Consider the following 115343-nt stretch of genomic DNA (forward strand, 5'->3'; position numbering starts at 1 on the left):
CACCCGGACGTCGCGGTGCTGGCGCCTCTGCTGGGCACCTGGGCCGGCGAGGGCTCGGGTGCCTATCCGACGATCCAGCCGTTCGGCTACACCGAGGAGGTGACGTTCGGCCACACCGGCAAGCCGTTCCTGACCTACGTCCAGCGCACGCGCGCCACCGACGACGGCCGGGCGCTGCACGCGGAGACGGGCTACGTGCGGGCGCCCGCACCCGATCGGATCGAGTGGATCCTCGCGCACCCGACCGGCATCACCGAGATCCAGGAGGGGTCCCTGGCAGCCGACGGCGACACGCTGCGGATGGATCTGGTCTCGACCGAGATCGGCCACGCAGGGTCGGCCAAAGAGGTGATGGCCGTCGGACGGACGATCCAGGTCGTCGGCGACACACTGACCTACACGCTGCGGATGGCGGCGGTGGGACAGCAGCTACAGCACCACCTGTCGGCCGAGCTGCACCGGGTGACGGAATGACCGAGGGCGTGCGGGTGGTGCGAACCGGGCCGTGCCGGTCGGTGTCCGAACGGTTTGCGCTCTGCTGAGGCCTGTCTTGAGTCTATCGAAAAGGCCTGCGCCACATTAGTTTCGGGAAGCGCGCCAACCCGCGGTCATTGGTGAGCCAGGTTGCGCGATTTTCGATCGCAAGGGCGGCGTGGTAGGCGTCGGGCACGAGGTTCGCGGTCGGGGAGGCTTCTCGACACAGCTGGTCGAAGATGCCGCAGTGACGGTCGCCCGGGCGTAGCGGCACGGCGGCCGGCGCCGTGCGCACTGCCTGGCAATAAGCCAGTACCTCGGTTGGTGTGCCCGGTTGGTCGAAGATCCGGTGGTTGGTCGCGAGTCGAACGACCGCAGAGAGCGCGAGTTCGCTGATCCCGACCGGCTCGTCACCGGTCATCAATGCCTGCAGCCAGTTTGCGTAGTCGGCGTGCCGGGGAAGGTCGTGCCGGTAGGCGTAGAGCAACGGATTGACGGTCAGGACACAGCATTGTCGCCGAGCAGGCCCGTGAGTGCTTCCTTGTCGTCGAGGTTGACGCCCGGGCGCAGGCCCCCGGTGCCGCCGGTCGGGAATGTCCATTCGGTGGCAGGGTGGGATGTACTGTCACGCTTCAGCATTGCGCGCAACGCATCGTCGACGACCGCGCTCAGCGAGCGTCGAGTTCGCGCGGCGAGCACCTTCGCCTCAGCCAACAAATCGTCAGCGATGTCGACGGTGGCGCGCACGAGTGCATCGTAGCTTCTGACGGCTGCATCATGATGCGTCATCGCGCTCGAGTGGGTTTGCTGGATTCTTGAGTGCGGGAATTCGGTCGATCAGTGTGGTGGCGCGTCACCGGAGCGTCTCCCCAGTGGCTCGGGACCGGCTTCAACAGCGGCAACGTCGTGCCCAGAGCCAGGGGCGCGGGTGTGTCCGAATTCGGCACGTGCGAGCGCTGCATAGGTCGTAGACTTTGCTGAACCGAACCACCAAGCCTCAGCCGATGTCAACGGCATGGGGGGATGAGAGGCGCAACATGAGCAGCACGCATCGCGTCAGACCGACCGTCGCCGCGGCGCTGATATCGGCCGCCGTTTCGTGCGCCGGGTTGATGCTGACTCCGGCTATCGCCCACGCCGAGCCTTTCGCAAAGGGGCCGTATACGTGGTGCCCCGGGCAACCGAAGAATTTCGACATGAGCGACCCGCCCAACTGGGACTGGAATGTCTGCCACACCTACTGGAATGTGATGGGTGTGCCGGGCAACGTTTCCCAGTACGTCTTTGAAGGAGCAGTTCCGCCGGTCGACCCGCAGTACGTCCATCGGCCACCGACAAACTGCGGGCTGTTCTACTGCCAGGACCCGGGAACATAGGGTCCGACGAAGTCCCGAGCCGTTCTGATCAGCGACGGCCAAACGGATATCGACCCCACACGACGAAGGGTGACAGCGCGACCAGGTGCGAACGAACAAGGTCGGATAATGCAGTACGCGTGTGCCCGGCACATACGTTGCGGATGTTCGTCGGTTCGCAGGTGTCGGGTCACGGCGGCGCCGTAGCCTCCCGTGCCGGGGAAGGGGTCAGCATGCCAAGCGGCACTGCCGGGGATCCTCAATCGATTGCGCCATCATTCGTATCCATCCTGTGAGACAGGGGAATTGATCCTCGCGCTTTCGTTGGTCGATCCCAGGAACTGCCGCCATGCATCCAGCAGATGCCGGCCATGACCGACACCATTACTCACAGCCGTGAGCGAACGCACTGGACGCAGCGCCGGCTGCCTATCCGATTTGCGCTGGAATGTCAGCCGACAGCCCCCAGGGCACCGCCACGACGTGCGACATGTTGGTTGCACGAATCGACGACGGCACCGTCGCGTCGCGGGCCGGGCGTGACATCGGTGCCCGCCACGGCGACATACCGGTATGGAGACACGAACCTTCGCCCAATCGGTACGCGTGCTGTGCGCGGCCGGCGCCGCGGCCTGGGCGTTGCCCGTAGCCCTACTGACATCCGCGACCTCGGCGGCCGCCCCGTGCCCCGACGTCGAAGTGGTGTTCGCCCGCGGTACCACCGAGCCGCCCGGCGTCGGCGGGGTGGGGCAGGCGTTCGTCGACGCGTTGCGGGGCCAGGTCGGCGGACGTTCGGTCGGGGTGTACGCGGTGAACTATCCGGCAAGCCACGACTTCGCCCGCAGCACCCCGGCGGGGGCCGACGACGCCCGCAGCCACATCGAAGCCACCGCGGCCAACTGCCCGAACACCCGAATGGTGCTCGGGGGCTTCTCGCAGGGGGCGGGCGTGATCGACCTGGCGAGCAACGGGCTGCCGGTCCCCGTCACCGACCGGGTTGCCGCGGTGGCCGACTTCGGCGGGCCACGCACCGCCTTCTCCGACTCGCTGTCGGTGGGCCCGTTGCCGGTGCTCAACCCGGTGCTGGCGGGCAGGGCGATCGACATGTGCGTGCCCAACGATCCGATCTGCTACGAGGGTGGCTGGGACATGAGCGCCCACAACGCGTACGTGGCCACCGGAATGGTGCAGCAGGCGGCGCAGTTCGCGGCGCGCCGGCTCCGATGAGTCGATGATCCCGTGACTGCGACAGGGGGTGGTCAGACACCGACAACGATGTTCTGACCGCCGTGTGTCCGGTGCGCTGCGCGGTTGGCTGGCCGCGCACGACGAACTGCCGGGACGTTCGCTGATGGCCGCGCCCCGATCGGCTGCGATCATGGGTCGATGCTGTTGCCGTCGTTGCGTGGCTATCGGCCGTCATGGGTGCTCGGCGACGTTCTCGCGGCGCTGACGTTGCTGGCGATCGCCGTGCCCGAACAGCTGGCCACCGCGCGGCTGGCCGACATGCCGCCGATCACCGGTTTCTGCGCCTTCATCGCCGGCTCGGTGGTCTTCGCGGTGCTGGGGTCCAACCCGAGGATGTCGGTCGGTGCCGACTCGACCATCGCCCCGTTGTTCGCGGCCGGCGTGGCGGCGCTGGCCGCGACGGGGTCAGCCGACTACGTCGGGTTGGTGGGGATCCTCGCGGTGACGGTCGGGGTGTTGGTGGCGGTGGTCGGCTTCCTGCGGATGGGGTGGGTCGCCGAATTCCTGTCGGTGCCCATCATCAGTGGATTCCTGGGCGGAGTCGCGGTGATCATCGTCGTGCATCAGTTGCCCGACCTGATGGGCCTTCCGGACGCCGGCGGCAGCACCGTGCACCGGGTGCGCGTCCTGGTCGACGACCTGCACATGCTCAACGGCTGGGCTCTGGGCATCGGCGCGGGCGTGTTCATCCTCGTGGTGGCCGCCGACCTGGTGGACCGCCGGTTGCCCGCGGCACTGGCCGCACTGATCGGCTCGACGGTCCTGGTCCGGTGGCTGGACCTGGACACCCGCGGGGTGCCGGTGCTCGGTGCCGTCGCGCACGGCGCACCACAGCTGGGACTGCAAGGGTTTTCGTGGTCGGCGCTGGGCGAGGTGGCTCCGATCGCCGCTGTCGTCGCCCTGGTCATCGTCAGTCAGACGGCCGCGACCACCCGTGCGTTCCCCGACCGGCGTGGCCGTCGGGTGGACGTCAACCGCGACTTCGTCGGCGTCGGCGCCGGCAACGTCGTCGCGGGTCTCTTCGGGGCCTTCCCGGTGAACGCGAGCCCGCCACGAACCGCCGCGGTGGTCGCGGCATCCGGGCGAACCCAGCTCACCGGCCTGGTTGCCGCCGCCGGTCTGATCCTGCTGGTCCCCGCACTCGCCCTGCTCGACGACCTGCCGGTGGCGACGCTGGCCGCGATCCTGATCTTCATCGCCACCCGTATCTTCCCCGTGCGGGACCTGATCGAAATCGCCCGTTACAACCGAGTCGAATTAGGACTGGCGGTGATCACCCTGCTCACGGTGTCACTCGTCGGAGTCGAGCAGGGCATCGCGGTGGCTGTGGTACTGGCCATCCTCGACCGCGCACGCCTCACCGCCCGTCCGCACCTGCAGATCCTGGGCCGCATACCGTCGACCACCAGCTGGGCTCCGCTCGACGGCACGGACGAGCCGGCCGAGGTCCCCGGAATCCTGGTCGTGCTGTTCGCCACGCCGCTGTGGTATGCCAATGCGTCTCACTTCCGCAGCCAACTGACCGATGCGCTCGAACGCTCGGGGCAACCACCCCGGCTACTGGTGCTCGACGCGATCGGAATGACCGATCTCGACTACACGGGCGCCCGCGTGTTGGCCGCCGCGCTGGACGAACTCGACCGCCGCGGGGTGTGCTTTGCCATGGCGAGAACCAATGCGCCGGTCCGCGCCAGCCTGGCCAGGAGTGGTCTGCTCGCCCGGATCGGCGAGGGCCGCCTGTTCACGTCGGTCGGTGAAGCGGTCGATGCACTCGGTCCCGACTCGGCCGGGTGAGTTCAGGATCGGGCGTGTCAGAACAACTTCGGATCCGGCGCGCGCTTTGCGCCAACCCGGTGCGGCTGGCGGTGGCCACCCCGTACCGGACCGCGCGCCGCTACGCCGAGGGCAAACCGACGAAAGCCGAACACTTGGGACGTGAGAAGGGAAAGCGCCAGCCTGGATGCACCGCGGCTCACTGGGTGAGTTCGTCGATCAATTCGTCGGCGGTCATCGACCGGGAGAACATCGGGTAGTCGTACTTGAGTGCGTTTTCATGCTCCTCGACGGAGGTTGCCGCGACACAGTCGCTCAATGTTATTACCTGGTAACCGTTTTCGTAGCCGGTGCGCATGGTGGATTCCACACAGCAGTTGGTGAGGAATCCACCGAGCACGATCGTGGTGATGCCCTTGCTGCGCAGGATGAAGTCCAGGTTCGTGCTGGCGAAGGTGTCCAGGCCGCGTTTGCCCTCGACGACGATGTCGCCTGTGGCGGGTGCCAATTCGTCGACGATCGCTGCACCCCAGGACCCCTTGACGAACGCACGGCCGTCGACGACGCCCTTGAGGATCCCGTACGGATGGTTGGTTATCTCGTTGTAGCCTGCCGTGAAGGTGATGGGGGCATGCATGACGGTGGCGCCGGCCTTGCGCGCCGTGTCCACCACCGCACGGGTCTTCGTGAGCATGTCGGTCTGATCCATCACGTCGGAAACCGCATCGTGTAGGGCACCACCCTTGGAGGTGAAGTCGTTCTGATACTCGATCAGCACCACCGCGGTAGTTCTCGGGTCGATCGTCATCACCGCAGGTTAGACCCATTCTTCTGACCCGGGCAATGGGCGATCGTCGATTGCCGCGGAACGCGACTTCGTGAAGTCGACGACGGGGATCGACGCGGCGTAACGTAGCGGAGCCAGCGGCTGGAGAGGCGGCGGATTCGGCCACAGAGCGGGTGCGCTGGCTGCAGGAGCTGGGTCGCTACAGCTGCCGGGCGGCCCACTTGGCAAGCTGCGGGCGCTCGATCTTGGAGTTGTGGCGCGGATCCACCGGCAGCCTGCGCTTGAAGAGGATGGCATGGATCTTGTTCCCCATCCCGCAATCCGCGGCCAGCGCGAGCAACTCCTGGTGTAAGCCGGCGAACTCGTGCTTGCCGACGTCCGGCTCTACCTCGACACAGAGGACGGGCAACTCGCCCGCTGGTGCGGGCACTCCCACCAGTGCACTTCGCCTCACCTTGGGGTGAGCGTCGAACAGCGGCTCGACTTGTAGCGGGAACACATCCCCGCCGGCTGCCTTCACCCGCTGCGACACCCGGCCGCAGACCCAGAGCCTGCCCTGCGCGTCGAGGTAGCCGGTATCCCCGAAGCGATGCCAGTCCCCGTGGGGGTCGGGCACCTTGTTCTTGCGCGTGGCATCGGGGTCGAGAAAGTACTCGGGGCTCACGTGCACGCCCCGCACCAGGATTTCGCCGACTCGCCCCGTGGGCAGCTCCGAGGTCTCCTCGACCGAGTCGATGGGACCGTCCACGATGTCGATGATCTTCAATTCGACACCCGGCAGGGCGTCACCCACACAGATGCCGGCACCCCGCTCGGTCATGTCCCACAAGCCGTGCAGGTGCTCGCGACTGCCCAGCTCCGTGGACGGCATGGCCTCGGTGGCTCCGTAGTTCGCCGCCACCTCTCCATCGGGAGCCATGACCTCCCTCAGCATTTCTTCGACCGGACCGGTGATCGGGGCCCCGGCCGCGATGACTCGTTTCAGCGAGGGCATCGTCAGGTGGCGCGCGAGCGCTTCCCGGGCGAGGTTCTCGATCAGGATCGGCGCGCCGAAAAACGACCCGACCTCGCAGTCGTTGATGACCTGGATCAGGGCGGCCGAATTCACCTTGGCCGGGCCCTGCCGGGCGAAGTCGATGGGCGGGACCACCATCGTGCCGCCTGCACTGATGGGGATGAACAGGAACGCGGGGAACACGGCCATGTCCACCGGGACCTCGTTGTCCGGATCCCAGCGCCAGCTGTGGTGCGCGTTGCGGAACACCTGGCAGAAGTTGCGATGCCGGTAGAGCGTCGGTTTCGCCGGCCCGGTGCTGCCGGTGGTGTAGAGGACGATGCAGGGGTCGTCCGGCCCGACGCTTGGCGACTCCGGCTCGGCGGATGCGTGTTTCCGCAGCGACCTGATCGACCGGGCGCCGGGGAAAGGCGGAAACCCGGTGATGATGCGGCCGCCCGGCAACAGCGGGCTTTCGGTCAGCACGAGCTTGCGCAAGGTGCGCGGACCCCACCCGAAGGTGACCCGTCCGATGTGCGCGAGCGCATTGCCCACGAACGCCTCGGGGTTCACGTGTCCCAGCCGCTCGGCGACGTTGCGGTAGCCGACCGCCGGGTCGATCCAGATGGACAGGGCGCCCACCCGCGTGAGGGCCACGCCCATGACGCAGGTCTCGTAACTGGGCGGTGACATGAAGACGGTGCGGGTCGTCTCGGCAATGCCCATCTCGCGCAGCCCCGCGGCGACCGACTCGACGTCGGCCGAAAGCTCGGCGTAGGTGTGGCGCCGGTAGCGGCGCCTACCGTGGCCCTCCCAGCCGTCCAGGTCGATGACCGCGATGCGCTCCGGGTCCTCGCGCGCTACCCGCAGCACGATGTCGGCGAGGTTGAAGATGTCGTCGGGGAAGGGCTCCATTTCAGGCCGGCGTGTCCACGGCGGACTGCAGGAACCCATCGATGATCGAGGCGACCTCGTCCGGGCGCTCCAGCATCAGCAGGTGGCCGCAATCGGGCAGCCGTTCCCGGCGTTCGGCGTGCAGTATCGAATCCAGGCGACGTCCCGCCTTGGGCGAGACCATTTTGTTCTTCAGCCCCCAGATGGTGCAGATGGGAGGGAACCCCTGCGGTGGCGCGAGGTTGTCGATGACCGAGTAATTCTCCAGGTCGTCGAGCACCCCGAGCAGCGATTCCACCTGGCCGGTAGCCGCGTAGGGGCCGGCGAGTTCGGGTTTGCGATACAGCTTCAGGGCCCGGCCGCGCGGCCCCAGCTGGAACAGGGTGGCGACCGAGCCGATGCCGTTGGTGAGCTTGAGTTGCCCGAGCAATCGGTACACCTGCCGATTGAGTGCGGGCAGCCGCTCCCGTATCCACAGGAACGGTCCCAACCAGCCACCCAGGAAGGTCGACTCGGTGAGCGGGTTGCAGAGCACCAGCGCCTTCACCCTGTCCGGATGGCGGTCGGCGAACGCCAGCGAGATGGCGCTTCCCATGCAATTGCCCACCAGTGCGACCTTGTCCAATGCTCGTGAGCTGACGAACTCCTCCAGCATCGCCACGTAGTTGTCCAACGTGTAGCCCGCGCCGGGCTTGGCCGAGTCGCCGAACCCCAGCAGGTCGAGGGCGAAGATCTCGTACTTGCCGGCCAGTCTGTTCGCCACCTCTTCCCAGATGGCATGCGACGAGCCGCCGTTGTGCAGCATGATCACCGGCTCACCCTGCCCGGTGTGCTCATAGCTGATCGGCAATCCCCGGAAGTCGAAGCTCTCCAACGCAACCGCCCTTGCACTTGTGGTTGTCACGATACCGCCGGATTGCACGGCACCCCGGTGCTGGCGGTGACGGCCCGCCACTTGGCGTCGGCACGGCGGCCTTGCGGCCGCTGACACCGTTTCTCGATGCAATCACGGCGCCTGGCCCGCGGGTAGGGGCCGAAGTCCCGTACCCGAGGCAATTCTTCGGCGGTGGGCGCCCTGGCGGCAGGCCGGCGAGGTGCCGACGTGCACACCCCAAGAGGTCGGCGAACGGCTCATCAGGGGTTGGGGGCCACGTATGCGAGCAAGGAGTGCAAGCTGAACAAAGACCAGCGGCGCTGCGGCGACCTGGTGGGTGTCGCGCCCTCGCCGGTCGTCTCGGCGCCAATCCGGGTTCTTTCGGTTCGGTGACGGTGAACCGCTGAGCGTCTGCGCTCGTATCAGAAGTGTCACCCTGGGCATATGCCACGCTCAGATTGCGCGCCGGAAGGATTCGCCATGATTCATCGTCTTCGACGTCTGTTGCCGGCCGCAGGTGTGGTCGCGGCCGTGCTCATGTTGGCGCTGACAGGTACGCCGGCGGCGATCGCCGACGATCGGCTCGACTTCACCGGTACGACGCTCAGCGGTGCGCCGTTCGACGGCGCCTCGCTGCAAGGCAAGCCCGCCGTGCTGTGGTTCTGGACGCCGTGGTGCCCGTTCTGCAACGCCGAGGCGCCCTCGGTGAGTAGCGTGGCCGCGGCCAACCCCGACGTGACGTTCGTGGGCGTCGCCGCACGCTCCGACCCGGCGGCGATGCAGGGCTTCGTCTCGAAGTACAACCTCGACTTCACAAACCTCAACGACGCCGACGGCTCCATCTGGGCGCGCTACAACGTGCCGTGGCAGCCCGCGTACGTGTTCTATCGCGCCGACGGCTCGTCGACGTTCGTGAACAACCCGACCTCCGCGATGCCGCAGCAGGAACTACAGAACCGGGTTTCCGCACTCAGCACGCAGTAGCCGCGCCGGGTGGAACAAAATCTGGTCGGGCTGGCGTTCGCCGCCGGACTGGTGGCCGCGCTCAATCCGTGCGGCTTCGCAATGCTGCCCGCCTATCTCGTGCTGGTGGTCCGGGGCGGCGGAAACAGCGTCCCCGCCGCGGTCGGACGCGCTGTGGCCGCCACTGCGACGATGACCCTCGGCTTCCTCACGGTGTTCGGGGCCTTTGGGTTGCTGACCGTGTCGCTGGCGTCCACAGTCCAGCGGTACATGCCGTTCGTCACCATGGTAGTCGGCATTGTGCTTGTGGTGCTTGGCATCTGGCTCGTCAGCGGGCGTGATCTGACGCTGCTGGTGCCGAGCCGGATGACCCGTAGTGTATCGGGAGCGCCGACGTCGAGGCTCGGTTCGATGTTCGGCTACGGCGTGGGTTATGCGGTCGCATCGCTGTCCTGCACCGTAGGTCCGTTCCTGGCGGTGACCGGCGCCACCCTGGGTGGCACTTCTGCTCCCGGCCGGGTATGGATCTACGCGGCATACGCGGGCGGGTTCGCGTTGGTGGTCGGCGCGCTGGCCGTCGCGGTGGCACTCGCCAGTTCAACGCTCGCCGAACGGATCAAGCGCATCTTGCCTCATGTGAATCGCATTGGCGGAGCGGTGGTGATCCTCGTCGGGCTGTATGTCGCCTACTACGGCTACTACGAGGTCCAGCTGTTCATTGCGGGCGGTGATGCCGCGAATCCGGTGATCGCCGGAGCGGGACGGTTGCAGGGCGCCATCGCCGGCTGGGTCCATCGACACGGGGCTTGGCCGTGGATGATCGTGTTGGCCGTATCGGTCGTCGGTGCGTCGGCTTGGGCTTGGCGCGTCAGGCGGCCGCGCGCAGGCCGGGCCGGGGCCGATGACGGACAGTAGGCCAGCCTCAAGGCCTGAAACTCAAGGCCTGAAAGGAGCTCCGGCGCACCCGAGGCGTTCGCGTGTCGGCCCGGATCTGACCGCCGGGTCTGATTCTGTTGGGCAGAATTGCATTCGTATCGACAGAGGGGAGCTCACGCCGATGTATGCGCTCGCGGTGCTGGGTGCCTATCTCATCGGTGCGGTCCCGTTCAGCCAGGTCGTCTCGCTCAAGTTCGTCGGGGTGGACCTGCGTACGGTGGGCACCGGCACGGTGTCTGGCACCGGACTGTATCGGGTGGGCGGGCTGGCCCCGTTGATCGTCGGCGGGAGTCTCGATGTCGCCAAGGGCGCATTGGCCGCCTTCCTCGCGGGCGGCAACGGCACCGTGGCGGTGTTCACGGCCGCGGCGGTGGTCATCGGCCACTGCTGGTCGGTCTTCCTCCGCGGCGCCGGCGGCAGGGGGCTGTCGCCGGCCATGGGTGCCCTCGCGGTGCTGTACTGGCCGGGTGCGCTGCTGCTGCTGGCGGCACTGGCCATCGGGAAACTGGCAAACCAGACCGGGCTGGCAGCCTTCATCGCCGATGTGGTGCTTGTCGTCGTGCTCGCGGTGACGAACGGATCGTGGGGTTTGGCGCTCGGCCTCGCCATCGTGATGCCGATGCTGCTCAAGCGGGTGCTCGGCAATGCCAGGCCGCCCGAGGGGAGCGGGCTGTGGTGCTATGGGGATCGGCTGCTCTATGACGCCGACCAGCACAAGGCGGACTGAGGATCTCGACACCATGACGCCCAGGCCGCCCCGGTTCGACACCGACGCGCTCGAACGGACGATGGCATCGTTGGCCGCCCGCCTGGATCGGCACCGCTCGGAGCTGAACCGGCTCAACGTCTATCCGGTGCCGGACGGAGACACCGGCGACAACCTGTCGGCGACGCTGGACTCGGTCCTGGCGCACATCGGCACGGCCGGGCCGGACGGCGACGTCGTCGACGCGGTGGCGACGGGGGCGGTGCTGGGTGGCCGGGGCAGCTCCGGGGTCATCCTCGGCCAGGGGTTGCGCGGGTTCGTCACCAACCTGCCGGGCGACGCCGGCGCAGCGGACCTTGCGGCGGCGCTGAGCGCAGCGGCTGCGGCCGCGCGGGATGCCATCGCCGACCCGGTCGAGGGAACGATCCTCACGGTGGCCGACGACGCGGCCCGGCAGGCCCGGTCGGCGGCGTCGGCGGGTGAATCGCTGGCCGGAGTCGCCCGGGCGGCCGCCGATGAGGGCTGGCGGTCCCTGGCGCGCACACCCGACCTGCTGCCGGCTCTGGCCCGTGCCGGAGTCGTCGACGCAGGCGGTTTCGGATACGTCCTGTTTCTGGATGCGCTGGCCGAGGCGATCACCGGGGAGGAACGCCCGCACCGCGAACCGGAGGCGCCGGTGCTGCAGGTGACGACCGTCGACGACGGCAGCCCGGCGAAGCAGGCCGGCGGTCGCTACGAGATCCTCTGTGTCCTGGCCGCCGACCAGGACCAGCTGCGCGTGCTGCGGGAGCGCTGGTCGGATCTGGGCGACACGGTGGCCATCGCCGGGACCGGAGACACCTGGCGCGGCCACGTGCACACCGACGACGTCGTGGGCGCCCTGGCGGCAGCCCGGCAGGCCGGCGGAGTCTCCGGGGTCGAGATCACCGATCTGCTCGCGCCGCAGGACGGGCGACCGGCAGCCGAGCGGGGCTTGCATCCCGTTGCCCCTGACGGGAGTGCGGTGTCGATCGTCGCGGTGGCCGAGGGCGACGCACTGGTGGCGGCCTACCTCGAAGCCGGCGCACGACGGGTCGTGCTGGGCGGGATCACCGAGAAACCGTCCACCGGCGAGCTTCTGCGGGTGTTGGACGCGTGCGCGTCGGAAGTGGTTGTGCTGCCGGGCGACAAGGACGTGCTGCCGGCGGCCCGGCGCGCTGCGGAGCTGGCGGCGGTTCCCGCCCGCGTGGTTCCGGCCGACATGCTGGCAGGTTTGCTGGCCCTGGAGGCCGTCGGCCCGGGGCTCGACGGTGACGCCGACAGTGGTGCGGCGCAACTCGAGCGGGCGTCGCACCGGATCCGCACCGCGCGCGTCCAGCGTGCGGTGCGTGAGTCGGAAACCGAACTGGGTACGGTTCGCGTCGGCGAATGGCTGGCGAGAGGCACGGCCGGCCTGGTCGCGATCGGGGCGACCGCCCGGGAGGCGCTGGACGCGGCCGCGGCAGCGCTCGTCGGACCCGGCACGACGCGGGCGCTGGTCGCCGTGGATCAGGAGGCGCCCGCACCCGAAGATGTGGTGGCCGGGTTGCGCCGTGCCCACCCTCATGTGCAGTGGCTCCGGCGACGGACCAACCGGCCGTCGTGCGCCTACGGGATCGCGGTGTGGTGATCATGCGCGTCGAGGATGCCGTGTTGTCGACGGTCGACGGTGCCCGGCTGTTCGCCGACGTCTACCACCCGGGCGGACCGGTTCACGGCGGTGTGGTTCTGGTGCATGGCTTTTCGGCGACCCGCCGGCTCGACGCCGTGGTGGAGCAGGCTCGCGCGCTGGCGGATGCGGGCTTCGTCGTACTGGCCTACGACAGCCGGGGGCACGGCATGTCCGGCGGCGAGTGCACGCTCGGCCGGCTCGAGGCCGGCGATGTCGGGATCGCGGTCGACCACCTACGCGGATACGTCGACGAGGTCGTCGCGGTCGGCGCCTCCATGGGTGCGATCGCGGTCCTCTCCTACGCGGTCGGCGATCCACGGCTGGCCGGCATCGTCCTGGTCAGCATTCCCTCGTCGCTGCGTTCGGTGCTGACGGTCGGTGCGTTGGCCGCGATGGTGATGACCCGCACCCCGCCGGGCCGGGCCTACATGCGGTGGATGACCGGAACGCGGGTCTCCCGGGAGTTCCGGCAGGGTGATCAGCCGACGGCTCAGGTCGCGCGGCTGCGGGTTCCGGTCGCGATCGTGCACGGCCGGCAGGACGGCATGATCCGCGCCCGCGCGGCGCTCGAGCTGTACGACGCGGCCTCAGAGCCGCGGCGCGTCGAACTCGTCGAGCGGATGGGCCATGCGTTCCAGACCGCCGGTGTGGAACCGGTGACCCGCGCCGTCGAGTGGGCGTTCGAGCAGCGCCTCAAGTGCCGGTGAGCGCGGGATCTTCCCAGGCCACGCCGATGATCGGCCCGGTGCTGGCGCCCATCACCGGGGTGAACAGAGCGACCTCGACCTCCAGTTCGGGGCGGGCGCTGCACAGGCGGGCGGCCAGGCGCTTGGCGTCGTCGTCGAGCAGCGCGTGGCTGACCACCACCCGCCCCGGGGATCCGGGCGGGAATGCCGACAACACCCGGCGGTAGATCCTGTCGATCCCGCGATGCATGCCTCGCACCACACCGAGCAGCCGTACGTTGCCGTCGGCGCCGAGCGTGAGCAGCAGCTTGACATCGACAGCGTCACCGAAGCGGGCCATCGACGCCGGCATCCGCCCGCTGCGGGCCAGCCGCCGCAGACCCTTCAACACGAACTCGAGGTGGTAGCCCCCGCGCCGGCGCTCGGCACGCGTCACCAGCTCGTCGAGCGTCAGCCCGGCCCGGGCCTCCTCGGCCAGCCGGCGCACGAAGAGACCCTCCGCGGCCGCGGCGGTCTTGGAGTCCATCACGACCGTCGGGACGCGCATCAGCTTCGCCGCGTTACGGGCGCTGTCGTAGGTGCTGCTCAGCTTTCCCGCGAGGGTGACCACCAGCACGCCGTCGGCGCCGGCGTCGATCGCGTGCTGCATCGCCTCGTACCAGTCACCCACCGATGGCGAGGCGGTCTTGTGGTCGATCTCGTCGGTGAACTGTGCGTAGAACTCCTCGGCGGTCAGATCGACACCCTCGTGGTACAGGGTTCCATGCAGATTGATGCAGATCCCCACCACGCCGATGCCGAGCCGCGATCGCACCTCCGGGGACAGGCACGCCACACTGTCGGTGAGGACGGTGACTCCCGTCATGGCCCGCCCTTCCGTCCCGGATCAGCGATCGTGGTCGGCGACGACGTTACCGGCGTGTCGGTCGTCTTCCGCTGAGCGTCGCGGCGCGTCGGCGGCGGGCAGCCGGGCAGGGCGGGACGACCGCCGGCAGCGTGGAACTTCCCGCCCGTGTTCCGCCTGATGGTGAACGGCTTCGCAGAAAAGCTGATCCAGGGGTCGAAGTCGCCGGTCTTGCCGATATCGAGCAGGGGGCTGATTCGCCCCGGCCCACGAGGGGCAGAACCACGTCATCCCGGCGATGTGCCACGCATGGTGTCTCGCAAGAGCGTTGTCAGCGCCGCATCGGCGAGGCTCGGCGGGCCGAGGCCTCAACTCCACAGTGTCACATGGACTTTGGGTCGAAACCTGGTGACGCCGACACCGGATCCGCGGATCATCGCCTGGGTGCATCGGGGCGTGGTGATGAACCGGATCAGCTCGGACACCGCGGGCTGCCGGAAGGCCGGCGCCAGCGTGGCGGCCGACCATTCGCCAGAGGTCTGCAACCGGGGCCCGGTGATGTGGACCAGGCGGCCGGCCTCCAGATCCTTGGCCACCGAGAATCCGACGGCGAGACCGACACCGCCCACCCGCTGGACCTCTTCGAGCGCGGCGGCGTCGCTCTGGAAGATCCGCTGCCGCGATTCGGGGATGGCCAGTCCGGCCAGCATCGAGCCGATCTCGCCGTCGGCGCTGCCGGCCGACGGGCCCAGCATCCAGGGTTGCTCGCGTAGCAGCGCCGGCGTCGGACGGCCCTCGGCCACCGCGCTGTCCGGCGCCGCCACGGTGATGATCTGGTACTTCAGGAACGGACGCACGGTCAGCGTGCCGCCGGGGTGGGCGCCGACCGGGCCGAGTGCGACGTCCACCGCCCGGGATTCGATGAGATGACCGAATCGGGCGGCGGGGTGCACGCTCAACTCGACGGACAGGTCGTCGGCGCGCGAGGAGAACAGTTCGATCAGGCCGGGCGCGGCGTGCTCGGCGAACGCGCTGGAGGCGGCGATCCGCAGCAGTCGGCGCCCGTGCGCGGCCTCGGTCACCTCGATCGCCGTCTGCCGTTGCAGTCCGAGGATCTCGACGGCCCGGCTGGCCAGCCGCAACCCGCCGGGTGTGAACGCCAGTCCGGCCGAGGTCCTGGTGAACAGCGGATCGTCGAGTTCCTTCCGCAACTGCGCGACGTGCATGGACACCCCGGCGTCGGACACCCCCAGCTCCGCCGCGGCCGCGCGGACCGAACCGAGCCGGACCACGGCCGAGTAGGCGCGAAGTTGCGCGGGTGTCACGACAGCAGACTACGGGCCCCGGGGACCCAATTAGATTGGTCGGTGTGAGGGATGTGCTTGCCGGGTTGTTGACGGCCTGGCGGGGCGGCGAGGTGGCCGGCGTCGCGACCGTGGTGCGGACGTTCCGGTCGGCCCCGCGCCCGGCCGGTGCGGCGATGGTCGTGACCGCCGACGGCACCGTGAGCGGCTCGGTGTCGGGCGGCTGTGTCGAAGGCGCCGTCTACGACCTGGCGACCGAGGTGATGGCGACCGGCGTGCCGGTGTTGCAGCGGTACGGCGTCAGCGACGACGACGCCTTCGAGGTCGGATTGACCTGCGGCGGCATCCTCGATGTCTTCGTGGAACCGGTGTCGCGGGACACCTTCGCGCAGCTGGCGGACGTCGCCGCGGACATCGAGGCGCACCGGCCCGTTGCCGTCGCCACCGTGATCGCGCACCCGGCGCCGGACCGGGTCGGACGCCGGGTGGTGGTGCGTGCCGACGAGGCCGTCGGGTCGCTGGGTTCGAATCGGGCCGATGCGGCGGTCACCGACGACGCCCGCGGGCTGCTGGCCGCCGGGCGCAGCGAGGTGCTGACCTACGGCCCCGACGGCCAGCGGCGTGGCGAGGGCATGGAGGTGTTCGTGGCCAGCTTCGCGCCCCGGCCGCGGATGCTGGTGTTCGGCGCCATCGACTTCGCCGCCGCCGTCGCGGCGCAGGGCGCGTTCCTGGGTTACCGGGTGACGGTGTGCGACGCCCGGCCGGTGTTCGCCACCCCGGCCCGGTTCCCGACCGCCGACGAGGTGGTGGTCGACTGGCCGCACCGCTACCTGGCGGCGCAGGCGGCGGCCGGCGTCCTCGATGCGCGCACGGTGGTCTGCGTGCTCACCCACGACCCCAAGTTCGACGTGCCGCTGTTGCAGGTGGCGTTGCGGTTGCCCGAGGTCGCCTACGTCGGCGCGATGGGATCCCGGCGCACCCACGACGACCGGTTGGCCCGGCTGCGGGAGGCCGGACTGACCGAGGCGGAGCTGGGCCGGCTGTCCAGCCCGATCGGGCTGGACCTCGGCGGCCGGACCCCGGAGGAGACCGCGGTGTCGATCGCCGCCGAGATCATCGCCCGCCGCTGGGGCGGCGCTGGGCGGCCGCTGGCCGAAACGCACGGCCGCATCCACGCCGACCGCACCCCGTGACGACGGCCGGGTGAGGCCGCCGCCGACCCCACTTCAGTGATTGCTTAACCCGGTGTTGACGGCCCCGCCGAGGGGACGGAGACTGGGAAGCCCATCGGAATGTGAGGTCGGTCACATGCAGGTTCCCGGGCCCTTCGAGTACGAACGCGCGAACAGTGTCGACCACGCCATCGGGCTGCTGGGCCGGTTGGGCGAGGACGCGATGATCGTCGCCGGCGGGCACAGCCTGCTGCCGATGATGAAGCTGCGGATCGCCAACCCCGAATACCTCGTCGACATCAACGACCTTGCCGCCGAACTGGGCTACGTGATCACCGATCCGACGCTGGTCCGGCTCGGAGCGATGACCCGGCACCGCGAAGTGCTCGACTCGGATCCGCTGGCGGCGGTGTGCCCGATCTTCCGCGACGCCGAACGGGTGATCGCCGACCCGGTGGTGCGCAACCGCGGCACGGTCGGCGGCTCGCTGTGCCAGGCCGATCCCGCCGAGGACCTGACCACGGTGTGCCTGGTGCTCGGCGCCGTCTGCCTGGCCCGCGGCCCGTCCGGTGAGCGGGAGGTCGCGATGGACGACTTCACGGTCGGGCCCTACGAGACGGCGCTGGCACACAACGAGATGCTGATCGAGGTTCGCATCCCGGTGCGCGGCCGCACCTCCAGCGCCTACGCGAAAGTCGAACGACGGGTGGGGGACTGGGCCGTCGCCGCGGCCGGGGCGCAGGTCACCCTGGCCCGGGGCGGCGACGAGATCGCCGCCGCCAGAGTCGGTCTGACCGCGGTGAACCCCGATTTCGCGGCGTTGGCCGACGTCGCGGCGCAGTTGGTGGGCAGACCCGCCACCGAGGAGACCTTCGCCGAGGCGGGCCGGGCCGCCGGGCAGGCCTGCGAGCCGGTGTCCGACGTGCGGGGCAGCGCGGACTACAAGCGGCACCTGGCCGCCGAACTGACCATCCGGACCCTGCGCACCTCCGTCGATCGGGTGCGGAACGCACCGGCACCGCAAGGGAATTGAGGACCACATGCAGGTGAACATGACCGTCAACGGCGAGTCGGTGACCGCCGAGATCGAACCTCGGCTGCTGCTGGTGCACTTCCTGCGGGACCAGTTGCGGCTGACCGGAACCCACTGGGGCTGCGACACCTCCAACTGCGGCACGTGCGTGGTCGAGGTCGACGGTGAACCGGTGAAATCGTGCACGATGCTGGCTGCGATGGCGTCCGGGCATGCGGTGCGCACCGTCGAGGGTCTTGCGGTCGACGGCAAGCTGGACCCCGTTCAGGAGGGCTTCATGGCCTGCCACGGGCTGCAGTGCGGCTTCTGCACGCCAGGCATGATGATCACCGCACGCGCCCTGCTCGACCGCAATCCGGACCCGACCGAAGACGAGATCCGCGAGGCGATCTCGGGTCAGATCTGCCGCTGCACCGGGTACACGACGATCGTCCGGTCGATCCGGTGGGCGGCCGAGCATCCGGCCGGACGGGAGGTGACGGCGTGACCACCGTGAACCGGCCGGTGAGCCGGCCCGAGGACACCGCCGACAACGACCAGAAACCGTGCGGCTACGGGCGGATGCTCCGCAAGGAGGATCCCCGGTTCATCCGCGGCCGCGGCAACTACGTCGACGACGTCGTCCTGCCCGGAATGCTGCACCTGGCGATCCTGCGCTCACCGTACGCCCACGCCAGGATCAACGGCGTCGATGTGTCTGCGGCACAGGCCCATCCGAAGGTCAAGGCCGTCGTCACCGGCGCCGACCTGGCCGAGAAGGGCCTGGCCTGGATGCCGACGCTGTCCAACGACGTGCAGGCCGTGCTGGCCACCGACAAGGTGCGGTTCCAGGGTCAGGAGGTGGCGTTCGTGGTCGCCGAGGACCGCTACGCCGCCCGCGACGCCCTGGAACTCATCGACGTCGACTACGAACCGCTCGACCCCGTCATCGACGTCCGGCGCGCGCTGGATCCGGCGGCGCCGGTCATCCGCACCGACCTCGAGGGCAAGTCCGACAACCACTGCTTCGACTGGGAGACCGGCGACGCCGCGGCCACCGACGCCGCCTTCGCCCGGGCCGACGTGGTGGTCACCCAGGAGATCGTGTACCCCAGGGTGCACCCCGCGCCGATGGAGACCTGCGGCGCGGTGGCCGACCTCGACCCGGTGACCGGCAAGCTCACGCTGTGGTCGACCACCCAGGCACCGCACGCCCACCGCACCCTGTATGCGTTGGTGGCCGGCCTGCCGGAGCACAAGATCCGGATCATCTCGCCCGACATCGGCGGCGGGTTCGGCAACAAGGTGCCGATCTACCCCGGCTACGTGTGCGCGATCGTGGCCTCGCTGGTGCTGGGCAAGCCGGTGAAGTGGATGGAGGACCGCAGCGAGAACCTGACGTCCACCGGCTTCGCGCGCGACTACATCATGGTCGGTGAGATCGCCGCCACCGGCGACGGCAAGATCGTGGCCATCCGGACGAACGTGCTCGCCGACCACGGCGCCTTCAACGGCACCGCCGCGCCGGTGAAGTATCCCGCCGGGTTCTTCGGCGTGTTCACCGGAAGCTACGACCTCGACGCCGCGTACTGCCACATGACGGCGGTGTACACGAACAAGGCCCCCGGCGGGGTGGCCTACGCGTGCTCGTTCCGGATCACCGAGGCGGTGTACCTCGTCGAGCGGCTGGTCGACTGCCTGGCCGACGAGCTGAAGATGGATCCGGCGCAGCTCCGGCTGCGAAACCTGCTCAAACCCGACCAGTTTCCCTACAAGTCCAAGACCGGATGGGTGTACGACTCGGGGGACTACGAGAACACCATGCGGCTGGCCATGGACATGATCGGCTACGACGAACTGCGCGCCGAGCAGAAACAGAGGCGCGAACGCGGCGAACTGATGGGCATCGGGATGTCGTTCTTCACCGAAGCCGTCGGTGCGGGTCCGCGCAAGGACATGGACATCCTCGGGCTGGGCATGGCCGACGGGTGCGAGCTGCGGGTGCACCCGACCGGCAAAGCCGTTGTGCGGCTGTCGGTGCAGACCCAGGGGCAGGGCCACGAGACGACGTTCGCACAGATCGTCGCCGAAGAGCTCGGGATCCCGCCCGAGGACATCGAGGTCGTGCACGGCGACACCGACCAGACCCCGTTCGGCCTGGGCACCTACGGCAGCCGTTCCACGCCGGTGTCGGGCGCGGCGGCGGCGCTGGTGTCGCGCAAGGTGCGCGACAAGGCCAAGATCATCGCCTCCGGAATGCTCGAGGTGTCCGTCGCCGACCTGGAATGGGACAAGGGCAGCTTCCACGTCAAGGGCGACCCGAGCGCGTCGGTGACCATTCAGGACGTCGCGATGCGTGCGCACGGCGCCGGCGATCTGCCCGAGGGTATCGAGGGCGGGCTGGACGCCGAGGTCTGCTACAACCCGGAGAATCTCACCTATCCCTACGGTGCGTACTTCTGCGTCGTCGACATCGACCCCGGCACCGCCGTGGTCAAGGTGCGCAGGTTCCTCGCCGTCGACGACTGCGGCACCCGGATCAACCCGATGATCATCGAGGGTCAGGTGCACGGCGGCATCGTCGACGGCATCGGCATGGCGCTGATGGAGATGATCGCCTTCGACGAAGACGGCAACTGCCTGGGCGGGTCGCTGATGGACTACCTGATCCCGACCGCGGTGGAGGTGCCGCACCTGGAAACGGGCCACACCGTCACGCCGTCGCCGCACCATCCGATCGGCGCCAAGGGCATCGGCGAATCGGCGACGGTGGGCTCACCGCCGGCGGTGGTCAACGCCGTCGTCGACGCGCTGGCCCCGTTCGGTGTTCGGCACGTGGACATGCCGCTGACCCCGTCGCGGGTGTGGGAGGCGATGCAGGGGCGCGCAACCCCGCCCATCTAGCCCGCCTGGGCCCGAAAGCAGAAGGAGGACAGCCGATTCAGCAGACCGGAATGGCGGAGCGTGCGCAGGAACTCCGGCGTGCGCGGATGCCGTTCGTGCGCGCGACGGTGGTCCGGGCCCAGCACCCGGCCTCGGCGCATCCCGGCGACGAGGCCATCCTGCTGGCCGACGGCACGATCGAGGGTTTCGTCGGCGGGCAGTGCGCGCAGAACTCGGTGCGCAAGGCGGCACTGGGTGCGCTGCAGGTGGGCGAGAGCGTGCTGCTGCGGGTGCTGCCCGACGGCGAGGTGCACTTCCCGGAGGCACCGGGCGCCTGCGTGGTGGTCAACCCGTGCCTGTCCGGCGGGGCCCTGGAGATCTTCCTGGAGCCCGAAATGCCGCCGCCGCTGATCCGGGTGTGCGGATCCACTCCGATCGCCGACGCGCTGGCGGCGGTGTGCGCCGGGGTCGGCTACGACGTGCAGCGCGACGCCGGCGCCGACGACCCGGCAAGCACGACCGCGGTGGTCGTCGCCAGCCTTGGCGGTCCCGAGGCCGAGACGATCCGCGCGGCGCTCGACGCCGGCGTCGGCTACGTGGGACTGGTTGCCAGCAGGGTGCGGGGGGCGGCGATCCTGGACGGTCTGGACCTGTCCGACGCCGAGCGCAAACGGGTCCACACCCCGGTCGGGCTGCCGATCGGAGCCAGGACGCCCGCAGAGATCGCGGTGTCGGTGCTCGCCGAACTCATCGCCGAGATCCGGGTACGTGGCCTGACGGTGCCCGAGCGTGCGCCCGTGACCGCCGAGGAGGCCACCGACCCGGTCTGCGGGATGACGGTCGTCGTCGGGCCGGCCACCGCCGGGCTGTCCGTCGCCGGCCGGCAGTACTGGTTCTGCGGCAACGGTTGCCGGTCGTCGTTCGCCGCGGCGCAACCATGACGGGCGGCTGCTGATGGCGTCGGTGTTCCGGGACGTCGACGACGTGATCGAACGCTTCGATGAACACGACCATCTGCTCGACGAGGGCACCGCGGCGGCGTTCTACCTCGCGACCGCGCTCGGCCGGCCGCTGCTGCTCGAGGGCGAACCCGGGGTCGGCAAGACGACTGCCGCGAAAACACTGGCCGCGGTGCTGGATTCGCCACTGGTGCGATTGCAGTGTTACGAGGGGCTGACGGCGGCCGAGTCGTTGTACGACTGGAACTACCAGCGGCAACTGCTGGCCATCCGGCTCGCCGAGGCGCGCGGCGCCGACATCGACGAGGCCGACCTGTACTCCGAGACCTATCTCGTGGACCGGCCGATCCTGCGCTGCGTGCGCCATCGCGGCCCCACCGCGCCGGTGCTGCTGATCGACGAGATCGACCGCGCCGACGACGAATTCGAGGCGCTGCTGCTGGAGTTCCTCGGTGAGGCCGCCGTCACGGTTCCGGAACTGGGCACCTTCGTCGCCGCCGTCCCGCCGGTGGTGGTGCTGACGTCCAACCGCAGCCGTGATCTGCACGACGCTCTGCGCCGGCGCTGCCTGTATCACTGGATCGACTATCCGCAGCCCGCCCGCGCCGCCGCGATCGTGCGGCGCACGGTTCCCGGTGCCCGCACCGCACTGATCGAGCACGCCACCCAGTTCGTCGGTGTGGCACGCACTCTCGACCTCGACAAACCACCCGGGCTGGCGGAGACCATCGACTGGGTCGCCGCGCTGGTGGCGCTCGGGGTGGCGGACCTGACCGACGAGGCGCTGGCCTCCACCGGGCTGGCTGCGCTGGCCAAGACCCCCGACGACCGCAACCTGATCGAAGAAGCACTGGCGACCCAGGGAGGAACACATCGATGAAGATCACCAACGAGTTCACCGTGAGTGCACCGATCGAGGAGGCGTGGGACGTGCTCAACGACCTCGATCAGGTGATCCCGCTGATGCCGGGTGCGCAACTGACCGGACATGAGGGCGAGGACGTACTGGGCAAGGTCAAGGTCAAGGTGGGGCCGGTCACCAGCGAGTTCACCGGCAAGGTCCGCTTCGTCGAGCAGGACCGCGATCAGCACCGCGCGGTCATCGACGCCAAGGGCAGGGAGGCGCGGGGCACCGGAAACGCTGCCGCCACCGTCACCGCGCAACTGCACGACGCCGGCGAGCGCACCCGGGTCACGGTCGACACCGACCTCAAGATCGTCGGAAAGCTGGCCCAGTTCGGCAGCGGCATGCTGCAGCAGGTGTCCGAGAAACTCCTCGGACAGTTCGTCGACTCGCTGGAGGCCAAGCTGGCGGGCCCCGCGGCCGAGCAGACCGGGCCGCCCGCAGCGCCCGCATCGGAGACCGGGCCCACGTCGGCGCCTGGGGCCGCACCCGCGCCTGCGGCCCCAGCACCGGCCGAGCCCGCGCCCATCGACCTGCTGGAACTCGCCGGCGGCACCGCGCTGAAGAAGTACGGCCCCGTGGTGGCGGCGGTGCTCGCGGTGGCCGCAGTGATTATCGTGCTGAGGGTCGTCCTCGGTGGGAGGGCGGAACGGGACCGCGAGTGACCGCACCGCTACTGCTGCGCGGGGTCGACAGGGCGGCCCTGGCGGTGGCGCTGGTGGCCCGGCTGCGGGCGGCCGGGGTCGTGGTCTCCGCAAGTGGCCCAGGGTGTTTCGTCGCGGCGCTGGGTGCGCTCACCCCGATGACGCGGCGTGATCTGTACTGGATCGCCCGGTTGACCCTGGTGAACCGGGCCGAGGACATTGCGGCTTTCGACGCGGTCTTCGATGCGGTGTTCACCGGTGTGGCCCTCGGGATGGATCCGGCGAGCCGCAAAGCCACCGCCGGCGGGGCGGTCGGGTCGGTTCCCGATGCGGCACCCGGTGAGGGCGCGGCGCTCGACGGCGCCGGGTTGCCTTGGGTGACGCCGCCGCGGTCGGTCAGCGCCGCCGACGCGGCCGACGCCCCGGTGACGCTGCCCGACGTGCTGCCGAGTCGTCTCGCCCTGCGGGCCGACGAGCCGTTCGAGAACTTCGACGAGGACGACCTGCGGCTGATCGGCGGCTGGCTGGAGCAGTCGGTGGCGCGCTGGCCCCGGCGCCGCACGCTGCGGCGGGAACGGTGCGATCACGGACCCCGCATCGATCTGCGGGCGACCATGCGGGCGTCGCGGACCACCGGGTGGGAGACGCTGCGGTTGACCCGAACCAGGCCGCGGCCGCGGCCGCGCCGGATCGTGCTGCTCTGCGACGTCAGCCGGTCCATGCAGCCCTACGTCGCGATCTACCTGCACCTGATGCGGGCGGTGATGCTGCGGCCCCGTGCGATCCGGCCCGAGGTGTTCGCGTTCGCGACGTCGCTGACCCGGCTGACGCCGGTGCTGGCGCACCGCTCCGCCGAGGTGGCGCTGTCCCGGGCCAACGCCAAGGTCAGCGATCGGTACGGCGGCACCCGGCTGGGAGCCAGCCTGGCCGACCTGGTCGGCGGACCACACGGCAATGTGCTGCGCGGCGCCGTCGTCGTGATCGCCTCCGATGGTTGGGATGCCGACCCGCCCGAAAACCTCGATCGCGCGATGGCGCGGCTGCGTCGCCGCGCGGCGCTGGTGGCGTGGCTCAACCCGCGCGCTGCCGCACCGGATTTCCGTCCGCTGGCCGGGTCGATGGCCGCGGCGCTGCCGTACTGCGACGTGTTCCTGCCGGCACACTCGCTGAGCGGGGTACGCGAGATGTTGGAAAGACTCCAGAATCTGGCACCGCAGGGGTGACAAGCCCCGGGTCGCCGTGCGGCGGCGGCGGTCCAGCGGATCAGCCGTGCCCGGCCTGAAGAGCCGATTCCGGGGCCGGGGAGCGGGAGTCAGGTGCCCAGGTCGGCGAGTGCGTCGTCACCGCCCTCGCGGTAGGCCGCCCATTCGTGTCCGCCGCGACGCGCCATCGGCGCGGCTACCTCCCACCGCCGACGCGCCGCCGTGAGGGCCGCGTCGGAGTCGAGTCCCCGACGCAGGCCGCGGGACACCTCCCCGGCCACGAATGCTCGGCCCTCATGGTACTTCCCGCCGGGAAAGGCGTTGCCGGACTTCGCGATCGTGCACAACGACGACCCGGAGGCGAGCTCGTCCAGCGTCGCCACCGCGTCGTCTCGGATCGCGGCGGCCCGCTCTGCCAACGAGGAGCGGTCTGCACCCACGTGACCATCATCCTGCAGCCCGACGTCGTCCGCGCGTTTGTGGATGACGACTCACTGAGCGCCCCGCTGGCGATGCTCAAGGGGGTCTGGGATGCGATGGCGACCGGCGTCACCTCGGACACCGGGAATGCGACCGTCGACGACCTGCTCAGCGGAGGCGGTATGGCGGCCATGCTCAACACCGTCTGGCTGATCATCGCCGCGCTGGCGTTCGGCGGGATCATGAATCACACCGGGTTCTTGGCCAAGCTGATCGAACCGCTGCGCCGGCGCACGAACAGCCCCCGGGGTGCGATGGCCTCCACCGGCGGCACCGCGATCGGTCTCAACGTGGTCGCCGGCGATCAGTATCTTGCCCTGGTGCTGACCGGCAACGTGTTCAAGGAGGAGTTCCGGCGCCGGGGAATCTCACCGCAGGCACTGTCCCGGCAGATCGAGGACACCGCGACGGTGACCTCTCCGCTGGTGCCCTGGAACGCTTGCGGCGCATACGCCTCCGGCGTCCTGGGCATCACCACGATCGCCTACCTGCCGTTCGCGTTCTTCAACTGGATCAACCCGTTGATCTCCTTCGCCTACGCCGCCTTCGGGATCGCCATCCCGAAGGCCGAGCCGGGCGCCGAGACGCCGCCCCTGATCGAGGAGGCGTCGTTCTACGGGGTGTCCGGCCAGGACGCCGAGAAGGTGCCCGAGGACGGCTCCCACCGCTGAACGGTGCCACCGCTGACCGCTGCCCGGCCTTGCGTAATGCGCCTCGAGGTCTGCGCGCAAAAGTGCAGGTACGGTGCGGCTCGACAGAGTAGATTGCAGACGCACGATTGCTGCGCCGAGATCGATGGCCGGCGCAATCTGCACAACTTTCGCCAGCGGGGAGGCGTGGCAGGAAGGATTGTCATGCACCGAACCCTCGTCGCCGCCGGCTTTGCTGTCGCGGCCTTCACGACCGGTGGCCTGGGTGTCACAGTTGCTCTGGGTATCGCAACAGGTACCGCGCTGGCGGACCCGGTGTGTTCGCCTGCCAACGCCAATACCGCACCGTGCGCACCGCCCGAGGGCCCCCCGGGGACCTGCGACGCCAACGGCGTATGCGGCCAGCTATGGTGCCCCGGTTCGGGGATGACGGGAATACCGGATTGGGACATGAATGTCTGCCATACGTTCTACTTCGACCCCAACGCTCCGTTGACGAAGCCGATCATCATCGCCGGCCAGCCTCCCGGTCCGCCGCCGCCCCCGCCGCCGCCCTGCATACCACTCGTCAACTGCTTGCCCGGGTTGACGCACCCCTGATCGATGGCCGCAACGCGGACCAACCGCCCCGGGCGTCGCTCCGCTGTCGCAGCGGTGGAGTCGGCGCTGGCGCCGCTGACCAGAACCGGTCGCTACTACGCCGGGGCGTGGCGGCACTACCTCCGCGGCGAGGAGGGCGCGCTGCCGCTGGCCCGGCCCTCGGCGGCGCTGGTCACCCACGCGTTGCGCGACGAGCTGGTGCTGATCGGTCTCCGCTCGCAGCGGGCCCTCGGCGACGGCGCGACCTTCGACCGGATCGAGAAGGAGGTGCGCGCGGCCCTGGACTTCTACGGCGCCAAGGGTTGGCTGGACGATCCCGAACTGCTCTTCGCGCCGCCGCCACCGCTGACCGACATGGAGATCCATTCGGTGCGCCAGCGTGGCCGCTCCTACGAACGGTTCGTCTTCACCAGCGGCTATCTCCCGCAGGAGGGCGACCCGGGCCGGGAACGCTGGCTCGGCTACACCGCCAACGAGCGGGTATACGGGCTGATGTTGCGGCACCGCGAACCCCGGCCGTGGCTGGTATGCATCCATGGAACCGAAATGGGAAGGGCGCCAATTGATCTGACGCTGTTCCGGGCCTGGCACCTACACGACGACTTCGGCCTCAACGTCGCGATTCCGGTACTGCCCCAGCACGGGCCCCGGGCGCGGGGACTGCCGAAGGGCAAGGCGTTCCCCGGCGAGGAGGTCCTCGACGACGGACATTTCGCCGCGCAGGCGGTCTGGGACGTACGCGGACTGCTGTCGTGGATCCGCGAGCAGGAACCCGGTCAGCGGATCGGACTGAACAGCATCTCGATGGGCGGGTATGTCGCGGCGCTGGTCGCCAGCCTCGACGACGACCTGGCATGCGCGATTCTGGGGGTCCCGGTCTCCGATCTGGTCGACCTGCTGGGCCGGCACGCCGGATTCCATCACGACGACCCACGGCATCGCGTCATCGAGCTGGCCGCGCCGCTCGGGAGGATGGTCTCTCCGCTTGCCCTGACGCCCAAGGTGCCGATGGAGGGCCGGTTCATCTACGGCGGTGTTGCCGACCGGCTGGTGCACCCCCGCGAACAGGTGATCCGGCTGTGGGAGCACTGGGGCAGGCCCGAGATCGTCTGGTACCGGGGCGGACACACCGGCTTCTTCACAGCACGGCCGGTGCAGAAGTTCATCGATGCCGCGGTCGTGCAGTCCGGTTTGATCTGAACAGGGCGGGACCGTCGCCGGCAAAGTTCGACCGTTCCGACATCGATGCCTGCCTGAAGCTCACTGTGGCCGAGTAGCTTGCCGTGTAGAGGAAAGACGATCGTGCGATCCAGACTCAGTGGTGGTGACTGGCAGTGAACGTGATGGACCCCCTGGATGCGGCGATGATCACCGGCGAGGCGCTGGCCAGCCCGATGCATGTCGGGGCGCTCCTGGTCTTCAGCCCGCCGCCCGGAGCCGGTCCGCATTTCACCGACGATCTGCACCGGCAGGCGTTACTCGGCGGCGGCGAGATCGACCCGCGGCTGTGCCGGCGTCCCCATATCGGGCTGGACACCCTGGGCCTGTGGAACTGGGAGGAAGTCGAGGTCGACCTGCCCGACCACGTGCAGGCCAGGATCCTGCCGCCGGGCTCCGGGGACCATGCGGTGTGGGACCTGATCGCCGAGCTGCACTCCCGGCCGCTGGAACGGCACAAACCGCAGTGGATGGCCTACCTCATCGACGGGCTACCCGACCGTCGATTCGCGTTCTACATCAAGATGCACCACACCCTGGTCGACGGCGTCGAGGGCATGCAGATGATCGCCGACGGACTGAGCACCGATCCGTCCGACCGATCGGTGAAGCCGTTCTACGTCGCCGGTGAGCATTCACCCGTGCGGGCCGACGAGCCGGCGTCGGGGATCCTGCCGAACCCGGTGTCGGCGCTGCGTTCCCTGCTGGATGCCGGGCGGTCCTCGATCGGGTTCGCGCACGACGTGGTCGGCGGCGGCGCCGACTACCTCGCCGGTGCGCTCACCGGTGAGAGCCCGTTTCCGCTGGCCGCACCGCACACCCGCTTCAACCGGCGGTTGGGACCGGAGCGGGCCGTCACCGGGGGCAGCTGGCCGCTGGACCGCGTGCAGGCGATCCAGGATGCAGCCGGAGTTACCAACAACGATGTTCTGACCGCCGTGGTGTCCGGTGCGCTGCGCGGGTGGCTGGCCGCCCACGACGAACTGCCGGGACGTTCGCTGATCGGCTTCCTGCCGGTGTCGGTGCGCGTCGAGGGCGAGGCGGCGCAGATGGGTCACGGCAACATGTTCGGACTGCAGCAATGCCCACTGGGCACCGACCTGGACGACGCAGCAGACCGGTTGGCCCTCATCCACCGCTCGATGCAGTGGGCCAAGAACGAGGTGGCCCGGCGCGGTTCGGCGGTGACAACGCTACTGACCGCACCGAATCTGGCGCCGAGTCTGCTGCTCTCGTTGCTGCCGTTGGTGCCCAAGTGGCGAACCGGTTACAACGTGCCGATCTCGAATGTGCGCGGCCCCAGGACCGAGATGTACTTCAATGGCGCACATCTGGATTCGCTCTACCCCATCTCGACGGTATTCGACGGTCTGGGGCTCAATGCCACCATGTGCTCCTATGCCGGAACCGTGTCGTTCGGTTACGTCGCCGGCCGCAATCTGGTGCCGGACATCCAGACCCTGATACCGCTGACCGAGAACGCATTCGCCGAACTGGAGTCGGCGCTGGGCGTTCGCTGATGGCTGCGGTCGGCTCGGGCGCCCGGGAGTCCTCTGCGATGGTGTCGCCGCCGGCTGGATCGGTTCCGCTGCAGGCACGTTCGGGCTGGCCGACAGCGAGCCGGGGACGTTCAGCGCTGCGCAGTCGCCCCGAGACCGGATACCGCTGACCCTTGAAGCGGTCCCCATAGATCGGTTGGAAGTGCATCGAGATGAAGAAGGTTCTTGTCTCGATGCCGTTATCCGCCAACATCGTACGGAGTTCATCGCGGCTCATGCCGAATTCTTCGTCGTCGGCCACGATTCTGAGACCTATGCCTACGACCAGATCGATCAGACTCACACCCCGGCTGATATCCCGTCGGACAGCCGTCCGACCACTCTGATGATTGCATCCGCTGAATAAACAGGTTCGGCAACAGGGTGAGGTCGGAGGCCCCTCAGTCCCTCAGCGCCTCAAGTAAATTCGGGTGCGTCCCGGGGTTGAGGTTCACGCGGCCCCATGTCGAGTCGGAACGGTGGATACTCGTCGCGCATCAGCGAGGCGTAGGCGTGCACCCGAATACCCCACCGGTTGATGCCCATCACGAAGTCGTACAGACCCTTCGGATAGCGGGCGGTGAACAGGAGGGCTACCACCACGATCAGCAACAGGACATCGACCAACGGGACCGGCATGAAGCCGCGCCCATTGCTGTCGTCGGTGCCCAAGAACTGCAGACCGCCGTAGAAGAAGGCCGCGAGTATCAGATAGTGGGGGATGGCCAGCAGCCACCACTTGATCAACACCAGGCCCCGATGCAGCTGCTCGGGGTAGTCGACCTCCAGATCGGCCGGATACGCGGAGTTCGGCTGCAGGCTGAACGGAGGGTACCTGTCAGAGCCCAGCGGGGAAAACGCGTAGAAGATGACCCGCCAGCGCCAGCGCATGACACCGACGTTGAAGTCGAACAGGCCGCGTGGGTATCTGCCGGTGAACAGGATCGCGAAGAACGCGATCACCGTGACCACCACGTACGCGATGTGCAGGAAGAACAGGACGATGTAATGCGGGATGGCGAGGATCCACTTGACCAGCCACTGCCAACGTGACAGCGCGGGGTCGAGGTCGCCTCGGACCCGAACCGGGTAAAGGGCGGTTTCTGACTGCATGATCGACGCTCCTTTCGGGCGCTCTGGCTCGATCAGTGAGGCGTGGATCTTTCATTGTTCCGCCACCGGATTGACCGAACCGGACATTTCCTGCCACGATGGCCACAACGTGATCGGATCGGCATGCCCGGGTGATCGCAGTCGGACGAGGTCCCCGATTGAACGGAACGCGAGAACTACCGCGCCGAGTCCGATTCGCCGTGCGCCCGGTACCTCGTCGCCATGAGCCTGCCGACGCCGGTTGCGGCATGCCGACTGCCTACATGCTGGCGGATGGGGTGCAACATCCACGAAGTAGTCGAGGCATAGTCCGTGGACTGTGACGTGTCGGAGTCCGTTGGTGACTAAATTGACTGCCATGTATCTGATCACCGCCTCCGCCAGGACGCAGGCTCTGGGCCAGGTCAGTCAGTCCGTCGTCGAGTTGCTGAGGAGCAAGGGCGAGCCGGTGCGGGCCATGGTGCGTCTCGATGACTCCCTCGCCGGCCGGTTGCGCGAACTCGGAGCCGAGGTCGTCGTCGGTGAGCTCACCACTCCAGCCGACGTCCTCACCGCGATGCGCGGCGTCACGCGCATGTTCTTCAACACGAGCATCTCGGTCGACTACCTCCAGAAGGCGGCGTTCGTCTGCGCGGCCGCCCGCGAACTGGCCGGTTTGGAGGTGATCGTGAACCTGTCGCAGATGACGGTGTCGCAGATGACCCTGACCGATGGCCAGGAGTCCCGCCAGCAGCAGCTGCTCTGGCTCTGCGAGCAGATCATGAACTGGTCGGGTCTGCCGGTGGTCCACGTGCGTCCCACGGTGTTGATCAACAATCCGCTCTTCACGGTGTGCGCCACACGATCCGTGCGTGACCACGCTGCGCTGGCTTTGCCGTTCGGCGCCGGGCGCACCTCCCCGATCGCCGCCGAGGATGTGGCACGCGTGGTCGCGGCCCTGCTGGTCGACCCGCCCGGGGACGGACAGGTCTACGGACTGACCGGCCCGCAGGTGCTCGACCTCAAAGAGCTGGCCGAACAGTACTCGCACGCGCTGGGACGGCCGATCAGCGCCGAAGACATCCCCTACGACGACTGGGTGCGCCAGTGTTTGCGGACCTCGGGCCTGTCCGACCTCGATCAGCAGCACCTTGCGATCGTGGCGCGCCGGCATCGGGAAAACCGTTACGACCGCTTCACCCGCGACGTCGAACAGGTCACCGGCCAGCCCCCGCAGACCGTCGAGCAGTACATCGCCTCACACCGGGAACTGTTCACCTGAACCCCTCCGTCAGGGAACCTTCGCCCGGGCCACACTGCCCACTGGTACCGGCGTATGACACTAGACGAGAGGCGCACCCGGCTGGCCAGCCCATCGGGCCGGTCGGGCGACCTCGCCCGCGATGAGATGAACGACATCACCCGGCTCGGCGGCATCGACGATCCGGCACTCGGGCCACGAGGGCTGCACCATCCTCGACAACGTGCTCACTTCCGGCCGAAGACGCGCTCCATCATTGCCGTGTCGGTGTAGATCTGTGCCCGTACGATCTTGCCGTCGCGCAGCGTGTACACGTCGGCGTCTTCGCACATGTCACTGCCGACGGTCACCTCCGCGAACGCGACGACCGTGTCGCCATCGGCCAAGAAGTTCAGCGGCCTGACCGCGAGCGCCTTCTCGGCCAACCGCCCCAGGTATTGGCCGAACTCGGCTTTGCCGCGATAGATACCGCTGATCGCGCTTTCGCCCGGTTGCACCCACTCGAGGTTGTCGTCGAACTGGCTCATCACCGCCTCGACGTCACCTTTGGAGAAGGCTTCGTAACCCCGCTTGACGACCTCGATGTTCTGCTGTGGCATACCGACCCCTTTCCTGGGTAGCCTCGTCCGCCAGCGCGCGGCCTGAACCGGTCCGGCGAGGCGCACGAGTCGGCTGGGCGCCCTGTCGTTGGACCTCTCCGATCGATCGAAACCGTTGGACACGCCACGACGATTGTCGGCTCGTCTCGCGTTCGGTGAGCACGGATCAGCCAAAAAAGCCGGCTACACCGTGCGAGTCAAACGGTCGGCGAGCAGCTCGGCGAACCGTGCCGGATCCTCGAGTTCGCCGCCTTCAGCGAGAAGGGCTGTGCCGTAGAGCAGTTCGGCCACCTCGATCTCGATGTGCAAATCGGAGGTATCGAGGTTCAGGTCCTTGTTCCGGAACGCTTCAAGCCGCAGCTTGTCCAGCGCATCGGAGGCGTTCGAGATCAACTCCCGCACAAACGCGTCCTTACTGGAGTAGACCGAGTGGACAATCAAATCCAGCAGTTGCCGCGCCTCGGCCTGGAACTCCAACTCCTCGACACGCGCGTTCATTGACCCACGCTCGCGGAGGAGAACGGATGATGCGCGATTCCCCACGCGGTTGACGTATATCACCGGCCGGCAGGGGCATCGCCTCCACATCCCAGCGCCGCCGCGGCCACCTGCTCACTGCCAACCCACCCGCGGCAGTCGACGACGAGGCAAAGATGATACGGCGAGGCAAAGATGATGTTGAGTTGTCTAGGCCGCTTCGGCCTTGGCGATCCAGCCGCGAGCCTCGTCGGTGTCGGTACTGGGAAATGCCCGCACTTCGGCCGGCATCAAGAAACCGGCGAACCTCATCGTGTGCTTGATCCAGTCCACGTCGGTAACCACCGCGATGCGCTCCCACTTGGAGTAATGACTGAATCCGACCTTCGTGTCATCCCACATTGCGCCGGGATCGAAGCCTTTGAAATCCGGGGCGGTCTCGTAGTAAATGCTGACCTTCTCGTGCTGCTGCAGTTTCTTCTCGACATCGGGCATCAGCACCGTTTCGTAGTCAGCCTTGGTGACGTGCCCGTGGCAGGCGAATGCCGCTACGTTGTCGGGAAAGCCGGTCAAAATCTCGATCACGATGGCCTCCTGAAGCGCTCGTTCTCGTCCTTACCCGACAATCATGGTGTCCCCACCGCGCTTGACGGATAGGGGCGAATGTCATCTCCGGTCATCGCCTTGCCCGACAGCGAAATGGACCCGTGCAGACAGAACCCGAACCGGAAAGGCACCTGCCACGGTGGCATGACCCGCTGTCGACGGGGTTTTCGGGCACGGCGCCATCTCCTGCTGTCGGCGGCCGGGTGCGACGAACTACCCATGGCGGACTCCGGCGATGCGCACGCTGGGACCGGTTTCGGTGTGGCATCCTGCGAGGCGTCCGCTGGTATAGCGGCACCGCCTTCGGGGGTGGTGACATTCTTGTTCACCGACATGGAGGGCTCCACCCGTCGGTGGCCATCCCGGATCCGCAAAACGTCCGTGCGCAACGCCAGGTCGTCCGGATGCGCGCCGGATCGGCGGCCATCTTCTGCCGGGCACTTGGGCTACCGCAGATGGGACCTTCGGCCGTGGCCGCCACCGTGCGCCGAGGCGAGAATCGCAACATGACACAACGTGAGCTTGAAGACCTCTCGCCCGACGAATGCCTCCGGCTGCTCACTGCCGCAAAGGTCGGGCGACTCGTGTACCAGGATGACCTCGGACCGCTCGCCGTGCCCGTCAACTACGCCATAGCGGACAAGGACATCGTCCTCCGCGTCGAGGGTGGTGCTAAACGAGCGGCGATGCAGCAACCGATGCTCGCCTTCGAGGTCGACCACGTCGATGAGGAGCAGAAGTCCGGATGGAGCGTGCTGGTGCGAGGCGTCGGGGCCGAGGTCGACCCGGAAAGGGTTCCTGCCCTGCTGCGAGCGATGGATGGCCACTTCCCGACGCCGTGGGCAGTCGGAATCCACAACGTGTGGCTCAAGATCGTGCCGCACACCGTCACCGGGCGGCGACTCGGGGCGGAGCGATCATCGCCGATGTACTGAGGTCGCTAGAAGGGGCGGATGAGCAGTAGTCAGGTTCACCGCTGCACGGTCGTCTCCTGGCCGCCGTACTGCTTACGTAGCGTCGTCTTGACCACCTTGCCGGTCGCAGTGCGGGGCAGTTCCGGCACGAATTCGATGCGGGTAGGGCATTTGAAGTGGGCCAGACGCTCACGGGCGTAGCCGATGAGTTCGTCGGCGGTCGCCTGCGCGCTGTCCTTGAGGGCGACGACGGCGATGGGCGATTCTCCCCACTTGGTATGTGGCACACCCACCACGGCGACCTCACGGACCGCCGGATGTCGGTAGAGCACCTGCTCGACCTCGATCGGGTAGACGTTCTCACCGCCGCTGATGATCATGTCCTTCTTGCGGTCGACCAGAGTGATGAAACCCTCGGCGTCCATCCGGCCCATGTCACCGGTGTGGAACCAGCCGCCGCGAAACGCTTCCGCGGTCGCCTCGGGTAATCCCCAGTACCCGGCGAAAACGTTCGGTCCGCGCACGACAAGCTCGCCCACCTCGTCGATGGGCACGTCGTGGTCGTGCTGATCCACGATGCGCGTTTCCACGTGGAAAAGCGCGCGCCCGATCGAACCCTGCTTCTCCTTGATGTGATCGGCGTCGAGGACCGACACCCCGGGCGCGGTCTCGGTCATGCCGAAGCCCTCTTGGAACGGCACTCCCTTGCCCTGGAAGTAGTCAAGTACGGGTAGCGGACAGGGCGCCCCACCGGTGATCGCAAGCTCGAGTGCCGACAGATCGTAGGAATCGAAATCGGAGACGGCCATCAGGGCGGCCCACATCGCGGGTACCAGGAACTGCACGGTGACGCGCTCTCGTGCCATGGTGGCGAGCGTCTTCGCGGGGTCGAACGACGGCAAGATCGTGTTCGTCCCCCCGACGTACAGCAGCGGAAGCGTGTGCACTCCCAGAGCCCCGATGTGGAACAACGGTGCGACCGTCACGGTCCGGTCGGTCTCGCGTAGCCCGCGTCCCAAGGTGAGGGAGTTGATCACCTGCCAGAGCAGGTTGTCGTGGGTGAGCATCACGCCCTTGGGACGCCCCGTTGTGCCAGATGTGTACATGAGGCAGCACAGGTCGGTGCCCGCAACGCTGATGCCCACGGCCCTCGGCTCGCCACCGGCCAGCATCTCTTCGAAGTCCGTCTCGCCGTCGGCGGGCTCGCCGCCGACCACCACGCGGGTGCGCACTCGGACACCCTCACCAGAGATGGCGGCGCGGGCGAGCGGTGACAGCTCACCCGACCAGACGAAGACGTCTGCGCCGGAATCGGCCAGCAGATAGGTCACTTCAGGCGGGGCCAGCCTGAAGTTGATCGGCACGAACACCGCGCCGAGCTTGGCCGAGGCGAACATCGTCTCCAGGAATGCCGCGCCGTTGACGAGCAAAGCGGCCACCCGGTCGCCCTGTCGCACGCCGATGTCGCGTAGCGCCCGGGCGAGTTGGTCGGTCCGCCGGTCGAACTCGGCGTAGGTGATGCGCCTGTCGCCATCGATCAACGCGATGCGGTCTCCGGACCGATGAGCCCTGCGCGACACCCAGGTGCCGATTCCCCGGGTGTGACGATCCACCAGCATCAGGGGACCTACCTTCTGGGAATGTGCGATCGGACAGTCCTGGAGTAACCCAACCTGAAAATCCCGCGTTACAGTTAACGCCGCCTTCGCGGTCCACAACGCCGAAAAACCGATCTGGGGTTGGTTCGGGCATTCATGAGGCTGCGAACTCGGGGTACGGCGGGGGTACCGAACTATCCGCCCAATTGCCGCTAGGCGGTATATGTCCTGCTCAATGTGGAGCCGATGACGGGAATCGAACCCGCGTATTCAGCTTGGGAAGCTGATGTTCTGCCATTGAACTACATCGGCCTGTTCGAACCAGAAGGCTAGCACCCGTATCAAGTCAGCCTTCGCCGACCAGCCGCTCGACGTCGATCACCTCGCCGCGGTTGATGCTCACCCAGTCCCGCCCGTCCAGGTAGGGCCGCAGGCTGCGCCCGATCAGCTCGGCGTCGGCGGCGGTCTTCGGCCGCTGCAGCTCGTAGACGTGGGGCAGGGCGGCCATGCCCGTCACCACCTGCCACAGGCGTAACGCCTCGGTCCCGGTGGGCGGATCCACCAGCACGGGGCCGAACAGGCACTGGCCATCCAGGAAGAGCGTCGGCACGCCGTATCCGCCGGCGTCGAGCACCCGCTGATGGTCGGCGCGCACCTCGTCGTGGGTGGTGGGGTCGTCCATCGCCTCGTCGAGCACCGCGGCGTCGACGCCGATGTCGGTCAGCAGCCGCTGCGCGACCGCCGGGTCGTGCGGTTTGCCGCCCAGATCGTGCAGTTCGCGGCCGATCACGGCGTACCAGCGGTCCAGCAGAGCGGGGTCGCGGCGCCGCAACAGCGCCCCGATGCGCATCAGTGACCACCCGTAGGACCACGGCCGCTGCCAGGGATGCTTCTTGCCCTCGACCCGGTTGACCTCCTCCAGGCTGAAGAACCGCCAGTTCACAGCGATGCCGGTCTGGTCGCGGACGTCCCGGATCCACAGGGATGTCTGATATGCGAACGGACACATCGGGTCGAAGTGGAAGTCGACGCTGCCGGTCATTCCTAGAGCATGCCACCGCGCCGACTACGCTCGTGACGTGCTGCTCTCCGACCGCGACATCCGCGCCGAGATCGAGGCCGGCAGGCTCGGTGTCGACCCCTTCGACGACAGCCTGGTCCAGCCGTCCAGTGTCGACGTCCGTCTCGACAACCTGTTCCGGGTCTTCAACAACACCCGCTACACCCACATCGACCCGGCGCAGCGACAGGACGATCTGACCAGCCTGGTCGAGCCGAAGGAGGGCGAGCCGTTCGTGTTGCATCCGGGTGAGTTCGTGCTCGGGGCGACGCTGGAACGCTGCAGCCTGCCCGACGACCTGGCCGGCCGGCTGGAGGGAAAGTCCTCGCTGGGCCGGCTCGGGTTGCTCACCCACTCGACCGCCGGTTTCATCGACCCCGGATTCTCCGGCCATATCACGTTGGAGTTGTCCAACGTCGCGAACCTGCCGATCACGCTGTGGCCGGGAATGAAGATCGGCCAGCTGTGCCTGCTGCGGCTGACCAGCCCCGCCGAACACCCCTACGGCAGCTCCCGGGCGGGCTCGAAGTACCAGGGCCAGCGCGGCCCCACACCGTCGCGGTCCTACCAGAATTTCATCAGATCCGTCTGACGAGAAACGTCACAGACGAATCGTCGGCGCCGCGGGTAGTGTCGCGGACATGGGCGCCGCCGCCCCCCTGCGCGCCGTCGCGTCGCGGCTGGGTCTTCACCGCCGCCAGCTAACAACGTCACCTGTAACGCGTCAGCTGGTCGAGCCGATGAAGTATCTAGTTGTCGGCTCGTCATGCCAGGGAGGGCACTGACGACCAGGTAGTTGTAGCAAACAAGTTGGAGGGGCCGGTGGACATCGTACTGGGTGTGTCCATGACACCGACGACGGTCCGCATGGTGCTGGTCGAAGGCGAAAAGGCGGACGGGGTCACCGTCGACCACGACGTGTTCGAAGTCGGTGCCGCGGGCGGCTCGGCAAACGTGGCCGAGCAGGTTGTCGAGGCCATTCTGGGCACCAGGGAGAGCGCGCAGGCCAGCGGGCATCACCTCCGGGCGATCGGGGTCACCTGGAGCGATCACGCCGAGGCGACCGCGCTGCGGGACGCCCTGGCCGCCCAGGGCATCGACGGCGTGATGCTGGTCTCCGAGGGCCACGCGGCGGCCGCGCTGGCCCAGGCCGTCGGTCGGGCGGTCGGCTACCAGACCACCGCGCTGCTGTTCGTCCATCGTGACCTCGCGACGCTGTCGGTGGTGCAGACCGACGACGGCTCGGTGGTCAAGGTGCTGAGCCGGACGCTGCACAGTTCCGACGCGATGGCCGTGCTCGCCGAGATGGCCGGCGTGGTCGCCGATCAGGAGACCCCGCCACAGGGTGTGTTCGTCGTCGGTTCCGGCCTCGATATCGCCTCGGTGAAGGCGCACCTGGAGCATCAGATCGCGCTGCCGGTCAGCGCGCCCGAGGACGCCGCGCTGGCGCTGTCCCGCGGCGCCGCACTTGCCTGCGCGAACGCGCCCGCATTCGAGGCGACCACGGTGGGCCTGGCGTATTCGCAGGACCCGGACGGCGCGACCGCGGGATCGGCCTACGCCGGTACCGCCGCGGCGGAGACCCAGCTCTCGCTGCTCAGTTCGCAGGTGGCCGTCGACGAGTTCGCGCCCACCGAGGCCCGGGAGATCGAGGACGGGCGTAAGCCCTTCCTACTGGTCGGCAGCGCGTTGACGTCGATCTTCGTCATCGGTGTCATCGCGCTGGTCATCTCGCTGGCGGTCAGCATCCGGCCCACCGCCGATCAACGCCCCAGCCCGGCGCAGAGCGCCATCGTGCCGAGCACTCAGGCGCCCGCGCCTCCGCCGGCGGTGCAGCAGGCCGTCGAGCCGCCGCCGGCGCCGCCGTCGGCCGAGACCATTCAGGCGCCGGTGCCGGTGGTCCAGGAGGCGCCGCAACAGGCGCCCCGCACCGTCTACGTCGAGCGTGCACCCGAACCCGCGGCGCCCGCGCCCGCGCCGCCGCCCGCTGCGCCCGCTCCCGCACCGGCCGCGCCCGCACCGGTGGTGGCTCCACCGGTGGTGGTTCCTCCACCGGTGGTCGTGGTGCCGAAGCCGTGGCCGAACTGGACGCCCCCCAAGCCGATCTGGACCTGGCCCAATCAGCGCGAGGACCCGGGCGAAGGTGACGGGTCGTCGCAGTCGGACTGGCCGACCCAGACCGTGCAGCCGACCACCCGGGTGCCACAGGTGCCGCAGATCCCGGTGCCGCAGGTGCCGCAGGTTCCGGTACCCCAGATTCCCCAAGTTCCCGGTGCCGGGTCCGGTTATCCGGGCGGTGGGTCCGGCTCGAGTTCGGGATCGGGAAGTAGCAGCCGGGGATCCGCCGACTACGGCGGGGGGTCGGGCGGCTCGTCCAGCGGCTCCGGATCGTCGTCGCGCGGCGGTGGCGGCCCGTCGAGCGGGTCCCCGGGCACCAACTGCTTCCTGGTCTTCTGCGCACCCGGTGGTGGGCGCTGAACGGCATTCGTCACCTGCCGTTGGCCTGGTGCTCAGTGTCGCGTAGCGGCTAGCTCGTCGCCGCTGCCTATAGAGGCGGTATGCGATGCACCGTCTTCGGCACCGGATACCTCGGCGCCACCCATGCCGCCGGAATGGCCGAACTCGGCCACGAGGTGGTCGGTGTCGACATCGACCCGGACAAGATTGCCAAGCTGTCCGGCGGGGAGGTCCCGTTCTACGAACCCGCGCTGCGGGAAATGTTGCAGCGCAACATCTCTGCCGGGCGGCTGCGGTTCACCACCGATTACGCCGAGGCGGCCGAGTCGGCCGACGTGCACTTCCTCGGTGTCGGCACACCGCAGAAGAAGGGGGAGTACGCGGCCGATCTGCGCCACGTCTACAACGTCGTCGACACCCTGGTGCCGCTGCTGCGGCGGCCGGCGGTGGTCGTCGGCAAGTCCACCGTGCCCGTCGGCACCGCCGCCGACCTCGGCGAGCGAGCCGCGGCCCTCGCGCCCGCAGGGATCCGGGTGGAGGTGGCGTGGAATCCGGAGTTCCTGCGCGAGGGGCTCGCCGTGCAGGACACGCTGCACCCCGATCGCATCGTGCTTGGCGTGCAGCGCGATTCGCAGCTGGCCGAGGCCGCCCTACGGGAGCTCTACGCGCCGATACTCGCCAACGGGGTGCCGTTCCTGCTGACCGACCTGCAAACCGCCGAACTGGTGAAGGTATCCGCGAACGCGTTTCTGGCCACCAAGATCTCGTTCATCAACGCGATCTCGGAGGTCTGCGAGGCCGTCGACGCGGACGTTACGCTGCTGGCCGACGCGCTCGGCTACGACGCCCGCATCGGGCGGCGGTTCCTCAACGCCGGGCTCGGATTCGGCGGCGGCTGCCTGCCCAAGGACATTCGCGCGTTCATGGCCCGCGCCGGTGAGCTCGGCGCCAACCACGCGCTGACCTTCCTGCGCGAGGTCGACAGCATCAACATGCGGCGGCGCAGCCGGATGGTGGAGCTGACGACCGGGGCGTGCGGTGGCTCGCTGCTGGGCGCCAACATCGCGGTGCTGGGAGCGGCGTTCAAACCCGAGTCCGACGACGTGCGGGACTCGCCCGCGCTCAACGTGGCCGGGCTGCTCCAGCTAAACGGCGCCACGGTCAACGTCTACGACCCCAAGGCGATGGAGAATTCGCGCAGCGTGTTCCCGACGCTGAACTACTCGACCTCGGCGATCGAGGCCTGCGATCGGGCCGACGCGGCGCTGGTCCTGACCGAGTGGGCCGAGTTCGTCGACCTCGACCCCGAGACGCTTGCAGGCACGGTCCGCGCGAAAGTCGTTGTCGACGGCCGCAACTGCCTCGACGCGTCGCGATGGCGGCAGGCCGGCTGGCGGGTCTATGCGTTGGGTAGACCGATCGGGGAACCCACGGCGGCGTAGCGTCGCGGCCATGTCCGTGTACGCGCTGAACCTGTTCGACATCACCGACCCCGACGAATACCTGGCTTACTCGCGACGCTCGCCGCAGGAGGTCGCCAAACATGGCGGCCGGGTGGTCGCGCTGGGCCGCTTCGCCGATGCCATCGCCGGCGACATCAGCCCACGAACCGTGCTGGTGCTGGTGGAATGGGACTCCAGGGCCGCCTTCGACAACTACTGCAACGATCCCGAGCTGGCCGATCTGCATCCGCACCGGGAGAACGGCACCTCGTCCTACATCTGGCACCTGTTCGACCGCTTGGACGATCTGCGGCCGCTGCTTAAACTCGTGTGATGCCGGCCGATCTTCGCCAACGGATCCGGTGGCTGGCCCTGCACGGGGTGATCCGGGGACTGTCGACGGTCGGTGTCCGGCGCGGCGGTGATCCGCAGGCCCGGTTGATCGCCGACCCCGGGGTGCGCGCCGATCCCGCTTCCTTCGCCGACGAACTGCGCGGCGCCGGCCCCGTCATCCGGTGCCGCGCGGTGCTGATGACCGTCGACCACCGGGTGGCCAACGAGCTGCTGCGCTCCGATGATTTCCGGGTGTCCTCGCTGGGTGCCGGTCTGCCCGCGCCGCTGCGCTGGATCAACCGCAAGACCCACCCCGGGTTGCTGCACCCGATCGAGCCGCCGTCGCTGCTGTCGATCGAGCCGCCCGACCACACCCGCTGCCGCAAGCTGGTGTCGTCGGTGTTCACCTTGCGGGCGGTCAACGCGCTGCGTGACCGCGTGCAGGACACCGCCGACCGGCTCCTCGACGAGCTGGAAGCCGGATCCGGCGGTCAGGAACCGGTCGACATCGTCGACCGGTACTGCGCCCAACTGCCCGTCGCGGTGATCAGCGACATCCTCGGCGTCCCGGAAAGCGACCGACAGCACATCCTGCGGTTCGGTGAACTCGGTGCGCCCAGCCTCGACATCGGCCTGTCCTGGCAGCAGTACACCCAGGTCCACGAAGGCCTGGTGGGCTTCAACAGCTGGCTCATCGGCCACCTCGAGCGGCTGCGCCGCCATCCCGGCGACGACCTGATGAGCCAGCTGATCCAGGCCAGCGAGAACTCCGCCGAGGATGCCCGGCTGTCGGAGCGTGAGCTGCAGGCCACGGCCGGGCTGGTGCTGGCGGCCGGGTTCGAGACCACCGTGAACCTGCTCGGCAACGGGATCCGGATGCTGCTCGACACCCCCGAACACCTCGAGACGCTGGCGGAGCGCCCGGACCTGTGGCCCAACACCGTCGAGGAGATCCTGCGGCTGGACTCACCGGTGCAGATGAGCGCCCGCTTCGCGCGCAAGGATGTCGAGGTCGCCGGGACGCCGATCAAGCGCGGCGAGCTGGTGGTGATCCACCTGGCCGGGGCCAACCGCGATCCCAAGGTGTTCGACGATCCGCACCGTTTCGACATCGAGCGCGACAACGCCGGCAAGCACCTGTCGTTTTCCGGCGGCAGGCATTTCTGCCTCGGGGCGGCGCTGGCCCGCGCCGAGGGTGAGGTCGGGCTGCGCACGTTCTTCCAGCGCTACCCCGGCGCGCGACTGGCCGGGATGGGCAGCCGCCGTGACACCCGGGTGCTGCGCGGGTGGTCAACATTGCCGATCAGCCTTGGCACCGCCCGCGCCACGATAGGTTCGTGATGTGGACTTCCGAGCGGCGCTGCTCGAGCAGACTCGAGCCTTCGGCGAACTGATCCGGCCGGCCGACCCGGCCACGCCCGTTCCCACCTGCGGCGACTGGACGCTCAAACAGCTGTTCCGTCATGTCGGGCGTGGAAACCGTTGGGCCGCACAGATCATCCACGACCGGCTCAGCCAGCCACTGGATCCCCGCGACGTCCGCGGCGGCAAGGCTCCCGACGATCCCGACGCCGCGCTCGACTGGCTCGACGAGGGCGCCCGGCTGGTCATCGACGCGGTGGACCATGTCGGCCCGGAAACCCGGGTGTGGACCTTCCTCGGCCCGCGGCCCGCCGGCTGGTGGATACGCCGCCGCCTGCACGAGGCGACCGTGCACCGTGCCGACGCCGCGCTCGCCTTGGGTGCCGGATTCGAGCTGTCGCCGGAATTGTCCGGCGACGCGCTGAGCGAATGGATCGAACGCGTCTGCGTGGACAGGCGCCACCCCGTGGCGCTGGACCTCGGTCAGTCGATTCACCTGCACGCCACCGAGGAGAAGTTGGGGCCGACCGGGGAGTGGACCATCGTGCACGACTCGGGCGGTGTCTGGTGGTCACACTCGCACGCCAAGGGCACCGTCGCGCTGCGCGGACCGGTCACGGAGCTGCTGCTGGCCATCGTGCGGCGCAAGACGGCCGCCGAGGCCGGCCTCGAGGTGTTCGGCGACACCACGGTCTGGGACGCATGGCTGGACAGCACGCCCTACTGAGTGGCGTATTTTCCTGAGCATGACCACTTCGGAGATGGCCACCGTCCTTGCCTGGCACGATGCGCTCAACGCGGGCGATTTCGACACCCTGCTGGAGCTGTCCAGCGACGACATCGAGATCGGAGACCGCCACGGTGCGGGCCAGGGCCATGCAGCGCTGCGTGACTGGGCCGAACGGCTGGACATCAAGATCGAGCCCGGCCGCATGTACATCCACGACGGGGTGGTCGTGGTCGAGCAGCGGTTGGTGTCGGTGACGGGGGAGAGCGGCACCGGAGCCGCCGCCTTCCGGGTGGTGCACGACCACGTCACCTCGGTGTTCCGCCACGACGATCTGGCCGCCGCGATGGCGGCCACCGAGCTGACCGACGAGGACCTGACCGGCTGATGCGCGGCGTCATCCTGGCCGGCGGATCGGGCACCCGGCTGTATCCGATCACCCTGGGCGTCAGCAAGCAGCTGGTGCCGGTGTACGACAAGCCGCTGATCTACTACCCACTGTCCACGCTGATGATGGCCGGGATCCGCGACATCCAGGTGATCACCACCGAGCGGGACGCACCCGCCTTCCACCGGTTGCTCGGCGACGGTTCCGATTTCGGCATCGACCTGAGCTACGCCGTGCAGGAACGGCCCGACGGGCTGGCCCAGGCCTTCGTCATCGGCGCCGACCACATCGGCACCGACTCGGTGGCACTGGTGTTGGGGGACAACATCTTCTACGGTCCGGGACTGGGTACCAGCCTGCGCCGGTTCCAGAACGTCAGCGGGGGAGCGATCTTCGCCTACTGGGTGGCCAACCCGTCGGCGTACGGGGTGGTCGAGTTCGCCGCCGACGGCACCGCCGTGTCCCTCGAGGAGAAGCCCGCCACCCCGAAGTCGCACTATGCGGTGCCGGGCCTGTACTTCTACGACAACGACGTCGTCGAGATCGCCCGCTCGCTGCGCCCGTCGGCACGCGGTGAATACGAGATCACCGAGATCAACCAGGCCTACCTGGACCAGGGCCGGCTCAGCGTGGAGGTGCTCGCCCGCGGCACCGCGTGGCTGGACACCGGGACGTTCGACTCGCTGCTGGACGCCAGCGACTATGTGCGCACCATCGAACGCCGCCAGGGCCTGAAGATCAGCGTGCCCGAGGAGGTGGCCTGGCGGGTCGGGTTCATCGACGACGACGCCCTGGCCGCCCGCGCGCACGCCCTGCTCAAATCCGGCTACGGCGGCTATCTGCTGGAGTTGCTCCAGCGCTAGACGCGGTGGCCAGCAGGGCGGCGATCCCGGTGGTCAACGGCACCGACAGCGCCAGTGCGATCCCGCCGACCGCCGAGCGGGCGATCTCGATGGCCACGCTCTCGCTGGTCAGCACATCGCCGAGGGAGCGGTTGGCGACGCTGAAGAGCAGCAGCAGCGGCAGGGCGCTGCCGGCGTAGGCCAGCACCAGCGTGTAGACGGTGCTGGCGATGTGGTCGCGGCCCACCCGCATCGCGCCGACGAACACCTGCCGGCGCGGGGCCCCGTCGCCGAGCGCGGCCAGCTCGAACACCGTCGAGGCCTGGGTAACCGTGACGTCGTTGAGCACACCCAGCGAGCCGATGATGAAGCCCGCCAACAGCAGCCCGGTGATCGACACGTTGCCCAGGTAGGCGGCCACCTCGTTGTTCTGATCCTCCGACAGGCCGGTCAGATGGGCCAACTCGATTGCGCCCCAGGACAACACCGCGGCCAGCAGCAGCGCGGCCAGGGTGCCCAGCAGGGCCGCGCTGGTGCGCAGGCTGACACCGTGCGCGAGGTAGATCACCGCGTAGAGGATCGCCGCCGACGCCACCAGGGACACCGGGACAGCCGGCGCCCCGTCGCGCAGCGCGGGCAGCAGGAACACCACCAGCACACCGAACGCGATGACGATGCCGACCAGCGCCCGCAGCCCGCGCCACCCGGCGACCGCGACGATCACCACCGCGAACATCGCCGCGAGCGCGATCAGCGGCCAGGTCCGCTCGTAGTCGTAGAACGCGTAGCTGGTGGTGCCGACGTCGTCGACCTGCCTGCTGATCCGGATGTCGTCTCCGGCGACCAGGCGTGGCTGGCCGGGCCCGCCACCGAACTCCAGCAGGGTGTTGGCGCCGCTGTTCGGGCCGGACGTGATCGCCACCAGCGTCTGCACACACTGGGCGCCCTCGGCGGTGCCGGGCAGCGGGTCGGCGGTCAGCACCGCACCCGCCGACGGGCTGCCGCAGGCCGCCGCGGTGCTGGAGATCACGTGACCGGCCTCGGTGGTGACCGCGCCGCCCGCGGCGTTCTGGAACGGCAGCGGGATGGCGGCCTTGTCGCCGCTGGGCCACAGCAGGGCAGCGCCGATCAGCACCGCGACCCCGGTGGCGATCAGCAGGGCGACGACGATCCTGGCGGCCAGCGGCCCGACCGGCGCCGGACCGTCCAGCGAGTGGGAGTGGGAGTGTGAGTGCGCCACCCGCACAGGGTAGAGGTCGCCGCCGGCACCGAAAGTGAAGGCATCGTCACGCCCGCAGTCGAGGGTGACGATGCCTTCACGGCCGAGGGGTGTCGGGCCCGAGGGCCGGGCGACGGCCCTGGGCCGTCACGCCGCGGGGCTACTGGCGGTAGCTGACCAGGAAGTTACCCAGCCGCTCGATCGCGTTGGCCAGGTCGCGCGACCACGGCAGCGTCACGATGCGCAGGTGATCCGGTGTCGGCCAGTTGAACCCGGTGCCCTGGGTGACCAGGATCTTCTCCTGCAGCAGCAGATCCAGCACCAGCTGCTCGTCGTCGACGACGTCGTACACCTCGGGATCCAGCCGCGGGAAGGCGTAGAGCGCCCCCTGTGGCTTCACGCAGGACACCCCGGGGATCTCGTTGAGCTTCTCCCACGCCACATCCCGTTGCTCGAGCAGCCGCCCGCCCGGCAGCACCAGGTCGTCGATGCTCTGATGCCCGCCGAGGGCCACCTGAATCGCGTGCTGGGCAGGGACATTCGGGCACAGCCGCATGTTGGCCAGCAGGCTGATGCCCTCGATGAAGCTCGTCGCGTGCTCCTTGGGCCCGGTGATCACCAGCCAGCCGGAGCGGTAGCCGGCCACCCGGTAGGCCTTGGACAACCCGTTGAACGTCAGGGTCAGCACGTCGGGGGCCACCGAGGCCATCGCGATGTGCTGGGCGTCGTCGTAGAGGATCTTGTCGTAGATCTCGTCGGCCAGCAGCATCAGCTCGTGCTTGCGCGCCAGGTCGGCGATCTGGGTGAGCACCTCGCGGGGGTAGACCGCCCCGGTCGGATTGTTCGGGTTGATCACCACGATCGCCTTGGTGCGGTCGGTGATCTTGGATTCCAGATCGGCGATGTCGGGCTGCCAGCCCTGCGTCTCGTCGCACAGGTAGTGCACCGGGGTGCCGCCGGCCAGCGACGTCGACGCGGTCCACAGCGGATAGTCCGGCGCCGGGATCAGCACCTGGTCGCCGTTGTCGAGCAACGCCTGCAGCGTCATCGTGATCAGCTCGGAGACACCGTTGCCGAGGTAGACGTCGTCGATGTCGAAGCGCGGGAACCCGTCGACGAGCTCATAGCGGGTGAACACCGCGCGCCGCGCGCTGACGATGCCCTTGGAATCCGAGTAGCCCTGCGCGTACGGCAGTGCCGCGATGATGTCGCGCATGATCACGTCGGGCGCCTCGAACCCGAACGGGGCCGGGTTGCCGATGTTCAGCTTGAGGATCCGGTGGCCCTCAGCCTCCAGCCGCGACGCGTGTTCGTGCACGGGCCCGCGGATCTCGTACAGCACGTCCTGCAGCTTGCTCGACTGCGAGAACACCCGCTGGCGCGAGTGTTGGCTGCCCGCATGCCACGGCGCCGGATGGGTAGTCACGTCTTCCATGATCGCACCGACGTCCAGCGATTTTATAAAATCGCTGGTCGCAGCTCACCTCTTGCCGGGCGGGCGGGCACCTCTGGCGATGCCCAGACCCTTCACCGGGGGCTCGGGCTTGTCGGGCACGGCCTCGGCTGCGGGCTCCGGGGCGACGGCGGACTCACCGTCGGATGCCGGTTCTGGTTGTGCCGGCTCGGCTTTGGGGGCTGCAGGGGCCGCAGCGGCAGGGGCGGCCTTCTTGGCCCCCGGCCGGCGTGCTCCTGCCGCGATGCCCAGGCCTTTGACCTCCGGTTCTGGCTTGGGCGGCGCAGGCGCCTCGGCCGGGGCGGCCGCCGACTCCGGCTGCGCCGCAGGGGCTTCCGGGGCAGCCGGAGCTGCGGCCGTGGGAGCGGCCTTCTTGGCGCCAGGTCTGCGGGCGCCGCCGGCGATGCCGAGGCCCTTGACCTCGGGCTCGGGCTTGGGAGCCGCAGCGGGTTCGACCGGTGCGGCCGCCGCAGGCGTTTCGGGCGTCGCCGGAGCCGCGGCGGCGGGGGCGGCCTTCTTGGCCCCGGGCCGCTTCGCGCCGCCCGCCATACCCAGGCCGGTGACCGGCTTGGAGGCCGCGGGGGCCTCGGCCGCCTCGGACTTGGCCGCCGGCTCGGGTTCGGCGGCCGGCTTGGCCGCCGGCTCCGCCGGTGCGGCGGTCTTGGCCTCGGCGGCGACCTTGGCCGCCTGCTCCTCGGCCCGCTTCGCCGCGGTGCCCTTATCGGGCAGCGTGACGCTGCTGGTGTCCAGCGAGCCGAGCAGCAGCTGCGCGACGTCGAGCACCTCGGCCTTCTCGATGTCGCGGGTGGCGGCGACGTCGTCGACGCCGTCGGTGATCATCACGCGGCAGAACGGGCAGCCGGTGGCGATCGCCGAAGCACCGGTGTCGAGGGCCTCCTCGGTGCGCTCCTGGTTCACCCGCTTGCCGATGTGCTCTTCCATCCACATCCGCGCACCGCCGGCGCCGCAGCACAGCCCGCGGTCGGCGTGGCGGGGCATCTCGGTCAGCGTGGCGCCCGCGGCCCCGATCAGCTCACGCGGTGCCGAGTACTCCTTGTTGTGACGGCCCAGGTAGCACGGGTCGTGGTAGGTGATGTTGGCCCCGGGGCCCTCGACGGACTTCACCGGCACCAGTTTCTTGTCGCGGACCAGCCGGTTCAGCAGCTGGGTGTGGTGCAGCACCGTGTAGTCGCCGCCGATCTGCGGGTATTCGCGGCCCAGCGTGTTGAAGCAGTGCGGGCAGGTGACGACGACCTTGCGGTCGCCGCGCGCGACACCGTCGAACATCTCGTTGATCGTCTCGACGTTCTGCGCGGCCAGCTGCTGGAACAGGAACTCGTTGCCGGAGCGGCGCGCCGAGTCACCGGTGCAGGTCTCGCCCTCGCCGAGCACCAGGAACTTCACCCCGGCGGTGGCGAGCAGCTCGGCGACGGCCTTGGTGGTCTTCTTGGCGCGGTCCTCGTAGGCGCCGGCGCAACCGACCCAGAACAGGTACTCGTAGCCGGCGAACGATTCCACGTCCTTGCCGTAGACCGGCACATCGAAGTCGACCTCGTCGATCCAGTTGGTGCGGTCCTTGGCGTTCTGGCCCCAGGGGTTACCCTTGGTCTCCAGGTTCTTGAACAGCACACCGAGCTCACCGGGGAACTCGGACTCCATCATCACCTGGTAGCGGCGCATGTCGACGATGTGGTCGATGTGCTCGATGTCGACCGGGCACTGCTCCACACAGGCGCCGCACGTGGTGCACGACCACAGCACGTCCGGGTCGATGACGCCCAGCTGCTCCGCGGTGCCGACCAGCGGGCGCGCCACCTGCTCGGGACCCGACCCCATCACCCGCTCGAAGCCGGACTCGGGAACGTGGTGCTCCTCGTCGTGTTCGGTGCCGACCAACCCACCCTGGGCCGACTCCAGCGCGTTGGCCAGCGACTCCTCGTCGGGTGCGGGCTTCTCGCCCAGGATGTAGGGCGCCTTGGCGAACATGTGGTCGCGCAGGTTCATGATGACGAGCTTGGGCGACAGTGGTTTGCCGGTGTTCCAGGCCGGGCACTGCGACTGGCAGCGACCGCACTCGGTACAGGTGGTGAAGTCGAGGTAGCCCTTCCACGTGAAGTCCTCGATCTTGCCGCGGCCCAGCACGGCGTCCTCGGCGGGATCCTCGAAGTCGACCAGCTCACCCTTGGACTCGACCGGCAGCAGCGGGCCCAGGCCGTTGGGCATCCGCTTGAACGTGACGTTGATCGGGGCCAGGCCGATGTGCAGGTGCTTGGAGTGCAGCACGATCAGCAGGAACACCAGCATGATCGCGATGTGGGCGAGCAGCGCCAGCGTCTCGATCCACTCGTTGGCGGTGTGGCCCAGCGGATGCAGTACCCACCCCATGAGCTGCGAGAAGAACGCCCCGTTGCCGTACGGCAGGGTCTCGGTGTTGACCGCCGCGCCGCGGACCAGTGCGTAGGTCCAGATGACGTTGAAGATCATGAACAGGATCAGCCAGGCGCCGCCGGTGTGCGAGCCGTAGAACCGCGAGTCGCGGCCGAGCTTCTTCGGCTCGGTGTTGAGCCGGATGATCGCGAACGTGATGATCCCGAGCAGCACCGCGACGGCGAAGAAATCCTGCAGGAAGCCCAGCGCATCCCACCTGCCGATGAACGGGATGTGGAAGTTGCGGACGAAGATCAGCCCGAACGCCTCCAGGTAGACCGTCGCCAGGATGAAGAAGCCCCACATGGTGAAGAAGTGCGCGATGCCGGGGATCGACCAGCGCAGCAGCCGGGTCTGCCCGAAGACCTCTTCGATCTGCGTGGTGATCCGCTTCTGCAGGTGGTCCTTGCGGTTGTTGGACTCGCTCATCGGTTGCCCGGAGCGGATCAGCTTGGTCAGCCACAGCACGCGCTTGGCCGCAAACACGCCGACGACAGCGGTCATCAGAACCCCGACGACGATCCTGATCAGCATCTGCGTATCCACGCGCGCCTCCGGTTTCGTAGTTACCAATGGGTAACTTGCAGTATGTTACTGAGCAGTAACTTAAGCTCGGTGCCTGCTCATAGTTGCATCCTGTCAAGAAACGTCGCTACGAAGGCTGACCTAACTAGTCGGTCAGGCGGGTTACCGACCGTCCGGAGAGTTCAGCAGGGCCCGCAACATCGAGAGCATCTCGGAGCGGGATTCGGCGCCCAGCCGCCGGCGGATCCGGGCCACGTGATGCTCGACGGTCTTGGCCGAGATGAACAGTTGTGCGCCGATGTCGCGGTAGGGCATGCCGTTCAGCAGCAGCTCGGCCACCTCACGCTCTCGGTCGGACAGCTGGGCGGCGGTGGGCCGCTGCGGGGCGACCTGTGGAGCCGGTGCGGCGACCGTCGGCTCGGGGCTGGTGACGGTCTGCTTGAGGTCGCGCGCCAGCTGCAGCATCGCCTGCGACACTCGTGGATCGGACGTCTGAAGCGCCGCCTGGCCGGCGAGCCGGGTGGCGTCCCAGGTGTGGCCGAACTGGGCCAGTCCGCGGGCGGCGGCGATCACCTCATCGGTGTCGACGTGATCGGCCAGGACCCGCAGCCAGGTCCGTCCGGCGGTGGCCAGCGACTTGGCGAACGGCGAGTGCGGGGCGGCCGCCGTCAGCGCCTGCCCGTGCGGTGCGACCGCGTCGGGCGAATTGGCGAGGATGGCCGCGTGCACCCCCGCCCAGTGCAGAGGCGCCGACCACAGCACCGGGTCACCCAGCCCGGCCAGTAGCGCGAAGGCCTCGTCGAGGGTGTGGCGCAGCTGGTCGACCTGCCGGATGCGGGCCGCGGTGACCCAGAGTTCGCCGAGCGGCAGCAGCGCGAACAGGTCGGGCGCGGACTCGGCCAGCACCTCCATCGCGGCGTACCAGTGTGCCTGCATGGCGCCGCTGTCTCCGCCGCGACGGGCGATGCCGGCCTGCAGCGCGGCGGCCCACAGTGCGTCCCGCCGGTGCAGCGCGGGCGCCCCGTCGCCCGGCACGCACGCCGCGGCCGCTGCCAGCTGCCCGTCCTGCATATGGGCCCAGCCCAGCAGCAGCCGGTGCCGATGCGCCGCGAAGGCCGCCTCCCGGCCGCCTGGACCGTCGCGCTGAACCGCGCGCCCGATCACGCTGCGGGCCCGGACCGGATCACCGCCGTGCAGCGCCGCCAGCGTCACCAGCGCGGCGGGGGTATCCGGGATGACACCGGTCAGACCCTGCTCGACGCCCAGGGACTGGCCCAGCCGGGCCAGCGCGATCGGATACGGGTGATCCAGCGTCAGCGCCAACCCGTCGATCAGGCTGGCGGCCGCCCGAGCGGTGGATGTCGGCGGGCCCGAACCGGCGCCGGCGGCAGGGGGCGCATCGCCGGCGGCCAGCGCGGCGATGGCGGCCGCCGCGCCGCTGAGGGCATCCGGCGGTGGCCCCAACCAACGGAACAGGTCGCGGGCCTGGCCGGCGTTGCCGTCGTGCAGCGCGATGCTGGCCGCGATCCGGACGGCAGCGGCACGCTCGGCCGGATCTTGCGAGGCCAGTAGTTCGTCGGCGAGCCGACCGGCCGTGCTGCAGTCACCGGTCAGGGCGAGCGCGTCGGCCAGGTTCGCGCTCGAAGCGGCCGCACCCGCGTCGACCGCCGCCCGGTAGAGCCGCGCCGCCTGGCCCGGACGATCGCGGGCCGAACCGGCGAGGTCGGTCAGCGCGGCGGCCAGCCGGTCATCGCGCAGGCCGTGCTCGGCCATCCGCAGCGCCAGGTCGGGGGTCAGTGTCGACAGCTCCAGCTGTGAACAGAGCACCGCGACCTCGATGTCGTGATGTCGTGCCGTGCCGACCAGCTGGGCGATACCGGCGTGCACCGTCTGGGCGAACTGCTGCGGATGAGACGGTTCGAACAACCCGCTCGCGCGGGCGCGGTCGACGAGAGCCAACGCGGTGTCCGAGGGCATTCGCAGCGCGGCGGCGACATCGTCGGGGCCCAGATCGGGACTCAGCGACGACACCAGGAAGGTGTCCAGCAGCCGCTCCTCCACCAGCCGCAGCCGCTCGATCAGCGCGAACCGGGCCGCCTGGCGAACGGCACCCGGGCCGTCCCCGGCCGCGACCAGCGCGGCGCGCACCAGGAAGGGCAGACCGGCCGTCGAGCCGATGATCAGCCGGACCAGCTCCGGTGTAGCCGGCACGCCCAGCACCGCCGCCGCGAGCCGGGCCACCTCGACGGCGGGCAGCGGCCCCAACGTCACGGCCGGGTTCTCCCGTCGCAGCGCAGTGGCGAGCCGGCGCATCGCCCCGTGCTGAGCCAGCGGCTGCGCGGCGATCACCACCGACGCGTCCGGAATGGCCACCAACTCCGTGAGGCGGTCCAGCTCCGGGTCGTCGAGGAGGTGCGCGTCGTCGACGACGACGATGTCGTCCGCCCCGCCGGACTCCGGGGCCGGGGGCCGCGACAGCACCCGTCGGCCGGAGGAGCGCAACGACGCCCGCAACGCCGCCAGCACCGTCGACTTGCCGGTACCGATGCCACCGGTGACCAACAGCTTGACGGCGGCGCGCGGATCGGCCTCCACCGCGGCGACCGCCTCCCGGGAGGCCGGGGGCAGATCCGTCGGCCGGTGCGGCGCCGCGTTCGTCATCGCCGGGGGATCAGGAGCCGGCGTCGGGGGCGGTGACCGTCGTGGTGACCGGAGCGACCGGTTCCTCGGTGGTCGGTGCCGCCGAGGTCGTCGGTGCGGCCGAGGTGGTCGGCGCCGCGGAGGTGGTCGGTGCCGCCGAGGTCGTCGTCGGCTGGGTGGTGGTGGTCCTGGTCGTGGTGGTCGTCGTCGGCTGCGTGGTCGTCGTCGTAGTGGTGGTCGTCGTCGGCTGGGTGGTGGTGGTCGTGGTCGTCGACGTGGTTTCCGACGAGGCCGACGTGGTTTCCGGCGGCGTGGTGGGCGGCGGCTGGCTGACCGTGGTGGTGGCCTGACCGTCCGGGCCGATGGTCACCGTCGTCACCGGCGGAGGCAGTACGGCCGACGGCTCGCCGGGAACGGTGCTCGACATCTCGCCCGGCGGCGAGGAACCGCCGTCCGAACCGGTCAGCGTCATCGCGAGCCCACCCACCGCCAACAGCGCCGCCGCGGCGGCGACGCCGAACAACACGGGCGGACGCTTGTACCAGGGCAGCGGCGGCAGGGAGTCGTCGAAGCCGTCGTCGTGGCGGTCGAACTCCACCGGCGGACGCGCTGCGGTCATGCCGCCCCCGGAGGGATCGGTGGTGTAGTCGGCGCCGGTGTAGGGCAGCGGATCCCCGGACGAGTCGTCATCCTGCGACCACGCGAGAGCCCGGAAGGTCGCCGACGAAGCGCCGTCACTGGCCGACTCGGCGGCGGCCACACCGGCCGCGCCGGCGGCCCACGCCGCGTGCCCCATCGCCGTCGGCGCATCGGCCGCCGGCGCCATCCCGGTCGGCGCATCCGCCGCGCCGCCCTGGTCGGCGCCCAGCGCCGCGCCGACGGCGGCGCTGAGCTGTGGCTCCGGGGTGGTCACGACCGCTGCGCGCAGCCGCTCGGACAACCGCTGCGTCACCGCCGGGATCGCGGCGCCGCCGCCGACGGTGGCCACCGCCGACACCGCGGCGGCGCCGAGGCCGTTGCGTTGCAGCGTGTCCTCGATCGCGCTGACCAGTCCGTCGAGCGGTTCGGTGATCAGCTGTTCGAGATCGGCGCGGGTCACCCGGACCTCGGAGTCGATCCCGGGCAGCTCGGCGGGTACGGCGACGGCCGTCTCGGCGGACAGCTGTTCCTTCGCCCGCCGGCATGCGTCCCGCAGCCGCATCAGCGGGCCCACCGCGGCGGTACCCGCGGTGTCTGCGGTGCCGGCGTCGGAGAAACCCTCGAGCAGGTGGTTGAGCAGCGCCCGGTCGATGGCGTCGCCGGCGAAGTCCGGATAGCGCACCGTCTGGCCGATCGTGGCCAGGCCGGCACCCGCATCGGCCAGCGTGATGCTCGAACCGCTGCCGCCGAGGTCGACGAGGACGACCACACCCTCGGCGGGCACCTGCTGGGTGGTCCGAAGCGCGGCCAGCGCGGTGGTCGAATCCGGTACCAGCGTGGGCGGCACCCCGTTGGGGGCAAGGCCGGGCCAGGTCCGCAGTGCGCCGCGCAGCGCCCCGACGGTTGCGGGTCCCCAGTGCGCGGGGACCGCGATGGTGACGGGCGCACCGCCGCCGACGAGTCGGGCCATGGCGTCGAGGGCGACGGCCAGGGCCTGCTCACCCCGGTGGGCCGAGCCGTCGGCGGCCACCAGCGGGACCGGGTCGCCGACCCGGTCGACGAAACCGTCCAGGACGACGGCGGGTTCGGCGTAGCCGGGAATCTGCTCCGGCGCGCCGACCTCGGGTCCGCGGTCGTCGTAGAGGTTGAGGATGGATCGCCGGAGAAGTGGAGGACGGCCGACGTGTGCCGCCGCCAGGTTGGTGGTTCCGATCGACAACCCCAGGGGTTCGGTCATGATGGCGTCTCCTGTCTGGGCCGTGCCCCACCTTAGCGACTGATCCCGACCCGCAGGCGCTCATCCCCCTAGTGTCGCCGATCCCCTATCGGTCAACCCCCTAACGGCCCCGATGCCGAACTGGGCTGGGCACCGATCCCGACGAGCTCCGAGGCGGATAACATCGGGATCAACATGTCGGGGATATCCGGTCCCGGCGGTGTCGGCAGTGCGGACAGGTAGGGCAGGGGACGGGTGCGGTCATGGCGAACTCATTGTTGGACTTCGTGATGTCGCTGGTGCGGGATCCCGAGGCCGCCGCACGCTACGCCGCCGATCCCGCACAGGCGATTGCGGACGCGAATCTGACCGACGTGACCAGTGCAGACGTGCAGAATCTGATCCCGGTGGTGGCGGAGTCGCTGTCGATGTCCATTCCCGCGCACGGTCTGGACGCCTTCGATGACGGTGCCGGTGTCGCTGCCGGCGGCAATGTCTGGGCGAGCGGTGCGGCGACCGCGGCCTTCGATGCGTTCGACGACCATCTGCCCGAGCATGCGGTGATCGACACGCACGCCGCGGTGCCCGACATCGTCGGTGACGCCGATCCGGCGTTTGCGGTTCCCGAGGTTGCCGATCTCACCGATGCAGCGCTGTCGCCGCAGTTCGAAGAGCTGCCGATCGAGGAACCCGTCGTCACCGACGCCGGCTTCGCCGACGACTGGGGGCAGGCGCTCATCGACCCGAGCCACCCAGGCGAGGGGTTCGACCTCTTCGACTGACGAGCTTCCCCTCCCGGGTACGCACCCTTCCCCTCCCGGGTACGCACCCAGACCGCGCGGATCCTCGATCCGCGCGGTTTTTTGGTGTCTGAACTGCGATGATTCCTTCTTTAGGGAAGCGCCGGGACAGAATCCCCCGAGCCACCCCTAACCCCCTAACCCATTGGTGTCCGCATCCCTAGTCATCCCCCATCGGGGATGGGCAGCAACCCCGTTTCGGGGCTTGCCCGACGCCCATAGCGTGGTCGGCAGATCGCCGGAAGGTCCGGCGAGAAGGCTCCCCCGAAGAGCACCTCGGGACGATCACGAAAGGCACTCCCATGCTCACCATCATCGACTTCATCCTGGACCTGTTCCGCAGCCCGGCGTCGGCGGCATCGTTCGTCATCGACCCGGACGGTGCGCTGCGCGACGCCGGCCTGCCGAACGTGACCGCGGCGCAGCTGGCCTCGGTGGCCGCAACCGCGGCGCCCGCCGGTTACGCCCTCGGCGGCGGAGACCCGATCGTCGGCCTGCAGCGGGCGGTCGCCGATCACCACAACCTCGCCCAGAGCTTCGCCTCGCCGTTCTCGCCCCAGACCACCTGGGCGCCGGACACCAACACCGAGCTGGGCAGCCGCAACAACACCAACGCCGAGTTCCTCAGCCCGGACCAGAGCGCGGGCGCCAACTCCCAGGCGGGGGCGTTCAACCTCGGTTTCGGGGACATCACCCTGGGCGACAAGACCAGCAACACCGCCACCAACGGCGGCGTCGTGGTCGACGGGGAGAACGACGGCGACATCGTCAGCGGTGACGGCGCCGCGCTCGGCGACGGAAACACCCTGAACAACGGCGACATCCTCGCCGGAGCCGGTTCGAACGTCGTCGTCGGCAAGGACAACGAGGTCGAGGACAACTCACAGACCGCTGGTGACGACCTGATCGCCGACAACGATTCCCCGGTGCTCAGCGACGTCGACACCAGCGGCGGCAACGGTGGCGGCGCGGCCGGCGGTGACAGCCTGATCGGCATCGGTGGCGGCAACGCGGCGGGCGGCTCCGGAGGCTCCGGCGGCGGCATCATCATCACCGACGACGACGTCAACACCGGCACCCAGATCGACGGGAACTACGGCAGCGACAACGTCGAGGACAACTCGGTCAACACCGCGGTCAGCACCGAGACCTCGACCTCCACCGAGAGCTCGGTCGAGGACAACTCGTCGAACTTCGAGTCCAACCTCGGGTCGGGCAACGAGACCGCGATCGGGTCGGGCAACGAGACCGCGATCGGGTCGGGCAACGAGACCGCGATCGGGTCGGGCAACGAGACCGCGATCGGGTCGGGCAACGAGACCAACACCGACCTGTTCTCCGGCAACGCAACCAGCACCGATCTGTTCTCCGGGAACGAGACCAGCAGTCACACCGATCTGTTCTCCGGGAACGAGGCCAGCACCGACACCGTGCTGGACGCGTTCTGAGCAGCCCGCGGCCACATCGCACCGGCGGGGACCCGATGGTCCCCGCCGGTCCGCGCGCCTAACGTTGATCCAGCGCCACCGGACAAGAGGACACCATGACGCAGCCGAACGACCCTCGCAAGGTCAAGCTGATCGTCGAGCTCATCGACCACACCAGCACGATCGCCGAAGCCAAACAGCGGGGCGATCTGGTCGACCGGCTCGCGCGGGCCGAGCGGCGGATCACCGACCCCCAGATCCGGGTGGTGATCGCCGGCCAGCTCAAGCAGGGCAAGAGTCAACTGCTCAACTCGCTGCTGAACATGCCGGTCGCCCGGGTGGGTGACGACGAGTCCACGGTGGTGGCCACCGTGGTGTCCTACGGCGAGCAGGCCACCGCGCGTCTCGTGGTGGCCGGGCCCGACGGCGCGGAACCGGAACTGGTCGACATCCCCACCGCAGACCTCCGCAACGACCTGCGCCGCGCGCCGCAGGCCCGTGGCCGTGAGGTCCTCCGCGTCGAGGTGACCGCGCCCAGCCCGCTGCTCAAGGGCGGCCTGGCCTTCATCGACACCCCCGGCGTCGGGGGTCACGGTCAGCCCCACCTGTCTGCCACGCTGGGTCTGCTGCCCGACGCGGACGCGATGCTGATGATCAGCGATACCAGCCAGGAATTCACCGAACCGGAGATGACGTTCATCCGCCAGGCGCTGGAGATCTGCCCGGTGGCGTCGATCGTCGCGACCAAGACCGACCTCTACCCGCATTGGCGGGCGGTGGTCGACGCCAACATCGCCCACCTCCGGCGCGCCGGTATCACCGCCCCGCTGATCCCGGCGTCGTCGACGCTGCGCAGTCACGCGGTGCAGCTCAACGACAAGGAGCTCAACGAGGAGTCGAACTTTCCGGCGATCGTGAAGTTCCTCTCCGAGAAGGTGCTCTCCCGGGAGAACGACCGGATCCGCGATCAGGTGATCGGCGAGATCCGCGCGGTGGCCGAGCATCTCAAGCTCTCGGTGCAGTCCGAGCTGTCGGCGCTCGACGATCCGCAGGCCCGTGAGCGGCTGACCGCCGACCTCGAGCGGCGCAAGCAGGAGGCTCAGGACGCGCTGCAGCAGACCGCGCTGTGGCAGCAGGTGCTCAACGACGGTATCGCCGACCTGACCGCCGACGTCGACCACGATCTGCGCCAGCGTTTCCGCACCATCACCTTCCATACCGAGCGGGTGATCGACAGCACCGACCCGACGCAGAACTGGGCCGAGATCGGTGCCGAGCTGGAAGACGTCGTCGCCACCGCGGTCGGCGACAACTTCGTGTGGGCCTATCGGCGGGCCGAGGCGCTGGCGGCCGAGGTGGCCCGGACGTTCACCGAGGTGGGGCTCGGCTCGGTGCGGCTGCCCGAGATCGACGCACGGGAGATGGGTGCCGGTTTCGAGGAGTTCCGGTCCCTGACCGAGCTGGAGGCCAAACCGCTCAAGCTGGGCCACAAGGTCGTGACCGGGATGCGCGGTTCCTACGGCGGCGTGCTGATGTTCGGGATGCTGACGTCCTTTGCCGGGCTCGGCATGTTCAACCCGCTGTCGCTGGGCGCCGGATTCGTGTTGGGCCGCAAGGCCTACAAGGAGGACATGGAGAACCGGATGTTGCGGGTGCGCAACGAGGCCAAGACCAACGTCCGCCGTTTCGTCGATGACGTCGCGTTCGTGGTCGGCAAGGAGTCCCGCGACCGGCTCAAGGGCATCCAGCGTCAGCTGCGCGACCACTACCGCGAGATCGCCAACCAGACCACCCGCTCGCTCAACGAGTCGCTGCAGGCCACGCTCGCCGCCGCGAAGGTCGCCGACGCCGAGCGCGCCGGCCGGGTCAAGGAACTCGAGCGCCAGGCCGACATCCTCCGTCAGGTGCTCGACCACGCCGGCACGTTTGGCCCGGTCACTAAGCTCTAAGCGTCAGCAGTCGGGCAGACGAAACGGTGAATCCTGAGCACGAGCGACCGAGTGCGCGCGATCCTGGGCGGGGTGGCGGCCGCCTACCGGTCGGATCCTGCCTACGCTGCGCGTCCCGACGTCCACGCCGAACTCGAGCGCATCGGGCGACGGCTGAACCAACCGATCCGCATCGCGCTCGCGGGCACGCTCAAAGCGGGCAAGTCAACGCTGGTGAACGCGCTGGTCGGTGAGGACATCGCACCGACGGACGCGACCGAGGCGACGCGGATCGTGACGTCGTTCCACCACGGTCCGACCCCGAAGGTGACCGCCAACCATCGCGATGGCCGGCGGTCCAACGTTCCGATCACCCGCAGTTCGACCGGTCCCGCGGAGCAGCGGGGCCTGACGTTCGATTTCGCGACGCTGGACCCCGACGACGTCGTCGACCTCGACGTCGAATGGCCTGCCGCCGAGCTGGCCGACGCGACGATCATCGACACGCCGGGCACGTCGTCGCTGTCTCGGGACGTCTCGGCCCGCACGCTGCAGCTGCTGGTGCCCGACGACGGCGTGCCCCGGGTCGACGCCGTGGTGTTCCTGCTGCGCACCCTCAACGCGGCCGACATCGCCCTGCTCAAGCAGATCGGGCAGCTGGTCGGCGGATCGTCGGGCGCGCTGGGGGTGATCGGTGTGGCCTCCCGCGCCGACGAGATCGGCGCCGGCCGCATCGACGCGATGATGTCGGCGAAGGACGTCGCCCAGCGATTCACCGACGAGATGGATCGCACCGGTATCTGCCAGGCCGTGGTGCCGGTGTCCGGGCTGCTCGCGCTGACGGCCCGCACGCTGCGGCAGAGCGAGTTCGTGGCGCTGGAGAAGCTGGCCGGCGTGGAGCCCGCCGAACTGGCCAGGGCGATGCTGTCGGTGGACCGGTTCGTCCGGGCGGACAGCATGCTGCCGGTGCCCGCCGCGACCCGTGCGGCGTTGCTCGATCGGTTCGGGATGTTCGGGATCCGCATCTCGATCGCGGTGCTGCGGGCCGGTGTGAGCGACTCGGTGGCGCTCGCCGACGAACTGCTGGAGCGCAGCGGCCTGGTGACGTTGCGGGAGGTCATCGATCAACAGTTCGCCCAGCGCTCGGAGATGCTCAAGGTGCACACCGCGCTGGTCGCGCTTCGGCAGTTCGTGCAGGTGAACCCCGGGTATGCGACACCGCAGATCCTGGCCGACATCGAGCCGCTGCTGGCCGACACGCACGCGTTCGAGGAGTTGCGGCTGCTCAGCCTGCTGCGTTCGCGGCCGACGACGCTCAACCCCGAGGAGATGGCCTCACTGCGCCGTCTGATCGGCGGGTCGGGCACCGACGCGGCGAGCAGGCTGGGGCTACCGCCCGACCAGCCCGACGACGGCCCGCGGGCGGCCTTTGCCGCAGCTCAGCGCTGGCGGAGGCGCGCCGAACACCCGCTCAACGATCCGTTCTCGGCCCGGGCCTGCCGGGCCGCCGTGCGCAGCGCCGAGGCGCTGGTCGCGGAGTATGCGCAGCGCCGCTGACGGTACTTTCGGCCGTTCGCCGGGGCTAACGTTTCGGGGTCCGTGCGCGACATACGGGCATGCGCTGTTCCCCAGGTGTCTCGTCCCTGGGTGTCTCGCTGGGTGCGGAGAACCTCGTCGCGGTCGCCGACGGGCGGCCGATGCTGTGCCCGGCGGTGCTCACCCTGCCCCCAGGCCTTCCACCGTGCTTGATCGGCCCCCAGACGACCGGGCTCTCGGTGTCGGGATTCGTCGCGCGGGTGGGCGACCCGGTGCCCATCGTGGCCGCCGACGGCTCCGGCCATCACGCCGACCGGCTGACGGCCGATGCGATCGAGGCGTTGACCCGCCTGGCCAGGCCGCACCGCCGGCCGGATGCGGTGGTGGTCGCGGTGCCCGCGTACTGGCCCGACTCGGCGGTGCGGGCGCTGCGGTCGCGGGTGCCGCATCTGCGGGTGGTTTCCGATGCGGTAGCGGCGTTGGCGGCGCTGCGGAGCGGCCCCGGTCTGCCGGTGCACGGCGTCGTGGCGGTGTGCGATTTCGGTGCCGGCGGCGCGAGCATCACCCTCGCCGACGCGGGAGACGGCTTCGAGGTGATCGGGCCGACGGTCCGTTGTGAGGAGTTCTCCGGCGATCTCGTCGACCAGAGCCTGATGCGGTACGTGCTCTCCGGGCTCGACATCGACCCGGCCGGTACGTCGTCGGTCGCCGCGCTGACCGATCTTCGGGAGCAGTGCCGAGCCGCCAAGGAGCGGCTCAGCCGGCACACCGCGACGGCGCTGGTGAGCGCGAACGCGACGGTCCGGGTGACCCGGGCCGAGCTCGAATCGGTCATCGGCGCCGCACTCGACGGGTTCCTCGAGGCGCTGCTCGACACGTTGTCACGGGCCGGGGTCGCGCCTGCACAACTCGCAGCGGTCGTGACGGTCGGCGGTGGTGCTGCGATACCGCTTGTCACCCAACGCCTTTCCGAGACGTTGCGGCTGCCGGTGACCACCGTCCCGAACCCGCAGGTGGCCGCGGCGGCCGGTGCCGAGCAGATGGCGCTTCGCGGTGCCGAAACCGACGAGCGCACCGCGGTCGTCGCGGCCTCCGCTCCGGCGCCGGTCGCCCTGGCGTGGTCGGCCGAGGAGGCGTGGTCGGCCGAGGAGGAGGAACCGGCGGTCACCGAGGTCGTCCAGCCCGTCGGGGAACCCGGTCTGGCGCGGCCCGAGATGCATTTCGACGCGTGGCGGGCCGACGGTGCGGGGCGCTCACCGACCGGTCTGCGGCGGCCCGGCGCGCTGTTTGCCGGCGCGGCCTGCCTTGCCGCGGCGGCGGTGGCGGTGCTGGCCCTGACCGCCAACGGGGGAGAGCCCGATACCGCCGAGCCCGGAACGTCCGGCGTCTCCGTCCCGGTCGCCACCAGGCCGATGGATCCGGCTGCTGTCGATGCGGCGCCTCCGGCGCCGAGCACGATCACCGAGCCGGTGCTGGCGGCAAGCCCGGTACCGGCCGCTGGTCCGGCGGCGGTCGCGCCGGTGCCAGGACGGGTGGTGTCGCAGCAGGCCGCTCCGCAGCAGGTTCCGGCACCCGTGCAGGCCGCACCCGCTGCGCCGGCCCCTGTGCCCGCTGCACCGACCCCTGCGCCCGCTGCGCCGTGGACGTTCGTGCTCCCGCCGCTGCCCTCGGCCCCTCGGGCGGCAGAGCCGGCACCCACGGCCGAGCCGGAGCCCACGGCCGCACCGGAGCCCACGGCCGAGCCGGAGCCCACGGCCGCACCGGAACCCACGGCCGCACCGGAACCCGAACCGGAGCCCACGGCCGCACCGGAACCCGAACCGGCGGCCACGGCCGCACCGGAGCCTGAGCCGACGGCCGCTCCGGCAGCCGAGCCTGAGCCGACGGCCGCTCCGGCAGCCGAGCCCGCCGGTGATGAATGCGTGCCCGCCGACGACGTCGTCTGCTAGCGCCGGATCACGGCGCCGGCGGCTCCGGTGACTCGGTGACGGTCTCGGTTTCCGTCTGAGTCTCGGTTTGGGTGACGGTGCTGGTGCTGGTGCTGACCGACGTGCTCGGAGTGGTCGTGGTCGTCGTTGTCGTGGGCTCGGTGGTCGTGGTCGTCGTGGTGGTCGGTTCGGTGGCGGTCGTCGTGGTCGCCTCGGTCGACGGCATCGTCTCGGTCACCGTCACCGGGGGCACTACCGAGGGGGCGGCCGAGGTCGACGTGAGTGGCGTCAGGGGCGTCGTGGTCGTGGTGGTCGGCGCCGAGTCGCCGGTGATCAACTTGGCCAGCGCGTACACGACCAGCGCGATCACCACCGCGCCGACGGCGCCGAAGGACACCAGGGCCACCGGCTTGCGGAACCAGGGCGTCGGGTCGGGCTGGGCCGGCTCGTCGCCGTAGCCCTCCTGCCCGCTGTAGTTGCTGAGTCGGGTCGGCTCGTCGTCCGGGTAGTAGTTCTGGTCGTCGTCGGATCCGTAGCGCGCCACGAAGCCTGATATTAGGCGCTGCGGCTAGGGAACCGGGGTCAGTGTGCGGGTCACGTTTGTGCGTGGCCGGTTGCGCGAGGTCGTCGTGGTCGTCTCGCTATCGCTACTGCGGTCACGGGTGCGCGGCGGGCGGGTGGTGATGGTGGTGACCGACGACGACTCCGAGCTCGGCGTCGTGGTCTCCGGGTTGATGTCGGAGGTCTGCGGCGGGCTGGTGCTGGTGATGGTGGCCGTCGTGGTCGAGGTTGTCGGGCCGGACCGGGTGGTCGAATAGCTCGGCTCCAGCAGGTTCGGCGGCTGCTGTGGCTCGTTGGCCTGACGGGTGACGTACAAGATGGCGCCGATCAGCAAGGCGATGGCCGCGAGCCCCGCCGCGCTGGCGCCGAGCAACGTCGACGTGCGGTTGTGCCATGGTTCGGGCGGCGCATCCCGCTGGTCGTCGTCTCGATCCCGGTCGGTCACGGCCACCGATAGTATCCGCGGCGGCGTGCCCACGGCCGGGTCAGCCGAGCTGGGGAACGATCTGCGCTGCGGCGAATTCGATGTGATCGAGGTCCGACATGTCCAGAACCTGCAGGTAGATGCGCTGCACGCCGGCCTCGAGGAACGGGCCGAGCTTGTCGATCACTTCGGCAGGGGTTCCCACCGCCGGCGAATTCGAGCGGAGTTCGTCGACCTCGCGGCCGATCGCGCCCGCCCGCCGGGCGATCTCGGCGTCGTCGCGCCCCACGCACAGCACGAACGCCGCCGAATACGTCATCGAGTCCGTCGCGCGGCCGGCCTTCTCGACCGCGGCGGCCACCCGGGCGTACTGCGCGGTCAGCGTCTCCAGCGGTACGAACGGGATGTTGAACTCGGTGGCGAACCGCGCCGCCAGCGCCGGAGTCCGCTTGGCGCCGCCGCCCCCGATGAGGATCGGTGGGTGCGGGGTCTGCACGGGCTTGGGCAGGGCGGGCGAATCGGCGACCCGATAGTGCGTACCGGTGTAGTCGAAGGTCTGGCCGGGCGGGGTGTCCCACAGGCCGGTGATCACCTCGAGTTGCTCGGTCAGCCGGTCGAACCGTTCGCCCAGTGCCGGGAACGGAATGGCATAGGCGCGGTGCTCGGCCTCGAACCAGCCTGCGCCGATGCCGAATTCGACACGGCCGCCGCTCATCTCGTCGACCTGGGCGACCGAGATGGCCAGCGGGCCGGGATAGCGGAAGGTGGCCGAGGTGACCATCGTGCCGAGCCGGATCGTCGAGGTCTCCCGGGCGATGCCGGCCAGCGTCACCCACGAGTCGGTCGGCCCGGGCAGTCCGTCGCCGCTCATCGCCAGGTAGTGGTCGGAGCGGAAGAACGCCGAGTAGCCGGCGCTCTCCGCGGTGCGCGCGACCGCGAGCTGGTCGGCGTAGCCGGCACCCTGCTGGGGTTCGACGAAGATGCGGAAATCGACCGGGTCCACGACGCCAGCCTAGAGTCCGGGCGGAGGCTACAGGCCGCCGCGGGATTTCTGCACGGCCTCCACCACGGCGGGATCGCCGTCGATCGACACGCGGGCCTCGCTGCGGCCGGAGGCGAACATCAGCAGCTCGCCCGGGTCGCCGGTGACCAGCACACGTGGCCCGCGGCCGACGGTGGCCAGCGTGTCCCCGGTCGGGGTGGCCAGCACCACCGTGGCGGGCGCCCTGCGCATCGTCATCCGCGCCATCATCGCCACCGGGCGGCGCAGCGCGGCCAGGGTCTGTTCGTCGAGGGCCCGGGGTTCCCAGCCGGGGCGGGCGCGCCGGACGTCCTCGAGGTGAATGAACATCTCGGCCGCGTTGGCCACCGCGTCGAGCGGCTTGAACGGTGAGTACAGCGGCGGCCCGGACGCGATCTTGCCGACGAGTTCGTCCCAGCCGGTGGACGTGGCCACCTGTCGCTGCACGCGTTCGGTGTAGCCGGCCAGGAACGGCACCAGAATTCCGCCTGCGGCATCCAGGCGGCGTTCCCGCACCACCAGGTGTGCCGCGAGGTCGCGGGTGGTCCAGCCCTCGCAGAGGGTGGGGGCATCCGGGCCCGCCTCCCGCAGGGCCTCCACCAGGGCGGCTCGTTCGCGCTGTGCAACGGTCATGGTGTTCGTGTTCCCCTCTGCCGCCGTTTCGATTCCTGTGCAGTATGGCCGCGACGCAGCCGAGTGAGAAGCCACGGCTGCGACTGGGGCGTCGTTCGCGACCGTGGCTTCGCATTCGCGGTGGCGGACCGCGATCGGCGGGAAATCAGGTCTGGTCCCCGCGCCGTCGTGCCGCTAGCATTTCCATCTGTGTTGAATTCTGCATACGCAGAAATCCAGGTCGGCGGATGAGCCGTCCGCTCCGGCACGTCACCAAGCACCCCGGGCGGCGGCCGGGGCCCAACACCACCCGCGAGCTGATCGCCGACACCGCACGCAAGCACTTCGCCGAGTTGGGGTACGACCGCACCTCGATGCGACAGGTCGCGCTGGCGGCCGAGGTCGATCCGGCGCTGGTGGCTCACTACTTCGGCACCAAGCTGGACCTGTTCCTGGCCGTCGTCGAGCTGCCGATCGACCCGGCGGCGCTGATCGACCGGGTGGTCGGGGGCGGTTCCGAGTGCGCCGGCACACGGTTGGCGACCGCGGTGCTGGATGTCCTCGACGACGAGGTGCGCCGCCGCCCGATGGTGGGAATGATCCGAGCGGCGACCGCCGAACCCGAAGCGGCCCGGTTTGTGCGCGACTTCCTCACCCGCAACCTGCTGCTGCCGATCGCCGAGCGGCTCGAGGCCGACCATCCCGAGTACCGGGCCGGTCTGGTGATGTCTCAGATCGTCGGGTTCACGCTGGCCCGCTACATCGTCGGAATCGCGCCGCTGGCCACGCATCCGCGCGAACTCGTGGCCGCCGATCTGGGTGCCACGCTGCAACGCTATCTGCTGGGTGAGCTGAGCCGGTGAACGGCAGCGCGGTCGGCCACCTCCTCGCGAAGGGGTGGATGCTGCTGGTCGCGGTGGTGGTGATCGCGGTGGCCGGTTTCACCGTCTACCGGCTGCACGGCATCTTCGGGTCGAATGACGATGTGTCGGCCGGTGGTGAGCTGCCCAGCGACGCGGTGTCGCTCAACCCCAAGCGCGTTGTCATCGAGGTCTTCGGCGATCCGGGCGCGGTGGCGACGATCAGCTACGTCGACGTCGACGCGCAACCGCAGCGCGTGGACGATGCGCCGCTGCCGTGGTCCTACGACGTGACCACCACGCAGCCCGGGGTGTTCGTCAACGTCGTCGCCCAGGGCGACGGCGATTCGCTGGGCTGCCGCATCACGATCGACGGGGAGGTCAAGGACGAGCGGACGGTCAACACGTTGAACGCCTACACCTACTGTCTGGAGAAGTCCGGGTGAATGAGCATCGCGTCGAGGAGCGTTCGCCGGGGGGCAGGATCTCACGGTTCATCCGGTGGTGGTCGGTGCCGATTGTGTTGGGGTGGTTGCTCATTGCGGTGTGCACCAACGTTTTCGTGCCGCAGCTGGAGGACGTCGGCAAGGAGCACAATGTCGGTTTGAGTTCTCCCGACGCGCCCTCGCTACGGGCGATGAAGCGCATGGGCACGGTGTTCGACGAGTTCGACTCGGACAGTTCGGCGATGATCGTGCTCGAAGGTGACCAACCACTGGGCGCCGACGCCCACCGGTTCTACGACACCCTGATCCGGGAGTTGTCCCGGGATACCACCCACGTGCAGCACATCCAGGATTTCTGGGGGGATCCGCTGACGGCCGGTGGCTCGCAGAGCAGCGACGGAAAGGCCGCCTACACGCAGGTGTTCCTCGCCGGAGACCAGGGCGAGACGCTGTCGCTGGAGTCCGTCGACGCGGTGCGCGACATCGTGGACAACACCCAGCCACCGCCCGGGGTCAAGGCCTACGTCACCGGCGCGGCGCCGCTGTTCGCCGATCAGATCCTGGTCGGCGGAGAGGGTCTGCTGAAGGTCACCCTGATCACCATCGGGGTGATCCTGTTCATGTTGCTGTTCATCTACCGCTCGATCGCGGCGACGATCCTCGTGCTGTTGACCGTCATCATCGAGATGAGCGCGGCCCGCGGTGTCGCGGCCGTGCTGGCCGACTCCGGGATCATCGGCCTGTCGACGTTCGCGACGAACCTGCTCACGTTGCTGGTGATCGCCGCGGGCACCGACTACGCGATATTCCTGCTGGGCCGCTACCAGGAAGCGCGCCAGGCCGGCCAGGACCGGGAAGCCGCCTTCTACACGATGTATCGCTCGACCGCCCATGTGATCCTCGGTTCGGGTCTGACGGTGGCCGGTGCGGTGTTCTGTCTGAGCTTCACCCGGCTGCCCTATTTCGAGAGCATGGGTCCGCTGGGTGCGATCGGTGTACTGGTCGCGCTGGCCGCGGCGCTGACCCTGGCCCCTGCGGTGGTGACGGTGGCCTCGCTGTTCGGACTGCTGGACCCGCGGCACGCGATGCGGACGCGGGGATGGCGGCGCGTCGGCACCGCCGTGGTGCGCTGGCCCGGGCCCATCCTGGTGGTGACCGTGGCGGTGGCCCTGATCGGCCTGCTCGCGCTGCCCGGCTACAAGACCAACTACGACCAGCGTCGGTACCTGCCGTCGGACACCCCGGCCAACCTCGGTTACGCCGCCGCGGAACGGCATTTCTCGGTCGCCCGGCTCAACCCCGAGCTGGTGATGATCGAAACCGACCACGATCTGCGCGACCCGACCGGCATGATCCTGCTGGAGCGGGTGGCCAGGGCGATCTTCCACACCCGGGGCATCGCTCAGGTGCAGTCCATCACCCGGCCGCTGGGCACCCCGCTGGACCACAGCTCGATCCCGTTTCAGATCAGCGCCCAGAGCATCGGCCAGATCGAGAACCTGCCGTTCCAGCAGGACCGCGCCGACGACCTGCTCAAACAGGTTGCCGAGATCGACAAGTCGATCGCCACCCTCAAGCAGCAGTATGCGCTGCAGCGGCAGGCGGTCGCCGCCACGGGTGAACAGACCCAGGCGTTTCACGACACCGTTGCCACCGTCAACGAGTTGCGCGACAAGATCGCCAACTTCGACGACTTCTTCCGGCCGTTGCGTGCCTATTTCTATTGGGAACCACACTGTTTCGACATCCCGATCTGCTGGGCACTGCGCTCCATCTTCGACGCCCTCGACGGGATCGACGCGCTCACCGACCATTTCGGGGAGGTGACGGCAAGCCTGGACAAGCTGAATGAGCTGCAGCCACAACTGCTCGAGCTCATCCCGCGGCAGATCGCCAGCCAGGAAGCCAGCCGCGACCTGACGATGACGAACTACGCGACGCAGTCGGGGATCGCCGCCAACAGCGAGGCGGCGCTGGAGAACGCGACCGCGATGGGGCAGGCATTCGACGCGGCCAAGACCGACGATTCGTTCTACGTGCCTCCCGAGGTCTTCAGCAACCCCGAGTTCCAGCGTGGCCTGAAACTGTTCCTCTCGCCGGACGGCAAGGCCGCCCGAATGATCATCACCCACGACGGGGATCCCGCGACGCTGGAGGGCATCTCACACATCGACGCCATCCGCGCCGCCGTCGAAGAGGCCGTCAAGGGCACCCCCCTCGGCAACGCCGACATCTACATCGGCGGTGCGGCGGCCACCTACAAGGACATCAGCGAAGGCGCGAAATACGACCTGATGATCGCCGGCGTCGCCGCGCTGAGCCTGATTCTGCTCATCATGGTGTTCATTACCCGAAGCCTGGTCGCCGCGCTGGTCATCGTCGGCACGGTGGCGCTGTCGCTGGGGGCGTCGTTCGGCCTTTCGGTGCTGCTGTGGCAACACATCCTCGGTATCCAACTGTTGTGGATCGTGCTGCCGTTGGCCACCATCCTGCTGCTGGCGGTGGGGGCGGACTACAACCTGTTGCTGATCTCGCGGCTCCGAGAGGAGATCCACGCCGGGGTCAACACCGGCATCATCCGCGCGATGGCCGGCTCCGGCTCGGTGGTCACCTCGGCGGGCCTGGTGTTCGCCGCCACCATGGCGTCCTTCGTGTTCAGCGACCTCCGTGCGATCGGCCAGGTGGGTACGACGATCGCGCTCGGACTGCTGTTCGACACCCTCATCGTGCGCGCGTTCATGACCCCGTCGATCGCGGCGCTGCTCGGCCGATGGTTCTGGTGGCCCCAGCGGGTGCGCCCCCGACCCGCCAGCCAGATGCTGCGGCCCTACGGAACCCGATCCGCGGTCCGCCAACTGCTGCTGTGGGATGACGACGACGAGTCGGTCGCCCCGAACGGGGTCACCCGGTGAACGTCGGCGTGTTCGGTTGGCTGACGATCGTCGCCTTCGTGGCCGAATTGGTGTTCGCCGCCTTCGCCTTCGTCTTCGTGCGACGGCTTCTGCGGCGCACCCCCACCGAGGTGAGCGAACGCGTCGGCAGCGTGCGGCTGGTTCTGGACAAGGTGCGCAAGGGCGAACCGATGTCGGACGACGAGGCGGATTTCGCGATGCAGACCATCACCGACCGCCGGTCGCCGATGGCCTTCTCCATCCCCGCCGCGATCTTCACCGTCGGATGCCTCTACGTGTTGGCAAAACTCGACCAGCTGCACGGCGGCGCACCGTCGTGGGGCACGTTCATCGGGGTGCTGCCGATGCTGGCGTCGATCAACATGACCGTGGAACTGGTGAAGATCGGCGCGCTGAAGGGGCGCGCAGACCGTTTGACGAAACCTGCACTGCCGCATGAGCACGCGATGTAGCCGGCGCGCCGCAGTCAGAAGCCCTCGACACCCTCGACGCTGATCGCCATGCCGTGGCCGGTGCGGTCGTTGGTGAACCGGGTGCCGTTCTGATCGGCGTCGATCGTCCAGCCCACCGCCGAATAGGTCTGGTAGTCCAGCGTCACCGTGGGTATGGCGCCGAGATTGCCGAGTACCCAACTGATGTCGCCGTCGGCACTGAGCCGAACACCGTTGGCCGGCGTGCCGTCGATCTCGGGTGCGTTGACGAATGACGACTCGCAGCCGACCTCCTGCTCGTCGAGTTGGCAGCGGGTCTTGCCGGACTTCGTCTCGATGAACACGTAGCCGTTCTGCGCGGGCAGCACCGTGCCGGGCGACGGCGGCGTCGGCTGCGGTTCCAGGGTCGACGGCGGCGCTGCTGTCGGCGCGCTCGACCGCGGTGTCGGGAAGCTCGGCTCGGCGTTGGTGCCGCAGCCCGGGCAGGTCGGGGTGCCGCCGATGGTCGTGGCGCAGGCGGCCAGCAGCGCTGCGGAGGCGAGCGCCACACCCGCCGCCGTCGCCCTGGACACTGCGCCAGTCCGGTTGTCAGTCCACACCGTTCTCCCTCGGCCGTCGACGCTCAACGTACCCATGCTGTGGCGCAAGTGATACGTGCGACGATTGATGTTTATGAAGATGTGAGGCTGACGCACCTCGGTGGGGCTCTCGCGACAGGCTCAGTCGGTGGGGTTCCCGCGCCGCCATCCCGAGATCCTGCGGCCCACGCTGTCCACCGCGCTGGTCGCGGCCTGACCGACGCCGGTGACGATGCCGCCGAGGCCGTCGCGGATGCCCCGGATCAGTGGATCCTCGGACTGGTCGAAACCGTCCCGGTAGTGGCTGGCCGCCGCGCCGACGTCGTCGGCGAACCGGGCACCGTCGTCGTCACGGGTGGGGTAGTCCCCGGCCAGCACGGCGCCGTATTCGCCGGAGTCCACCCACTGGGTCAGCGCCGCGGCGCGCAGCACCGAGAACGGGTGGGTCCGCAACTCCAGGTTCAGCAGCTTGAGCACACCGTCACGCATGTCACCGGTGCGTTCGTACTCGCGGGCCTGGGCCAGAAACGCCTGCGAATCCAACTTGTCCAGTCGCTTGCCCCCGGCGAGCTTCATCTCGACCCGGATCGCGGTGTCGAGGTCCTGGGTGCACAGCAGCCCCGCGCGGTCACCGGAGAGTTCCGCCTTGCGCTGCCACTCCATCAGTGCGGCCACGATGGCGCGCAGCGCCCAGCCGCCCAGTGGCAGGAACCCGAACGTGTCCGCCAGCCGCATCAGGTGCATCAGCATGGTCTGGTACACCGCGTGCCCGCTGAGCGCGTGGCCGAGTTCGTGGCCGACGACGAAGCGCATCTCGTCGTGGTCCATCAGGTCGTACATGGCGGAGGTGATGACGATGAACGGGGTGTCCATGCCGATGCAGTAGGCGTTGACGACCGGGCTCTGCAGCACGAACAGGTCGGGCTTGTCCCGGGCGTCGAGGACCGTCACACAGTCGTCCAGCAGCGCGTCGAGGTCGGCGAACTGCCGCGGACCCACCTTCGCGGCGCTGGCCAGGTAGAGCAGCCGATGCTGACGCTCCCGCAGCATCGCCGAGAGCACCTTGAGGACCTGGTCGAAGCCCTTGAGCTGACGCAACGCGGTGAGCGCGACGCGGTCGGCGGGATGTTCCCAGGCGCGCGAATCGATGCCCGGGAACGTCGTGCGGGTGGTCGAGGGTAGCTGAGTCACCGTCCTGCCCTTCGCTGTCTTCGATCAGCATAGGTGCGCCCGCGGGTGCCGCCCCGACGCGATTAGGCTCGGGTGCGGGGTCGACGATCGCGGAGGCGACGGTGAGCGGACAGTGGAGGCAGTTGGCGAGGGCTACCAGGGTCCCGCCGGGCACGAAGGTGGACCTCGCCAAGGATTTCGATCCCCGGCGACATGACAGCGGGCTGGGCAAGAAGGCCGGCCTGGCGGCACTGGCCGATGCCACCGCCAGGCTGTCGGAGTTGCAGGACCGTTTCTTCGCGCAGGCGGACCGGGCACTGCTGATCGTGCTGCAGGCGATCGACGCGGCCGGCAAGGACGGCACGATCAAACACGTCATGACCGGGCTGAACCCCGAGGGCGTGGACGTGCACAGCTTCAAGACGCCCTCGGAGACCGAACGGGCACACGACTACCTGTGGCGGCACAACAGGGCGCTGCCGGAACTGGGTCGTATCGCGGTGTTCAACCGGTCCCACTACGAGAACATCCTGATCACCCGCGTGCACCCGGAGTTGTTGTGGCCACCCGAGGCCAGGCGCGACACCAAGGGAATCTGGAAACGGCGGTACCGCGAGATCAACAACTGGGAACGCCAGCTCTGTGACAACGGGACCACCGTCGTCAAACTCTTCCTCAACGTCTCCAAACACGAACAGAAGCGCCGGTTCCTGCAGCGCATCGAGGAGCCCGAGAAGAACTGGAAGTTCTCGATCGCCGACCTGCGGGAACGCGCGTTCTGGGACGACTACCAGCGGGCCATCCAGGCCATGCTGAGCCATACCAGCACCGACTGGGCCCCCTGGCACGTGATTCCCGCCGATCACAAGTGGTTCAGCCACCTGTCGACGTCGGCCGTGCTGGTGGACACCCTGGAATCGCTCAACCCGCAGTACCCGGAGATCGGCGGTGTGGCGAAACGCGAGTTGACCGACGCGAAGAAGGCACTGCTGGGCGAGTAGCGGGATTCCCCGGCGCTGGGGGTTTCTGGTCCGGTGCCCCGATCAGACATCGAGCGTCAAGGTGGGGGTGTGCGCCCGGGAGACACAGGGGTAGACGATGCCGGCTGCGTCGTTGTGCGCTGTGCTCGCAACGGAGTCCAGGTGTTCGGCGGCCGCCGCCGAGGACACGGATTCCGCACGCGCCGCAGACCCCCTCCCGGCATGAGGAACTGACGGGTACGTTTGCCCGCTCGAGAGCGTCGAGTAGCGACCGGTTTTCCGGGACGTGCACACGTACGCCGCTGCGCCGGCAGATCACGTGGAACGGTCGGCGCGGGGTGGACTCCGGCCGGACCGCCGGAACGAACCGCTCGACATGCAGCTGCGCAGGCCGCACCAGCGCGCGGACCGCTTCGGTCATCGAGGAGGGGCCGCAGCAGTACACCGCGGCGGTGGTGCTGGCGAGGATTCGCGCCAGGTCCGGTCGGACGCCGTATTCGTCGCGGGCGTGTACCCACACGTTGGCCGGCCATCGACGCTCCAGTTCGTCGCTGAACGCCATCGACGATCGCCCGCTGCCGATGTAGACCAGCCGCCAATGCCGATGGGCAGGAAGCGATTCGATCATCGCCCTGATGGGTCTGATACCGATTCCGCCGGCCGGGAACAGGTCCTCGTGCGCGGGCTCGAGGACGAAATGATTGTCCGGGCCGGACACGCCGACGCTCATGCCGGGCCGTGCCGCGGTGGACAGCCAGGCGCTGCCGCCGCGGGACTGCGGCGAGCGGTGCACGGCGATCCGGTATCGGTGCCGTTCGGCAGGGTCGCCGCAGAGAGAACAGGGTCGCCGCAGAGAGAACAGGAACGTCGCAACCCGTTGGGAAGATGCAGCGTCACATGGGCGCCCGGCCCCGGCAGCACGGTCACCCGAAGGCTGCGTCAGTTGCGCACACCGCTGACGGCACTGCGGTTGCGTCTGGACAGCGCCGCCGATCTCGTGGATGTCGATCCCGACACGGCCCGCGACACCCTTGTCTCGGCCCGGGAGGAGGCGTTGCGGTTGCAACGCATCATCGATGGGCTCTTGATGCTCAGCCGCCGATGCCGGGATCACGCCGGAGGAGATCGATCTCGCCGAGGTGGCGCGCTGACGGGCCGACCAGTGGCGGCCGCTCGCCGACGAATCGGACGTTCGCATCGACGTGGCAGCACCCGCGAGGCTCCCGGCATCGGCCGTGCCGGGAGCAGCCGAACAGATCGTCGACAACCTCATCGACAACGCGTTGGCGGTGTCACCACCCGGGAGCGCCATCGAGGTGGCGGTGGCGCCCGTTCCGGATTCCGCTTCTGTGGACCTGCATGTCCGTGACGAGGGCCCGGGGATGTCCGCCGAGGACTGTGCGCGGGCATTCGACCGGTTCTGGCGCTGTCGCGGCGACACCGGAGGCAGCGGGCTGGGCCTGGCCATCGTGGCCCAACTCGTGCGCGCCGGAGGGGCCACCGCGGAGTTGCGCCCCCGCATGCTCGACGGGGCCCGCGGGCTCGACGCTCACGTGCGGTTCGGTGCGCCGCAGCGCTCCTGACGACCCGCGACCCGGGGATGCCTGAGCGAAGTGGTCGCGGTTGTTGCCGAGCGATCAGGAGAACCCACCGAGCCGGCAGTGCAGCACGTCCGGGTGGACCACCAACGGGCGTTCGATTCATGACCCGGATGGAAAATGGCTTTGCATCGGTAGATGGCCTTGCCTGAGTCCGCGCCGGATCGCCGCGTTCCAACGGGCTGATTGTTGCCACCGATGTCGCGAACGACGAGGTGGGCAATGGAGCGCCGAGCGCGACATCGCGGCTGCACCCGCCCGTTGCGTCCGGGAGCGGTCTGGGACGTCGCAGCCTCACGATGACGCGCAGCGGATGAGGCGAGGTCCCCGAACGTGGTTGCGGTCGATCTTGTACTAGCCTGTCCCCCAACGAGGAGCGTGAGCGTCGCCATACGGGGTCGGCGCCGGCGCCTTGGTCGTCGAGGGCAACGGTGCCGACGGCCGTGACATCGGGCGTGACATCGGGCGTGACGTGGGGTGGCCGGGGATGGCCGACGTCATGGCGTCCCCACCAGTCGTCGGGTTACACCGACGGTTTCCCGTGTCACGCTGGGGTTGCCAGAGCTATGAAGAGTGACTAGCGACACATGCTCCGTCACGGTGTCTTCGCGGGTCGTGACAACGACGGGTTTCGTGGCCGAGAGACAAAAGAGTCCGCCTGACGGACGAATTTTTTTCACGTCGCAACTGGACCGGAGTACGCCCTCAAATGCCCCGCTTACATGTTGCTGGCAGTGTTGTTCCGAGCGGAACTGTGGGATCTGCCGACATTGCTGATGCACTCGGGGAGGATCGGACCGGATTCGGTTTGTCCGGGGTATTCCGCACGGAACTGCCAGTATCCCGCGGTGTTATGATCTTGAAACCTCGGGATTGCCTCGGCACAGTGTATATTTGCTCCATTTGATCCTCGGCGCTGGGGGTAGCGCTGAGGCCGTGGGAGGCGCGTCGCTGGGAGCTTGGTGCGTTCGCTCGCCGAAAGGTCGATTCCCGTGGTACCAACTACACTCATGCTCTCAGCGAGAAGCATTGAGAGGTGTGCAAGGTGGCTCGAGTAGGTATTACGCCGGTTGCGGTCGTGGGGATGGCATGCCGGCTGCCAGGTGGGATCGACTCGCCCGAGCAACTGTGGCAGGCGTTGCTGCGGGGTGACGACCTGGTCACCGAGATCCCGCCGGGCCGGTGGGACGCCGAAGAGTACTTCGACCCCGAGCCGGGTGTCCCGGGGCGTTCCGTGTCGAAGTGGGGCGGCTTCCTGGACGACGCCGTGGCGTTCGACGCCGATTTCTTCGGGATCTCCGAGCGTGAAGCGGTGGCCATCGACCCGCAGCATCGGCTGTTGCTCGAGACCGCCTGGGAGGCGGTCGAGCACGCCGGGATCGATCCCGCGACCCTCGCGGGCTCGCTGACCGGGGTCTTCGTGGGACTGACCCACAATGATTACGCATACCTGTCGGCCGACGCCGAGGCGCTGGAAGGGCCCTACGGGTTCACCGGGACGAGCTTCAGCCTGGCGTCTGGTCGGGTCGCCTACGCGCTCGGCGTGCACGGCCCCGCGATGACGGTGGACACGGCGTGTTCGTCGGGACTCAGCGCCATTCATCTGGCCTGCCGCAGCCTTCAGGCGGGCGAGAGCAATCTGGCTCTGGCCGGCGGTGCCGCGGTGCTTCTCGAGCCGCGCAAGGCCGCCGGCGGCTCGGCAGCGGGGATGCTGTCGCCGACCGGCCGGTGCCATGCCTTCGACGAATCCGCCGACGGGTTCGTCTCGTCGGAGGGCTCGGTAGTGCTGACCCTCAAGCGGCTCGACGACGCCGTCGCCGACGGAGACCGCGTCCTGGCGGTGATCCGGGGCACCGCGGCGAACCAGGACGGCCACACCGTCAACATCTCCACCCCGTCATCCGAGGCGCAGACCGCGGTGTATCGATCGGCGCTGGCGGCGGCCGGTGTCGATGGCTCCTCGGTCGGGCTGGTGGAAGCGCACGGGACCGGAACGCCGGTCGGCGACCCGCTCGAGTACGCCAGCGTCGCCGCGGTGTACGGCACTGCCGGCCCCTGCGCGTTGGGCTCCGCCAAGACGAACTTCGGGCACACGCAATCGGCAGCCGGCGCCTTGGGGGTCATGAAGGCCGTGCTGTCGGTGCAGCGCGGTGTCATCCCGCGCAACCTGCACTTCAACCGGCTTCCCGAGCAGCTCGAAGCAGTGCAGACGGAGTTGTTCGTGCCCCAGGCGACCACGGCGTGGCCCGTCTACGGCGACCATCCACGTCGCGCTGCCGTTTCGGCCTATGGTCTTTCCGGCACGAATGTGCACGCGATCGTGGAGCAGGCCGCAGGGCCCGTCTCCGAGCAGCGCCCGGCCCGGCACGCGACAGGTCCCCTGCTGTTCCCGCTGTCGTCGACCTCGGCGCCGGAACTGCGCCGAACGGCGGGCCGGCTGGCCGATTGGCTCGCCAACAGCGGCGACGGCAACGGCCGCGGACCCGCGATCGATCTCGCCGACCTCGGCTACACGTTGGCGCGTCGGCGCGGTCATCGGTCGGTGCGGACATCGGTGATCGCGCAGGACCGCGAGGGTTTGATGTGCGCGCTGAGGGCGGTCGCCGAAGACGAGGCCCCCTACCAGCCCGCGGTGGCGCAAGACGACAAGGGACCGGTGTGGGTGTTCTCCGGGCAGGGTTCGCAGTGGGCGGGAATGGGGTCTGAGCTGCTGGCTCAGGAACCTGCCTTCGCCGCCACGGTCGCCGAACTCGAGCCGCTGATCGCCCGGGAATCCGGTTTCTCGGTGACCGAGGCGATGTCGGCGCCCGAGGTGGTCAGTGGCATCGACAAGGTGCAACCGACGCTGTTCGCCATCCAGGTCGCGCTGGCGGCCGCGATGAAGGCGCACGGGGTCACCCCGGGAGCGGTCATCGGTCACTCCATGGGCGAAGCGGCCGCCGCGGTGGTCTCGGGCGCCCTGACGCTCGAAGACGCGGTCAAGGTCATCTGCCGACGCTCGAAGCTGATGTCGACCATCTCCGGTTCCGGGGCCATGGCGTCGGTCGAGTTGCCGGCTCAGCAGGTGCTCTCCGAGCTGGCGGCCCAGGGGATCCAGGACGTCGTGCTCTCGGTGGTGGCCTCACCGCAGTCCACGGTGGTCGGCGGCGCCACCGGCGCGATCCGGGACCTGGTGGCGATGTGGGAGGCACGCGGGGTCATGGCGCGAGAGGTCGCCGTCGACGTCGCGTCACATTCTCCGCAGGTCGACTCCATCCTGGACGATCTCGTCGACGCGTTGGCCGACATCGAACCGGCCGATCCGGTGGTTCCGTACTACTCGGCCACCCTGTACGACCCGCGCGAGATCCCGCTGATGGATGCCGACTACTGGGCGGACAATCTCCGGCACACCGTGCGTTTCAGCGCTGCGATCGGGGCCGCGCTCGAGGATGGTCACCGGGTTTTCGCAGAGCTTTCGCCGCATCCGCTGCTGACTCACGCGGTCGAACAGATCGCGCGTTCGACCGATGTGCCGTTCGCCGCTCTCGCGAGTATGCGCCGTCAGCAGGAGATGCCCCACGGACTGCTCGAGTTCATCGGCGATCTGCACAGTGTGGGCGCGGCAGTCGACTTCTCCTCGCTCTATCCCGCCGGACGTCTACTGGACGCCCCGTTGCCCTCCTGGACGCACCGCAGGTTCGAGTTCGAGACCGACGGCCAGCATGTTTCGACACGGGGTGGCTCGCTGGTGCCGGTCCATCCATTGCTGGGTTCGCACGTGCTGCTTCCCGAGGAGCCCGAACGCCATGTATGGCAGGGCGAAGTGGGTACGGGTTCACACCCGTGGCTCAACGATCACCTCGTGCACAATGTCGCGGTGCTGCCCGGCGCGGCCTTCTGCGAGATGGCACTCGCCGGCGCTCGTCAGGCGCTCGGAGACGCCAGCGTGGTGCACGACGTCTCCTTCGAGGAGATGCTGTTGCTCGACGAGGTGACCCCGGTCGCCGCCTCGGCTTCTCAACTTCCCAGTGGTGCAATGGAGTTCGTGGTCGAAACGCACAGCGATGGCGAACGGTCTACCCGCGCAAGAGCGCAACTCGGTCTCGATGAGGCGCTGGACAAGCCGCTCAGCCGTGACCTGGAGGCGCTGCTCGCCCTGCACCGCAATCGGGTCGACGGCGCCGATCTGCGGGTGGCCTTCAAGGCCGTGGGAATCCACCACGGCCCTGCCTTCGCCGGTCTGGCCAACGTCTTCACCTCCGACGAGGCGCTGGACACCCTGATCGCCGAGGTCGCCCTGCCGGGCCCGCTGCGGTCCCACCAGGGCGGCTATTTCGTGCACCCGGCGCTGCTGGACGCGTGCTTCCAGTCGGTGATGGCCCATCCCGATGTGCAGAACGTGACCGGCCTTCTGTTGCCGCTCGGCGTGCGCCGGTTGCGCGCCTTTGCATCTGCACGAAACGCCCGGTACTGCTACAGCCACATCATCAAGGTCGACTCCAGCGGGGTCGAGGCGGATTTCGACGTGCTCGACGATCGCGGCGAGGTTCTGCTCAGCGTGACCGGCCTGCAGCTGGGTACCGGAGGTTCCGAACGGGCCCAGGCTGATCGGCTGCTCAACCAGCGGTTGCTGGAGTTGGACTGGCAGCGGCGACCCTTCCCCGAGTCCGACGTGGTCGGGGAAGGTGCATGGTTGCTGATCGAACTGGGCGACGGCGGCGACGCGCTGAGCTCGGAGCTGTCCGACGCGCTGGAATCGCGCGGCGCCGAGTGTGTGACGCTGGCCTGGCCGGGAACCTGTGACCACGCCACCAACGTCGACAAGCTCGCAGCGCTGCTGCGCGAGCGGACGTTCGTCGGCGTGGCGCTGCTCAGTGGACCCACCGGCGGTGCTCCGGACGACCGGACCCCTTTCCACGGTGGCGATTTCGTTCGTCTGCTGGTGCGAGTCACCAGAGAGCTCACCGAAGTGGCGCCTCGGCTGTACGTGGTGAGCAGGGACGCCCAGAGTGTCTTGGCCGATGATGTGCCCAACCTCGAACAGGCGGGCGTGCGAGGCCTGATGAGGGCGATCGGCATGGAGTATCCGAGGCTTCAGGTCACCCAGATCGACGTCGACGCAGCGACCGACCCGCAGTTGTTGGCGCGTCAGCTGTTGATCGGCTCGCCCGAGGACGAGACGGCGTGGCGGGACGGCGAGTGGTTCACCGCGAGACTGTGTCCTTCTCCGTTGCGAAACGACGAGCGGCACAAGACCGTTGCGGACAATTCCACCGACGGCATCCACCTGCGGGTCGGCACTCCCGGGGACCTGGAGTCGTTGGAGTTCGTGGCGTTCGACCGGGTCACACCCGGGTGGGGGCAGATCGAGGTCGCGGTCACCGCGTCGAGCATCAACTTCGCCGATGTTCTCGTCGCCTTCGGACGTTGTCCCAGCTTCGACGGGCGGCTGCCCGAACTCGGCTCCGAGTTCGCGGGCACGGTCACCGCGGTCGGTCCTGGAGTGACGACCCACCAGGTGGGCGACCGCGTCGGCGGGGTCTCACCCAACGGATGCTGGGGCACCTACGTGCTCTGCGACGCGGAGTTGGCGACCAAACTGCCGGATCAGCTCGGCGATAGCGAAGCGGCGGCGGTCGGACTGGCGTACGCCACGGTGTGGCTGGGCCTGCAGGAGCTGGCCAGGCTGCGTGCCGGCGACAAGGTCCTGATTCATTCCGCCACCGGTGGTGTCGGTCAGGCCGCCATCGCCGTCGCGCGCGCAGCCGGCGCCGAGATCTTCGCGACCGCGGGCAGCGAGCAGCGACGACAGTTGTTGCGTGACTGGGGAATCGAGCACGTCTACGACTCGCGTACCATCACGTTCGCCGACGAGATCCGTCAGGACACCGGCGGCTACGGCGTGGACGTGGTGCTCAACTCCGCTACCGGCGCCCTGCAGCGCGCCAGCCTGGAGTTGCTCGCCTTCGGTGGGCGGTTCATCGAGATCGGGAAACGCGACATCTACGGCGATACCCGAATCGGCCTGTTCCCGTTCCGGCGGAATCTGTCCTTCCACGCCGTGGATCTGGCGTTGATGACGGTTACCCATCCCGGCGAGGTCCGCAGGCTGCTGGACGTGGTGTACCGGTTGACCGCCGACGGAACGCTGCCCCTGCCGGACATCACCGAGTACCCACTGACGGATGCTGCGAACGCGATCCGCCAGATCGCCGGAGCCCAGCACACCGGCAAACTGGTCCTCACCGTCCCGCGGTCGGGTCACAGCGACGCCGTGCTCCCGCCCGAACAGGTGCCCGTGTTCCGCCGCGACGGTTCGTACATCATCACCGGCGGTCTCGGTGGTCTCGGCTTGTTCCTGGCCGAGAAGATGGCCGCCGCCGGCTGTGGACGGATCGTTCTCACTTCGCGTAGCGATCCGTCTTCCAAGTCGCTCGAGATCATCGACCTCATCCGGGCCACCGGCGCCGACATCGTCGTCGAATGCGGTGACATCGCCACCGCCGGCACCGCCGAGCGGTTGGTCGCCTCGGCCACGCGCACCGGCCTGCCACTTCGGGGTGTGCTGCACGCCGCGGCGGTGGTCGAAGACGCAACGCTGGTCAACATCACCGATGGGCTGGTGGAGCGCGACTGGGCGCCGAAGGTCTACGGGGCGTGGAATCTGCACCAGGCGACGGCGTCCGAACCGCTCGACTGGTTCTGTTCCTTCTCGTCGGCGGCGGCACTGGTGGGCTCGCCCGGCCAGGGGGCCTACGCGGCGGCCAACAGCTGGCTCGATGCGTTCACCCGCTGGCGTCGTTCGCAAGGCCTTCCGGCCAGCGCGATCGCGTGGGGAGCCTGGGGTGAGATCGGCAGGGGAACCGCGATGGCCGAGGACGACGCCGCCATCCTGCCCGACGAGGGCGCCCAGGCGTTCGAAACGTTGCTGCGCTACGACCGCGTCTACACGGGCTATGCCCCCATTCTGGGCACACCGTGGCTGACGTCGTTCGCCGAACGCAGCCCGTTCGCCGAACTGTTCAGATCTGCGTCGGAAGGGGCGATGGAATCGAGGAAGCTGCTCGTGGAACTGGCGGCGTTGCCGAGAGAAGATTGGGCGACACATCTGCGCCGGCTGATCTCCGAACAGGTCAGCCTGCTCTTGCGCCGTCCGATCGACCCGGACCGTCCGCTGGCGGAGTACGGGCTCGACTCACTGGGCAACCTGGAATTGCGCACGCGAATCGAGGCCGAGACGGGCGTTCGCGTGAGCTCGATGGATCTGACCACCGTTCGAGCACTGGCCCAGGTTCTGTGTGACTCGCTGACCGTCGACGAGGTGACATCGGCCTCGTCCTGAGTCTGCGCGGACCACATTCCGAGAAGGGAAGCAGTTCATTGTTCCAGTTGGCACCCATCCATGAGTGGGAAGGCGATCCCGGCGCGCATGTGTCGTGGAGCGCGTCGCCCGCGACACTGGCGAAGGCTCGGCAAGCTCCCGTGAGCCCGGTACCTGTCAGCTACCAGCAGGCGCAACATCTTCGGAGCTACCGCGAGCATCGAGCGCATGGTACCGAGATGGCGCGGTTGACGATTCTCTCGTGGAATATCGGCGGGCAGTGCGACGTCAGGGCGATGACTTACGTGATCAACGCCTATCTGCGCCGGCACGACACCTACCGTAGTTGGTTCGAGTTCGACGACGATGATCGCGTTGTCAGGCATACGATCCCGAACCCCAACGATGTCAAGTTCGTCGCGACGAAGCACGGGCACAAGTCGTCGCGCGATTGGTGCGAGGACATTCTGGCGACACCGGGCCCGCTGGAGTGGGATTGCTTCCGCTTCGGAATCATCCAGCGGGCGGATCATTTCACGTTCTACATGAGCGTCGACCACCTGCATGTCGATGCGATGTTCATCGGCCTGCTGTTCGTGGAGATCCACATGATGTACGCCGCGCTCATCATGGGCAGCGGGCCGATTCCACTGCCGCTGGCGGGCAGCTACGACGCGTACTGCCTGCGGCAGCACCAGTACACCTCGATGCTGACCATCGATTCTCCTCAGGTGAGCGAGTGGATCGAGTTCGCTCAGCGCAACGACGGGACGCTGCCGCGTTTCCCACTGCCCATCGGGGACCCGTCGTTGCCGTGCGAAGGCGATCTGATGACGTTCCAGCTGATGGACGAAGTGCAGTCCGACCGGTTCGAAAAGGCCTGCACCGCTGCCGGCGCCCGCTTCATCGGCGGTGTGTTCGCGGGTATCGCGATGGCGGAACATCAACTCACCGGCAACACCACCTACCATACGATCACCCCCACGAGTACCCGTGCCCCCGAAGAGATGATGACGACGGGGTGGTTCACCGGAACGGTCCCGATCACCGTTCCGGTCAACCCGTACTCGTTCGCCGAGACCGTCCGTGCCGCCCAGGCGTCGTTCGATTCCGGTCAGCGGCTCGGACACGTTCCGTTCGACCGGGTACTCGAACTCGCCCTGCACGAGGGCCACGTGCGACGCCCGGATGTGGGCGTTCCGATGATCTCCTACCTGGATGCGACCGTGTCGCCGTTCTCGCCGGAGATCGTCGCTCAGTGGAACTTGGTGGGCGGCAAGATCTACAGCGAGATGGGGGCGGCCAACCAGGTCGGCATGTGGGTCAACAGGTTCGGCGACGGAACCACGGTGACGGTCGCGTTCCCGAACAACCCGATCGCACGCGAATCGGTGACCCGCTATCTATCGGCGATGCGGTCGGCTTTCGTCGGCGTGGCCGACGGCCGACGAGATGCGGCGTCCTCGTCCGCCCCGCTCATCGAGTCGCTGGGATCCGGTATGGCATGAGCACTGTTTGGAGACTGGGGCGTGGTTTCGTCGGTGACTGAATCGGCGGGTGGACGGGTCGACAACCTGCTGTCGTTCACCGATCAGTTGTTGGTCCTCGGCCAACGCGCCACCGGCCAGGAATTGGTCATGCAGTGCGTGTGGGTGTACGACCGCGCGATCGATGTCGCGGCTGTCCGGCGCTTTCACCGCAACTTCGGCCACGGCCTGATGGGCCGGCGGGTCGAGCGATCGCCGCTGTGGTTCGGGCGGTATCGATGGGTGGCCGCAGAGGGGCCCGCCTGTGCCATCGACTTCGCCGTACAGAAGCGCCCGCGGTCGGAGCTGTCCGCGTGGATCGAGGAATGCGCTCAGCAGCCGGTAGACCCGGAACAGGGACCGGGGTGGCGCCTGGGTGTGCTGGAGATGACCGACGGCTCGACCGCCGTCAGCCTGGTGATGTCGCATTGTCTGTCCGACGGGCTCGGTGCGCTGTCGACGATCGCCGAGGCGATCGAGGGACAGGTGCATCAGCTCGGCTATCCTGTGCCGCATTCGCGTTCTCGGGGCCGCGCGATGGCGGCCGACCTGCGCCAGACGGTGCGCGATGTTCCAGAGCTGGTCCGGACACTGGCCACCACCGCACGCGTCGGGTTCGCCCGTCGGCATGAGATCGCGCGGTCGAAGGACCCGGGGTCGCCGGTCGCCCCGCCCGTCACCGGTGATGCCGCCGCCGATACCAACGTCGTCCTTCCGGCGGTCACCGTTCATGTGGATCTCGATGAGTGGGATGCGCGGGCCGCCTCGCTGGGCGGGACCAGTCACGCCCTGGTCGCCGGATTCGCGGCGAAGATCAGCGAGCGCATCGGCCGGAGCCGTGCCTCCGACGGCGCGGTGACCCTGCAGATTCCGATCAGCGATCGCGAACCGGGCGACACCCGGGCCAACGTGGCGTCACTGGCCTACGCCGTGATCGACCCGACGAACGTGACGTCGGACCTGTCGGGCCCACGGCGCGCGGTGAAGGACGCGCTGGGGGCCATGCGCGACACCCCGGATGAGACTCTGCAGCTGCTTCCGCTGACCCCGTTCGTGCCCAAGTGGGCGGTCAGGCGCGGGTCCGATGTCGTGTTCGGACTTGCCGACCTGCCGGTATCGTGTTCCAATCTCGGCGATGTCGATCCGGTGGTGGCGCGGGTGGACGGTAGCGATGCCGACTACGTCATGCTGCGGGGCGTCGATCGGCGGGTCAGCCGCCAGTTCCTGGAGAGGCGACGTGGCCTGCTCACGGTGCTGGCAGGACGCATCGGTGGCAGGATCTCGGTGACCGTCGTCGCGTATCAACCGGGCGGACAGCTCACCAGGGAGCGGTTGCGCGCGCTGGTGGCCGACACGCTGAACGAATTCGGCCTCGTGGGCGTCGTGGACTTCACGCCGTGATCCCGATGACGATTGGAGGTGCATGATGGCGACCGGCACCGGTCTGGATCTCGCCGGCGAGACCCTGATGCGCTGTGACGAGCCGACCCCGGACAACCGCCTGACCCTTCTGGATCACGCAGGTATCCAGTTGGTGCGCGCGACCGGCCGCATGCAGCTGATGCAGATGGCCTGGATCTACGAGCATCCGGTCGACTTCGATCGGGTCAGAGAATTTCACCGCGGCTTCGGCTACGGACTGGCCGGCCGCCGGGTCGAGCGCTCACCGCTGCCGTTCGGTCGCCACCGCTGGGTATCGGAGCTGGGGCCGCAGGCTCCGTTGGAATTCTCGCCTCGCCGACGCGACCGCAGCGAGCTCTCCGACTGGCTGGACGAACGCGCGCAGGTGCCGGTCGATCCCGAGCGTGGCCCCGGCTGGCACATGGGCGTCCTGCAGATGACCGACGGATCGACCGCGCTCAGCATGGTCGGCTCACACAACCTTGGCGACGGCGTTGCCGGCATCATCTCGGTGCTGGATGCGGTCGCGGGAAACAGGCGGAGATTCGGCTATCCGCCGCCGAGATCGCGGTCGTGGGCCCGCGCGGCAGCCGCTGATCTCCGACAAGCCGTACGCGAACTGCCGCAGGCGGCGCGAGTCGCGGTCGGGGCCGCAAAGATGTTGGCCGCCAGCCGAAATGAGGCATCCCCGGGACAGGGCAAAGGGCGGAGCCGGCACAGCCGCAGATGCGACTGCACCGTCGTCGTCCCGGCCATCTCGATCTTCGTCGACGTCGGCGAGTGGGACGCCCGCGCAGCGGCACTCGGCGGCACGAGCTACTCGTTGGTGGCGGGCGTAGCGGCCAGGCTCGGCGAGCGGATGGGGCGTAGCCGGGCATCCGACGGTGCGGTCACCCTGTCCATCGCCCTCAACGACCGCACCAGCCTGGACGACACCCGCGCGTTGGCGCTGTCCTTTGCCAAGGCGAGCGTCGACCCGACCGAGGCGACCAAGGACTTGAGCCAGGCCCGCACCGCATTGCGGCACGCGCTGGGCGAGGCGCGTGAGGCGACCGACGTGTCGCTGGAACTGCTTCCGGTGGTGCCCTGGGTGCCCAAACGCCTGCTTGCGCGCTATGCATCCCAGTTCCATGGATCCGAGGAAGACCTCTCGGTGTACTGTTCCAATCTCGGCGATCTCGACGGTGCGGTCGGCCGACCCGACGGCAGTGACGCCGAATACGTCTTCCTCAGGGGAGTGGACCAGAACTTCAGGCGTCACGAGCTGGAGGAGGCGGGAGGCCAGCTGGTGGTCGTGGCCGGCCGGGTCAACGGCAAGATCTCCATCGGCATTGCCGCCTACCAACTCGACACGGACAACTCGAAAGCCCGCCTGCGCGAGCTCGCCGCACAGGCGCTGGCTGATTTCGACCTGTCCGGCGTGATCGTATAGAAGGGTTGACATCTGTGGCCTATTCCGCCGTGACCGACGTGCTGCGCGAACGTGCCAGTTTGCAGCCGGACGATGTTGCGTTCACCTTCGTCGACTATGACATCGACCCCGGCGGGGTCGCTGTCACGCTGACCTGGTCGCAGCTGAGTCGCCGGGTAGTCAACTTCGCCCACGAACTGAGGTCGCGAGGCTCGATCGGTGATCGAGCCGTCATCCTGCTCCCGCAGAGCCTGGACTACATCGTCGCCTTCCTGGGCTCACTGCACGCGGGTCTCATCGCGGCTCCGCTATCGGTTCCCTTTCCGGGTGTGCACGACGAACGGGTGAGTGCGGTGCTGCGGGACGCGTCGCCCACGGTGATCGTGGCGACGTCGGCCATGGCGGAGCATCTGTCGGAATACACTGCGCCGCTTGATGATCAGGCCAAGCCGACGGTGGTCGAGATCGATGCGCTGGATCTCGACGGGCAGACTCCGCGGGCTCTCAAACGTGCCAAGATGGCCACGGCCTATCTGCAGTACACCTCCGGATCGACCAGGACACCGGCCGGTGTCATGGTGACGCACCGCAACCTGACCGCCAACTTCGAGCAGATCATGGCCGGTTTCTTCCCCGGTAAGGTGGCTCCCGCGGACACCACCGCGGTCTCATGGTTGCCCTTCTACCATGACATGGGTCTCATGCTCGGGGTGTGCGCTCCCATCCTCGGTGGCTGGCACACGGTGTTCACCACCCCAGCTTCCTTTCTGGCGCGTCCCGCGCGGTGGATACAGCTGTTGGCGTCCTACCCCTCCACGGTGACCGCCGCTCCCAACTTCGCCTTCGAGTTGGCGGTGGGGCGGACGTCCGACGACGATCTCGCCGGCAAGGATCTCAGCGGTGTGCGCTGTGTCCTCAGCGGCAGCGAGCGGGTCCACCACACGACTCTGAAACGGTTCGTCGACCGTTTCACCCGGTTCGACCTCGCCGAGGAGGCGTTGCGGCCCAGCTACGGCCTGGCCGAGGCGACGCTCTTCGTGGCGACCAGGGAGCCCGGTCTGCCGCCGCACATCGTGCACTTCGCCGGGGAGAAGTTGTCCGCCGGCCACGCCAAGCGCTGCGACAACGAGTCCGGCACGCCGTTGGTCGGCTACGGCGCGCCCGAATCTCCGCTGGTGTATATCGTCGATCCGGCGACCAAGACCGAGTGCCCGGCCGGCACCCTGGGTGAAATCTGGGTGATGGGGGAGAACGTCTGCGTCGGCTACTGGGAGAATCCGGAGCAGTCCGAGCACACGTTCAACGCCTACATCGACGGCGCGTCACCGGAAACCCCGCCGGGACCGTGGTTGCGGACGGGCGATCTAGGGTTCATCTCCGAGGGCGAGCTGTTCATCGTCGGCCGAATCAAGGATGTCGTGATCGTGCGCGGTCGCAACCACTACCCCGACGACATCGAGGCCACGATCCAAGAGATCACCGGCGGTCGGGTGGCGGCCATCTCGGTCGAGAACGAGCACACCGAAGAACTCGTCGTGATCGCCGAAGTGAAGGCCCCGGCGAATCCCGATGCCGACGCGATCGAGCACATGCGCAGCAAGGAGCGTGACGTCACCTCGGCGCTGTCCCGCTCACACGGCCTCAGCGCTGCCGATCTGGTCCTGGTCCCACGTGGGTCGATTCCGATCACCACCAGCGGGAAGGTCCGTCGGTCGGCATGTTCTGAGCTGTACCGTAATGACGCGCTGACCCGCCTGGTCCCCAGGTAGCCGACGGTCATCGGAGCTCGCGAGGCGAGATGCCGGTCGTTGCGGCGATCCCGAACTGCAACATGGCGGGTAACCTGCAGCGGTGGATCGCCTGATTGTCAAAGCAGGGCTAGGACTGGGCCAGGACTGGGCTAGGACGTGATCGTCGTGCTCGACGACGTCTCCCGCGACCACAGCCGCTGAGCGCTGAGTCCGGCGAAGACATGACACTCGTCTAGCTCTAGCTCTGGCGTGGCCAGAACAGGGGCGCCGGACGTGGCGCAAACACGGTCTGTACCGATGCGATCAGAGCGCCGAAACGCCGTGAAAGATCATGAATAAGCCGAAGATGCCCAGCACGCCGACAAGGATCCGGGTCCGGAACTCGCTTATCCAGAAGTGGATCTTGGTAACCACCTGTTGTGTCTTCGACGGTGCCGCCAGGTAGCTGACCAGGGGTATCTCGGCGACGACGAAGGCCACAACGGCGAACACCGCGACAGCCGAGATCTGTGTCACCAGGGCGGCGCCCGAGGCGGCGGCGGCAACGAGTACCAGGCAGTACTCGATGGGAGTCATTGCCGAGCACAGTCCGGCGGCGAATGCGACTCCCAGGGAGTCGCCGTGCCGGCCGCGTAACAGGGCCAGCCAGGAGAACCGTGCCAGGCCTGTGGGGCCGTCTTCTTGCCGCAGTACCGGGAAATCGGCATTGACGACAGCCGCCGCTTCGGGTCGACGAGCCGAGCAGCGCACGGCAATGACCGCGGTGGCCACGAGCGCTAGTGCGCCGAGCACGATCTGAGCCGGGGGGACCGCGGGACTGCGGGTGAGGGACAGCAAAGCATCGGTGACCGGCGCGACACGCTCCGGCACGAACGCCAAGACCAACGCGGCAAGGCCTACGGCCATGACCATGAGGCCGATCCAGTACACCAGAAGGTTGACCAAGGGCCGGGGCCGGGAAACCAGGATCGCGGTGATGGCGACCCGGAACGGGTCAGGAATGGAGACAACCGCCAACAGCACGACCGCTCCCCACATAGCGCAGACTTTACCGCGATGCAGCGACTGTGGTCATACCGATCGGCCCCGGGGTCTCAGTAGCTGGCGCAGCCTTGGGCGACGGAGACGACCAGCCCCAGGTACTGCTCGGCGCCGGGTAGCTGCCGTATCTGCCCAGCCATCACCTCGCGGGTCTGCGGCGGCGCCGCGAGGAACTGCTGCAACCATGCTTGTGCCATCGGAGCGGCGGCCAGCTCGCTGGCGGCCTGCGGGTTCTGTGAATTGAGCGCCGCAACCGCCTGGGAGTAGCTACACGTCGTATGGATGACGGGCGCGAGATCGGGATCCGCGGACGCGGTAGCGACGGTGGCGACAGACCACAGGGTCAAACCGCCGAGCGTGACGGCCCAGGTCGCCAGCTTGGGTAGCGCCACCATTAGCCACACCTCCATCTCGTCCCCGACCGATGAACGCGGGAAGCCCACCGGCCTTCCAGGCTACAGGCTCGTGGCGGCGAGGGGTCGGTTCCCGGTGAGACGCGGCCGGCGGGCTCAGCGAACGCCACGTCTGCGGGCGGCGTCTTCCAGGAGGTCGGCCGCTTTCCTGACGCCCTCCGAGGGTGCGGTCATCTGCGTCGCGAGTGCCTCGGCGCGGACGGCGGCCTGCGGGCTCAGTGTCGCCTGCAATGCGGCCTTCAGCGACGTCGGACCGGTTTTCGAGAATCGCCGGGCGGTACCCACCCCGAGCCGCTTGACCTGGGCTGCCCAGATCGGCTGATCTGCGCCAACCCACAACACCAACGTCGGTCTTCCCGCTCGCAGACCTGCGGCCAGGGTGCCCGCGCCACCGTGGTGTACAACGGCGCGGCACTGTGGGAACACCCTCGCATGATTCACCGCGCCCACGACCTTGATATCGGCAGACGGTGTCGGCCGGTCGAGTTGCCAGGAGCCCGAACTGATCAGGGCTCGTTCGCCGAGGTCGGCACAGACTTCGGTGATCATGTCCAACGCCGATTCCGGCGACTCGACCGGCATGCTGCCGAAGCCGAAATAGATCGGCGGTTTGCCCTCCGCGATCCACTCCGTCATCTCGTCGTCGTCAACGGTGCCCAACTCCAACGTCAGGGCGCCGACGAACGGGCGGCGCTCACCCCACTGCGATGCCAGCCCGGGAAAAAGGGCTTCGTCGTATGCCTGGATCTCGAGCGCACCACCCTCGATGATGCGCCGGACGGAAGGCGTATCGGCTTTCGGCAGACCGAGTTCCCGGCGCTGGGCGTCCTCGGCGTCCTTCAGGATGCGCCAGTACGCCCATTCCACAGCGGCGAAACCCGGCCCGTACAGCGAAGGTGGCACCTTCAACGGAAGGACGTGGCTGTTGGCGCGGTGGGGGAAGAAGTGCAGTGCGGCAAGCGGTACGCCGTAGTGCTCGGCGACGTTCGCGCTGACTTCCTGGAAGGTGGTGCCGGTCAGGATGAGATCGGCACCGTCGGCGATGGAGGTCAGTGACCTGCTCATCTCGGCCCATCCCGCGACCATGTATTCCCGCCCCTCACGCAGAGCCCGGGCCGGATTCTGGAACTTCCAGAAGTTGCGGAAAGTGGCCTCCTCGAGTTGCTTCTGCGAGTCGACGCCGTAGGACACCACCGGTACGGGGCCGATTGCCTGCTGGGCGAACCCGACGAGATTCGGCGGGACGGCGAGGCGCACCTCATGCCCACGTCGCCGCAATTCGAGGCCGACAGCGGTGCAGGGTTCGATGTCACCGCGTGTACCGTGCGCGGCTACCGCAAATCTCATTTCGCCCCATCGGAAGTCGCGGCGGTGGATCCCGCACCGGGTCGTGCCCGTCGGTAACGGTGCACTCTAAGCATGCGATGACATGCTTGCGGCATAATCGCACGAGACATCGGACGCGGCACTTCGCGGGGTGTCGTCCCAGGCGGCGACGTCCACCTCGGCAAACAAACAGAGAATGTTCGTCGCCCGATGCGACGGACCGGAGGTCCAGTGGGAAGCGTGTAGCGTGTTTGGCATGTTTCGGCGCGCCGATTCAGCCGGTGCGTTGACTGGGGTGGGTTTCGACGGGTTGGCGAAGATCACCGTACGCCATCCGTGGATCGTGATTGCTCTGTGGCTGGTGGGCGCTGCCGCGTTGGTCTACCTGGTGCCGTCTTTGGCGGTGGTCGCCGAACGGAATCCACCCGGGTTCCTGCCGGCCGACTCGGTGGTGATGAACGCCAGCGACGACATGCAGGCGGCGTTTCAGGAGACCGGTGGCGGCAACGTCGCCATCGTGGTCCTCAGCGACGACAACGGGCTGGACGCCGAGGACGAGGCGACCTACCGGACGCTTGTCGAACGCCTCCGTGCCGACACGGCGGACGTGCTGGCGACGCAGGACTTCGTCGCCATACCCGAGATCCGCGACGTGATGACGGGCACCGACGGCAAGGCGTGGCAGCTACCCGTCAGTGCGGTGGGCGAGATCGGCAGTGCCGAAGGGCAGGCGGCCTATCGAAACATCGTCGATGTGGTCGACGAGGTCACGGCCGACTCCTCGCTGCAAGCGCGGGTGATCGGACCGGCGGCGACGTTCGACGACGTGATCAAGATCGGAGAGCAGGATCAGCACATAATCGAGGCCGCCACCATCCTCATCGTGCTGACGATCCTGCTGATCGTCTACCGCAACGTGGTGGCGATGCTGCTCCCGCTGCTCATGATGGGAGTGGCGCTGGTTGTGGCGCAGGGTGTGGTCGCAGCACTCGGTGACCACCAGATCCTCAGCCTCGGCCCCCAGACGCTGATGCTCATGACCGCCATGATGATGGGCGCGGCGACCGACTACGGCATCTTCCTGTTCAGCCGGTACCACGAGTGCATTCGCGAAGGTCTGAGTTCCGACGATGCCGTCATCGCAGCGATGGACTCGATCGGCAAAGTCATCGCGGGCTCAGCCGGCACCACTGCCGTCACCTTCTTCGGGCTGGCCTTCACCCAACTGGCGGTGTTCTCGACCGTCGGACCTGCGCTTTCGGTCACGATTCTGATCGCATTCGTGGCGTCGGTGTCGTTGCTGCCGGCAATGCTGACGCTCGCCGGGCGCCGCGGTTGGGTCAAGCCGCGCAAAGATCTGACCAGCCGGTGGTGGCGGACATCCGGCGTCCGGATCGTCCGCAAACCAGCGGGTCACCTTGCCGCCAGCCTCGTTGTGTTGCTCGCGCTCGCGGCTTGCGCCGGAATGATGAAGTTCAACTACGACGATCGAAAGAACCTCCCGGCCGACGCGTCCAGCAACCTCGGGTATGCGGCGCTCGACGAGCACTTCCCGGTGAGCACTGCGGTCCAGCAGTTCATCCTCGTCCAGTCTCCGCACGACCTGCGTACACCCAAGGCGCTGGCCGACATGGAGCAGATGGCGTTTCGGGTGAGCCAGGTGCCCGACATCGAAATCGTGCGCGGAGTCACCCGGCCGACCGGTGAGAAGCTCGAAGTGGCGAAGGCCACATACCAGGCCGGCGAGGTCGGTTCGAAGCTGGGCGACGCCTCCAAGCTCATCGACGACAACGACTCCAACCTCTCCACGCTCAGTGGCGGCGCCCATCAGCTCGCGGATGCGCTGGCCGAGATCCGGTCTCAAGTGGTGAACGCCATCGCCGTGGTGCGTCCCCTGACCGTCGCGCTCGCCAATCTGCAGCAGCAATACGGCGGGACCAAGACACTCAACGAGATCGATAAGACGGCCCACCTGGTGGCCAACATGCGCTCACTGGGTGACTCGTTGGGGGTGAACCTGGCGAACATCACCGACGTGTACGGGTGGGCGGCGCCCGTGGTCAATGCGCTCAACGTCAGCCCTGTGTGCGATGCCGACCCGCGGTGCGTGGCGTCACGCGCCGACCTGCAGCGCATCGTCACCGCCAAGGATGACGGCACCCTGGACAAGATCGCAGACCTGGGCCGTCAGCTGCAGAACATGGACGGGACCGAAACCCTCGACCAGGCTGTGCGCAATCTCGGCCAAGGCGTGGAGGACTCCATCGCAGCGGCGCGCAAGTTGGGCCTTGACGATCCGCGCAGCATCCAGTCCAATCTCAACCAACTGCAGCAGGGCGCGAACCAGCTGTCGGACTCCAGCCGCCAGCTCGCCGAGGGCGTTCAACTGCTGGTCGATCAGACCAGACGGATGGGTGAGGGCCTGGATCAGGCCTCGGCGTTCCTGCTGGCGATGAAGCGCGATGCCTCCGACCCTCAGATGTCGGGGTTCTACATCCCCCCTGAGATTCTCACCCAGGAAGAGTTCAAGAAGGCCGCCGAGTTGTTCGTCTCACCGGACGGCCACGTGGTCAGATACCTGGTGCAGACGGCCCTGAATCCGTTCGGTACCGATTCGATGGATCAGGTGGCCGAGATCGTCAACGCGGCCCAGAGCGCGCAACCCAACACCAGCCTGGCCGACGCGAAGATTTCGCTGGTGGGATTTTCGTCGATTCAGAACGAACTGCGGAATTACTACAACGCCGACATCCAGTTCATCATCATCCTGACGTTGTTGGTCGTCTTCCTCATTCTCGCGGTTCTGCTGCGTTCGCTGGTCGCTCCCGTCTACCTCGTCCTGTCGGTCGTGTTGTCCTATTTGTCGGCGCTGGGGATCGGCGTGGTGTTCTTCCAGTTCATCCTGGGCCAGGAGATCATGTGGTCCGTCCCGGGTATGGCGTTCCTGGTTCTCGTCGCGGTTGGTGCCGACTACAACTTGTTGCTGATTGCGCGTATCCGCGACGAATCCAAGCCGGGGATGCGCACCGCGGTCATCCGGACGGTCGGTGCGACGGGCAGCGTCATCACCTCGGCCGGCTTGATCTTCGCTGCGTCGATGTTCGGTTTGACATTCAGCAGCCTCAACGCGGCCATCCAGATCGGCTTCGTCATCGGTGTGGGTCTGCTACTCGATACGTTCGTGGTGCGCACCGTGACCGTTCCCGCCACCGCCGTCCTGATCGGAAAATTCAGCTGGTGGCCTGGCAAACCGGAGTGGGCGGTCGAGGGCCCCGCAGTGCAGCAGGTCTCGGTTTCCGCGCCGTCGGCCGTCGCGACCGCCGAGGCTTCGACAGAGGAGTTGGTCGAGTTCCCGGCGGCGGGGGCCTCGGTTGAGGGGTTAGGGCAGGCTCCGCAGGGTGTGAGTCGGCGTCCGGGGTTGGGGGGGTGGATCCAGAGCCGCCTACAGGCGAGTCGGTGGGCTCGTGGTTCTGGGGCGTCGGTCGAGCAGGCCGCGCCCGAGGAGTCGGTGGGGGAGCAGGATGCCTTGACCGAGGAGTTCGCGGAGGCGTCGATTGAGCAGGCCGCGCCCGAGGAGTCGGTGGGGGACCAGGATGCCTTGACCGAGGAGGTCGCGGAGGCGTCGATGGAGCAGGCCGCGCCCGAGGAGTCGGGGGGGGAGCAGGAGGCCTTGACCGAGGAGTTCGCGGAGGCGTCGCTTGAGCCGGCCGCGCCCGAGGAGTCGGTGGGGGAGCAGGATGCCTTGACCGAGGAGGTCGCGGAGGCGTCGATGGAGCAGGCCGCGCCCGAGGAGTCGGTGGGGGACCAGGATGCCTTGACCGAGGAGGTCGGGCGGGATCCGCAGGATCTGAGTCGGGGACGGAGGTTCTCGGGGTGGATACGGAATCGCCGACTCGGGCGTTGGCGGCGGGACCGCAGGTCCGAGGCGCCGGCTGAGGATTCCGGGGCGGTAACACAGGAGCCGGCCGATGGGGCCGGTGAGTCCGGTGACAGCCCGGAGCACTGAGGCAACGGGACACGCGTTCGTCGTGCTCCGCTCGTTGGTGTTGACCGAGCGGGAACAATTCCCGCACCGGGCCCGTTGACTGCATCGATAGTTGAGTTGCATTCACTCAAGTTTGGCTTGACACGGCGACGTGGCTGGGGGCAGGCTTGAGCGCGGTGCACTCAGTCCAAACGTTCTATTCAGGAGGCAGTAACTATGGCTCGTGCGGTCGGCATCGACCTCGGGACCACCAACTCCGTCGTCGCAGTGCTGGAGGGTGGCGACCCCGTCGTCGTCGCGAACTCCGAGGGCTCCCGGACCACCCCCTCGATCGTCGCGTTCGCGCGCAACGGTGAGGTCTTGGTCGGTCAGCCCGCCAAGAACCAGGCGGTGACCAACGTCGACCGGACGATCCGTTCGGTGAAGCGGCACATGGGGTCGGACTGGTCCGTCGAGATCGACGACAAGAAGTACACCCCCCAGGAGATCAGCGCGCGCGTGTTGATGAAGCTCAAGCGCGATGCCGAGAGCTACCTGGGCGAGGACATCACCGACGCGGTGATCACCGTGCCCGCCTACTTCAACGACGCCCAGCGTCAGGCGACGAAAGAAGCCGGGCAAATCGCCGGTTTGAATGTGCTGCGCATCGTCAACGAGCCGACCGCGGCCGCACTGGCCTACGGTCTGGACAAGGGCGAGAAGGAACAGACCATCCTGGTCTTCGACCTCGGCGGTGGCACGTTCGACGTGTCGCTGCTGGAGATCGGCGAGGGCGTGGTCGAGGTTCGCGCCACCTCCGGTGACAACCACCTCGGTGGCGACGACTGGGACGACCGGATCGTCGAATGGCTCGTCGACAAGTTCAAGGCCAGCGCCGGCATCGACCTGACCAAGGACAAGATGGCCATGCAGCGCCTCCGCGAGGCCGCCGAGAAGGCAAAAATTGAACTCAGCTCGAGTCAATCCACCTCGATCAACCTGCCCTACATCACCGTCGACGCCGACAAGAACCCGCTGTTCCTCGACGAGCAGCTGACCCGTGCGGAGTTCCAGAAGATCACCCAGGATCTGCTCGATCGCACCCGTCAGCCGTTCCAGCAGGTCATCAAGGACGCCGGAATCTCGGTCGGCGAAATCGACCACGTCGTGCTGGTCGGTGGTTCCACCCGGATGCCCGCGGTCTCCGATCTGGTCAAAGAGATGACCGGTGGCAAGGAGCCCAACAAGGGCGTCAACCCGGACGAGGTCGTTGCCGTCGGCGCCGCGCTGCAGGCCGGCGTGCTCAAGGGTGAGGTGAAGGACGTTCTGCTGCTGGACGTGACGCCGCTGTCGCTCGGTATCGAGACCAAGGGTGGCGTGATGACCAAGCTGATCGAGCGCAACACCACGATCCCGACCAAGAGGTCGGAGACCTTCACCACCGCGGACGACAACCAGCCGTCGGTGCAGATCCAGGTCTATCAGGGTGAGCGCGAGATCGCGGCCCACAACAAGCTGCTCGGCAGCTTCGAGCTGACCGGCATCCCGCCGGCCCCGCGCGGTGTGCCGCAGATCGAGGTCACCTTCGACATCGACGCCAACGGCATCGTGCACGTGACCGCCAAGGACAAGGGCACCGGCAAGGAGAACACGATCAAGATCCAGGAGGGCTCCGGCCTGTCCAAGGAGGAGATCGACCGGATGGTCAAGGACGCCGAGGCGCACGCCGAGGAGGACCGTCAGCGTCGCGAGGAGGCCGACGTCCGCAACCAGGCCGAGTCGCTGGTCTACCAGACCGAGAAGCTGGTCAAGGAGCAGCGCGAGGCCGAGGGTGGTTCGAAGGTTCCCGCCGAGATCCTCGACAAGGTCGACGGCGCGATCGCCGAGGCCAAGTCCGCCCTGGAGGGCACCGACATCGCCGCGATCAAGTCGGCGATGGAGAAGCTGGGCCAGGAGAGCCAGCCGATGGCCGAGGCGCTCTACGCCGACGTCTCCGCCCCGACCGACGGTGCAGGCGCCGAGGCGGGATCCGCCGACGACGACGTGGTTGATGCTGAGGTCGTCGACGACGACCAGGAGCGCAAGTGAGCCATCCCGACCACGACCGTTCCGAAGAGCGCGGTGAGCACATCACCGTCACCGACAAGCGCAGGATCGATCCGACCACCGGTCAGGTGCGCGACGTTCCTGGATCGTTCCCTCAGGGGTCGGTCCAGGAACCGCCCACCGTCTCCGAGGAATCGCAGGACCAGGCGGCCGAACTGATCGCCGACCTGAAGCGGGTGCAGGCCGACTTCGCGAACTACCGCAAGCGGTCCCTGCGCGATCAGCAGGTGGCCACCGAGCGGGCCAAGGCCCACGTGGTCACCCAGTTGCTGCCGGTGCTCGACGACCTCGACCGCGCCCGTGCGCACGGCGATCTGGAATCCGGACCGCTCAGAGCGGTTGCCGACAAGCTGATCTCCACCCTGGAAGGGTTGGGGCTGACCGGCTTCGGCGAGGAGGGTGAAGCGTTCGACCCCGGGCTGCACGAAGCCGTGCAGCACGAGGGCGAGGGCACCCATCCGGTGGTCGGGACCGTCATGCGCAAGGGCTACAAGGTCGGCGAGCACGTCGTCCGCCACGCGATGGTGGGTGTCGTCGACACCGTGCCCGATGCGTCCGGGCCCGACGCGACCGGTTCGGATGCCGGCGCTGCGGCGGAACAGCGCTCAGAATCGTAAGAATTGGACAGCGAACGACAGAGCAGGTGAGGAGGTGACCCGATATGGCCCAGCGTGAGTGGGTCGAGAAGGACTTCTACAAGGAGCTCGGCGTCGCCTCCGACGCCAGCCAGGACGAGATCAAGCGGGCTGCCCGCAAGATCCTCGCCGAGAACCATCCCGACCGGAATCCGGGCAACTCGGCCGCCGAGGAGCGGTACAAGGCCGCATCCGAGGCCAAGGAGGTGCTCACCGATCCGGCGAAGCGCAAGGAGTACGACGAGACCCGCCGGCTGTTCGCGGGCGGCGGTTTCGGCCGTGGTCGCTTCAACGGTGGCGGCGGATTCGGCGGGTTCGGCCCCGGCGACGGTCAGGAGTTCAATCTCAACGATCTGTTCGACGCGGCTGGACAGGGCGGCGGCGCCAACATCGGTGACCTGTTCGGCGGGCTCTTCGGGCGCGGCGCACAGCAGCCGCGGCCGTCCCGCCCGCGTCGGGGCAACGACCTCGAGACCGAGACCGAGCTCAGTTTCCTGGAGGCCACCAAGGGCGTGGCGATGCCGCTGCGGCTCACCAGCCCGGCCCCGTGCACCAACTGCCACGGCAGCGGTGCGCGGCCGGGCACCAGCCCGAAGGTGTGCCCGAGCTGTAACGGCGCCGGGGTCATCAGCCGCAATCAGGGCGCGTTCGGGTTCTCCGAGCCGTGCACCGAGTGTCGCGGCAGCGGATCGATCATCGAGAATCCGTGCGACGAGTGCCGTGGAACCGGGGTCACCACCAGGACCCGCACGATCAACGTGCGGATCCCGCCGGGTGTGGAGGACGGGCAGCGGATCAGGCTGGCCGGCCAGGGTGAGGCCGGGCTGCGGGGCGCCCCGTCGGGCGACCTGTACGTCACGGTGCACGTCCGGCCGGACAAGGTGTTCGGCCGCAACGGTGACGACCTCACCGTCAGCGTCCCGGTGAGTTTCCATGAGTTGGCCCTCGGGACAACGCTTTCCGTGCCGACCCTGGAAGGCAAGGTCGGCGTTCGGGTGCCCAAGGGTACGTCGGACGGGCGCATCCTGCGGGTGCGGGGCCGCGGCGTGCCGAAGCGGTCGGGCGGCAACGGTGATCTGCTGGTCACGGTGAAGGTGGCGGTGCCGCCGAACGTCGAAGGTGAGGCCGCCGAGGCGCTGGAGGCCTACGCCAAGGCCGAGCGTGCCAGTGGCTTCGACCCGAGGGCTGGATGGGCCGGTGCCCGATGAGCATCGGTCGCAAGGACCCCAATGAACATGCCAGGACGTTCCTGATCTCGGTGGCGGCCGAGCTGGCCGGTATGCACGCGCAGACGCTGCGTACCTACGACCGGCTCGGCCTGGTCACCCCGCAGCGGAGTTCCGGTGGGGGACGTCGATATTCGCAGCGCGACGTGGACCTGCTGCGCGAGGTGCAACGGCTCTCGCAGGACGAGGGCGTCAACCTGGCGGGCATCAAGCGCATCATCGAGCTGACCAATCAGGTCGAGGCGCTGCAGTCGCGGCTGCGTGAGCTCAGCGACGAGGTCGAGCGCCTCCGGGTTCAGCCCAGGCCGAAGAGCACCGCGCTGGTGGTCTGGCAGCCGCGCAACCAGCGTTGACAGTTCTGCCGAAATGGCATTCCAGCAGGCCCCTTCTCGAAGTTTGCCTGCCGGAATGCCATTTCGGCATTTCTAGGCGACCACGATCCGGAACTGCGCGGTGGCAGACTCCCCGGGCTGAACCTCGTGGTATCCACCGAGGCGCAGCGCATCGGTCGGTGCGGCCATCGGTTCGAAGCACACGACGTCGTCGTTGCCGGGTGCGAACACCTGCGCGGCGGTGTAGCCGCTGTCGAAGTGCACCTCGATACGGCGGTCGCCGCCCGACAGCGCGAACACCGACCCCGGTGCGACCTCGTCGAAGCCGTCGTCGATGGCGTTCAGGCCGAGCACCTCCGAGCCCGCCGGACGCGCTTCGGCGGCGCCGGTCGGAATGCCCCAGGCGTTCACCGGCCGGTACCGCATCGCCGGGGTCTCGATCCGCCATTCCGCGCGCGGCACGCCGGGCAGTTGCAGGTACGGGTGGAACCCGAAACACATCGGCACCCGGGATCCGGTGGTCGCGGTGACCGTCGTCTTCACCGTCAGCGTGCGGTCGAGCAGCGTGATGTCCAGGGTCAGCAGGTGCGGGAACGGGAACGCCGCCAGCAGCCCGGGCCGGGCGGCGAAGTCCAGTTCGGCCGTCAGCTGCGACTCCAGCGCCGCGGTGACGTGCCAGTCCCGGTAGGCGGCCAGGGTGCCGTGGATCGGGACGCCGTGCTCGTCGGTGCGCACGCCGCCGGTGCCCGGTGTCAACGTCACGACGGCGCCGTCGACGCCGTAGCCGTTGCTGCTCAGCCGGTTCGCCCACGGGTAGAGGATCGGGATCCCCATGGTCTTGTGGTTGGACACGTAGGCCTGCAGTCCGCGGCGCTGTCCCAACAGCTCCGCCCCGCCGTCGGACAACGACGTGGCGATCATTCCGGCGTCGGGTACGTAGGTGGCGGTCAGCGCCGACGACGGGTCGCGCAGCGTGACGGTTTCGAACTCGGCCATGGCTTTCGATCCTGCCACGGCGGCATCAGCTCGCCAGCGGATCGTGCTGAATTCTTTCAGCGGGCGCACCTTTGGCGATCAGCGCGGCCTTGGTGGCCGTGACCATGGCAGGCCCTCCGCACACCAGGATCTGGCGGTCGCCCCAGCTGCCGTAGCGCGTCACGACCTCGGCCAGCGTGCCGGTCTGGCGGACGTGCAGCCCGCGCGGCGGCCTGACGTCGGGGTAGTCGGTGGCCCACGGCGGGTCGAAGGCCAGTTCGGAGACCGGCGTGACCGACAGCCACGGGTTCGTCGACGCGATCTCCCACAGGGTGCGCAGATCGTAGAGCTCACAGGGGTGCTTGGCGCCGAAGAACAGATGCACGCGTGGGTTCTCGCCGAACCGCGCGAGATCCATGATCAGCGCGCGCAGCGGGGCCAGCCCGGTGCCGCCCGCGATCATCAGGACGTCGCCGTCGTCGCGGTCGATGTGCATCGCCCCGTGCGGGTTGGACAACCGCCAGCGATCGCCGGGACGGGCTTCGCCGACGATCGCCGTGCTGACCATGCCGCCCGGCACCGACCGGATGTGGAACTCGACGTAGCCGTGCGGATCGGGCGGGATCGCCGGGCTCAGGTAGCGCCAGCGCAGCGGCCACTGCGGTATCTGCACGGGGACGTACTGACCGGGCAGGTAGGCCAGGGGGTGGTCCATCTTCAGCCGGACGATCGACACATCGCGGGTGGGACGAAGGTGCTCGAGCACCGTGCCGTCGCTGAACGGGGGACTCGTCTCCGCGTCGGCGGCACCGCTCATCACGCCGACCACGAGCGTTACGACGTCGTTGACGGCCTCCGAGAGCCGGTCGTCCCAGCGATCGGCGAGGTGGTCGCGCAGGGTGCCCACCAACGCCTGCTGCAGGGCGGCGTAGTGCTGCTGGGTGACGCCGTACTTGCGGTGGTCACGACCGAGTTGGGCGAGGAACGCGACCGGCTCCTCGGCGCGCTGGGCGATGAGCTGATCACACAGCCAGCACAGCGCCTGCGCGAAGACGTCGCGCTGCATCTGCATGTCCGGCGGGAACAGGTCGCGCGCCGACAGGTCGGTGGCGAACCACCGCGTGTAGAAGTCACGGACCAGTGCCTGTGACGTCCCGGACTCACCCGCGGGATCGACGGCGTCCCGCAGGACGCGCATCATCGCCCGGTCTTCGAGTCCCACGCCGCACGATCCTAGGTCACCTGACGCACTGGGCCGCGGCGCTGCGCGGCGCCGATGATCAGGGCGGCACCGGCGAACGCCCAGCACAGCAGCACCACGATCGCGGTTCCCGCGCCGGCGCCGTCGAAGTACGCAGTCGACCGCAGCAGGGTGGCCGTGGCGCCCTGGGGCAGCAACTGGCCGGCGGCGCCCCAGCCCGCGGGCAGCAGCTCGGGCGCACTGGCCAGCCCGGACAGCGGGTTGCCCACCAGCAGCGCCAGCATCCCGCCGATCGCGAGCCCGGCCCTGCCGAAGACCGCGCCCAACCCGAGGATGAACAACAGTGCGGCGGCCACCCCGAGGGTCAGGCCCGCGGCGATGCCCCAGAAGTTGTGCTGCACCGAGCCGAACACGTAGCGCAGCAACACGGCGATCGTGACGCCGCAGAGCGCGGCCGAGCCGAGGGCGGCGGCGAACCGGGTCCAGTGCTGCCGCGGCAGCAGCAGGACCAGCGCGATCGCGGGCAGCAGTCCCGCCAGCGTGAGCGGAAGCGCGGACGCCGCCAGGCCGGCGCCGCGGGGATCGCGTGCCGTCGGTGGCGCCAGGTCCTCGGTGTGCACGGCCATGCCGGTCGTCGCGCCGATCTGGTCGCCGAGTTGGGTCAACAGCTGTGCCACCGCCGGGCCGGCGCCCGTGGCGATGAGCAACGAGGCCTCTTGGCCCGGCCGGTCGGGCAGCACCAAACCGCCGTATACGTCGCGATCGGCGACGGCCCGCGCGAGGGCGGACCGGCTCGGGTAGTAGGTCACCGCGAACGCGCCCGGGGCGTGCCGATCGAGCGTCTGTGCGATCTGTCCACCGGCGGCCTGGGGTTCGGCCGCTCCGATCGGCACGTCGTGTGGGCCGGATCGGGTCGCCGGGAGCGCGAAGGCGATCGCCACGATCGCCAGCACCGCGGTGATGGCGACGACGAGGCCCGCGGCGCGGGCCGCGGCGGGTGGTTCGTGGGCCGGATCGGCCTGCCGGGTGTGTCTCGGGCTGGTCGTGGTCACGGCGCGGTCCCCTTTTCATCGATTGTTGAATTTTATCCCTGGCCGAGCGTAGGCCTTCGCGGACAATTTTTCAACAGTCATTGAAATGCTACCGTCGAGGGCATGTCAGCAGCTGCGAAGTCGGTGCGGCGCCGGGGGCGACGGCAGGGCGAGCCGGTATCGCGGGAGGCGGTGCTCGCGGCGGCCAAGGAACGGTTCGCCCGCGACGGCTACGACAAGACCACGCTGCGCGCGGTGGCCGAGGACGCCCGGGTCGACGCATCGATGGTGCTCTACCTGTTCGGCTCCAAACAGGAGCTGTTCCGCGAGTCGCTGCGGCTGATCATCGATCCGGGTGTCCTGGTCGCCGCCCTGGCCGGCGACGATGCGACCGGCGAGCCCGACATCGGAACCCGGATGGTGCGGACCTATCTGACTGTCTGGGAGGCACCCGAGAGCGCCGTGAGCATGCGCGCGATGCTGGCGTCGGCGACGTCGAACCCGGATGCCCAGGCGGCGTTCCGCGCGTTCATGCAGAACTACGTGCTGGCCGCGGTATCGGGCGTGATCGGCGGTGGGGACGAGGCCCGGCTGCGGGCGACGCTGGCGGCGAGCAGCCTGGTGGGCACCGCGATGCTGCGCTACCTGATGGCGGTCGGCCCGCTCGCCGAGTTGCCGACCGAGGACGTCGTGCGCTTGGTGGCCCCGACCGTGACGCGCTACCTCACCGCCGGTGCCGACGAACTCGGCCTGCCCGACGGGTACCGCTAGAGCCCGTGCACGCCCTTGTAGAGCACCAGTAGGCCGATCACCACCAGGATCACCGCGACCAGAGTCGCGTGCTGGCGTTCCAGCCATTCCTTCAGGCGCGCCAGCGCGGGATCCAGCCGCCCGCCGGAGAACACGTAGCCGAGGATGGGCAGCGCGACCGTCGAGGCGGCGATCAGCACGTACCAGATCTCGGCGACCCAGGCCCCGGCCGGCTTGAGGCCGGCCGACCCGATCGCCAAACCGGCTGCCGCGCAGATGAACAGCACCTTTGGGTTGACCACCGTCAGCACCACCGCCGTGCCGGCGGCCCTGGCCGGGGTGAGGCTGCTCATCTTCGTCATCCACCCGGGCATGTGCTCGGATTGCGTGCGGGTGAACCACCGGTAGACGCCGAACGCGATCAGCGCCACGCCGATGACGATGCGCAGCCACGACGCCCATCCCGGCGGCTTGCTGCCCAGCCCGCCCAGCAGATTCGACACCTCCACGAAGATCGCGGTCAGCGCGGTCAGGCCCATCAGCCAGCCGGCCAGGAACGCCAGCGCGGTGGGTCTGGGCCGGGGGGTGTGCAGGACCAGCACCGCGGGAATGATCGTCAGGGGTGAGAGTGCGACCACCAGGGCGAGTGGAATCAGCTCGGTGAGAATCGATCCCCAAATCGGCGACACCGGGAAAACCTAGCAAGGCGGCCGCACCGCTGCTGAAGATCAAGCGACGCGAGCCCCTCCCTCGTTGGCTATCGTCTCGGCATGACCGAGGTGCATCTGGGGCAGGTGTTCCACGTCGCGGGGCGCCCGACCGTGACCGAAGCGGCGGCCGCGCTGGTGGCGGTGCCGGACGGAGCGCTGGTGATCGGAGACGACGGCCGGATCGTGTACTGCGGCGAGCGTTCGGCGCTGCCCGCCGAATTCGCCTCGGCGCCGGTGCACGATCACCGGCCCGCATTTCTGCTGCCGGGGTTCGTCGACACCCACATCCACTTCCCGCAGACCTACGCCGGTGACTCCTACGGTGGCGGGCAGCTGCTGGAATGGCTCGAGCAGTGCATCTTCCCGTCCGAATCCCGGCTGGCCGACCCCGAATTCGCGCAGCGCGCCGCGGTCGAGTTCTGCGACCGGCGCATCGCGGCGGGCACCACCGCGGCGATGGTCTTCGGCTCGGCGTTCCCGCACGCCCAGGATGTGCTGTTCGGCGAGAGCCGGCGGCGCGGGCTGCGGATGGTCAGCGGGCGCGCCATCCAGACCGTCGGGCCCGCCAGTGCCGCGGCGTTGCTCACCTCCGAGCAGGACGCGCTGAGACTGACCCTCGAGGAGATCGAGACCTGGCACGCCGCCGATACCGGTGACGTGGCGACCGCGCTGCTGCACGTCGCGATCGTGCCGCGGTTCTCGCTGTCGGTGACCACGGAGACGCTCAGCGCCCTGGGCGAACTCTACGATTCGGTGCGCGATCGGGGTGTCTATGTGCACACCCACCTCAACGAGAACAACCGGCCGGGCACCGGCGAGGTCGACAGCGTCAAGCAGGCCTTCCGGGTCGACACCTACCTGGACACCTACGACGGCAAGTTCCTGCCCGGTTCCTCGGTGGGCGGCAAGAGCCTGCTGGGCCGGCGGACCATCCTGGCGCACTGCGTGCACTGCGAGGACGCCGAACTGGAGCGGATGGCCGAGACCGGAACGTCGATCGCGCACTGTCCGGTCTCCCAGCTGTTCCTGGGTTCGGGGACGATGCCGTGGAAGCGAACCGTGGCCTCGGGGGTCAACGTCGCGGCCGGCACCGACTTCGGCGGCGGCGACGAATGGCTGATCTCGCGGGTGCTCGGCGACGCCTTCAAGGTGCACATCAACGAACCCGGCGAGGACGGTGTCTCCATGCATCCCGCCGAGATGCTCTTCACCGGAACGTTGGCCGGCGCGCGGGCCCTGGACATGGAGGACCGGTTCGGCAACTTCGACGTCGGCAAGGAAGCCGACTTCCTGGTCATCGATCCGGCGGGCACGCCGGCGCTGGCCGGGATGATCGATCACGGTGTGCGCTCCGCAGACACCGGGATGGCTTTCGAGCAAACACTTTTCGCGCTGCTGATGGGTATGCGCGAGCCGTCGGTCGCGCAGGTGTACGTGCGGGGTCGCCGGATCGACGGAAACTCGAACGGCAGATGACGCCGGCGACGGCGGTCACGTACATCCACCGGTCCGCCGACGTCGCCGGTTTCCGGTCCTGGGCGCGCGACATGCCGGCCTGCGCCGCCGGTGCCGACGGTCACCTGTCCGGGCGGGTGGCCGCCTGTGACGACCCGCGGCCGGATTGGGCTGTCGCGGTGGAATTCTGCGACGAGGACCGGCTCACCGCCTGGCTCGACCTGCCGACGCGCGCGACCGTGCTGGACACCGGGCAGTTCAACGGGTTCTGTTGCAGTGCAACCGATCTGGTGATCGGTACGGACGGAACCGCACCGCCGGGGGTGGGTGTGTTCCGGCACGCGGTTGCCGAGGGCAGGGACGCCGACTTCCGGAACATGCAGGTGCAGCTGGCAACGGCCGCGGCGAACCTGCCCGGCTACCTCGGCACGGCGCTGGTTCCCGCGGACCGGAACGGCGAGTGGATGTCGATCGTGCGTTTCCGGACCGGAGCGCAGCTCACCGAGTGGATGCGCTCGGCCGAACGCACGGCCGTCCTGTCCGGGTTGCGCTCGACGCTGGCGTGACGGGCGCGCTGGCCGTCGTGCTGCTCGACGCGGTGACCCTCACGCTGTTCGCGACCGTGCACCAGTTGCAGTTCTGGGACTACCTCGACTGAGGGCCGACCGAGGCAGATCCGTGGCCTGGTGTTCGTGGCCTGCTCATCGCCAGGACACCTGGACCCGCCACCGTGGTCGGGTGGACCACGTGTCGGTGCGGGCTCCGGAACGCTTCCACCGCGGGTGCGAATGGGTAGTGGCGCGGCTGCCGATGGGGCTGGACGGTGTGGTCGCGCCGACGCTGCTGGGCTTCGCGCTGATCAACAGCTTCACCTTCGGCGTCGACCTGGTGCTGCTGGCGAGCCTGCACGGCGGACTGGGGGTGCCGTATCCGGCCGCGGTGAGCATCTCCTACGCCTGCGCGTTCGGGTTGAGCTACGTGCTGAACCGCTACTTCAACTTCCGCTCGCACGCACCCGTCGGGCCTCAGCTGGCGATCTACGTCGTGGTGGTGGTCGTCAACTACGTCGCGTTCATCCTCGCGCTGTCCTCGGCGCTGGCCGCGATGGGCCTGGACTACCGGCTGGCCCGGATGACGGCCGGCGCGTGTGAGGCGGTGTACATGTACTGCGCCCTGCGGTGGGTGGTGTTCCGCCGGGCCCGGGTCGATTACCCGATGCCTTAAGCCCCTAGCTCGGCGACCGCAAAAAAGTTAAAGTTGAGCGGAACACACTCAAGAGTGACGGCGTTGACAAACGCGAGAAGCATTTTCACCCGTCTGACGAATGGAGGTGTCGTGGACTCGTTCAACCCGACCACGAAGACCCAGGCGGCGCTGACCTCGGCGATGCAGGCGGCCACGACCGCCGGCAACCCGCAGATCATGCCCGCTCATCTGTTGATGGCGCTGCTGACGCAGAACGACGGCATCGCCGCCCCGTTGCTCGAGGCGGTCGGAGTTGACCCCGCGACCATCCGCGCCGAGGCCGAACGCCTGATCGCCCGGTTGCCCAGCGCCAGCGGTGCCAACTCGACACCGCAACTGAGCCGCGAGTCGATCGCGGCCATCACCGTGGCCCAGAACCTGGCCACCGAGATGGACGACGAGTACGTCTCGACCGAACACCTGATGGTCGGCCTGGCCACCGGCGACGGCGACACCGCCAAGCTGCTGACCGGCCACGGTGCGTCGCCGCAGGCGCTGCGCGAGGCCTTCGTCAAGGTGCGGGGCAGCGCACGCGTCACCAGTCCCGATCCCGAGGGCAGCTACCAGGCGCTGGAGAAGTACTCCACCGACCTGACCGCGCGCGCCAGGGAAGGCAAGCTCGATCCCGTCATCGGCCGCGACAACGAGATCCGTCGCGTCGTGCAGGTGCTGAGCCGCCGCACCAAGAACAACCCGGTGCTCATCGGCGAGCCGGGCGTCGGCAAGACCGCGATCGTCGAGGGCCTGGCCCAGCGCATCGTCGCCGGCGACGTGCCGGACAGCCTGCGCGACAAGATCGTCGTCTCGCTGGATCTGGGCTCGATGGTCGCCGGTGCGAAGTACCGCGGTGAGTTCGAGGAACGCCTCAAGGCCGTCCTCGACGACATCAAGAACTCGGCCGGACAGATCATCACCTTCATCGACGAGCTGCACACCATCGTCGGCGCGGGCGCGACCGGCGAAGGTGCGATGGACGCCGGCAACATGATCAAGCCGATGCTGGCCCGTGGCGAGCTGCGCCTGGTCGGTGCCACCACACTCGACGAGTACCGCAAGTACATCGAGAAGGACGCCGCGCTGGAACGCCGCTTCCAGCAGGTGCTCGTCGGCGAGCCGTCGGTGGAGGACACCGTCGGCATCCTGCGCGGTCTGAAGGACCGCTACGAGGTGCACCACGGCGTGCGCATCACCGACTCGGCGCTGGTCGCAGCGGCGACGCTGTCCGACCGCTACATCACCGCGCGCTTCCTGCCGGACAAGGCCATCGACCTGGTCGACGAGGCCGCCAGCCGGCTGAAGATGGAGATCGACTCCCGGCCGGTCGAGATCGACGAGGTCGAGCGCCTGGTGCGTCGCCTCGAGATCGAGGAGATGGCGCTCGAGAAGGAGGAGGACGCCGCCTCCAGGGACCGGCTGGAGAAGCTGCGCGCCGAGCTGGCCGACCAGAAGGAGAAGCTGGCCGAGCTGACCACCCGCTGGCAGAACGAGAAGGGCGCCATCGATGTCGTCCGCGAGCTCAAGGAGCAGCTGGAGGATCTGCGCCGTGCGGCCGACCGGGCCGAACGCGACGGTGACCTGGCCAAGGCCGCCGAGCTGCGCTACGGCCGGATCCCCGAGGTGGAGAAGAAGCTCGACGCGGCGCTGCCGCACGCCGAGGCCCGCGAGGACGTGATGCTCAAGGAGGAGGTCGGGCCCGACGACATCGCCGACGTGGTGTCGGCGTGGACCGGCATCCCCGCCGGCCGGATGCTGGAGGGTGAGAGCGCCAAGCTGCTGCGCATGGAGGACGAGCTGGGCCACCGTGTCATCGGCCAGAAGAAGGCCGTGCAGGCGGTGTCCGATGCGGTGCGCCGGTCGCGGGCCGGAGTCGCGGACCCGAACCGGCCGACCGGCTCGTTCATGTTCCTCGGCCCGACCGGTGTCGGCAAGACCGAGCTGGCCAAGGCGCTGGCGGAGTTCCTGTTCGACGACGAGCGCGCGATGGTTCGCATCGACATGAGCGAGTACGGCGAGAAGCACTCGGTGGCCCGCCTGGTCGGTGCGCCTCCCGGCTACATCGGCTATGACCAGGGCGGTCAGTTGACCGAGGCGGTGCGGCGGCGGCCCTACACGGTGATCCTGTTCGACGAGATCGAGAAGGCCCACCCGGACGTGTTCGACGTGCTGCTGCAGGTGCTCGACGAGGGCAGGTTGACCGACGGCCAGGGCCGCACGGTGGACTTCCGCAACACGATCCTGATCCTGACGTCCAATCTCGGCGCCGGCGGCACCGAGGAACAGGTGATGGCGGCGGTGCGCGCGGCGTTCAAGCCGGAGTTCATCAACCGGCTCGACGACGTCATCGTCTTCGACCCGCTGTCCGCCGACGAGCTGGTCGAGATCGTCGACATCCAGCTCCAGCAGCTGGACAAGCGGCTGGCGCAGCGCAGGCTCACCCTGGAGGTGTCGCTGCCGGCCAAGAAGTGGCTGGCCGAGCGTGGGTTCGATCCGCTCTACGGCGCGCGGCCGTTGCGGCGGCTGGTCCAGCAGGCCATCGGTGACCAGCTGGCCAAGCTGCTGCTGGCCGGCAAGGTGCACGACGGCGACGCGGTGCCGGTCAACCTGGCCGACGACGGCGAGTCGCTCGTCCTGGGCTGATGCCCGCCGAAATGGCATTCCGGCGGCGAAAGTGCGAGTGCACGCCTGCTGGAATGCCATTTCGGCGATAGGGGAGGGACGCGGGTTCGCGCTATGCGGTGGGGGTCAGCGTCGCCTCGTAGTCCCAGGGCTCGTAACCGGAGCCGTCCATCGACGGCAGCTGCCAGCTCGTGAAGAAGTGTCCGTCGGGGTGGGCGACCGCCGCCGGGGCGATGTCGAGGTCGGCGCGCACCTCGCTCAGGGGACGTGCGAGCAGTTCCTCGTAGGGGGCGGCCATCAGGTTCCTGGCCGCACGCCCCCGCTCGACCGCCTCGTGCCAGTAGCCGCGCTTGCGCCGCCAGGACGCGCCCCCGACGATCGCGCACAGGATCAGCCCGAACACCGCGGTGGTCCGGCAGTGGCCGAGCTGACCGTGATGGAAGCCCAGGTTGCCGATCTCGCCGCCCGGGTCCGGGCCGTATCCGCCGAGCACGTGGAACATGTCGTGCAGCGCGGTACCGCGGGCGATCATGTAGCCGAAGTCGGGGTCCCAGCCGTTGCGTTCGATGACCGGCTGGATCACGCCGGCCGCATCGAACACCCCGGCGTCGAGCCGGTGCTGGCGCAGGAAGTCGCGGTAGGCGGCCCCGAGTGAACCGGGGGGAAGGGCGGCGAGGTACTCGTCGTCGCCGAGCTTGCTCATCAGGTCGGGCTTGTCGCGCAGCAGTCGGCGCCCTTCGGGGAGTCTTCTCAGCTTCTCGAATTCACGCGCCAGCGTGGGATATCCGAACGCGATGACGGCTTCGAAGATCTGGTCGTGGCGGAAGGTGAGTCCGAAGATCCGTGTCAGTGCCCGTAGCCCCACGCTGACCTGCTCGTATCGTGAAGTCGCCGGCGCGCTGCCCATGGCAAAATAATATACAGTCAGGATCACATGTCAACTATTCCGGATCGCGACGCTCCCCGGCGCCGGGGACGTCCGGCGGGCGGCGGGAACAGTCCCATCCAGGCGCGACAGGCATTGGTCGACGCCGCCGGACGGCTCTTCGCCGAACGCGGTCTGGACGTGACGATGGCCGAGGTGGCCCGAAGCGCGGGCGTCACCCGAACCGTGCTGTACCGGCATTTCAGCGGGCGCGACGAGCTCGTCGTGGCGGTGGCGGCCGAGGTCATGGACCGATATGTCGGTCAGGTGGTGCAGGAGTTGATACCCACGGACGACGTCTGCGGCCTGATCACCGAGTCGCTGGTCTTCGTGACGACCGTCGTCAGCCGTGACCCGCTGCTCACGTTGTTGTCCTCCGGCGCCGAGCACGGGGTGGCGAGCATGCTCGCGAACTCGGATGCCCTGAGGGTGAAGGTCAGCGGGCTCTACGAGCAGCTGTTCGAGCTGTTCCGCGACCGCCTCCGCCCCGGGCTGGACCCCGTAGACGTCGGAAGATACGTCCTCAGCGTGGCCCTTTCGCTGCTGATGGACGTTGTCCCGGGGGCCGATGATCCCGACACCGTGCGCCGCTTCGTGCGTACCTTCGTCCTGCCCGGCATCGTCGCGGCTCCACCCACACCCGGGCGCGTCTTCTGATCGGAGTGCGCAGTCGGTGCTGTGACGCGGTCGTGACCTGCTGAAGTTCGGGGTTCGGCCGACTGAGCAGATAGGCTAGGCCGCAATGGTCCCGCTTTGGTTCACGCTGTCCGCACTCTGCTTCGTGGGTGCGGGCGTGCTGCTGTACATCGATCTCGACCGACGCCGCGGTCTGGGCCGTCGCCGCAAGTCCTGGGCCAAGTCGCACGGGTTCGACTACGAGACCGAATCCACCGACATCCTCAAGCGCTGGAAGCGTGGCGTGATGTCCACGGTGGGCGACGTGACGGCCCGCAACGTGGTGCTCGGCCAGATCCGCGGCGAGGCGGTCTTCATCTTCGACCTCGAGGACGTCGCGACCGTCATCGCGCTGCACCGCAAGGTCGGTACCAACGTCGTGGTCGACATGCGGCTGAAGGGCATCAAGGAGCCCAGGGAGAGCGACATCTGGCTGCTCGGGGCCATCGGACCGCGGATGGTGTATTCGACCAACCTCGACGCCGCCCGGCGCGCCTGCGACCGCCGGATGGTCACCTTCGCCCACACCGCGCCGGACTGCGCCGAGATCATGTGGAACGAACAGAACTGGACGCTGGTCAGCATGCCCGTCAGCTGCACCCGCGCGCAGTGGGACGAGGGCCTGCGCACGGTGCGTCAGTTCAACGATCTGTTGCGGGTGCTGCCGCCGATGCCCACGGCGGTGTCCGGGCAGCCGATCGCGCGCCGCAGCGGATCGCCGAGCCGTCCGCTGACGCCCGCACCCGCCGGCACGGCCGAGCTGGGCCCCGCGATGGGCGATCAGCCGGGGCGACCGGGTGCCCTGCGGCCGGAACCCGGCAGGCCCGAAGCCGCGCCGCCGCGGCCGGAGCCGATGCACCCCGGCCAGCCGCCCGCGCGTAGCGGTCGGCAGTCACCCAACTATCAGCGATAAGTATCCTCTGGGGCATGTCCCGCCCCGTCGCCCTCATCACCGGACCGACGTCCGGGCTCGGTGAGGGGTTCGCGCGCCGCTACGCCGTCGACGGCTACGACCTGGTGCTGGTCGCTCGCGACGAGGAGCGCCTGGCCCGGCTGGCGGCCGAACTGCACGACGAAGCCGGCGCCCACGTCGAGGTGCTCCCGGCGGACCTGGCGGTGGCCGACGACCGGGAGGCCGTCGCGGAGCGGGTGCGGGCCGGGGTGGACGTGCTGGTCAACAATGCCGGGTTCGGCACGTCCGGGGAGTTCTGGACGACTGATTTCGTCCAGCTGCAGGCGCAGCTGGACGTCAACGTCACCGCGGTCATGCAGCTGACCCACGCCGCGCTGCCCGCGATGCTGGCCGCCGGCCGCGGCACCGTGCTCAACGTGGCCAGCGTGGCCGGCCTGGTGCCCGGACGCGGATCGACGTACTCGGCGTCCAAGGCGTGGGTGGTGTCGTTCTCCGAGGGGCTGGCCAACGGGCTGAGGGGTACCGGCGTCGGCGTGCACGCGCTGTGCCCGGGTTTCGTCCGCACCGAGTTCCACGAGCGCGCCGGCATCGACATGGCCGGCACCGCGTCGTTCCTGTGGCTCGAGGTCGACGACGTGGTACGCGAGACGATGGCTGACGTTGCCAAGGGCAGGGTCGTGATCGTCCCGGGCCTGCAGTACAAGGTGCTGACCACCGGCGGACGCATGGTGCCGCGGAACATGCTGCGCGCGTTGACAAGAGTCGTGGGCAGGGGCCGTGACCGCACCTGAGTTCCGGTGCGGGTAGCCGCGCAGCCGGCCGCGATCGCGCTCGCCGCCGTCACGGGCGAGATCAATGCACTCTGGACCGTGGATGACTGAGCTTCCCGGGCCGACCGAGTGGGGCGAGGGCGTCGGGGTGGGCCCCTGGCAGGGGCCGTGGCCCGACGACCCGCGCCACGACCATGAGCTGCTGCGTGCCGGGGACACCCGCAATGTCGTTGACGCTTACCGGTATTGGACCCGCGAGGCGATCATCACCGACATCGACGGGCGCCGGCACCCGCTGCACATCGCGATCGAGAACTTCGGCAACGACGCCAACATCGGTGCGGTGGTGCGCACCGCGAACGCATTCGCGGTACACACCGTGCACATCGTCGGCCGCCGGCGATGGAATCGGCGGGGCGCCATGGTGACCGACCGCTACCAGCGGCTGTGCCACCACGACAACACCGACGAACTGCTCGACTTCGCCGCGGCGGCCGGGTTGGCCGTCGTCGCGGTCGACAACGTCCCCGGGGCGTCACGCATCGAGGACGTCACGCTCCCGCGGGACTGTCTGCTGGTCTTCGGACAGGAGGGACCGGGGATCACCGCCGAGGCGAAAACCGGTGCCCAGGCGACGGTGTCGATCGCACAGTTCGGCTCCACGCGCAGCCTCAACGCCGCCGTCGCCGCGGGGATCGCCATGCACGCCTGGATCCGCCAGCACGCCGACCTCGGCCGCGCCTGGTGACGGGCGGCGGCCCAGCAGCAGCCAGACGGCCACCGCCGAGGTCAGCAGCAGGACCGCGCCGACGCCGGATGCGATGGCCAGACCGCCGGTGAACGCGTCGCGGGCGGCGGCGATCAACTCGGCCGACTGGTTCGCCGGCAGTTGCCCGGCCGCGTGGATCGCGTTGGGCAGCGAGTCGCGCGCCTGCGCGGCCACCCCGGCGGGGACGCCCGGGGCGACGGCCACGGTCCGGTACACCGCGGTGACGATCGAGCCGAGCGTGGCGATGCCCAGCGCCATACCGAGTTCGTAGGCGGTCTCGGAGACCGCGGCCGCCGAGCCGGCCCGCTCCTTGGGCACCGAGGCCAGGATCACGTCGCTGGACGCGGTGAACGCCAGACCGAGGCCGACCCCGACGACGAACAGGGCCAGGCCCAGCGGGGGATAGGGCGTGACCGGGCCGAGGAACGTCAACGCCGCCATCAGCGCGGCCATCGCGACGCCGACGAGCGCCAGCCCGGCGGTCAGCACCGCCCGGTGCGAGAAGTGGCGCACCGCCAGGCCGGCGACGACGCCGAACACGGTGGCGGTCACCGCGGCAGGCAACTCGGCCAGCCCGGCCTGCAGCGGCCCATAGCCGTGGACCAGCTGGAAGTACTGCGACAGGAAGAACACCAGACCCGACAACCCGAGCACGGACAGCAGGTCGGCGACGACCACGCCGGTGAACACCGGGTTGGCGAACAGCCGGACGTCGATCAGCGGTGCGCGCAGCCGAAGCTGGCGCCTGACGAACACCGCCAGCGCGCCGGCGCCGAGGAGCGCCGCGACGACCGCATCGGTCGGCACGCCGTGCGCCGCACCGGTGAAACCCTCCTTGATGGCGTAGACCACGCCCACCATGCCGACCATGGACAGGCCGACGCTGGGCAGGTCCCACGGCCCCGGCTGCGGGTTGCGGTGCTCGGGCAGCAACACGATGCCGCCGACGATCAGCACCACCATGACCGGGATGTTGATCAGGAACACCGAGCCCCACCAGAAGTGCTCGAGCAGCAGGCCGCCGACCACGGGGCCCAGCGCCGCGCCCGCGGAGAAGGCCGCGGCCCAGATCCCGACCGCGATGCTGCGTTCGCGCTGGTCGGCGAACAGCCCGCGGATCAGCGCCAGGGTGGCCGGGGTCAGCGTCGCACCCGCGACGCCCAGCAGGGCGCGCATCACGATCAGCATCTGCGCCGAGTCCGCGTACGCGGACGCCGCCGAGATGATCGCGAATGCCGTTGCGCCCCAGAGCAGCAGCCTCTTCTGTCCGATCCGGTCGCCGAGGCTGCCCATGGTGATCAGCAGCGCGGCCAGCACGAACGAGTAGATGTCACCGATCCAGAGCAGCTGGGTGCCGGTGGCCGACAGGTCGGCACTGATGAACGGGGTCGCCAGCGCCAGAACGGTGCCGTCCACCCCGATGATCAGGATGGCCGTGGTCAGGACGCCGAGAGCAAGCCAGCGCCGGGTCATGAGGTCTTCACTCCATTGATTAGTAGTTCGATGATGAGTCGGTCGAAATCACGGGCGGCCACGCGGCCCACCTGGATGGCCCAGGCGGTCCCGCAGACCACGCTGTAGAACATCTCGGTCAGCCAGGCGGCGGGTAGCTCCGGACGGAACTCGCCGTCGCGCTGCCCGCGGGCGAACAGGGTGCTGATCTGGCCGTCGACGTCGTCCCATGCCTCGACCGTGGCGTCGGGGTCGAGATCCTGGCTCTGGCTGTAGAGCAGCGCCAGATAGGGCGACACCGGCCGGCAGGCCGACACCAGTCGCTGCAGCGCGTCGGTGGCCGGTCCCTCGTCCAGTCGTACGGCTGCCAGCACCTCGCGCATCTCGGTGATGGCCAGGTCCTCGAGCGCCGTCATCAGGGCCGCCCGGCCGGCGAAGTGCCGGTGCAGGGTGGCTCGGCTGACGCCGACGGCGCCGGCGATCTCGTCCTGGGTCGCGTTCGGGCGGCGGCCGAGGTAGTCGGCCGCCGCACGCAGCAACTGCTCACGAGACATGAGACGACTATAGCTCATATGAAACACAAATGTCTCATACCCATGGAGCTGTCGGTAAGGCAGGATCAACACCATGGATCAGATGTGGGCCAACCGCGCGGCCAGTGCCGAGGCCGCCATCACCAAACGGCATCTTCGCAGGTTGTGGGGTATGCCGGGGACCCAACTCGGGGTGGTGGCGTGGCCCGCCGCGAGACGCTACCGCCGGTTCGCCACCTGGCACTACTGGTGGCAGGCCCACCTGCTGGACAATCTGGTCGACGCGCAGCTACGCGATCCCACACCGGAGCGTCTCGGCTCGATCGCCCGGCAGATCCGCGGCCACCACTGGCGCAACCTCGGATCCTGGACCAACAGCTACTACGACGACATGGCCTGGCTGGCGCTGGCCCTGGAGCGGGCCGGCCGACTGGCCGGGGTGAGCAGACCCAAGGCGCTGAAGAAGCTCTCCGAGCAGTTCATCACCGCGTGGGTGCCCGAGGACGGCGGCGGGATCCCGTGGCGCAAGCAGGACCAGTTTTTCAACGCGCCCGCCAACGGGCCCGCAGGCATCTTCCTGGCCCGTTACGACGACCGGCTGAGAAGGGCCCAGCAGATGGCCGAATGGATCGACGAAACCCTGATCGACCCGGAGACCCACCTCGTCTTCGACGGCATCAAGGCCGGCTCGCTGGTGCGTGCGCAGTACACCTACTGCCAGGGTGTGGTGCTCGGGCTGGAGACCGAATTGGCCGCACGTATCGACGACACCGGCCACGAGCACGCCGAGCGGGTGCACCGACTGGTCGGGGCGGTCGCCGAGCACATGGCGCCCGACGGGGTCATCCGTGGCGCGGGCGGCGGGGACGGCGGGCTGTTCCACGGCATCCTGGCGCGCTACCTGGCGCTCGTCGTCACGACGTTGCCCAGGCGGGTGGCCGCCGACGAGACGGCGCGGGAAACCGCGCGGGAACTGGTGCTGGCGTCGGCTCGGGCCGCGTGGGACAACCGGCAGACGGCCGAGGGTCTGCCGCTGTTCGGTGCGTTCTGGGAACGTGACGCCGAGTTGCCGACCACGACGGCCAAGCACGCCGAGGTGGTCGACGGTGCGGTGAGCTCATCGGCGATCCCGGAGCGCGACCTGTCGGTCCAGCTGGCGGGATGGATGCTGATGGAAGCCGCGCACACCGTCGCGGGCGACGAATCGGGTGCCGTCGCGGGCGACGAATCGGGTGCCGTCGCGGGCGACGAATCGGGTGCCGTCGCGGGCGACGAATCGGATTCCCCCGAGACCGGCGCCGGTGGCTGAGCAGCTTGCCCCACGGGGGTTCCCGCTGCTCCCGTCGCGGCTGATCCGGGGCAGCAAGGCCACCAAGACATCGGACAACACCGCGGCCGCCCTACTGCTGGCCTGTACCGTCTTCGCCATTCTGTGGGCGAATTCGCCTTGGGCGCAGAGCTATTCGCAGCTGCTGGAAACCCACATGGCGATCGGCTTCGGTGACGCGCACTTCGAGATGTCCGTCAAGCACGTCGTCAACGACGCGCTGATGACGTTCTTCTTCTTCATCGTCGGGCTGGAGGTGACCCGCGAATTCACCATCGGCGA

At 68.7% G+C, this 115343-nt stretch carries 95 protein-coding genes, 1 tRNA gene and 4 pseudogenes (2 of these 100 only partly in view); 64 read left to right on the forward strand and 36 right to left on the reverse strand.

Translation table 11 applies throughout. The features are described from left to right. Positions 1–474 carry the 3' portion of a peroxynitrite isomerase gene (locus tag JDV09_RS06965; protein WP_221368379.1) on the forward strand. The gene continues 24 nt to the left of window position 1, outside the view, so only the last 474 of its 498 coding nucleotides appear in the window; the start codon falls outside the window, past its left edge; it ends in the stop codon at positions 472–474. Between the two features lie 82 nt (positions 475–556). Here JDV09_RS06965 and JDV09_RS06970 read toward each other — a convergent pair whose 3' ends face one another. Continuing rightward, entirely contained in the window at positions 557–961 is a 405-nt protein-coding gene (locus JDV09_RS06970) for a TA system VapC family ribonuclease toxin (protein WP_255604934.1), read from the reverse strand. Between the two features lie 11 nt (positions 962–972). Continuing rightward, positions 973–1221: a type II toxin-antitoxin system VapB family antitoxin gene (locus tag JDV09_RS06975; RefSeq protein WP_221368517.1), complete on the reverse strand. Its 249-nt coding sequence runs from the start codon at positions 1219–1221 to the stop codon at positions 973–975. 290 nt (positions 1222–1511) lie between these two features. Here JDV09_RS06975 and JDV09_RS06980 point away from each other — a divergent pair, with 290 nt between their 5' ends. The 3 genes from JDV09_RS06980 to JDV09_RS06990 all read left to right on the forward strand — a co-directional run bounded on the left by JDV09_RS06980 (position 1512) and on the right by JDV09_RS06990 (position 4871). Beyond that, the gene (locus JDV09_RS06980; RefSeq protein ID WP_221368381.1) at positions 1512–1850 is read left to right on the forward strand and encodes a hypothetical protein; all 339 of its coding nucleotides are present in this window, start codon (positions 1512–1514) and stop codon (positions 1848–1850) included. Positions 1851–2402: 552 nt separating this feature from the next. Continuing rightward, on the forward strand, positions 2403–3056 hold the full coding sequence (locus JDV09_RS06985) for a cutinase family protein (protein ID WP_221368382.1): 654 nt from the start codon (positions 2403–2405) through the stop codon (positions 3054–3056). A 159-nt stretch (positions 3057–3215) separates the two neighbouring features. Continuing rightward, positions 3216–4871 carry a SulP family inorganic anion transporter gene (locus tag JDV09_RS06990; RefSeq protein ID WP_221368383.1) on the forward strand — a complete coding sequence of 552 codons (1656 nt, stop codon included), beginning with the start codon at positions 3216–3218 and terminating at the stop codon, positions 4869–4871. Between the two features lie 178 nt (positions 4872–5049). On the opposite strand, the gene JDV09_RS06995 is transcribed toward JDV09_RS06990, so the two are convergent. The 3 genes from JDV09_RS06995 to JDV09_RS07005 form a co-directional block, all read right to left on the reverse strand. Beyond that, on the reverse strand, positions 5050–5658 hold the full coding sequence (locus JDV09_RS06995) for a cysteine hydrolase family protein (protein ID WP_221368384.1): 609 nt from the start codon (positions 5656–5658) through the stop codon (positions 5050–5052). A 178-nt stretch (positions 5659–5836) separates the two neighbouring features. Beyond that, a complete protein-coding gene (locus JDV09_RS07000) occupies positions 5837–7546 on the reverse strand; it encodes a fatty acid CoA ligase family protein (RefSeq protein ID WP_221368385.1) in 1710 nt (569 codons plus the stop codon). A gap of 1 nt (position 7547) precedes the next feature. After that, positions 7548–8399 carry an alpha/beta fold hydrolase gene (locus tag JDV09_RS07005; RefSeq protein WP_221368386.1) on the reverse strand — a complete coding sequence of 284 codons (852 nt, stop codon included), beginning with the start codon at positions 8397–8399 and terminating at the stop codon, positions 7548–7550. 480 nt (positions 8400–8879) lie between these two features. On the opposite strand from JDV09_RS07005, the gene JDV09_RS07010 reads away from it, so the two are divergent. The 5 genes from JDV09_RS07010 to JDV09_RS07030 all read left to right on the forward strand — a co-directional run bounded on the left by JDV09_RS07010 (position 8880) and on the right by JDV09_RS07030 (position 13401). Beyond that, the gene (locus JDV09_RS07010) at positions 8880–9383 is read left to right on the forward strand and encodes a disulfide bond-forming protein DsbE (RefSeq protein WP_221368387.1); all 504 of its coding nucleotides are present in this window, start codon (positions 8880–8882) and stop codon (positions 9381–9383) included. Positions 9384–9392: 9 nt separating this feature from the next. After that, entirely contained in the window at positions 9393–10277 is an 885-nt protein-coding gene (locus JDV09_RS07015; protein WP_221368388.1) for a cytochrome c biogenesis CcdA family protein, read from the forward strand. A 142-nt stretch (positions 10278–10419) separates the two neighbouring features. Then, the gene (locus JDV09_RS07020; protein ID WP_221368389.1) at positions 10420–11025 is read left to right on the forward strand and encodes a glycerol-3-phosphate acyltransferase; all 606 of its coding nucleotides are present in this window, start codon (positions 10420–10422) and stop codon (positions 11023–11025) included. Positions 11026–11038: 13 nt separating this feature from the next. Next, positions 11039–12652, forward strand: coding sequence for a DAK2 domain-containing protein (locus JDV09_RS07025; RefSeq protein ID WP_221368390.1), 1614 nt, complete (start codon positions 11039–11041; stop codon positions 12650–12652). Between the two features lie 2 nt (positions 12653–12654). Further along, entirely contained in the window at positions 12655–13401 is a 747-nt protein-coding gene (locus JDV09_RS07030) for an alpha/beta hydrolase (RefSeq protein WP_221368391.1), read from the forward strand. On the opposite strand, the gene JDV09_RS07035 is transcribed toward JDV09_RS07030, so the two are convergent. After that, positions 13388–14245 (reverse strand): DegV family protein, encoded by an 858-nt coding sequence (locus JDV09_RS07035; protein ID WP_221368392.1) that lies wholly within the window; start codon positions 14243–14245, stop codon positions 13388–13390. The two genes, JDV09_RS07030 and JDV09_RS07035, sit on opposite strands and share 14 nt — an antisense overlap. 347 nt (positions 14246–14592) lie before the next feature. After that, positions 14593–15549, reverse strand: a complete 957-nt coding sequence (locus JDV09_RS07040) for a LysR family transcriptional regulator (protein WP_221368393.1) — start codon at positions 15547–15549, stop codon at positions 14593–14595. 44 nt (positions 15550–15593) lie between these two features. Between JDV09_RS07040 and JDV09_RS07045 the strand changes: the two genes are divergently transcribed. The 8 genes from JDV09_RS07045 (at position 15594) to JDV09_RS07080 (ending at position 24325) form a co-directional block, all read left to right on the forward strand. Continuing rightward, a complete protein-coding gene (locus JDV09_RS07045; protein ID WP_221368394.1) occupies positions 15594–16721 on the forward strand; it encodes an XdhC family protein in 1128 nt (375 codons plus the stop codon). A gap of 115 nt (positions 16722–16836) precedes the next feature. After that, entirely contained in the window at positions 16837–17733 is an 897-nt protein-coding gene (locus tag JDV09_RS07050) for an FAD binding domain-containing protein (protein ID WP_221368395.1), read from the forward strand. A 7-nt stretch (positions 17734–17740) separates the two neighbouring features. Then, the gene (locus JDV09_RS07055; protein ID WP_221368396.1) at positions 17741–18220 is read left to right on the forward strand and encodes a (2Fe-2S)-binding protein; all 480 of its coding nucleotides are present in this window, start codon (positions 17741–17743) and stop codon (positions 18218–18220) included. Continuing rightward, complete coding sequence (locus JDV09_RS07060) at positions 18217–20616, forward strand: aerobic carbon-monoxide dehydrogenase large subunit (protein ID WP_221368397.1); 2400 nt, start codon at positions 18217–18219, stop codon at positions 20614–20616. Before JDV09_RS07055 ends, JDV09_RS07060 begins: the two co-directional genes overlap by 4 nt. A gap of 50 nt (positions 20617–20666) precedes the next feature. Beyond that, positions 20667–21536, forward strand: a complete 870-nt coding sequence (locus tag JDV09_RS07065) for an XdhC family protein (RefSeq protein WP_221368398.1) — start codon at positions 20667–20669, stop codon at positions 21534–21536. A 13-nt stretch (positions 21537–21549) separates the two neighbouring features. Continuing rightward, positions 21550–22434, forward strand: coding sequence for an AAA family ATPase (locus JDV09_RS07070; RefSeq protein WP_221368399.1), 885 nt, complete (start codon positions 21550–21552; stop codon positions 22432–22434). Beyond that, a complete protein-coding gene (locus tag JDV09_RS07075) occupies positions 22431–23123 on the forward strand; it encodes an SRPBCC family protein (RefSeq protein WP_221368400.1) in 693 nt (230 codons plus the stop codon). Before JDV09_RS07070 ends, JDV09_RS07075 begins: the two co-directional genes overlap by 4 nt. Next, entirely contained in the window at positions 23120–24325 is a 1206-nt protein-coding gene (locus JDV09_RS07080; RefSeq protein ID WP_221368401.1) for a vWA domain-containing protein, read from the forward strand. Before JDV09_RS07075 ends, JDV09_RS07080 begins: the two co-directional genes overlap by 4 nt. An 89-nt stretch (positions 24326–24414) precedes the next feature. Here JDV09_RS07080 and JDV09_RS27225 read toward each other — a convergent pair whose 3' ends face one another. After that, the gene (locus JDV09_RS27225) at positions 24415–24744 is read right to left on the reverse strand and encodes a hypothetical protein (RefSeq protein ID WP_221368402.1); all 330 of its coding nucleotides are present in this window, start codon (positions 24742–24744) and stop codon (positions 24415–24417) included. On the opposite strand from JDV09_RS27225, the gene JDV09_RS07090 reads away from it, so the two are divergent. From JDV09_RS07090 to JDV09_RS07100, 3 genes are all read left to right on the forward strand, one after another. Continuing rightward, entirely contained in the window at positions 24745–25455 is a 711-nt protein-coding gene (locus JDV09_RS07090; protein WP_308124041.1) for a Na+/H+ antiporter NhaC family protein, read from the forward strand. It begins immediately after the preceding gene. 582 nt (positions 25456–26037) lie between these two features. Then, positions 26038–27234, forward strand: a complete 1197-nt coding sequence (locus JDV09_RS07095; protein ID WP_255604937.1) for an alpha/beta hydrolase family protein — start codon at positions 26038–26040, stop codon at positions 27232–27234. Between the two features lie 134 nt (positions 27235–27368). Next, the gene (locus JDV09_RS07100; RefSeq protein ID WP_221368403.1) at positions 27369–28772 is read left to right on the forward strand and encodes a wax ester/triacylglycerol synthase family O-acyltransferase; all 1404 of its coding nucleotides are present in this window, start codon (positions 27369–27371) and stop codon (positions 28770–28772) included. A gap of 435 nt (positions 28773–29207) precedes the next feature. Here JDV09_RS07100 and JDV09_RS07105 read toward each other — a convergent pair whose 3' ends face one another. Continuing rightward, the gene (locus JDV09_RS07105; protein WP_221368404.1) at positions 29208–29903 is read right to left on the reverse strand and encodes a DUF4389 domain-containing protein; all 696 of its coding nucleotides are present in this window, start codon (positions 29901–29903) and stop codon (positions 29208–29210) included. A 358-nt stretch (positions 29904–30261) separates the two neighbouring features. Here JDV09_RS07105 and JDV09_RS07110 point away from each other — a divergent pair, with 358 nt between their 5' ends. Continuing rightward, on the forward strand, positions 30262–31164 hold the full coding sequence (locus JDV09_RS07110) for an NAD(P)H-binding protein (protein ID WP_221368405.1): 903 nt from the start codon (positions 30262–30264) through the stop codon (positions 31162–31164). A gap of 206 nt (positions 31165–31370) precedes the next feature. Here JDV09_RS07110 and JDV09_RS07115 read toward each other — a convergent pair whose 3' ends face one another. The 3 genes and pseudogenes from JDV09_RS07115 to JDV09_RS07125 form a co-directional block, all read right to left on the reverse strand. Beyond that, the gene (locus JDV09_RS07115) at positions 31371–31742 is read right to left on the reverse strand and encodes a nuclear transport factor 2 family protein (protein WP_221368505.1); all 372 of its coding nucleotides are present in this window, start codon (positions 31740–31742) and stop codon (positions 31371–31373) included. Positions 31743–32033: 291 nt separating this feature from the next. Continuing rightward, a pseudogene (locus tag JDV09_RS07120) lies at positions 32034–32240 on the reverse strand (molecular chaperone HtpG); the annotation flags it as partial. 189 nt (positions 32241–32429) lie between these two features. Continuing rightward, entirely contained in the window at positions 32430–32804 is a 375-nt protein-coding gene (locus JDV09_RS07125; protein ID WP_221368406.1) for a SpoIIAA family protein, read from the reverse strand. Between the two features lie 374 nt (positions 32805–33178). Between JDV09_RS07125 and JDV09_RS07130 the strand changes: the two genes are divergently transcribed. Then, entirely contained in the window at positions 33179–33760 is a 582-nt protein-coding gene (locus JDV09_RS07130) for a pyridoxamine 5'-phosphate oxidase family protein (protein ID WP_308124042.1), read from the forward strand. 35 nt (positions 33761–33795) lie between these two features. Here JDV09_RS07130 and JDV09_RS07135 read toward each other — a convergent pair whose 3' ends face one another. The 3 genes from JDV09_RS07135 to JDV09_RS07145 form a co-directional block, all read right to left on the reverse strand. Next, the gene (locus tag JDV09_RS07135; protein WP_221368407.1) at positions 33796–35358 is read right to left on the reverse strand and encodes an acyl-CoA synthetase; all 1563 of its coding nucleotides are present in this window, start codon (positions 35356–35358) and stop codon (positions 33796–33798) included. 217 nt (positions 35359–35575) lie between these two features. Beyond that, positions 35576–35649: transfer RNA gene (locus JDV09_RS07140), tRNA-Gly, on the reverse strand. A gap of 34 nt (positions 35650–35683) precedes the next feature. Then, positions 35684–36379 (reverse strand): mycothiol-dependent nitroreductase Rv2466c family protein, encoded by a 696-nt coding sequence (locus tag JDV09_RS07145; RefSeq protein WP_221368408.1) that lies wholly within the window; start codon positions 36377–36379, stop codon positions 35684–35686. Positions 36380–36416: 37 nt separating this feature from the next. Between JDV09_RS07145 and dcd the strand changes: the two genes are divergently transcribed. From dcd to rfbA, 8 genes are all read left to right on the forward strand, one after another. Continuing rightward, positions 36417–36989, forward strand: a complete 573-nt coding sequence (gene dcd / locus JDV09_RS07150) for a dCTP deaminase (RefSeq protein WP_221368409.1) — start codon at positions 36417–36419, stop codon at positions 36987–36989. Between the two features lie 230 nt (positions 36990–37219). Further along, positions 37220–38875: a DUF7159 family protein gene (locus tag JDV09_RS07155; protein ID WP_221368410.1), complete on the forward strand. Its 1656-nt coding sequence runs from the start codon at positions 37220–37222 to the stop codon at positions 38873–38875. 80 nt (positions 38876–38955) lie between these two features. Further along, the gene (locus tag JDV09_RS07160) at positions 38956–40296 is read left to right on the forward strand and encodes a UDP-glucose dehydrogenase family protein (RefSeq protein WP_221368411.1); all 1341 of its coding nucleotides are present in this window, start codon (positions 38956–38958) and stop codon (positions 40294–40296) included. A gap of 10 nt (positions 40297–40306) precedes the next feature. Next, positions 40307–40630 (forward strand): DUF1330 domain-containing protein, encoded by a 324-nt coding sequence (locus tag JDV09_RS07165; protein ID WP_221368412.1) that lies wholly within the window; start codon positions 40307–40309, stop codon positions 40628–40630. Then, positions 40630–41970 carry a cytochrome P450 gene (locus JDV09_RS07170; protein ID WP_221368413.1) on the forward strand — a complete coding sequence of 447 codons (1341 nt, stop codon included), beginning with the start codon at positions 40630–40632 and terminating at the stop codon, positions 41968–41970. The genes JDV09_RS07165 and JDV09_RS07170 overlap by 1 nt, the downstream gene beginning before the upstream one ends. A 1-nt stretch (position 41971) precedes the next feature. Continuing rightward, on the forward strand, positions 41972–42718 hold the full coding sequence (locus JDV09_RS07175; RefSeq protein ID WP_221368414.1) for a maleylpyruvate isomerase N-terminal domain-containing protein: 747 nt from the start codon (positions 41972–41974) through the stop codon (positions 42716–42718). Between the two features lie 19 nt (positions 42719–42737). Continuing rightward, the gene (locus JDV09_RS07180; RefSeq protein ID WP_221368415.1) at positions 42738–43106 is read left to right on the forward strand and encodes a nuclear transport factor 2 family protein; all 369 of its coding nucleotides are present in this window, start codon (positions 42738–42740) and stop codon (positions 43104–43106) included. After that, the gene (gene rfbA, locus JDV09_RS07185; RefSeq protein WP_221368416.1) at positions 43106–43969 is read left to right on the forward strand and encodes a glucose-1-phosphate thymidylyltransferase RfbA; all 864 of its coding nucleotides are present in this window, start codon (positions 43106–43108) and stop codon (positions 43967–43969) included. Before JDV09_RS07180 ends, rfbA begins: the two co-directional genes overlap by 1 nt. On the opposite strand, the gene JDV09_RS07190 is transcribed toward rfbA, so the two are convergent. The 5 genes from JDV09_RS07190 to JDV09_RS07210 all read right to left on the reverse strand — a co-directional run bounded on the left by JDV09_RS07190 (position 43923) and on the right by JDV09_RS07210 (position 54088). Continuing rightward, a complete protein-coding gene (locus tag JDV09_RS07190) occupies positions 43923–45188 on the reverse strand; it encodes a YibE/F family protein (RefSeq protein ID WP_221368417.1) in 1266 nt (421 codons plus the stop codon). The two genes, rfbA and JDV09_RS07190, sit on opposite strands and share 47 nt — an antisense overlap. 139 nt (positions 45189–45327) lie before the next feature. Further along, a complete protein-coding gene (locus tag JDV09_RS07195) occupies positions 45328–46602 on the reverse strand; it encodes a pyridoxal phosphate-dependent aminotransferase (protein WP_221368418.1) in 1275 nt (424 codons plus the stop codon). 45 nt (positions 46603–46647) lie between these two features. After that, the gene (locus tag JDV09_RS07200) at positions 46648–49593 is read right to left on the reverse strand and encodes a (Fe-S)-binding protein (RefSeq protein ID WP_221368419.1); all 2946 of its coding nucleotides are present in this window, start codon (positions 49591–49593) and stop codon (positions 46648–46650) included. A gap of 141 nt (positions 49594–49734) precedes the next feature. After that, complete coding sequence (iniR, locus tag JDV09_RS07205) at positions 49735–52233, reverse strand: isoniazid response ATPase/transcriptional regulator IniR (protein ID WP_221368420.1); 2499 nt, start codon at positions 52231–52233, stop codon at positions 49735–49737. A gap of 10 nt (positions 52234–52243) precedes the next feature. Then, positions 52244–54088: an Hsp70 family protein gene (locus tag JDV09_RS07210; RefSeq protein WP_221368421.1), complete on the reverse strand. Its 1845-nt coding sequence runs from the start codon at positions 54086–54088 to the stop codon at positions 52244–52246. A 242-nt stretch (positions 54089–54330) separates the two neighbouring features. Between JDV09_RS07210 and JDV09_RS07215 the strand changes: the two genes are divergently transcribed. The 5 genes from JDV09_RS07215 (at position 54331) to JDV09_RS07235 (ending at position 61707) form a co-directional block, all read left to right on the forward strand. Continuing rightward, complete coding sequence (locus tag JDV09_RS07215) at positions 54331–54849, forward strand: Rv0340 family IniB-related protein (RefSeq protein WP_221368422.1); 519 nt, start codon at positions 54331–54333, stop codon at positions 54847–54849. Positions 54850–55169: 320 nt separating this feature from the next. Continuing rightward, positions 55170–56315, forward strand: coding sequence for an IniB N-terminal domain-containing protein (locus tag JDV09_RS07220; RefSeq protein WP_221368423.1), 1146 nt, complete (start codon positions 55170–55172; stop codon positions 56313–56315). A 95-nt stretch (positions 56316–56410) separates the two neighbouring features. After that, positions 56411–58243, forward strand: coding sequence for an isoniazid-induced dynamin-like GTPase IniA (gene iniA, locus JDV09_RS07225; RefSeq protein WP_221368424.1), 1833 nt, complete (start codon positions 56411–56413; stop codon positions 58241–58243). A 33-nt stretch (positions 58244–58276) separates the two neighbouring features. Continuing rightward, positions 58277–59779, forward strand: a complete 1503-nt coding sequence (locus JDV09_RS07230; protein WP_221368507.1) for a dynamin family protein — start codon at positions 58277–58279, stop codon at positions 59777–59779. A gap of 59 nt (positions 59780–59838) precedes the next feature. After that, positions 59839–61707 carry an Hsp70 family protein gene (locus JDV09_RS07235; RefSeq protein WP_221368425.1) on the forward strand — a complete coding sequence of 623 codons (1869 nt, stop codon included), beginning with the start codon at positions 59839–59841 and terminating at the stop codon, positions 61705–61707. A gap of 7 nt (positions 61708–61714) precedes the next feature. Here the strand turns inward: JDV09_RS07235 and JDV09_RS07240 are convergent, their stop codons facing one another. Next, entirely contained in the window at positions 61715–62230 is a 516-nt protein-coding gene (locus JDV09_RS07240; RefSeq protein WP_221368426.1) for a hypothetical protein, read from the reverse strand. 43 nt (positions 62231–62273) lie between these two features. On the opposite strand from JDV09_RS07240, the gene JDV09_RS27230 reads away from it, so the two are divergent. Continuing rightward, the gene (locus JDV09_RS27230; RefSeq protein ID WP_221368427.1) at positions 62274–62504 is read left to right on the forward strand and encodes a hypothetical protein; all 231 of its coding nucleotides are present in this window, start codon (positions 62274–62276) and stop codon (positions 62502–62504) included. A gap of 228 nt (positions 62505–62732) precedes the next feature. Here the strand turns inward: JDV09_RS27230 and JDV09_RS07250 are convergent, their stop codons facing one another. After that, entirely contained in the window at positions 62733–63674 is a 942-nt protein-coding gene (locus tag JDV09_RS07250; RefSeq protein WP_221368428.1) for an LLM class F420-dependent oxidoreductase, read from the reverse strand. A 27-nt stretch (positions 63675–63701) separates the two neighbouring features. Further along, the gene (locus tag JDV09_RS07255; protein ID WP_221368429.1) at positions 63702–64325 is read right to left on the reverse strand and encodes a TIGR03085 family metal-binding protein; all 624 of its coding nucleotides are present in this window, start codon (positions 64323–64325) and stop codon (positions 63702–63704) included. Between the two features lie 227 nt (positions 64326–64552). On the opposite strand from JDV09_RS07255, the gene JDV09_RS07260 reads away from it, so the two are divergent. The 4 genes from JDV09_RS07260 to JDV09_RS07275 are packed head-to-tail and all read left to right on the forward strand — an operon-like array spanning position 64553 to position 68974. Then, entirely contained in the window at positions 64553–65167 is a 615-nt protein-coding gene (locus JDV09_RS07260; RefSeq protein WP_221368430.1) for a TetR/AcrR family transcriptional regulator, read from the forward strand. Next, complete coding sequence (locus tag JDV09_RS07265; RefSeq protein ID WP_221368431.1) at positions 65164–65610, forward strand: MmpS family transport accessory protein; 447 nt, start codon at positions 65164–65166, stop codon at positions 65608–65610. The genes JDV09_RS07260 and JDV09_RS07265 overlap by 4 nt, the downstream gene beginning before the upstream one ends. Beyond that, a complete protein-coding gene (locus tag JDV09_RS07270; RefSeq protein ID WP_221368432.1) occupies positions 65607–68522 on the forward strand; it encodes an MMPL/RND family transporter in 2916 nt (971 codons plus the stop codon). Before JDV09_RS07265 ends, JDV09_RS07270 begins: the two co-directional genes overlap by 4 nt. Beyond that, positions 68519–68974 (forward strand): hypothetical protein, encoded by a 456-nt coding sequence (locus JDV09_RS07275; RefSeq protein ID WP_221368433.1) that lies wholly within the window; start codon positions 68519–68521, stop codon positions 68972–68974. Before JDV09_RS07270 ends, JDV09_RS07275 begins: the two co-directional genes overlap by 4 nt. Positions 68975–68988: 14 nt before the next feature. Here the strand turns inward: JDV09_RS07275 and JDV09_RS07280 are convergent, their stop codons facing one another. Continuing rightward, positions 68989–69588 carry a hypothetical protein gene (locus JDV09_RS07280; protein WP_255604940.1) on the reverse strand — a complete coding sequence of 200 codons (600 nt, stop codon included), beginning with the start codon at positions 69586–69588 and terminating at the stop codon, positions 68989–68991. A gap of 84 nt (positions 69589–69672) precedes the next feature. Then, complete coding sequence (locus JDV09_RS07285; RefSeq protein WP_221368435.1) at positions 69673–70722, reverse strand: M48 family metallopeptidase; 1050 nt, start codon at positions 70720–70722, stop codon at positions 69673–69675. A 101-nt stretch (positions 70723–70823) separates the two neighbouring features. Here JDV09_RS07285 and JDV09_RS07290 point away from each other — a divergent pair, with 101 nt between their 5' ends. Beyond that, positions 70824–71702 (forward strand): polyphosphate kinase 2 family protein, encoded by an 879-nt coding sequence (locus JDV09_RS07290; RefSeq protein WP_221368436.1) that lies wholly within the window; start codon positions 70824–70826, stop codon positions 71700–71702. On the opposite strand, the gene JDV09_RS27415 is transcribed toward JDV09_RS07290, so the two are convergent. After that, on the reverse strand, positions 71623–72411 hold the full coding sequence (locus JDV09_RS27415) for a flavin reductase family protein (protein WP_372452861.1): 789 nt from the start codon (positions 72409–72411) through the stop codon (positions 71623–71625). The genes JDV09_RS07290 and JDV09_RS27415 overlap by 80 nt on opposite strands. Between JDV09_RS27415 and JDV09_RS27420 the strand changes: the two are divergent. From JDV09_RS27420 to JDV09_RS07325, 7 genes and pseudogenes are all read left to right on the forward strand, one after another. Beyond that, a pseudogene (locus JDV09_RS27420) lies at positions 72379–72720 on the forward strand (hypothetical protein); the annotation flags it as partial. The gene JDV09_RS27415 and the pseudogene JDV09_RS27420 overlap by 33 nt on opposite strands. Positions 72721–72916: 196 nt before the next feature. Next, entirely contained in the window at positions 72917–73264 is a 348-nt protein-coding gene (locus JDV09_RS27145) for an ATP-binding protein (protein ID WP_308124044.1), read from the forward strand. A 1060-nt stretch (positions 73265–74324) separates the two neighbouring features. Further along, positions 74325–80603 carry a sulfolipid-1 biosynthesis phthioceranic/hydroxyphthioceranic acid synthase gene (gene pks2, locus JDV09_RS07305; protein ID WP_308124045.1) on the forward strand — a complete coding sequence of 2093 codons (6279 nt, stop codon included), beginning with the start codon at positions 74325–74327 and terminating at the stop codon, positions 80601–80603. Positions 80604–80641: 38 nt separating this feature from the next. Then, complete coding sequence (locus JDV09_RS07310) at positions 80642–82090, forward strand: condensation domain-containing protein (RefSeq protein ID WP_221368437.1); 1449 nt, start codon at positions 80642–80644, stop codon at positions 82088–82090. A 33-nt stretch (positions 82091–82123) separates the two neighbouring features. Continuing rightward, positions 82124–83509: a wax ester/triacylglycerol synthase domain-containing protein gene (locus tag JDV09_RS07315; RefSeq protein WP_308124046.1), complete on the forward strand. Its 1386-nt coding sequence runs from the start codon at positions 82124–82126 to the stop codon at positions 83507–83509. Positions 83510–83534: 25 nt separating this feature from the next. Then, positions 83535–84941 (forward strand): hypothetical protein, encoded by a 1407-nt coding sequence (locus tag JDV09_RS07320; RefSeq protein ID WP_255604941.1) that lies wholly within the window; start codon positions 83535–83537, stop codon positions 84939–84941. 14 nt (positions 84942–84955) lie between these two features. Then, positions 84956–86689: an AMP-binding protein gene (locus tag JDV09_RS07325; protein ID WP_221368438.1), complete on the forward strand. Its 1734-nt coding sequence runs from the start codon at positions 84956–84958 to the stop codon at positions 86687–86689. Positions 86690–86974: 285 nt separating this feature from the next. On the opposite strand, the gene JDV09_RS07330 is transcribed toward JDV09_RS07325, so the two are convergent. The 3 genes from JDV09_RS07330 to JDV09_RS07340 all read right to left on the reverse strand — a co-directional run bounded on the left by JDV09_RS07330 (position 86975) and on the right by JDV09_RS07340 (position 89472). Then, entirely contained in the window at positions 86975–87709 is a 735-nt protein-coding gene (locus JDV09_RS07330; protein ID WP_221368439.1) for a GAP family protein, read from the reverse strand. A 56-nt stretch (positions 87710–87765) separates the two neighbouring features. Further along, on the reverse strand, positions 87766–88155 hold the full coding sequence (locus JDV09_RS07335; RefSeq protein ID WP_308124047.1) for a hemophore-related protein: 390 nt from the start codon (positions 88153–88155) through the stop codon (positions 87766–87768). A gap of 66 nt (positions 88156–88221) precedes the next feature. Next, positions 88222–89472 (reverse strand): glycosyltransferase, encoded by a 1251-nt coding sequence (locus JDV09_RS07340; protein ID WP_221368440.1) that lies wholly within the window; start codon positions 89470–89472, stop codon positions 88222–88224. A gap of 235 nt (positions 89473–89707) precedes the next feature. Here JDV09_RS07340 and JDV09_RS07345 point away from each other — a divergent pair. The 5 genes and pseudogenes from JDV09_RS07345 to JDV09_RS07365 form a co-directional block, all read left to right on the forward strand. After that, positions 89708–92770 (forward strand): annotated as a pseudogene (locus JDV09_RS07345) (MMPL/RND family transporter); the annotation flags it as partial. A gap of 882 nt (positions 92771–93652) precedes the next feature. After that, a complete protein-coding gene (dnaK, locus tag JDV09_RS07350) occupies positions 93653–95503 on the forward strand; it encodes a molecular chaperone DnaK (protein WP_221368442.1) in 1851 nt (616 codons plus the stop codon). Then, positions 95500–96138 (forward strand): nucleotide exchange factor GrpE, encoded by a 639-nt coding sequence (grpE, locus tag JDV09_RS07355; RefSeq protein WP_221368443.1) that lies wholly within the window; start codon positions 95500–95502, stop codon positions 96136–96138. Before dnaK ends, grpE begins: the two co-directional genes overlap by 4 nt. A 44-nt stretch (positions 96139–96182) precedes the next feature. Further along, positions 96183–97364 carry a molecular chaperone DnaJ gene (dnaJ, locus tag JDV09_RS07360; RefSeq protein ID WP_221368444.1) on the forward strand — a complete coding sequence of 394 codons (1182 nt, stop codon included), beginning with the start codon at positions 96183–96185 and terminating at the stop codon, positions 97362–97364. Next, complete coding sequence (locus JDV09_RS07365) at positions 97361–97735, forward strand: heat shock protein transcriptional repressor HspR (RefSeq protein WP_221368445.1); 375 nt, start codon at positions 97361–97363, stop codon at positions 97733–97735. Before dnaJ ends, JDV09_RS07365 begins: the two co-directional genes overlap by 4 nt. A 72-nt stretch (positions 97736–97807) precedes the next feature. Here JDV09_RS07365 and JDV09_RS07370 read toward each other — a convergent pair whose 3' ends face one another. The 3 genes from JDV09_RS07370 to JDV09_RS07380 are packed head-to-tail and all read right to left on the reverse strand — an operon-like array spanning position 97808 to position 100942. Further along, entirely contained in the window at positions 97808–98710 is a 903-nt protein-coding gene (locus tag JDV09_RS07370; protein WP_221368446.1) for an aldose 1-epimerase, read from the reverse strand. A gap of 25 nt (positions 98711–98735) precedes the next feature. Then, positions 98736–99911 (reverse strand): FAD-binding oxidoreductase, encoded by a 1176-nt coding sequence (locus JDV09_RS07375; RefSeq protein WP_221368447.1) that lies wholly within the window; start codon positions 99909–99911, stop codon positions 98736–98738. Between the two features lie 11 nt (positions 99912–99922). Further along, positions 99923–100942: an ABC transporter permease gene (locus JDV09_RS07380; protein WP_221368448.1), complete on the reverse strand. Its 1020-nt coding sequence runs from the start codon at positions 100940–100942 to the stop codon at positions 99923–99925. A 102-nt stretch (positions 100943–101044) separates the two neighbouring features. Between JDV09_RS07380 and JDV09_RS07385 the strand changes: the two genes are divergently transcribed. Next, positions 101045–101692, forward strand: a complete 648-nt coding sequence (locus JDV09_RS07385) for a TetR/AcrR family transcriptional regulator (protein WP_221368449.1) — start codon at positions 101045–101047, stop codon at positions 101690–101692. Here the strand turns inward: JDV09_RS07385 and JDV09_RS07390 are convergent. Then, positions 101689–102360, reverse strand: coding sequence for a GAP family protein (locus JDV09_RS07390; RefSeq protein ID WP_221368450.1), 672 nt, complete (start codon positions 102358–102360; stop codon positions 101689–101691). The genes JDV09_RS07385 and JDV09_RS07390 overlap by 4 nt on opposite strands. Positions 102361–102441: 81 nt before the next feature. On the opposite strand from JDV09_RS07390, the gene JDV09_RS07395 reads away from it, so the two are divergent. The 4 genes from JDV09_RS07395 to clpB all read left to right on the forward strand — a co-directional run bounded on the left by JDV09_RS07395 (position 102442) and on the right by clpB (position 107718). After that, positions 102442–103857 carry a guanine deaminase gene (locus JDV09_RS07395; protein WP_221368451.1) on the forward strand — a complete coding sequence of 472 codons (1416 nt, stop codon included), beginning with the start codon at positions 102442–102444 and terminating at the stop codon, positions 103855–103857. Then, positions 103854–104402, forward strand: coding sequence for an antibiotic biosynthesis monooxygenase (locus JDV09_RS07400; protein ID WP_255604943.1), 549 nt, complete (start codon positions 103854–103856; stop codon positions 104400–104402). The genes JDV09_RS07395 and JDV09_RS07400 overlap by 4 nt, the downstream gene beginning before the upstream one ends. A gap of 172 nt (positions 104403–104574) precedes the next feature. Next, positions 104575–105060: a GtrA family protein gene (locus JDV09_RS07405; RefSeq protein WP_308124048.1), complete on the forward strand. Its 486-nt coding sequence runs from the start codon at positions 104575–104577 to the stop codon at positions 105058–105060. Positions 105061–105171: 111 nt separating this feature from the next. Next, entirely contained in the window at positions 105172–107718 is a 2547-nt protein-coding gene (gene clpB, locus JDV09_RS07410; RefSeq protein WP_221368452.1) for an ATP-dependent chaperone ClpB, read from the forward strand. Between the two features lie 91 nt (positions 107719–107809). Here the strand turns inward: clpB and JDV09_RS07415 are convergent, their stop codons facing one another. Next, complete coding sequence (locus JDV09_RS07415) at positions 107810–108604, reverse strand: Coq4 family protein (RefSeq protein WP_221368453.1); 795 nt, start codon at positions 108602–108604, stop codon at positions 107810–107812. A gap of 27 nt (positions 108605–108631) precedes the next feature. Here JDV09_RS07415 and JDV09_RS07420 point away from each other — a divergent pair, with 27 nt between their 5' ends. The 4 genes from JDV09_RS07420 (at position 108632) to JDV09_RS07435 (ending at position 111728) form a co-directional block, all read left to right on the forward strand. After that, positions 108632–109279: a TetR/AcrR family transcriptional regulator gene (locus JDV09_RS07420; RefSeq protein ID WP_221368454.1), complete on the forward strand. Its 648-nt coding sequence runs from the start codon at positions 108632–108634 to the stop codon at positions 109277–109279. Between the two features lie 85 nt (positions 109280–109364). Continuing rightward, entirely contained in the window at positions 109365–110210 is an 846-nt protein-coding gene (gene ttfA / locus JDV09_RS07425; RefSeq protein WP_221368455.1) for a trehalose monomycolate transport factor TtfA, read from the forward strand. 14 nt (positions 110211–110224) lie between these two features. Then, positions 110225–111001, forward strand: a complete 777-nt coding sequence (locus tag JDV09_RS07430; RefSeq protein WP_221368456.1) for an SDR family NAD(P)-dependent oxidoreductase — start codon at positions 110225–110227, stop codon at positions 110999–111001. Between the two features lie 82 nt (positions 111002–111083). Beyond that, positions 111084–111728, forward strand: coding sequence for a TrmH family RNA methyltransferase (locus JDV09_RS07435; RefSeq protein ID WP_221368457.1), 645 nt, complete (start codon positions 111084–111086; stop codon positions 111726–111728). On the opposite strand, the pseudogene JDV09_RS07440 reads toward JDV09_RS07435, so the two are convergent. After that, positions 111618–113222 (reverse strand): annotated as a pseudogene (locus JDV09_RS07440) (MFS transporter); the annotation flags it as partial. The gene JDV09_RS07435 and the pseudogene JDV09_RS07440 sit on opposite strands and share 111 nt — an antisense overlap. Beyond that, positions 113219–113755 (reverse strand): TetR/AcrR family transcriptional regulator, encoded by a 537-nt coding sequence (locus JDV09_RS07445; RefSeq protein WP_221368458.1) that lies wholly within the window; start codon positions 113753–113755, stop codon positions 113219–113221. The gene JDV09_RS07445 and the pseudogene JDV09_RS07440, both read right to left, overlap by 4 nt. Before the next feature lie 73 nt (positions 113756–113828). Between JDV09_RS07445 and JDV09_RS07450 the strand changes: the two genes are divergently transcribed. Then, positions 113829–115043: a glycoside hydrolase family 76 protein gene (locus JDV09_RS07450; protein WP_221368459.1), complete on the forward strand. Its 1215-nt coding sequence runs from the start codon at positions 113829–113831 to the stop codon at positions 115041–115043. Further along, positions 115036–115343: the start of a Na+/H+ antiporter NhaA gene (gene nhaA, locus JDV09_RS07455; protein WP_221368460.1), read on the forward strand. Its footprint extends 1546 nt past the window's final position; only the first 308 of its 1854 coding nucleotides appear in the window; its start codon is at positions 115036–115038; its stop codon lies off the right edge, out of view. The genes JDV09_RS07450 and nhaA overlap by 8 nt, the downstream gene beginning before the upstream one ends.

It is taken from the genome of Mycolicibacterium xanthum, from assembly GCF_019710635.1.
Classification (GTDB): domain Bacteria; phylum Actinomycetota; class Actinomycetes; order Mycobacteriales; family Mycobacteriaceae; genus Mycobacterium; species Mycobacterium xanthum.

Bases quoted from the DNA above. Each gene is read 5' to 3' on its own strand.
- JDV09_RS07050 (WP_221368395.1), top strand. From the start codon at position 16,837: ATGCAGGTTCCCGGGCCCTTCGAGTACGAACGCGCGAACAGTGTCGAC.
- JDV09_RS07445 (WP_221368458.1), bottom strand. From the start codon at position 113,755: ATGTCTCGTGAGCAGTTGCTGCGTGCGGCGGCCGACTACCTCGGCCGC.
- JDV09_RS07340 (WP_221368440.1), bottom strand. From the start codon at position 89,472: ATGAGATTTGCGGTAGCCGCGCACGGTACACGCGGTGACATCGAACCC.
- JDV09_RS07420 (WP_221368454.1), top strand. From the start codon at position 108,632: ATGTCAACTATTCCGGATCGCGACGCTCCCCGGCGCCGGGGACGTCCG.
- JDV09_RS07210 (WP_221368421.1), bottom strand. From the start codon at position 54,088: ATGACCGAACCCCTGGGGTTGTCGATCGGAACCACCAACCTGGCGGCG.
- JDV09_RS07435 (WP_221368457.1), top strand. From the start codon at position 111,084: ATGACTGAGCTTCCCGGGCCGACCGAGTGGGGCGAGGGCGTCGGGGTG.
- JDV09_RS07235 (WP_221368425.1), top strand. From the start codon at position 59,839: ATGCGCTGTTCCCCAGGTGTCTCGTCCCTGGGTGTCTCGCTGGGTGCG.
- JDV09_RS07070 (WP_221368399.1), top strand. From the start codon at position 21,550: ATGGCGTCGGTGTTCCGGGACGTCGACGACGTGATCGAACGCTTCGAT.
- JDV09_RS07095 (WP_255604937.1), top strand. From the start codon at position 26,038: ATGGCCGCAACGCGGACCAACCGCCCCGGGCGTCGCTCCGCTGTCGCA.
- JDV09_RS07450 (WP_221368459.1), top strand. From the start codon at position 113,829: ATGGATCAGATGTGGGCCAACCGCGCGGCCAGTGCCGAGGCCGCCATC.
- JDV09_RS07110 (WP_221368405.1), top strand. From the start codon at position 30,262: ATGTATCTGATCACCGCCTCCGCCAGGACGCAGGCTCTGGGCCAGGTC.
- dnaK (WP_221368442.1), top strand. From the start codon at position 93,653: ATGGCTCGTGCGGTCGGCATCGACCTCGGGACCACCAACTCCGTCGTC.
- JDV09_RS07170 (WP_221368413.1), top strand. From the start codon at position 40,630: ATGCCGGCCGATCTTCGCCAACGGATCCGGTGGCTGGCCCTGCACGGG.
- JDV09_RS07220 (WP_221368423.1), top strand. From the start codon at position 55,170: ATGCTCACCATCATCGACTTCATCCTGGACCTGTTCCGCAGCCCGGCG.
- iniR (WP_221368420.1), bottom strand. From the start codon at position 52,233: ATGACGAACGCGGCGCCGCACCGGCCGACGGATCTGCCCCCGGCCTCC.
- JDV09_RS07395 (WP_221368451.1), top strand. From the start codon at position 102,442: ATGACCGAGGTGCATCTGGGGCAGGTGTTCCACGTCGCGGGGCGCCCG.
- JDV09_RS07030 (WP_221368391.1), top strand. From the start codon at position 12,655: ATGCGCGTCGAGGATGCCGTGTTGTCGACGGTCGACGGTGCCCGGCTG.
- iniA (WP_221368424.1), top strand. From the start codon at position 56,411: ATGACGCAGCCGAACGACCCTCGCAAGGTCAAGCTGATCGTCGAGCTC.
- JDV09_RS07385 (WP_221368449.1), top strand. From the start codon at position 101,045: ATGTCAGCAGCTGCGAAGTCGGTGCGGCGCCGGGGGCGACGGCAGGGC.
- ttfA (WP_221368455.1), top strand. From the start codon at position 109,365: ATGGTCCCGCTTTGGTTCACGCTGTCCGCACTCTGCTTCGTGGGTGCG.
- JDV09_RS27415 (WP_372452861.1), bottom strand. From the start codon at position 72,411: ATGAGCGTCGGCGTGTCCGGCCCGGACAATCATTTCGTCCTCGAGCCC.
- JDV09_RS07160 (WP_221368411.1), top strand. From the start codon at position 38,956: ATGCGATGCACCGTCTTCGGCACCGGATACCTCGGCGCCACCCATGCC.
- JDV09_RS06990 (WP_221368383.1), top strand. From the start codon at position 3,216: ATGCTGTTGCCGTCGTTGCGTGGCTATCGGCCGTCATGGGTGCTCGGC.
- JDV09_RS07135 (WP_221368407.1), bottom strand. From the start codon at position 35,358: ATGCTGGTGGATCGTCACACCCGGGGAATCGGCACCTGGGTGTCGCGC.
- JDV09_RS07065 (WP_221368398.1), top strand. From the start codon at position 20,667: ATGGCGGAGCGTGCGCAGGAACTCCGGCGTGCGCGGATGCCGTTCGTG.
- JDV09_RS07280 (WP_255604940.1), bottom strand. From the start codon at position 69,588: ATGGGTACGTTGAGCGTCGACGGCCGAGGGAGAACGGTGTGGACTGAC.
- JDV09_RS07010 (WP_221368387.1), top strand. From the start codon at position 8,880: ATGATTCATCGTCTTCGACGTCTGTTGCCGGCCGCAGGTGTGGTCGCG.
- JDV09_RS07165 (WP_221368412.1), top strand. From the start codon at position 40,307: ATGTCCGTGTACGCGCTGAACCTGTTCGACATCACCGACCCCGACGAA.
- JDV09_RS07370 (WP_221368446.1), bottom strand. From the start codon at position 98,710: ATGGCCGAGTTCGAAACCGTCACGCTGCGCGACCCGTCGTCGGCGCTG.
- JDV09_RS07365 (WP_221368445.1), top strand. From the start codon at position 97,361: ATGAGCATCGGTCGCAAGGACCCCAATGAACATGCCAGGACGTTCCTG.
- JDV09_RS07145 (WP_221368408.1), bottom strand. From the start codon at position 36,379: ATGACCGGCAGCGTCGACTTCCACTTCGACCCGATGTGTCCGTTCGCA.
- JDV09_RS07260 (WP_221368430.1), top strand. From the start codon at position 64,553: ATGAGCCGTCCGCTCCGGCACGTCACCAAGCACCCCGGGCGGCGGCCG.
- JDV09_RS07255 (WP_221368429.1), bottom strand. From the start codon at position 64,325: ATGACCGTTGCACAGCGCGAACGAGCCGCCCTGGTGGAGGCCCTGCGG.
- JDV09_RS07035 (WP_221368392.1), bottom strand. From the start codon at position 14,245: ATGACGGGAGTCACCGTCCTCACCGACAGTGTGGCGTGCCTGTCCCCG.
- JDV09_RS07180 (WP_221368415.1), top strand. From the start codon at position 42,738: ATGACCACTTCGGAGATGGCCACCGTCCTTGCCTGGCACGATGCGCTC.
- JDV09_RS07075 (WP_221368400.1), top strand. From the start codon at position 22,431: ATGAAGATCACCAACGAGTTCACCGTGAGTGCACCGATCGAGGAGGCG.
- JDV09_RS07400 (WP_255604943.1), top strand. From the start codon at position 103,854: ATGACGCCGGCGACGGCGGTCACGTACATCCACCGGTCCGCCGACGTC.
- dnaJ (WP_221368444.1), top strand. From the start codon at position 96,183: ATGGCCCAGCGTGAGTGGGTCGAGAAGGACTTCTACAAGGAGCTCGGC.
- JDV09_RS06985 (WP_221368382.1), top strand. From the start codon at position 2,403: ATGGAGACACGAACCTTCGCCCAATCGGTACGCGTGCTGTGCGCGGCC.
- JDV09_RS06980 (WP_221368381.1), top strand. From the start codon at position 1,512: ATGAGCAGCACGCATCGCGTCAGACCGACCGTCGCCGCGGCGCTGATA.
- JDV09_RS07000 (WP_221368385.1), bottom strand. From the start codon at position 7,546: ATGGAGCCCTTCCCCGACGACATCTTCAACCTCGCCGACATCGTGCTG.
- JDV09_RS07105 (WP_221368404.1), bottom strand. From the start codon at position 29,903: ATGCAGTCAGAAACCGCCCTTTACCCGGTTCGGGTCCGAGGCGACCTC.
- JDV09_RS07430 (WP_221368456.1), top strand. From the start codon at position 110,225: ATGTCCCGCCCCGTCGCCCTCATCACCGGACCGACGTCCGGGCTCGGT.
- JDV09_RS07055 (WP_221368396.1), top strand. From the start codon at position 17,741: ATGCAGGTGAACATGACCGTCAACGGCGAGTCGGTGACCGCCGAGATC.
- JDV09_RS07320 (WP_255604941.1), top strand. From the start codon at position 83,535: ATGGCGACCGGCACCGGTCTGGATCTCGCCGGCGAGACCCTGATGCGC.
- JDV09_RS07330 (WP_221368439.1), bottom strand. From the start codon at position 87,709: ATGTGGGGAGCGGTCGTGCTGTTGGCGGTTGTCTCCATTCCTGACCCG.
- JDV09_RS07195 (WP_221368418.1), bottom strand. From the start codon at position 46,602: ATGGAAGACGTGACTACCCATCCGGCGCCGTGGCATGCGGGCAGCCAA.
- JDV09_RS07115 (WP_221368505.1), bottom strand. From the start codon at position 31,742: ATGCCACAGCAGAACATCGAGGTCGTCAAGCGGGGTTACGAAGCCTTC.
- JDV09_RS07025 (WP_221368390.1), top strand. From the start codon at position 11,039: ATGACGCCCAGGCCGCCCCGGTTCGACACCGACGCGCTCGAACGGACG.
- JDV09_RS06995 (WP_221368384.1), bottom strand. From the start codon at position 5,658: ATGACGATCGACCCGAGAACTACCGCGGTGGTGCTGATCGAGTATCAG.
- JDV09_RS07020 (WP_221368389.1), top strand. From the start codon at position 10,420: ATGTATGCGCTCGCGGTGCTGGGTGCCTATCTCATCGGTGCGGTCCCG.
- JDV09_RS07415 (WP_221368453.1), bottom strand. From the start codon at position 108,604: ATGGGCAGCGCGCCGGCGACTTCACGATACGAGCAGGTCAGCGTGGGG.
- rfbA (WP_221368416.1), top strand. From the start codon at position 43,106: ATGCGCGGCGTCATCCTGGCCGGCGGATCGGGCACCCGGCTGTATCCG.
- JDV09_RS07215 (WP_221368422.1), top strand. From the start codon at position 54,331: ATGGCGAACTCATTGTTGGACTTCGTGATGTCGCTGGTGCGGGATCCC.